The organism is Streptomyces sp. 35G-GA-8 (genome assembly GCF_023534745.1).
GTDB lineage: Bacteria > Actinomycetota > Actinomycetes > Streptomycetales > Streptomycetaceae > Streptomyces.
The window spans coordinates 57672-173014 of the sequence record NZ_JAMHJQ010000001.1 but is presented as its reverse complement, the minus strand read 5'-3'; the positions used below and the strand labels follow the sequence as shown (position 1 = coordinate 173014).

101 protein-coding genes, 1 tRNA gene, 5 pseudogenes and 1 riboswitch (1 of these 108 only partly in view) are annotated in these 115343 nt (G+C 70.1%); of the genes and pseudogenes, 54 read left to right on the top strand and 53 right to left on the bottom strand.

Annotated features, from left to right (window positions below):
* On the top strand, positions 1-901 hold the 3' end of the coding sequence (locus tag M1203_RS00760) for a 3-hydroxyacyl-CoA dehydrogenase NAD-binding domain-containing protein (protein WP_249947464.1). Its footprint begins 1304 nt before the window's first position; only the last 901 of its 2205 coding nucleotides appear in the window; its start codon lies off the left edge, out of view; it ends in the stop codon at positions 899-901.
* A gap of 3 nt (positions 902-904) precedes the next feature.
* Here the strand turns inward: M1203_RS00760 and M1203_RS00755 are convergent, their stop codons facing one another.
* Positions 905-1633, bottom strand: a complete 729-nt coding sequence (locus tag M1203_RS00755) for a MerR family transcriptional regulator (RefSeq protein ID WP_249947463.1) — start codon at positions 1631-1633, stop codon at positions 905-907.
* 211 nt (positions 1634-1844) lie between these two features.
* Here M1203_RS00755 and M1203_RS00750 point away from each other — a divergent pair, with 211 nt between their 5' ends.
* On the top strand, positions 1845-3041 hold the full coding sequence (locus tag M1203_RS00750; RefSeq protein ID WP_249947462.1) for a glycosyltransferase: 1197 nt from the start codon (positions 1845-1847) through the stop codon (positions 3039-3041).
* Positions 3042-3053: 12 nt separating this feature from the next.
* Here the strand turns inward: M1203_RS00750 and M1203_RS00745 are convergent, their stop codons facing one another.
* The 4 genes from M1203_RS00745 to M1203_RS00730 form a co-directional block, all read right to left on the bottom strand.
* The gene (locus tag M1203_RS00745; RefSeq protein ID WP_249947461.1) at positions 3054-4451 is read right to left on the bottom strand and encodes a GH1 family beta-glucosidase; all 1398 of its coding nucleotides are present in this window, start codon (positions 4449-4451) and stop codon (positions 3054-3056) included.
* A gap of 113 nt (positions 4452-4564) precedes the next feature.
* Positions 4565-5470, bottom strand: a complete 906-nt coding sequence (locus M1203_RS00740) for a carbohydrate ABC transporter permease (protein ID WP_249947460.1) — start codon at positions 5468-5470, stop codon at positions 4565-4567.
* A complete protein-coding gene (locus tag M1203_RS00735; protein ID WP_249947459.1) occupies positions 5467-6435 on the bottom strand; it encodes a carbohydrate ABC transporter permease in 969 nt (322 codons plus the stop codon). The genes M1203_RS00740 and M1203_RS00735 overlap by 4 nt, the downstream gene beginning before the upstream one ends.
* Before the next feature lie 124 nt (positions 6436-6559).
* Complete coding sequence (locus tag M1203_RS00730) at positions 6560-7864, bottom strand: ABC transporter substrate-binding protein (protein ID WP_249947458.1); 1305 nt, start codon at positions 7862-7864, stop codon at positions 6560-6562.
* Between the two features lie 266 nt (positions 7865-8130).
* Here M1203_RS00730 and M1203_RS00725 point away from each other — a divergent pair, with 266 nt between their 5' ends.
* Positions 8131-10386, top strand: a complete 2256-nt coding sequence (locus M1203_RS00725; protein WP_249947457.1) for a glycosyl hydrolase — start codon at positions 8131-8133, stop codon at positions 10384-10386.
* Positions 10387-10437: 51 nt separating this feature from the next.
* Here the strand turns inward: M1203_RS00725 and M1203_RS00720 are convergent, their stop codons facing one another.
* Positions 10438-11478 carry a LacI family DNA-binding transcriptional regulator gene (locus M1203_RS00720; protein WP_249947456.1) on the bottom strand — a complete coding sequence of 347 codons (1041 nt, stop codon included), beginning with the start codon at positions 11476-11478 and terminating at the stop codon, positions 10438-10440.
* A gap of 275 nt (positions 11479-11753) precedes the next feature.
* On the opposite strand from M1203_RS00720, the gene M1203_RS00715 reads away from it, so the two are divergent.
* Both M1203_RS00715 and M1203_RS00710 read left to right on the top strand, forming a co-directional pair.
* Positions 11754-13775: a Xaa-Pro dipeptidyl-peptidase gene (locus M1203_RS00715; RefSeq protein WP_249947455.1), complete on the top strand. Its 2022-nt coding sequence runs from the start codon at positions 11754-11756 to the stop codon at positions 13773-13775.
* Entirely contained in the window at positions 13775-15103 is a 1329-nt protein-coding gene (locus M1203_RS00710; RefSeq protein ID WP_249947454.1) for a M14 family metallocarboxypeptidase, read from the top strand. The genes M1203_RS00715 and M1203_RS00710 overlap by 1 nt, the downstream gene beginning before the upstream one ends.
* Before the next feature lie 31 nt (positions 15104-15134).
* Here the strand turns inward: M1203_RS00710 and M1203_RS00705 are convergent, their stop codons facing one another.
* Positions 15135-16106: an FAD-dependent oxidoreductase gene (locus M1203_RS00705; RefSeq protein ID WP_249947453.1), complete on the bottom strand. Its 972-nt coding sequence runs from the start codon at positions 16104-16106 to the stop codon at positions 15135-15137.
* A 44-nt stretch (positions 16107-16150) separates the two neighbouring features.
* On the opposite strand from M1203_RS00705, the gene M1203_RS00700 reads away from it, so the two are divergent.
* Positions 16151-17788: an ABC-F family ATP-binding cassette domain-containing protein gene (locus M1203_RS00700; protein ID WP_249947452.1), complete on the top strand. Its 1638-nt coding sequence runs from the start codon at positions 16151-16153 to the stop codon at positions 17786-17788.
* Between the two features lie 66 nt (positions 17789-17854).
* On the opposite strand, the gene M1203_RS00695 is transcribed toward M1203_RS00700, so the two are convergent.
* Together M1203_RS00695 and M1203_RS00690 are read right to left on the bottom strand one after the other, a co-directional pair.
* Positions 17855-20227: a Tex family protein gene (locus tag M1203_RS00695; RefSeq protein ID WP_249947451.1), complete on the bottom strand. Its 2373-nt coding sequence runs from the start codon at positions 20225-20227 to the stop codon at positions 17855-17857.
* Between the two features lie 57 nt (positions 20228-20284).
* On the bottom strand, positions 20285-20470 hold the full coding sequence (locus tag M1203_RS00690; RefSeq protein WP_249947450.1) for a hypothetical protein: 186 nt from the start codon (positions 20468-20470) through the stop codon (positions 20285-20287).
* Here M1203_RS00690 and M1203_RS00685 point away from each other — a divergent pair.
* Both M1203_RS00685 and M1203_RS00680 read left to right on the top strand, forming a co-directional pair.
* Entirely contained in the window at positions 20469-21497 is a 1029-nt protein-coding gene (locus M1203_RS00685; protein ID WP_249947449.1) for a GlxA family transcriptional regulator, read from the top strand. The genes M1203_RS00690 and M1203_RS00685 overlap by 2 nt on opposite strands.
* A complete protein-coding gene (locus M1203_RS00680) occupies positions 21494-22129 on the top strand; it encodes a DJ-1/PfpI family protein (RefSeq protein WP_249947448.1) in 636 nt (211 codons plus the stop codon). Before M1203_RS00685 ends, M1203_RS00680 begins: the two co-directional genes overlap by 4 nt.
* Before the next feature lie 4 nt (positions 22130-22133).
* Here M1203_RS00680 and M1203_RS00675 read toward each other — a convergent pair whose 3' ends face one another.
* Entirely contained in the window at positions 22134-22925 is a 792-nt protein-coding gene (locus tag M1203_RS00675; RefSeq protein ID WP_249947447.1) for an enoyl-CoA hydratase/isomerase family protein, read from the bottom strand.
* A 219-nt stretch (positions 22926-23144) separates the two neighbouring features.
* On the opposite strand from M1203_RS00675, the gene M1203_RS00670 reads away from it, so the two are divergent.
* A complete protein-coding gene (locus M1203_RS00670) occupies positions 23145-23615 on the top strand; it encodes an ATP-binding protein (protein ID WP_249947446.1) in 471 nt (156 codons plus the stop codon).
* A gap of 18 nt (positions 23616-23633) precedes the next feature.
* Here M1203_RS00670 and idi read toward each other — a convergent pair whose 3' ends face one another.
* From idi to galE, 3 genes are all read right to left on the bottom strand, one after another.
* Complete coding sequence (gene idi / locus M1203_RS00665; RefSeq protein ID WP_249947445.1) at positions 23634-24227, bottom strand: isopentenyl-diphosphate Delta-isomerase; 594 nt, start codon at positions 24225-24227, stop codon at positions 23634-23636.
* 111 nt (positions 24228-24338) lie between these two features.
* Positions 24339-25277 (bottom strand): cation diffusion facilitator family transporter, encoded by a 939-nt coding sequence (locus M1203_RS00660; RefSeq protein ID WP_249947444.1) that lies wholly within the window; start codon positions 25275-25277, stop codon positions 24339-24341.
* Between the two features lie 141 nt (positions 25278-25418).
* On the bottom strand, positions 25419-26402 hold the full coding sequence (gene galE / locus M1203_RS00655) for a UDP-glucose 4-epimerase GalE (protein ID WP_249947443.1): 984 nt from the start codon (positions 26400-26402) through the stop codon (positions 25419-25421).
* A gap of 320 nt (positions 26403-26722) precedes the next feature.
* On the opposite strand from galE, the gene M1203_RS00650 reads away from it, so the two are divergent.
* From M1203_RS00650 to M1203_RS00565, 18 genes are all read left to right on the top strand, one after another.
* Positions 26723-28636, top strand: a complete 1914-nt coding sequence (locus M1203_RS00650) for a DUF5941 domain-containing protein (protein ID WP_249947894.1) — start codon at positions 26723-26725, stop codon at positions 28634-28636.
* Entirely contained in the window at positions 28633-29382 is a 750-nt protein-coding gene (locus M1203_RS00645) for a sugar phosphate nucleotidyltransferase (protein WP_249947442.1), read from the top strand. The genes M1203_RS00650 and M1203_RS00645 overlap by 4 nt, the downstream gene beginning before the upstream one ends.
* On the top strand, positions 29370-30431 hold the full coding sequence (locus M1203_RS00640) for an iron-containing alcohol dehydrogenase family protein (RefSeq protein WP_249947441.1): 1062 nt from the start codon (positions 29370-29372) through the stop codon (positions 30429-30431). Before M1203_RS00645 ends, M1203_RS00640 begins: the two co-directional genes overlap by 13 nt.
* Positions 30409-31188, top strand: coding sequence for a CDP-alcohol phosphatidyltransferase family protein (locus M1203_RS00635; RefSeq protein WP_249947440.1), 780 nt, complete (start codon positions 30409-30411; stop codon positions 31186-31188). Before M1203_RS00640 ends, M1203_RS00635 begins: the two co-directional genes overlap by 23 nt.
* Before the next feature lie 5 nt (positions 31189-31193).
* Positions 31194-32066: a glycosyltransferase family 2 protein gene (locus tag M1203_RS00630; protein ID WP_249947893.1), complete on the top strand. Its 873-nt coding sequence runs from the start codon at positions 31194-31196 to the stop codon at positions 32064-32066.
* Positions 32067-32184: 118 nt separating this feature from the next.
* The gene (locus M1203_RS00625) at positions 32185-33114 is read left to right on the top strand and encodes an ABC transporter permease (RefSeq protein WP_249947439.1); all 930 of its coding nucleotides are present in this window, start codon (positions 32185-32187) and stop codon (positions 33112-33114) included.
* Entirely contained in the window at positions 33107-33892 is a 786-nt protein-coding gene (locus M1203_RS00620) for an ABC transporter ATP-binding protein (protein WP_249947438.1), read from the top strand. Before M1203_RS00625 ends, M1203_RS00620 begins: the two co-directional genes overlap by 8 nt.
* A gap of 381 nt (positions 33893-34273) precedes the next feature.
* Entirely contained in the window at positions 34274-35194 is a 921-nt protein-coding gene (gene hpnC, locus M1203_RS00615; RefSeq protein ID WP_249947437.1) for a squalene synthase HpnC, read from the top strand.
* On the top strand, positions 35191-36141 hold the full coding sequence (hpnD, locus tag M1203_RS00610) for a presqualene diphosphate synthase HpnD (protein ID WP_374401302.1): 951 nt from the start codon (positions 35191-35193) through the stop codon (positions 36139-36141). The genes hpnC and hpnD overlap by 4 nt, the downstream gene beginning before the upstream one ends.
* 259 nt (positions 36142-36400) lie before the next feature.
* Positions 36401-37786, top strand: coding sequence for a hydroxysqualene dehydroxylase HpnE (hpnE, locus tag M1203_RS00605; RefSeq protein WP_249947435.1), 1386 nt, complete (start codon positions 36401-36403; stop codon positions 37784-37786).
* Entirely contained in the window at positions 37783-38898 is a 1116-nt protein-coding gene (locus M1203_RS00600) for a polyprenyl synthetase family protein (RefSeq protein WP_249947434.1), read from the top strand. Before hpnE ends, M1203_RS00600 begins: the two co-directional genes overlap by 4 nt.
* A 133-nt stretch (positions 38899-39031) precedes the next feature.
* Positions 39032-41044 (top strand): squalene--hopene cyclase, encoded by a 2013-nt coding sequence (shc, locus tag M1203_RS00595; RefSeq protein ID WP_249947433.1) that lies wholly within the window; start codon positions 39032-39034, stop codon positions 41042-41044.
* Positions 41044-41733 (top strand): 1-hydroxy-2-methyl-2-butenyl 4-diphosphate reductase, encoded by a 690-nt coding sequence (locus M1203_RS00590; protein ID WP_249947432.1) that lies wholly within the window; start codon positions 41044-41046, stop codon positions 41731-41733. Before shc ends, M1203_RS00590 begins: the two co-directional genes overlap by 1 nt.
* Before the next feature lie 5 nt (positions 41734-41738).
* On the top strand, positions 41739-42758 hold the full coding sequence (gene hpnH / locus M1203_RS00585; RefSeq protein ID WP_249947431.1) for an adenosyl-hopene transferase HpnH: 1020 nt from the start codon (positions 41739-41741) through the stop codon (positions 42756-42758).
* A gap of 55 nt (positions 42759-42813) precedes the next feature.
* The gene (dxs, locus tag M1203_RS00580) at positions 42814-44802 is read left to right on the top strand and encodes a 1-deoxy-D-xylulose-5-phosphate synthase (RefSeq protein WP_249947430.1); all 1989 of its coding nucleotides are present in this window, start codon (positions 42814-42816) and stop codon (positions 44800-44802) included.
* Positions 44799-46190 carry an aspartate aminotransferase family protein gene (locus M1203_RS00575; protein ID WP_249947429.1) on the top strand — a complete coding sequence of 464 codons (1392 nt, stop codon included), beginning with the start codon at positions 44799-44801 and terminating at the stop codon, positions 46188-46190. Before dxs ends, M1203_RS00575 begins: the two co-directional genes overlap by 4 nt.
* Positions 46191-46268: 78 nt before the next feature.
* Positions 46269-46892 (top strand): helix-turn-helix domain-containing protein, encoded by a 624-nt coding sequence (locus tag M1203_RS00570; RefSeq protein WP_249947428.1) that lies wholly within the window; start codon positions 46269-46271, stop codon positions 46890-46892.
* 23 nt (positions 46893-46915) lie between these two features.
* Positions 46916-47116, top strand: a complete 201-nt coding sequence (locus M1203_RS00565) for a DUF6126 family protein (RefSeq protein ID WP_249947427.1) — start codon at positions 46916-46918, stop codon at positions 47114-47116.
* A gap of 78 nt (positions 47117-47194) precedes the next feature.
* On the opposite strand, the gene M1203_RS00560 is transcribed toward M1203_RS00565, so the two are convergent.
* Complete coding sequence (locus M1203_RS00560; protein ID WP_249947426.1) at positions 47195-48007, bottom strand: tyrosine-protein phosphatase; 813 nt, start codon at positions 48005-48007, stop codon at positions 47195-47197.
* Between the two features lie 428 nt (positions 48008-48435).
* A riboswitch (cyclic di-AMP (ydaO/yuaA leader) is annotated at positions 48436-48627 on the top strand.
* Positions 48628-48631: 4 nt separating this feature from the next.
* On the opposite strand from M1203_RS00560, the gene M1203_RS00555 reads away from it, so the two are divergent.
* Both M1203_RS00555 and M1203_RS00550 read left to right on the top strand, forming a co-directional pair.
* Positions 48632-49705, top strand: a complete 1074-nt coding sequence (locus tag M1203_RS00555) for a M23 family metallopeptidase (protein WP_249947425.1) — start codon at positions 48632-48634, stop codon at positions 49703-49705.
* Between the two features lie 170 nt (positions 49706-49875).
* Positions 49876-50700: an SGNH/GDSL hydrolase family protein gene (locus tag M1203_RS00550; protein ID WP_249947424.1), complete on the top strand. Its 825-nt coding sequence runs from the start codon at positions 49876-49878 to the stop codon at positions 50698-50700.
* On the opposite strand, the gene M1203_RS00545 is transcribed toward M1203_RS00550, so the two are convergent.
* From M1203_RS00545 to M1203_RS00525, 5 genes are read right to left on the bottom strand one after another with little or no spacing between them, the layout of a single operon-like run.
* Entirely contained in the window at positions 50690-51568 is an 879-nt protein-coding gene (locus M1203_RS00545) for an STM4011 family radical SAM protein (protein WP_249947423.1), read from the bottom strand. The genes M1203_RS00550 and M1203_RS00545 overlap by 11 nt on opposite strands.
* Positions 51569-51576: 8 nt before the next feature.
* Entirely contained in the window at positions 51577-52923 is a 1347-nt protein-coding gene (locus M1203_RS00540; protein WP_249947422.1) for an STM4012 family radical SAM protein, read from the bottom strand.
* Positions 52920-53732 (bottom strand): STM4013/SEN3800 family hydrolase, encoded by an 813-nt coding sequence (locus M1203_RS00535; RefSeq protein WP_249947892.1) that lies wholly within the window; start codon positions 53730-53732, stop codon positions 52920-52922. Before M1203_RS00535 ends, M1203_RS00540 begins: the two co-directional genes overlap by 4 nt.
* Positions 53729-54892: an STM4014 family protein gene (locus M1203_RS00530; protein ID WP_249947891.1), complete on the bottom strand. Its 1164-nt coding sequence runs from the start codon at positions 54890-54892 to the stop codon at positions 53729-53731. Before M1203_RS00530 ends, M1203_RS00535 begins: the two co-directional genes overlap by 4 nt.
* 39 nt (positions 54893-54931) lie before the next feature.
* A complete protein-coding gene (locus M1203_RS00525) occupies positions 54932-55885 on the bottom strand; it encodes an STM4015 family protein (protein WP_249947421.1) in 954 nt (317 codons plus the stop codon).
* Positions 55886-56044: 159 nt separating this feature from the next.
* On the opposite strand from M1203_RS00525, the gene M1203_RS00520 reads away from it, so the two are divergent.
* Together M1203_RS00520 and M1203_RS00515 are read left to right on the top strand one after the other, a co-directional pair.
* Entirely contained in the window at positions 56045-56383 is a 339-nt protein-coding gene (locus M1203_RS00520) for a hypothetical protein (RefSeq protein ID WP_249947420.1), read from the top strand.
* Between the two features lie 142 nt (positions 56384-56525).
* The gene (locus M1203_RS00515; RefSeq protein WP_249947419.1) at positions 56526-57527 is read left to right on the top strand and encodes a DUF6745 domain-containing protein; all 1002 of its coding nucleotides are present in this window, start codon (positions 56526-56528) and stop codon (positions 57525-57527) included.
* Positions 57528-57582: 55 nt separating this feature from the next.
* Here M1203_RS00515 and M1203_RS00510 read toward each other — a convergent pair whose 3' ends face one another.
* Entirely contained in the window at positions 57583-58500 is a 918-nt protein-coding gene (locus M1203_RS00510) for a PfkB family carbohydrate kinase (RefSeq protein ID WP_249947418.1), read from the bottom strand.
* A 136-nt stretch (positions 58501-58636) separates the two neighbouring features.
* A pseudogene (locus M1203_RS39170) lies at positions 58637-58849 on the bottom strand (TetR family transcriptional regulator C-terminal domain-containing protein); the annotation flags it as partial.
* A gap of 287 nt (positions 58850-59136) precedes the next feature.
* Between M1203_RS39170 and M1203_RS00500 the strand changes: the two are divergent.
* Positions 59137-60387: an MBL fold metallo-hydrolase gene (locus tag M1203_RS00500; RefSeq protein WP_249947416.1), complete on the top strand. Its 1251-nt coding sequence runs from the start codon at positions 59137-59139 to the stop codon at positions 60385-60387.
* Between the two features lie 111 nt (positions 60388-60498).
* On the opposite strand, the gene M1203_RS00495 is transcribed toward M1203_RS00500, so the two are convergent.
* The gene (locus M1203_RS00495) at positions 60499-61296 is read right to left on the bottom strand and encodes a DeoR/GlpR family DNA-binding transcription regulator (protein WP_249947415.1); all 798 of its coding nucleotides are present in this window, start codon (positions 61294-61296) and stop codon (positions 60499-60501) included.
* Between the two features lie 185 nt (positions 61297-61481).
* On the opposite strand from M1203_RS00495, the gene M1203_RS00490 reads away from it, so the two are divergent.
* From M1203_RS00490 to M1203_RS00465, 6 genes are all read left to right on the top strand, one after another.
* Complete coding sequence (locus M1203_RS00490; protein ID WP_249947414.1) at positions 61482-62369, top strand: SIS domain-containing protein; 888 nt, start codon at positions 61482-61484, stop codon at positions 62367-62369.
* Positions 62370-62684: 315 nt separating this feature from the next.
* Positions 62685-64610, top strand: coding sequence for a sensor histidine kinase KdpD (locus tag M1203_RS00485; protein ID WP_249947413.1), 1926 nt, complete (start codon positions 62685-62687; stop codon positions 64608-64610).
* Positions 64611-64617: 7 nt separating this feature from the next.
* Entirely contained in the window at positions 64618-65055 is a 438-nt protein-coding gene (locus tag M1203_RS00480; protein WP_249947412.1) for a roadblock/LC7 domain-containing protein, read from the top strand.
* A 2-nt stretch (positions 65056-65057) separates the two neighbouring features.
* Positions 65058-65429, top strand: coding sequence for a DUF742 domain-containing protein (locus tag M1203_RS00475; protein ID WP_249947411.1), 372 nt, complete (start codon positions 65058-65060; stop codon positions 65427-65429).
* Positions 65407-66045, top strand: a complete 639-nt coding sequence (locus tag M1203_RS00470; RefSeq protein ID WP_249947410.1) for an ATP/GTP-binding protein — start codon at positions 65407-65409, stop codon at positions 66043-66045. The genes M1203_RS00475 and M1203_RS00470 overlap by 23 nt, the downstream gene beginning before the upstream one ends.
* A 13-nt stretch (positions 66046-66058) precedes the next feature.
* Positions 66059-66589 carry a GAF domain-containing protein gene (locus tag M1203_RS00465; RefSeq protein WP_249947409.1) on the top strand — a complete coding sequence of 177 codons (531 nt, stop codon included), beginning with the start codon at positions 66059-66061 and terminating at the stop codon, positions 66587-66589.
* A gap of 34 nt (positions 66590-66623) precedes the next feature.
* Here the strand turns inward: M1203_RS00465 and M1203_RS00460 are convergent, their stop codons facing one another.
* Positions 66624-67670 carry a LacI family DNA-binding transcriptional regulator gene (locus tag M1203_RS00460; protein WP_308404829.1) on the bottom strand — a complete coding sequence of 349 codons (1047 nt, stop codon included), beginning with the start codon at positions 67668-67670 and terminating at the stop codon, positions 66624-66626.
* 282 nt (positions 67671-67952) lie between these two features.
* Between M1203_RS00460 and M1203_RS00455 the strand changes: the two genes are divergently transcribed.
* From M1203_RS00455 to M1203_RS00440, 4 genes are all read left to right on the top strand, one after another.
* Entirely contained in the window at positions 67953-68780 is an 828-nt protein-coding gene (locus M1203_RS00455; RefSeq protein WP_249947890.1) for an ABC transporter permease, read from the top strand.
* Between the two features lie 32 nt (positions 68781-68812).
* Positions 68813-69832, top strand: a complete 1020-nt coding sequence (locus M1203_RS00450; protein WP_249947407.1) for an ABC transporter substrate-binding protein — start codon at positions 68813-68815, stop codon at positions 69830-69832.
* Positions 69829-70689 carry an ABC transporter ATP-binding protein gene (locus M1203_RS00445; protein WP_249947406.1) on the top strand — a complete coding sequence of 287 codons (861 nt, stop codon included), beginning with the start codon at positions 69829-69831 and terminating at the stop codon, positions 70687-70689. The genes M1203_RS00450 and M1203_RS00445 overlap by 4 nt, the downstream gene beginning before the upstream one ends.
* 176 nt (positions 70690-70865) lie before the next feature.
* Positions 70866-71438: a GNAT family N-acetyltransferase gene (locus M1203_RS00440; RefSeq protein WP_249947405.1), complete on the top strand. Its 573-nt coding sequence runs from the start codon at positions 70866-70868 to the stop codon at positions 71436-71438.
* Positions 71439-71495: 57 nt separating this feature from the next.
* Here M1203_RS00440 and M1203_RS00435 read toward each other — a convergent pair whose 3' ends face one another.
* The 3 genes from M1203_RS00435 to M1203_RS00425 form a co-directional block, all read right to left on the bottom strand.
* The gene (locus tag M1203_RS00435) at positions 71496-72380 is read right to left on the bottom strand and encodes a sugar phosphate isomerase/epimerase (RefSeq protein WP_249947404.1); all 885 of its coding nucleotides are present in this window, start codon (positions 72378-72380) and stop codon (positions 71496-71498) included.
* 17 nt (positions 72381-72397) lie between these two features.
* A complete protein-coding gene (locus M1203_RS00430) occupies positions 72398-75796 on the bottom strand; it encodes a ThuA domain-containing protein (RefSeq protein ID WP_249947403.1) in 3399 nt (1132 codons plus the stop codon).
* A gap of 420 nt (positions 75797-76216) precedes the next feature.
* The gene (locus M1203_RS00425) at positions 76217-77074 is read right to left on the bottom strand and encodes an aldo/keto reductase (protein ID WP_249947402.1); all 858 of its coding nucleotides are present in this window, start codon (positions 77072-77074) and stop codon (positions 76217-76219) included.
* A gap of 169 nt (positions 77075-77243) precedes the next feature.
* Here M1203_RS00425 and M1203_RS00420 point away from each other — a divergent pair, with 169 nt between their 5' ends.
* A complete protein-coding gene (locus M1203_RS00420; RefSeq protein WP_249947401.1) occupies positions 77244-78158 on the top strand; it encodes a LysR family transcriptional regulator in 915 nt (304 codons plus the stop codon).
* 67 nt (positions 78159-78225) lie between these two features.
* On the opposite strand, the gene M1203_RS00415 is transcribed toward M1203_RS00420, so the two are convergent.
* From M1203_RS00415 to M1203_RS00405, 3 genes are all read right to left on the bottom strand, one after another.
* Positions 78226-78738, bottom strand: a complete 513-nt coding sequence (locus tag M1203_RS00415; protein ID WP_249947400.1) for a DinB family protein — start codon at positions 78736-78738, stop codon at positions 78226-78228.
* Positions 78739-78983: 245 nt separating this feature from the next.
* Positions 78984-79886, bottom strand: a complete 903-nt coding sequence (locus M1203_RS00410; protein WP_249947399.1) for a transketolase family protein — start codon at positions 79884-79886, stop codon at positions 78984-78986.
* Between the two features lie 99 nt (positions 79887-79985).
* Positions 79986-80687 (bottom strand): transketolase, encoded by a 702-nt coding sequence (locus M1203_RS00405; RefSeq protein WP_249947398.1) that lies wholly within the window; start codon positions 80685-80687, stop codon positions 79986-79988.
* 150 nt (positions 80688-80837) lie between these two features.
* Here M1203_RS00405 and M1203_RS00400 point away from each other — a divergent pair.
* The 3 genes and pseudogenes from M1203_RS00400 to M1203_RS00390 form a co-directional block, all read left to right on the top strand.
* Positions 80838-80911, top strand: a tRNA-Pro gene (locus M1203_RS00400).
* Between the two features lie 115 nt (positions 80912-81026).
* Positions 81027-81716: pseudogene (locus tag M1203_RS00395) on the top strand (sensor histidine kinase); the annotation flags it as partial.
* Positions 81696-82106, top strand: a pseudogene (locus M1203_RS00390) (response regulator transcription factor); the annotation flags it as partial. The pseudogenes M1203_RS00395 and M1203_RS00390, both read left to right, overlap by 21 nt.
* A gap of 185 nt (positions 82107-82291) precedes the next feature.
* Here the strand turns inward: M1203_RS00390 and M1203_RS00385 are convergent.
* Positions 82292-82408 (bottom strand): annotated as a pseudogene (locus M1203_RS00385) (transcriptional regulator); the annotation flags it as partial.
* A gap of 67 nt (positions 82409-82475) precedes the next feature.
* Between M1203_RS00385 and M1203_RS00380 the strand changes: the two are divergent.
* A pseudogene (locus M1203_RS00380) lies at positions 82476-82814 on the top strand (SDR family oxidoreductase); the annotation flags it as partial.
* Here M1203_RS00380 and M1203_RS38975 read toward each other — a convergent pair.
* Positions 82795-83733, bottom strand: a complete 939-nt coding sequence (locus tag M1203_RS38975) for a TetR/AcrR family transcriptional regulator C-terminal domain-containing protein (RefSeq protein WP_249947889.1) — start codon at positions 83731-83733, stop codon at positions 82795-82797. The pseudogene M1203_RS00380 and the gene M1203_RS38975 overlap by 20 nt on opposite strands.
* A 218-nt stretch (positions 83734-83951) precedes the next feature.
* On the opposite strand from M1203_RS38975, the gene M1203_RS00370 reads away from it, so the two are divergent.
* From M1203_RS00370 to M1203_RS00360, 3 genes are all read left to right on the top strand, one after another.
* Positions 83952-85196 (top strand): FAD-dependent monooxygenase, encoded by a 1245-nt coding sequence (locus tag M1203_RS00370; RefSeq protein WP_249947397.1) that lies wholly within the window; start codon positions 83952-83954, stop codon positions 85194-85196.
* 11 nt (positions 85197-85207) lie between these two features.
* Positions 85208-85660, top strand: coding sequence for a VOC family protein (locus M1203_RS00365; RefSeq protein WP_249947396.1), 453 nt, complete (start codon positions 85208-85210; stop codon positions 85658-85660).
* An 875-nt stretch (positions 85661-86535) separates the two neighbouring features.
* Complete coding sequence (locus M1203_RS00360; RefSeq protein WP_249947395.1) at positions 86536-87480, top strand: amidohydrolase family protein; 945 nt, start codon at positions 86536-86538, stop codon at positions 87478-87480.
* 61 nt (positions 87481-87541) lie between these two features.
* Here the strand turns inward: M1203_RS00360 and M1203_RS00355 are convergent, their stop codons facing one another.
* The 8 genes from M1203_RS00355 to M1203_RS00315 form a co-directional block, all read right to left on the bottom strand.
* Positions 87542-88423 carry a hypothetical protein gene (locus tag M1203_RS00355; protein WP_249947394.1) on the bottom strand — a complete coding sequence of 294 codons (882 nt, stop codon included), beginning with the start codon at positions 88421-88423 and terminating at the stop codon, positions 87542-87544.
* 190 nt (positions 88424-88613) lie between these two features.
* A complete protein-coding gene (locus tag M1203_RS00350) occupies positions 88614-88880 on the bottom strand; it encodes a GlsB/YeaQ/YmgE family stress response membrane protein (protein WP_249947393.1) in 267 nt (88 codons plus the stop codon).
* Between the two features lie 195 nt (positions 88881-89075).
* Complete coding sequence (gene tatA / locus M1203_RS00345) at positions 89076-89345, bottom strand: Sec-independent protein translocase subunit TatA (protein ID WP_249947392.1); 270 nt, start codon at positions 89343-89345, stop codon at positions 89076-89078.
* Positions 89346-89411: 66 nt separating this feature from the next.
* Positions 89412-90221: a hypothetical protein gene (locus M1203_RS00340; protein ID WP_249947391.1), complete on the bottom strand. Its 810-nt coding sequence runs from the start codon at positions 90219-90221 to the stop codon at positions 89412-89414.
* Between the two features lie 235 nt (positions 90222-90456).
* A complete protein-coding gene (locus M1203_RS00335; protein WP_249947390.1) occupies positions 90457-91032 on the bottom strand; it encodes a TerD family protein in 576 nt (191 codons plus the stop codon).
* A gap of 491 nt (positions 91033-91523) precedes the next feature.
* Positions 91524-92321, bottom strand: a complete 798-nt coding sequence (locus M1203_RS00325; RefSeq protein WP_249947389.1) for an alpha/beta fold hydrolase — start codon at positions 92319-92321, stop codon at positions 91524-91526.
* An 80-nt stretch (positions 92322-92401) separates the two neighbouring features.
* The gene (locus tag M1203_RS00320; protein WP_249947388.1) at positions 92402-93712 is read right to left on the bottom strand and encodes an MFS transporter; all 1311 of its coding nucleotides are present in this window, start codon (positions 93710-93712) and stop codon (positions 92402-92404) included.
* A 38-nt stretch (positions 93713-93750) separates the two neighbouring features.
* Entirely contained in the window at positions 93751-94809 is a 1059-nt protein-coding gene (locus M1203_RS00315) for an NADH:flavin oxidoreductase/NADH oxidase (RefSeq protein WP_283958032.1), read from the bottom strand.
* 150 nt (positions 94810-94959) lie between these two features.
* Here M1203_RS00315 and M1203_RS00310 point away from each other — a divergent pair, with 150 nt between their 5' ends.
* Positions 94960-95580, top strand: coding sequence for a TetR-like C-terminal domain-containing protein (locus tag M1203_RS00310; RefSeq protein WP_249947386.1), 621 nt, complete (start codon positions 94960-94962; stop codon positions 95578-95580).
* 138 nt (positions 95581-95718) lie between these two features.
* Here the strand turns inward: M1203_RS00310 and M1203_RS00305 are convergent, their stop codons facing one another.
* Positions 95719-96441 carry an alpha/beta hydrolase gene (locus M1203_RS00305; protein WP_249947385.1) on the bottom strand — a complete coding sequence of 241 codons (723 nt, stop codon included), beginning with the start codon at positions 96439-96441 and terminating at the stop codon, positions 95719-95721.
* 298 nt (positions 96442-96739) lie between these two features.
* Positions 96740-98026: an MFS transporter gene (locus M1203_RS00300; protein WP_249947384.1), complete on the bottom strand. Its 1287-nt coding sequence runs from the start codon at positions 98024-98026 to the stop codon at positions 96740-96742.
* A gap of 55 nt (positions 98027-98081) precedes the next feature.
* Here M1203_RS00300 and M1203_RS00295 point away from each other — a divergent pair, with 55 nt between their 5' ends.
* The gene (locus tag M1203_RS00295) at positions 98082-98900 is read left to right on the top strand and encodes a helix-turn-helix transcriptional regulator (RefSeq protein ID WP_249947383.1); all 819 of its coding nucleotides are present in this window, start codon (positions 98082-98084) and stop codon (positions 98898-98900) included.
* On the opposite strand, the gene M1203_RS00290 is transcribed toward M1203_RS00295, so the two are convergent.
* The 4 genes from M1203_RS00290 to M1203_RS00275 form a co-directional block, all read right to left on the bottom strand.
* Positions 98837-100204, bottom strand: a complete 1368-nt coding sequence (locus M1203_RS00290) for a S9 family peptidase (RefSeq protein ID WP_249947382.1) — start codon at positions 100202-100204, stop codon at positions 98837-98839. The genes M1203_RS00295 and M1203_RS00290 overlap by 64 nt on opposite strands.
* A gap of 230 nt (positions 100205-100434) precedes the next feature.
* Positions 100435-100866: a cupin domain-containing protein gene (locus tag M1203_RS00285; protein WP_249947381.1), complete on the bottom strand. Its 432-nt coding sequence runs from the start codon at positions 100864-100866 to the stop codon at positions 100435-100437.
* Between the two features lie 46 nt (positions 100867-100912).
* Positions 100913-101740, bottom strand: coding sequence for a phosphoenolpyruvate hydrolase family protein (locus M1203_RS00280; RefSeq protein ID WP_249947380.1), 828 nt, complete (start codon positions 101738-101740; stop codon positions 100913-100915).
* Between the two features lie 101 nt (positions 101741-101841).
* Positions 101842-103062 carry a Tm-1-like ATP-binding domain-containing protein gene (locus M1203_RS00275; RefSeq protein ID WP_249947379.1) on the bottom strand — a complete coding sequence of 407 codons (1221 nt, stop codon included), beginning with the start codon at positions 103060-103062 and terminating at the stop codon, positions 101842-101844.
* A gap of 156 nt (positions 103063-103218) precedes the next feature.
* Here M1203_RS00275 and M1203_RS00270 point away from each other — a divergent pair, with 156 nt between their 5' ends.
* Positions 103219-104610 carry a PLP-dependent aminotransferase family protein gene (locus M1203_RS00270; RefSeq protein ID WP_249947378.1) on the top strand — a complete coding sequence of 464 codons (1392 nt, stop codon included), beginning with the start codon at positions 103219-103221 and terminating at the stop codon, positions 104608-104610.
* Positions 104611-104671: 61 nt separating this feature from the next.
* Here the strand turns inward: M1203_RS00270 and M1203_RS00265 are convergent, their stop codons facing one another.
* The 3 genes from M1203_RS00265 to M1203_RS00255 form a co-directional block, all read right to left on the bottom strand.
* The gene (locus tag M1203_RS00265) at positions 104672-105679 is read right to left on the bottom strand and encodes a zinc-dependent alcohol dehydrogenase family protein (RefSeq protein WP_249947377.1); all 1008 of its coding nucleotides are present in this window, start codon (positions 105677-105679) and stop codon (positions 104672-104674) included.
* Between the two features lie 153 nt (positions 105680-105832).
* The gene (locus M1203_RS00260) at positions 105833-106183 is read right to left on the bottom strand and encodes a helix-turn-helix domain-containing protein (RefSeq protein WP_249947376.1); all 351 of its coding nucleotides are present in this window, start codon (positions 106181-106183) and stop codon (positions 105833-105835) included.
* Positions 106184-106338: 155 nt separating this feature from the next.
* A complete protein-coding gene (locus M1203_RS00255) occupies positions 106339-107181 on the bottom strand; it encodes an intradiol ring-cleavage dioxygenase (RefSeq protein ID WP_249947375.1) in 843 nt (280 codons plus the stop codon).
* A 242-nt stretch (positions 107182-107423) separates the two neighbouring features.
* Between M1203_RS00255 and M1203_RS00250 the strand changes: the two genes are divergently transcribed.
* Positions 107424-108554 (top strand): PP2C family protein-serine/threonine phosphatase, encoded by a 1131-nt coding sequence (locus tag M1203_RS00250; RefSeq protein ID WP_249947374.1) that lies wholly within the window; start codon positions 107424-107426, stop codon positions 108552-108554.
* Positions 108555-108655: 101 nt separating this feature from the next.
* Here M1203_RS00250 and M1203_RS00245 read toward each other — a convergent pair whose 3' ends face one another.
* The 5 genes from M1203_RS00245 to M1203_RS00225 all read right to left on the bottom strand — a co-directional run bounded on the left by M1203_RS00245 (position 108656) and on the right by M1203_RS00225 (position 115281).
* A complete protein-coding gene (locus tag M1203_RS00245; protein ID WP_249947373.1) occupies positions 108656-110071 on the bottom strand; it encodes a hypothetical protein in 1416 nt (471 codons plus the stop codon).
* A 139-nt stretch (positions 110072-110210) separates the two neighbouring features.
* Positions 110211-111314 (bottom strand): glycoside hydrolase family 43 protein, encoded by a 1104-nt coding sequence (locus M1203_RS00240; RefSeq protein WP_249947372.1) that lies wholly within the window; start codon positions 111312-111314, stop codon positions 110211-110213.
* Between the two features lie 128 nt (positions 111315-111442).
* Complete coding sequence (locus tag M1203_RS00235; protein WP_249947371.1) at positions 111443-112012, bottom strand: HPP family protein; 570 nt, start codon at positions 112010-112012, stop codon at positions 111443-111445.
* A gap of 380 nt (positions 112013-112392) precedes the next feature.
* Entirely contained in the window at positions 112393-114210 is a 1818-nt protein-coding gene (locus tag M1203_RS00230; protein WP_249947370.1) for a serine/threonine-protein kinase, read from the bottom strand.
* 165 nt (positions 114211-114375) lie between these two features.
* On the bottom strand, positions 114376-115281 hold the full coding sequence (locus M1203_RS00225) for an endonuclease/exonuclease/phosphatase family protein (protein WP_249947888.1): 906 nt from the start codon (positions 115279-115281) through the stop codon (positions 114376-114378).
* Between the last annotated feature and the right edge of the window lie 62 nt (positions 115282-115343).

Genomic DNA, 115343 nt, shown 5'->3' with positions numbered 1-115343 from the left:
GCTCTGTTCCAACACCTCCACCCTGCCCATCACCGTGCTCGCCGAGGGCGTCTCCCGGCCCGCCGACTTCATCGGGCTGCACTTCTTCTCACCGGTCGACAAGATGCCGCTCGTGGAGATCATCAAGGGCGAGCGGACCGGGGACGAGGCGCTGGCCCGCGCGTTCGATCTGGTACGTGCGATCAGGAAGACCCCGATCGTGGTCAATGACGCGCGCGGCTTCTTCACCTCGCGGGTGATCGGGCAGTTCATCAACGAGGGTGTGGCGCTGGTGGGCGAGGGTGTCGAACCCGCCTCGGTCGAACAGGCCGCCGCGCAGGCCGGCTACCCCGCCAAGGTGCTCTCGCTGATGGACGAGCTGACGCTCACCCTGCCCAGGAAGATCCGCAACGAGGCACGGCGCGCGGTCGAGGAGGCCGGCGGCACCTGGACCGCGCACCCGGCGGACGCGGTCATCGACCGGATGGTGGACGAGTTCGGCCGGCCGGGACGCAGCGGGGGCGCGGGCTTCTACGAGTACGACGAGAACGGCAGGCGGACCCGCCTCTGGCCGGGCCTGCGCGAGCACTTCGGCACTCCGGCCGGCGAGGCCCGCACGGAGGTTCCGTTCCTCGACATGAAGGAGCGGATGCTCTTCTCCGAGGCGCTGGACTCCGTCCGCTGTCTGGAGGAGAACGTCCTGACCTCGGTGGCCGACGCCAATATCGGCTCCATCATGGGCATCGGCTTCCCGGCCTGGACGGGCGGAGTGCTCCAGTACATCAACGGGTACGAGGGCGGCCTGCCCGGTTTCGTGGCCCGTGCCCGAGAGCTGGCGCGGCGGTACGGCGCCCGCTTCGAGCCGCCCGCGCTGCTGGTCGAGAAGGCGGCGAAGGGCGAGACGTTCGGCGACCACGCCTGAGTTTCACCGCGTCCTGAACGCGGCCCGCAGTTCCTCCTTCAGCGACCGCTGGAACGCCGTCACCAGCGCCTGCACCACCAGGGGCCGCATAGGGGCCGAGAGCGACTTCATCGCCGCGACATGCCCGGGGTCGGACCCCTCGTTCCGGTACGGGGTCCACACCTCGTCCCGGAACAGCCGCGTCAGCTCGTGCGCGGCCTCGCGGGTGTGCTCCAGCAGGATTGTGCGGGCCGCGAGGATGGTCTCCTGCGCGATCGGCACGTCCAGCAGCTCGACGCCGAGCCGCAGCAGCCCGGGATCGAGCCGGAAGCCGTCCCGGCCCTCGGCGCGTACCAGGACGCCCATCGCGGCGAGCCGGTCGATGTCCTCCTCGGACAGCGCCCGCCCGGCCCGGCGCTCCAGCTCGGCCCGGGTGGCGTCCTCGGTGGAGTCCGGCGCCCACGAGGCCACCAGCGCCCGGTGGACGGCGAGGTCGTGCGCGCTCAGATCGGGCGGCAGCCGCTCCAGATAGCGTTCGATCGCGGCGAGGGTCATGCCCAGGTGCTGAAGCTCCTCGATGAGCGCCAGCCGGGAGAGATGGTCCTGCCCGTAGTGGCCGACACGGCGCGGCCCGATCACCGGCGGCGGCAGCAGCCCGCGCGTGCTGTAGAAGCGGATGGTGCGTACGGTGACCCCGGCGCGGGCCGCCAGCTCATCGACGGTGAGTGCCGGCTCCGCTGCCCCTGTGGCCATGTCCGCGCCTCGCCTTCCGCTGCTGTGGGCCGACAGATCGACAGGTCGACTCGGTGCAACAGTATTGCTGTGCCACCAGTGCTGTGAAAGGGGTGACACCAGCTCACGGCCGGCTCACGGCGGTCGACGCGGCCCAGGGTCCGCCTGGCGGATACCGGCCAAGCGTGCCGACTCCGGCGTGATCCGAACGAGAGACACCTAGGCTCGTCCCATGCGCATTCTCTTCACCTCGACCGGGGGATCGGGGCATTTCCATCCCCTCGTCCCGTTCATCGACGCCTGCGCCGAGCGCGGCGACGAGGTCCTTGTCGTGGGTCCGCCGAAGCTCGAAGCGACGCTCGCCGCCCGCGACCAGCCCTACCGGATCGGCGGGGAGCCGCCGGCCGCCGAGTTCGAGGCCGTCTTCACCCGGGCCATGAACGCCTCTCCCGACGAGGGCAGAAGGATCGTCAACACGGAGTTCTTCGGCCGGCTCTGCACGGCCGCGCTGCTGCCCGCGGTGGAGGAGGTGTGCCGGGAATGGCGGCCCGATCTCGTGCTGCGTGAGCCGTGCGAGTACGCCGGGGCCGTCGTCGCCTGGCGCCTCGGCATCCCGCACGCCCAGGTCGCCATCTCGGCGGCCGAGATCGAGGAGTTCGCCCTCGGCGTCGTGGCGCCCGTACTCGCCCCCTACGGCGAGCGGATCGTGGAACAGCTCTGGGCGGCCCCGTACATGACGCGCTTTCCGGCCTCCCTGGACCCGTCACCCTTCGCCGTGACCCGGCGCTTCCGCGACCCGGTCGAACCGGCCCCGGCCGCGCTGCCGGACTGGTGGAACGGGAGCGCCGACCCCCTCGTCTATCTCACGCTCGGCACCGAGGCGGGCGGCATGCGCGACGCCGCCGCGGCCTACCGGGCGACGCTCGACGCCGTACGGGAACTGCCGGTGCGCGTGCTGCTGACGGCGGGGCGGACCACTGATGTGTCCGCGTTCGGCCCGCAGCCCCCCAACGTCCATATGGAGCGGTGGGTTCCACAGGCCGATGTCCTGGGCAGCGCGTCCGTGGTGCTCTGCCACGGCGGCTCGGGAACCACCTTCGGCGCGCTGGCGGCCGGGGTTCCGCTCGTCATCGTCCCGTTCTTCGCCGACCAGCCCGCCAACGCCCGGCTCGTGACCACGGCCGGCGCCGGCCTCTCCGTCACGCCCACGGGCGGCCCGCCCGACGGACGGGCCGTGCTCGGCGCCGAGGACGTCCCGCGTATCCGGTCCGCCGTCGAGACCGTGCTCGGCGACCCCGCGTACCGTACGGCGGCGGAGCGCCTGGCGGCCGAGACACGCGCGCTGCCCACGGCCGCCGAACTGCTCGACGCACTCCTGCTCGACACCCGCACCGCGGTCCCGGCACCGGGGGCGCTGGACAGGTCCTGACCCCGGCACGCCTCAGTCCAGACCGCCCCGGCCGATGACCCCCGCGTACCAGCGCGCGCTGTCCTTCACCGTGCGGCGCTGGGTCGCGAAGTCCACGTGGACGATGCCGAACCGCTTGCTGTAGCCGTACGCCCACTCGAAGTTGTCCAGCAGCGACCAGAGGAAATAGCCGCGCACCTTCGCGCCGTCCGCGATCGCGCGGTGGACGGCGTGGAGATGGGCACGCAGATAGGCCACCCGCTCGGGGTCGTGCACCGCGCCGGACGGATCCGCGTAGTCGTCGTACGCCGCGCCGTTCTCGGTGACCATCAGCGGGGTGGCGGGCAGCTCGTCCCGCAGCCGTGTGAGCAGTTCGTACAGTCCGTCCGCGTCGACCGGCCAGTCCATCGCGGTACGCGGTCCCGGCGCGGGGACGAACCGTACCCGCCCCTCCGCGCCCGGCCACGGCGACGGGGTGTCGCAGGAGCCGGCCGCGACGACCGTGGGGGAGTAGTAGTTGATCCCCAGCGAGTCGATGGGCGTGGCGGCGACCGCCAGATCGCCGTCCCGGACGAACGCCCAGTCCGTCAGCGCGGCGGTGTCCTCGACCAGATCCGCGGGCAGCCGCCCGTGGAACACCGGATCGAGGAAGATCCGGTTCCCGACGGCATCGATCCTGCGCACCGCGTCGAGATCGGCCGCCGAGTCCGTCAGCGGCCGGACGGCGTGCAGATTGAGGGTCAGCGAGATCTCGGACTTCCTGGGCAGCGCGTCGCGCAGCGCGCGGGTGGCCAGACCATGGGCGAGATTGAAGTGGTGGGCGGCGCGCAGCGCGGCGACCGGATCCGTACGGCCCGGGGCATGGACACCGGAGGCGTATCCCAGGAACGCCGCGCACCACGGCTCGTTGAGGGTGGTCCAGGTGGCCACCCGGTCGCCGAGTGCTTCGGCGACGATCCGCGCGTACTCCGCGAACCGCGCCGCGGTGTCGCGCTGCGGCCAGCCGCCCGCGTCCTCCAGTTCCTGGGGGAGATCCCAGTGGTAGAGCGTGGCGACCGGCCGGATGCCCGCCGCCAGCAGCGCGTCCACCAGCCGCCGGTAGAAGTCCAGACCACGCTGTACGGCCGGGCCGCGGCCGGTCGGCTGGACGCGCGGCCAGGACACCGAGAAGCGGTAGTCCGTCACCCCCAGCTCCTTCAGCAGCGCGATGTCCTCGTCCATCCGGTGGTAGTGGTCGGCGGCGATATCGCCGGTGTCACCGTTGCGGACCCGGCCGGGAGCGCGGCTGAAGGTGTCCCAGATGGACGGGGTACGGCCGTCCTCGGCGGCGGCCCCCTCGATCTGGTACGCGGCGGTGGCCGTACCCCAGCGGAAACCGGCGGGGAAGCGCGACTCCGCGGTGGTCTGGGGACGTGCGTCGACAGCGGTCATATGGAAGGAACTCCCGTGAGATGAGACAGAACGGTGGGGGAGGGGCCCCGGCGAGGGGACTCGTACGGGCGCGCGCCGACGGGTGTCTCGGCGAGTACGCGACAGGCGGGGGATCAGCCCTTGACGGCGCCCTGCATGATGCCGCCGACGATCTGCCGGCCGAGCAGCCCGAAGACCAGCAGCACGGGCAGCGTGCCGAGCAGGGTGCCCGCCATGATCACGGACTGGTCGTGGACATAGCCGCCGCCGAGCTGGCGCAGCGCCACCTGCACGGTCGGATTCTGCGAGGAGAGCGCGATGATCGGCCAGAAGAAGTCGTTCCAGGCGGCCATGAAGGTCAGCATGCCGAGCACGGCCATCCCCGGCCGGGCGATGGGCACCACGATCGACCAGAAGATCCGCGCGGTGGAGGCGCCGTCCACCCGGGCCGCCTCGATCAACTCGTCGGGCAGCGACTGCACCAGATACTGGCGCATGAAGAACACCCCGAAGGCGGAGACGAGTCCGGGCAGGATGACGGCCTGGAGCTGGTTCACCCACTGGAGTTCGGCGATCAGCATGAACAGCGGGATCACGCCGAGCTGCGGCGGGATCATCATCGTGCCCACGGTCACGGCGAGCAGCGCGCCTCGGCCGCGGAAGCGCAGTTTGGCGAAGGCGAATCCGGCGAGGGTGCAGCACAGCACCGTACCCACGGTGATCGAACCGGACACGATGAAGGAGTTGAGGAGGGCCTTGCCGATATCGGCCTCTTCCAATACCGCCTCGAAGTTGCGGATGAGGTTCGGCCCGGGCAGCAGACTCGGCGGTACCTTCGCCAGCTCGGCGTTGGAGCGGCTGGCCGCGACGATCGTCCAGTAGAACGGGAACGCCGAGAAGAGCAGCGCGACGGCCAGGATCGCGTACGAGAGCCTGCCCCCGTGCATCGTGCGCCCGGCCCGGCCGCCGCGTCGCGGGGACCGCCGTGGCCGGTCCTCGGTCCCCGGCGGTGGGGTGGGCGGTGCGGCGAGCGCGGTCATCGGCCGGCCTCCTTACGGGAACGGCGGCGGGCGATCAGGGCGTTGACGCCGACCAGCAGCAGGATCAGGACGAACATCACCCAGGCGATCGCGGCGGCCCGGCCCAGATGGAAGAAGCCCCAGCCCTGCTCGTACATATAGAGGCCGAGGGTCTGGTACTGATGCGAGATACCGCCCGAGATGGACCCCTCGAAGAGCAGCGGCTCACCGAAGAGCTGGGTGGCGCCGATCGTGGAGACGATGGTGGTGAAGACGATCGTGGGGCGCAGCCCCGGCAGGGTGACATGGAGGAACTGCCGCCAGCGCGAGGCCCCGTCGACCTCGGCGGCCTCGTACAGCTCGCCGGGGATCGACTGCATGCCGGCCAGATAGATCAGCGCGTTGTAGCCGGTCCAGCGCCAGATGACGATGGACGACACGGCGATCTGCGAGGCGACCGTACCGGTCTGCCAGTCCACCGGGTCGAAACCGACCAGTCCCAGTACGTAGTTGATCAGACCGAAGTCGCGGCCGAAGAGCTGGGCGAAGACGAGCGTCGCGGCGGCGACCGAGGTGGCGTACGGCAGCAGGATCGCCGTGCGGATGAACGTCCGGCCGCGCAGCTTGTAGTTGAGCAGATGGGCCAGGCCCAGGGCCATCGCCAGCTGAGGGACGGTCGACAGCACCCCGATGGTGAAGGTGTTGCGCAGCGATGTCCAGAAGAACTCGTCGGTGAAGAGCGCGGTGTAGTTGCCCAGACCGCGCCACTCCATGTCGCCGGGTGTCTGGAGCTCCACCCGGTAGAGCGAGACGAACGCGGTGTAGAGCAGCGGGAACAGCCCGAAGGCCGCGAACAGCGTGAAGAACGGGGCGATATAGGCGTACGGGGAGAAGGCGCGCCAGGCGCGACGCACGGCGGACGGCTGGGCGGCGGCCGGCCCGGACGGCGGCGGGGACGCGGCCTTCGCGGTGGCGGTGAGGGTCATGGAACGGCCTTCGGAAGCGTGGGCGAGCGACAGGGGAGGGACGGGACCGGGGACGGGCACTGAGCGGGGACGAGATGTGGAATCCGCCCGGAACCCGCCCCCGGGGACAGCGTCGGCCGATGCGTCAGCCGATGACGTTGTCGACGCCCTTCTTCGCCGTGGACCATGCCTTCTCGGACGAGGTGCCCTTGCGCTCCACCTCGCCCAGCGCGTTGGTGATCTGCTGGGCCACATTGGCGTCATGGACCCCGAGGACCTGTACGGGGGAGGACTTGGCCGCGTCACCGAAGATCTGGCCGATCGGCGCGTCCGAGAAGTACGCGTCCTTGGCGCCCGAGACCTTCTCGATGGCGCCCGTGGCGGACGGGAAGAGCCCCTGCTTCTGGAAGAGCTTCGCCTGCTGCTCGGGCGCGGTCAGCCACTCGATCAGCTCGTACGCCTCCTTCTTGTTCTTGGCGGCGCGCGGGACGGAGAGATACGAGCCTCCCCAGTTGCCCGCGCCACCGGGCAGCTTGGCGATGTCCCACTTGCCGGAACCGGTCTCCCCGGCCTGGCCCTTGATATAGCTGAGCATCCACGCGGGGCACGGAATGGTGGCGAACGAACCGGCCGCGAACGCCTGGTTCCACTGCGGCGTCCACTGGTCGAGCTTGGCGCTCAGCCCGGACTCCGCGGCCTCCACCGAGGTGTCCCAGGCGGTCTTCACGGCCGGGTTGTTCTCGTAGATCAGCTTCCCGGAGGCGTCGTAGTAGCGCTCCTTCTCCTGGCCGATCATGATCGAGTAGAGGCTGCCGATGCTGTCGATCCAGGCGCCCTTCGCGGGCGCCTTCTTCTTGTACTCCTTGCCGAGCGCGAGATACCCGTCCCAGGTGGACCACATCCGGCTCAGCTCGGCACGGTCCGTCGGCAGCCCCGCCTGCTCGAACAGATCCGTGCGATAGCACATCGCCTCGGGCCCGACATCCGTGCCCAGACCCAGGATCCGGCCGTCCTCCGTCGTGGCGGCGGACCACTTGGCCTCGGCGAACTGGTCCTTGAGCTTGTCCGCGCCGTACTGCTTCAAGTCTTCGAACTTGTCGGACTGCTGCTGGGTGACCGACGCGATCCGGCCCACCTCGATGCCCTGCACATCGCCGAGCCCGCCCCCGCCGGCCAGCCGGGTCTGGAGCGACTTCCAGTAGTCGGCCTCGTCCTCGGTGTCGCTCTGCTTGATCGTGATGTCCGGGTGGAGCTTCTGGTACTCCGCGTAGAGTCCCGCCTCCTTGTAGCCGAACGATCCGAAGAGGTCGACCGTCAGCGTGACCTTGCCGCCCGCGCTGTCGGAGGTTCCCCCCGAGGAACCGGATCCGCACGCGGCGAGGAGTGCCCCGGAGAGCACGACCGCACCGAGACGGAGTGCGGCCCTCCTGGCGGCTCGGGCGTTGGGCATGGGAAGCCTCCCTTGGCTTCGGAATACAACGGAGTACCCGCGAGAGGCGGTTGAGAGCGCTCTCAGGAGATGGCTTGGAGCGTGCCCCGGGGCGCTACTCCTCGTCAAGACTCGAACACATAACGGCTACGGTTCGGACCCAGGCTCGGCGTGAACTGCCGTACGTGTCCGACGTATTGACACTTCTGTTTCAGGAGTTTTACGTTTCCTGCCATCTGAGAGCGCTCTCGGACGCCCTTGCCCCCCATGTCTTCGAGGTGCCGTCCATGTCCGTCTCCCGCGCCAGACCCGCCTCGGCGCTGCTTCTGGCCACCGCCCTGGCCGCCGTCGGTCTCGGCCCCGCCGCGTCCCCGGCGCTGGCCGCCAATGTGCCCGTCGGCTCCGGCAGTTACTCGGACAGCCGGCCCGCCGGCACATCCGGCCCCACCACCAACACCGGCACTCCCGTCACCCCGAAGGTGACCGAGGCCGCCCGCGACCGGCCGCTGCCCACCAACGACTGGTGGTCCTCGCTGGCCTTCCAGCGATACGGCGACAACCCGTACTCCACCCCCATGTACGGCCATCCCCTCACCTATCAGGCGACGGCCGGCGGTCTGGAGGTCGGCTATCCGACCACCCCGGCGATCGTCGGCGACGGCCGCCAGTACGAGTACGCCCACAAGGCCGATCTCACCCTCGGTCTGACCGGGCTCAACTCGCCCGACACCAAGGCCGACGCCTGGTCGGACTGGACCGTCACGCCGTACTGGTCCGACGGCGCCCGGACGCTGCGGACCACCATCGGCCACGGTCTGCCCTTCGTCTACGCCAAGGGCTCGGGCGGCGACGCGCGGATCACCACCGCCGCCGCACCCCAGGTCTTCGCCGACGACGGCAATGTCCTCGGCATCACCGTCGCGGGCCACCACTACGCCCTGTTCGCACCGACCGGCAGCGACTGGGCCGTCTCCGGATCCACCGTGACGGCCGGGCTCGGCGGCGCCGACTACTTCTCGCTGGCGGTCCTGCCGTCCACGGACGCGCTCGCGACCTACCGGAAGTACGCCTACAGCTTCGTCACCGGCTCGAAGGTGAGCTGGAGCACCGAGGGCGGCACGGTCAAGGCCACCTACAGCCTCACCACCGCGCCGCAGGAGGGCACCGAGACCGGCACCCTCCAGGCCCTCTACCGGCACCAGTGGCTGAACACCACCGACGCGCTGACCCCGTACACCTATGTCTCCCCACGCGGCACGATGAAGGTGCGCGAGTCGGCCTCCTTCACCACCTCGCAGGCGTCCTCAGGAGTGCTGCCCGCGCTGCCGAAGTCCAGCGGTGTCGACCAGGCCCGGCTCAAGGGCTATCTGGACGAGGTGGCGGGTGCGGGCGATCCGTTCTCCGGCGCGACCGACACATACTGGACGGGCAAGGCGCTGGGCAGACTCGCCCAACTGGTGCCCATGGCCGACCAGATCGGTGAGAGCGCGACGCGCGACAAGCTCCTCGGGCTGCTCAAGAGCCGGCTGGAGGAGTGGTTCACGGCGGGCGGCGCGAGTGAGTTCTCCTACGACAAGGACTGGAAGACGCTGATCGGCTATCCGGCGTCCTACGGCAGTGACACGGAGCTGAACGACCACCACTTCCACTACAGCTACTACGTGTACGCGGCGGCGATCGTCGCGCAGTACGACCAGGGCTGGGCCGCCGACTCCGCCTGGGGCGGCATGGTGAAGACGCTGATCCGTGACGCGGCCAACCCCAGCCGCACCGACACCGCCTTCCCCTTCCTGCGCGGCTTCGATGTGTACGCGGGCCACAGCTGGGCCTCCGGGCACCAGGGGTTCGCCGCGGGCAACAACCAGGAGTCGTCGTCGGAGTCCACCAACCTCAGCGCCGCACTCGTCCTGTGGGGTTCCGCGACCGGCGACGCCGAACTACGCGATCTGGGCAGCTACTTGCTCGCCACCGAGTCCGAGGCGATCGCCCAGTACTGGTTCGACGCCGACGAGCAGGTCTTCCCGTCCTCCTTCGGCCATGACACGGCGGGCATGGTGTGGGGCAGCGGCGCCGCGTACTCCACCTGGTGGACCGCCAATCCCGAGGAGATCCATGGCATCAACGTCCTTCCCGTGACCGGCGGTTCACTGCATCTGGGCCGGGAGAAGGCGGCGATCGAACGCAATCTCGCCGAGCTGGAACGGGAGAACGGCGGCCCGGCCGTCGAATGGCGCGACATCCTCTGGGAGTTCGAGGCCCTGGCCGATCCGGCGGGCGCCAAGGCCAAGTGGGACGCGGGCAACGCGGGATACACCCCCGAGGCCGGTGAGTCCAAGGCGCACACCTACCACTGGATCGCCACGCTGGACGCGCTCGGTGCTCCCGACGCGACGGTGACCGGGTCCGTCCCGGCCTCGGCCGTCTTCAGCAAGGGCGGTGTACGCACCTACGCGGCGCACAACTTCGAGCCGGTGGCGCGGACGGTCACCTTCTCGGACGGTACGACGCTCGACGTACCGGCCCGCTCGACAGCGACGAAGTAGCCGTAGGACCGCCCGGTATCGCGCGGGCGGACACGGGACGGCGGGCCCGGCTCAGGCCGAGGCCCGCCGTACCAGCGTGGTCGGGGTGATCACCGACGCCGGGGCCCGCTCGCCCTCGCGCTCCCGGTCGAGCCCGCGCAGCAACAGCCGCGCCATCAGCCTGCCCTGCCCCTCGATGTCCTGCTGGACGGTGGTCAGCGGCGGATCCGTGACCCCGGCGACCGAGTCCATGTCGTCGAACCCCACCAGCGCCACCTCGCCGGGCACCGCGATCCCGCGCTCCTTGAGCACCCGCAGCGCGCCCGAGGCCATCAGATCGTTGGCGGCGAACACCGCGTCCAGCTCGGGACACCGCTCCAGCAGCTCGGTCATCGCCCGCGCCCCGCTCTCCTCGGTGAACGCCCCCTCGGCGATCAGCGCGGGATCCCCGTCCAGCAGCACATCGCGGTAGCCGTCGAGCCGGTCGGTGGCCGATGCCTGGTCGCGCGGCCCCGCGATGTGCGCGATCCGCCGACGGCCGAGGTCCCGCAGATACCGCACGGCCTCCCGGGCGCCGCCGCGGTTGTCCGCGTCCACATACGGCACGTCCCGGTGGTCCGGTGCCTTCGTCCAGCTCGGCCGGCCGCCGTAGACCGTCGGCATCCCGGCCCGCCGGGTGATCTCGGGGATCGGATCGTCGGTGTGCAGCGAGAAGGCGAGCGCGCCATCGACATGGCCGCCCGCCAGATAACGCGCGATCCGGTCGTAGTCGCCGGGACCTTCGAGCAGCAGCAGGACCAACTGGTAGTCGTGCGCGGTCAGTTCCTTGCTGATACCGCGGATCTGCTGGGAGAAGAACGGGTCCGAGAAGATCCGGATCTCCGGCTCCGCGATGATCACGGCGACGGCGCCGGTGCGCCGGGTGACCAGTGTGCGGGCCGCGTGGTTCGGTACGTATCCCAGCTCCTCGACCGCCCGTCGCACCTTCTCGACCAGCGGCTGTCGCACCCCCGCGCCGCCGTTGACGACCCGGGAGGCGGTGGCCCGCGAGACACCGGCACGCGCCGCGACGGCTTCCAGAGTGGGGCGGGCCCCAGGGAACGGCTCGGTCAAGACGTGCGCTCCTCGTCGGAGGGGAAACGGACTACGCGGGCAGGGACACCGTCCAGCCTAGCCGCTCCCGACGCGATCCTGAGAGCGCTCCCATGCTGTCCCAGCAGGGAACATGCCGCGTCGGCGGGGAACGCGCCGTGCGGCGCCCCCCAAGAAGGGCGGCGCGGAACGGGCACGGAGCGGGTGCGGAAACGGACGCGGAGCGGGCGCGCGGCCCCTCGACTCCCCTGACTGCCCTCTTTTGCGGGCGAGTTGACAGGGGTACCTTCCGCCCCATGGAGATCCGTGCGCGGGGCGCCCGATGGTCATGCAGAACGCTGGTCGCGGCGGCATCCGCCGCGCTGCTCGGGGTGCTGCTCGCCCCGGCGGGGGCACAGGCCCAGACAGCGCAGGGAGCACCGAGCGCGCGGTCGGCGGCGGCCGAGTCGCCCCCGCCCCGCAGCGAGCCCGTCTACTCCTACGAGAACGCCATCCGGGAGTCCGTCTGGGTGGACACCGGAATCGACGGCGACGCGAACGGCAGCACCGACCGGGTCGCCGTCGATGTCGTACGGCCCCGCGAGGCCGCCGTGTCGGGCCGGAAGATCCCCGTGATCATGGACGCCTCCCCGTACTACTCCTGCTGCGGACGCGGCAACGAGAGCCAGAAGAAGACCTATGACGCGAACGGCGCCCCCGTCGGCTTCCCGCTGCACTACGACAACTACTTCGTACCGCGCGGCTACGCCTTCGTCGCCGTCGATCTGACCGGCACCAACCGCTCCGACGGCTGCGTCGACATCGGCGGACGCTCCGACATCCTGTCCGCCAAGGCCGTCGTCGACTGGCTGAACGGCCGCGCCCGCGCGTACGGCAGCCGCACCGGCACCGACCCCGTACGGGCCACCTGGACCACCGGCGCCACCGGCATGATCGGCAAGAGCTGGGACGGCACCATCGCCAACGGTGTCGCCGCCACCGGCGTCAAGGGGCTCAGGACCATCGTCCCGATCGCCGCGATCAGCTCCTGGTACGACTACTACTTCGCCCAGGGCGCCCCCCTCTACGACTCGGGACCCGAATGGCTCTCGGACTATGTGGAGAGCCCCGAGGCCCGCGCCCGCTGCCAGGCCGTCCAGCAGCGGCTGATCGACGGAGCGCCGCGCACCGGTGACTGGACCCGGCTGTGGAGCGAACGCGACTACGTACGGAACGCCGACAACGTCAGGGCCAGCGTCTTCGCCGTCCACGGCATGCAGGACCTCAACGTCCGCACGAAACACCTCGGCCAGTGGTGGGACGCGCTCGCCGACGCGGGTGTGGAGCGCAAGATCTGGCTCTCCCAGACCGGCCATGTCGACCCGTTCGACTTCCGGCGTACCGAGTGGGTCTCCACCCTGCACCGCTGGTTCGACCACTATCTGCTCGGTTACGACAACGGCGTCGAGCGCGAGCCCATGGCGGACATCGAGCGCGCCCCCGACCGCTGGACGACCGACACGGTGTGGCCGCCGCGCACCACCGACGCCACGACCGTCCGGCCCGCCGCGGGCACCGTCCCCGGCGTCGGCACACTCGGCCGCACCCCCGCCCGTCCCGGTACGACCGAGACCTTCACGGACGACCCGCGTCTGAGCGAGTCCGACTGGGCCGCGGACATCGACCGGTCCACCACCGCCAAGTCCGGCTTCGTCACCCGGCCGCTCAGCCGCGATCTACGGCTCTCCGGCTCCTCCACGGTGACCGTCACCGCCACCCCGTCCACCTCGACGGCCCATCTCTCCGCGGTCCTTGTCGACCTCGGCCCCGACACCATCCGTGACTACGGACACGCGGGTGAGGGCATCACCACCCTCACCGAGCGCACCTGCTGGGGCCCGAGCACCACCGGTGACAGCTCCTGCTACCGGGAGACCGAGGCCAGGACGGCGGACGTCGACCACACGGTCTTCAGCCGGGGCTGGGCCGATCTCGGCACCTACGCCTCGGCCGGCCACGGCCGTCCGCTCACCCCCGGCAAGCCCTACACCCTCACCCTCCAACTCGCCGCGAGCGACCATGTCGTGCCCGCCGGCCACCGGCTCGCCCTGATCATCGGCGGCACGGACCAGGGCCTGATCGACCCGCCGTCCACCACCCCGACCCTCACCCTCGATCTGGCCCGCACCTCCGCGAAGCTGCCGCTCGTCGGCGGCGCCGAGGCGTTCACCCGCGCCACGACCGGCACCGTCCCGCCGCACAGCGCGCCCCGAGAGTCCCGTCCGAACGGCGTGGCCGAGCCGCGCCGGACACCTCCGATCCCGGGAGACCGCACCTGATGACACCCCGTCTACGCACCCTCGCCCTGGCGGCGACCGCCGCGGCCCTCGTACTGCCGATCGCGGCCCTCCCCGCGCAGGCCACCCCCGGTCGGGTCACCTCCGCTCAGGCCGACTCCGGCCGGGCCGCCGACACCCCGCCGCGCACGGAGTTCGAGGCCGGCGACGGCGCGAACTGGACCAGCCAGCCGCAGGAACAGCGATTCCTGTCCGCCGTCGACCGGGGCAGCGACCGTGCCACCCTCACCACCATCGGCACCACCGAACAGGGCCGGCCGCTCCAACTCGTCGAGCTGGGCGCCCGCCGCGCGCCCGCCACCGTGCTCCTGGTGTGCAGCCAGCACGGCGACGAACCGTCGGGCCGCGAGGCGTGTCTGACCACGGTCCGCGACCTCGCCTACGCCAAGGACTCGGCCACCCGGCGCTTCCTGGACCGTACGACCGTGCTCGTCCTCCCGACCGCCAACCCGGACGGCCGGGCCGCCGACACCCGCGGCAACTCCGACGGCGTCGACATCAACCGCGACCACATCGCGCTGAAGACGGCCGAGGGCCGCGCGCTGGCCGCCGTCATCCGCGACCGTCAGCCCGACATCATCTACGACCTGCACGAGTACGGCGCCACCCCGCCGTACTACGACGAGGACCTGTTCGACCTGTGGCCCCGCAACCTCAACACCGACGCGCGGGTGCACGACGAGGCGCGGACGCTGTCGGAACGGTATGTACGCCCCGCCGCGCGCGCGGCCGGTCACTCCATCGGCACCTACGGCATCTGGACCGACCCGGTGACCGGTGACCCCATCAGGCAGACGGCGGGCGACGGCCAGGAACGCATCCTGCGCAACGCCTCGGGCGTCAAGCACGCGATCGGCCTGCTCATCGAGAGCCGGGTCGACGCCCTCACGGACGCCGAGAAGGCCGACGAGGCGCTCAACAACCGGCGCCGGGTGAACAGCCAACTCGACTCGCTGAAGGGCCTGTTCTCCTTCACCGACGAGCGAAGGGCGCGGATCGTGACCGCCACGGCCACCGCCCGGCTGGCCGGGCTCAAGGACCGCGGCCCCGTCTATCTCGGCGGCGCCGACAACGACCCCGCGGCCCCCGAGAAGATCCTCCAGGACCCGCCGTGCGGCTACCGTCTCGACGCGGCCCAGTACGCGGACATCAAGGACGAACTCGCCCTGCACGGCGTGGTGTCCGTGCCGCTGCCGCTCGGCAAGGGGGCCTTCGTACCGCTCCGTCAGTCGCAGCGGAGCCTGGTGCCGCTGCTGCTCGACGAGCGGGCGGACTACCACCTGACGGCCGGGACGCCCGCCGCCTGCTGACCGTTCGTCCGCGTGCGCGTTCGCGTTCGCGCTAGGAGGCCACCGCCAGCCGGGCGGCGGCCTCCGCGCAGCCCCAGGCCACGGTGACTCCCGCGCCGCCGTGCCCGTAGTTGTGCACCACCCGCCCGCCCCCGGGCAGCGTCATGGCCTCGGCCTCCAGCCGCACCCGGGGGCGGGCGGGCCGCAGCCCCACCCGGTGCTCAAGCACCCGCGCCCCGGCCAGCTCGGGCCGGATCCGGGCGCAGCGCGCCACGATGGCCGCCGCCTCGGCCGGGTCGGGGCTCAGATCCCAGGAGTGATCGCTCGCCGTGCCGCCGAGCAGCACCCCGTACGGCTGAGGCATCAGATACGTCGTCTCGGAGGAGCCGGGGACGGCCGCCACGAACCACTCGTCGATCCCCGGGTTCTCCACGATCACCACCTGACCGCGTACCGGATACAGCGACGCGTCCCCCGCCAGCTCCCGGGCACCGAGCCCGCTGCAGTCGACCACGACGGACGATTCGGCCGCGGGCTCGGCGAAGCCCGTGACCGACCGGCGCTCGACCGTGCCGCCCGCCGCGCGCAGCCGCGCCTTCAGATACCGCAGATACACCGGCATGTCGATCAGCGGGACCGCGGCCCGCAGCCCCTGCGCGACACCGTCGGGCAGCTCGTCCGTACGGGCCTCGCGCAGCTCGGGCACCCGCGAGGCCCAACCGCCCAGTCCCGTCAGCGGAGTGTCCGCCATCAGCCCGGCGACGATACGCACGCCGGTCCTGTCCGGGGTCCGCGCCAGCTGTACGTAGTGTCGCAGTGACTCCTCCAGCCAGGCGCCGACCTCGCGCGCGGGCTCGATCCGGTAGGGCCACACCAGCGCTCCCGCCACCGCAGAGGTGGTCCGCGCCACCGGATCGCGGGTCCACAGCCCGACACGGTGGCCGCTCTCCGCGAGCACCACCGCCGTCGTCAGCCCCATGACTCCGCCGCCCACCACGATCACATCAGTGCCTGTGCCGCTCATGCCCGGACCGTACCGGAATCCGCCCCGGTAGGATCAGCGCTCTGATGACTGCCACGCTCGTAGCCAAAGACCTCGCCGCGGGACACGGCGACCGCTCGCTGTTCTCCGGGCTCGATCTGGTCGTCGCGCCCGGCGATGTGATCGGACTCGTGGGCGCCAACGGCGCCGGGAAGTCCACCTTGCTCCGGCTGCTCGCCGGAGTGGACGCGCCCGAGAACGGACAGCTGAGGCTGTCCCCGCCCACCGCCGCCGTCGGCCACCTCCCCCAGGAACCCGACCGGCGCCCCGGGGAGACCGTACGGGCCTTCCTCGGCCGCCGTACGGGCGTCACCGCCGCGCAGACCGCCCTGGACGAGGCGACGCTGGCGCTGGTCGAGAACGCGCCCGGCGCCGATGACGCCTACGCGACCGGCCTGGAGCGCTGGCTCGCCCTCGGCGGCGCCGACCTCGACGAACGGGCCGAGGAGGTCGCCGCCTCACTGGGGCTCACCGTCGGCCTCGACCAGCCCATGACCACCCTCTCCGGCGGCCAGGCCGCCCGCGCGAGTCTGGCCTCGCTGCTGCTCTCGCGCTACGACATCTTCCTGCTCGACGAGCCGACCAACGACCTCGACCTCGACGGCCTGGACCGGCTCGAGGGCTTCGTCTCGGGCCTGCGCGCCGGCACGGTCGTCGTCAGTCATGACCGCGAGTTCCTGGTGCGCACCGTGACCAAGGTGCTCGAACTCGACCTGGCCCAGCAGAAGATCACGCTCTTCGGCGGTGGCTACGAGGCGTATCTGGAGGAGCGCGAGACCGCGCGGCGCCACGCCCGTGAGGAGTTCGAGGAGTACGCCGACAAGAAGTCCTCCCTGGAGGCGCGCGCCCATGTCCAGCGCTCCTGGATGGAGAAGGGTGTCAAGAACGCCCGGCGCAAGGCGAGTGACAACGACAAGATCGGCCGGAAGTTCCGCAGCGAATCCACCGAGAAGCAGGCGGCCAAGGCGCGCCAGACGCAGCGGCTGATCGAACGCCTCGATGTGGTCGAGGAGCCCCGCAAGGAGTGGGAACTGCGGATGGAGATCGCCTCCGCGGACCGTTCGGGAGCCGTGGTGGCGACGCTGCGCGCGGCCGAAGCGGCGCGCGGGGACTTCCACTTCGGACCCGTCACGCTCCAGATCGACCGGGCGGACCGGGTCGCCATCACCGGGGCCAACGGCAGCGGCAAGTCCACGCTCCTCGCCGCCCTGCTGGGCCGCCTTCCGCTGGACGAGGGCCACGCCACACTCGGCTCGGGAGTGGTCGTCGGGGAGGTGGACCAGGCGCGCGCCTTCTTCCACGGTCCCGAATCCCTGCTGGACGCCTTCCGCGAGGCGGTCCCGGACACCGAACCGGCCGATATCCGTACGCTGCTCGCGAAGTTCGGCCTCAAGTCCGACCATCTCCTGCGCCCCGCGACCACGCTCTCACCGGGCGAGCGCACCCGCTCCGCGCTCGCGCTCCTCCAGGGCCGGGGCGTCAATCTCCTGGTCCTCGACGAGCCGACCAACCATCTCGATCTGCCGGCCATCGAACAGCTGGAGTCGGCGCTCGACTCCTACGACGGCACGCTGCTGCTGGTCACCCATGACCGCAGGATGCTGGACGCCGTCCGTACGACCCGCCGTCTCGATGTGGCGGACGGCAAGGTGACCGAGATCTGAGGTCCTGAGGATGCGAGGGCGGCGCGGGCTCCCGTCCGGACCCCGCGCCGCCGCGCGCGGTGCGTCTCAGCGCCGCTTGTCGCGGCCGTTCGGATCCGTCAGCCCCGCACGCCGCAGGGCGTCCGCCATCGCGCTGTTCGCCGGCGGCGGGGCCGAAGCCTGGCGTCCACCGCCGCCACCGCGGCCACCACGCCCCCCTTGCCGCTGCTGCGGAGGCCGCCCGCCGCCGCCCCCGGACCGCTCCCGGTCCTGCTTGGCCGGCTGTGTCTCGTCGTCCAGCCGCAGCGTCAGGGAGATCCGTTTACGGGGGATGTCGACGTCCATCACCTTCACCTTGACCACATCACCCGGCTTCACCACCTCGCGCGGGTCCTTCACGAAGTTCCTGGACATGGCGGAGACATGGACCAGTCCGTCCTGATGCACGCCGATGTCGACGAACGCGCCGAACGCCGCGACATTCGTCACGACCCCTTCGAGCACCATCCCGGACGCCAGATCGCCGAGCTTCTCGACACCGTCCTTGAACGTGGCCGTCTTGAACGCCGGTCGCGGGTCCCGCCCCGGCTTCTCCAGCTCCCGCAGGATGTCGGTGACGGTCGGCAGACCGAAGGACTCGTTCACGAAATCGTCGGGCCGCAGCGTGCGCAGCACCGAAGCGTTCCCGATCAGTGAGGCGACCTCACTGCCCGTCCGCTTCACCATCGACCGCACCACCGGATACGCCTCGGGGTGCACACTCGACGCGTCCAGCGGGTCGTCACCGCCGCGGATACGGAGGAAGCCCGCGCACTGCTCGTACGCCTTCGGACCGAGCCTGGCCACATCCTTGAGCGCGCGCCGTGAACGGAACGGCCCGTTGGCGTCGCGGTGGGCGACGATGTTCTCGGCGAGTCCCGCCCCGATGCCCGACACGCGTGAAAGCAGTGGCGCGGAAGCGGTGTTGACGTCCACACCGACACCGTTCACACAGTCCTCGACGACCGCGTCCAGCGAACGGGACAGCTTCACCTCGGACAGATCGTGCTGGTACTGACCGACACCGATCGACTTGGGGTCGATCTTCACCAGTTCGGCCAGCGGGTCCTGGAGCCGGCGCGCGATGGAGACCGCGCCGCGGATCGACACATCCAGATCGGGCAGCTCCTGCGAGGCGAACGCGGAGGCGGAGTACACGGAGGCGCCCGCCTCCGAGACCATCACCTTCGTGAGCTTCAGCTCGGGATGCCTGGCGCAGAGGTCACCGGCGAGCTTGTCGGTCTCCCGGGACGCCGTGCCATTGCCGATGGCGATCAGATCGACGGAGTGGTCCTTCGCGAGCCGGGCCAGCTTCGCCAGCGACTCGTCCCACCTGTTCGCGGGCACATGGGGGTAGATCGTGTCGGTGGCGACGACCTTGCCGGTCGCGTCGACCACGGCCACCTTCACGCCCGTACGGAACCCGGGGTCGAGCCCGAGCGTGGCGCGGGTGCCGGCCGGGGCCGCCAGCAGCAGATCGCGGAGGTTGGCGGCGAACACCCGTACGGCCTCGTCCTCCGCGGCGGTCCGCAGCCGGAGCCTGAGGTCGATCCCGAGATGCACCAGGATGCGGGTGCGCCACGCCCAGCGCACCGTGTCGGCGAGCCACTTGTCGGCGGGACGGCCCCGGTCGGCCACGCCGAAGCGGCGCGCGACCATGTTCTCGTACATGCTCGGGCCCGGCTGCTCCGACGGCTCCTCGGGCTCCAGGACCAGATCGAGGACATCCTCCTTCTCGCCGCGGAGCATCGCGAGCACGCGGTGCGAGGGCAGCTGGGAGAAGCCTTCCGCGAAGTCGAAGTAGTCGGCGAACTTGGCGCCGGCCTCCTCCTTGCCGTCCCGCACCTTCGCCACGACGCGGCCCCGCGTCCACATCCGTTCACGCAGCTCACCGATGAGATCGGCGTCCTCGGAGAACCGCTCCGCGAGGATGGCGCGGGCGCCCTCCAGCGCCGCCGCGGGGTCGGCGACCCCCTTGTCCGCGTCCACGAACGCGGCGGCCGCGGCGTGCGGATCCACCGACGGATCGCTCAACAGCCCCTCGGCGAGCGGTTCCAGACCGGCCTCCCGGGCGATCTGCGCCTTCGTGCGCCGCTTGGGCTTGAACGGCAGATAGATGTCCTCCAGCCGCGCCTTCGTGTCGGCGGCCCGGATCCGCGCCTCCAGGGCGTCGTCGAGCTTGCCCTGCTCGCGTACGGACTCCAGGATCGCGCCCCGCCGCTCTTCCAGTTCGCGCAGATAGCGCAGCCGCTCCTCAAGCGTGCGCAGCTGCGCGTCGTCGAGCATCTCGGTCGCTTCTTTGCGATAGCGCGCGATGAACGGCACGGTCGACCCGCCGTCGAGCAGCTCGACGGCCGCCTTCACCTGCCGCTCCCGTACGCCGAGTTCCTCGGCGATCCTGCCTTCGATGGACGTCGTCACGATCACGCTCCGCTGTTCAGTGGTCCGCCGTGTGCATTGTGGCAGGTGGCACCGACATCAGCGGGCACGACCGGCGGTGACGAGCCGGTACGGGTCGGTAAGGGTGACGGGCCGGGACGAGAGATCGCCGCCGGCGGCGGGTCGGTACGTGCGACAGGGCGGCGAGGGTGGGGCCGGAATGGCAGGAAGGGTGGGGAACTCGTCCTTGCGGCCGTCGTACGCCGGGCCAAGGATGAGAACCATGACAGAGCGATCCGTACTCGTCGTCCTCTACGACGAGGTACAGAGCCTGGACGTGACCGGACCCGTGGAGGTGTTCAACGGAGCCCGGCTCGCCACCGGCGACCGCGGCGCGTACCGGATCCGCACGGCCTCGCTCGACGGCGCTCCCGTACGGACCTCCAGCGGGCTGACCCTCGTCCCCGATATGGCGCTCACCGACGCTCCCGACCCCCACACGCTGGTCGTGCCCGGCGGAAACGGCAGCCGCGCCCCCGACCCGCTGCTGATCGCGTGGCTGCGCCGCCGTGCGCCCCGCGCCGCGCGGCTCGTCTCGGTCTGCACCGGAGCCCTGCTGCTCGCCGAGGCGGGGCTGCTCGACGGACGCCGCGCGACCACCCACTGGGTGGCGGTGGACCTGCTCGCCAGGAACTACCCCGCCGTCGACGTCGACCCCGAACCGATCTATGTACGGGACGGGGAGGTCTCCACCTCCGCCGGGGTCACCTCGGGCATCGATCTCGCCCTCGCCCTCGTCGAGGAGGACCACGGCCGCGAGGTGGCGCTCAGCGTGGCCCGCCACCTCGTGGTCTTCCTGCGCCGCCCCGGCAACCAGGCGCAGTTCAGCGTCCAGCTCGCCGCGCAGACAGCCCGGCGTGAGCCGCTGCGCGACGTACAGAGCTGGATCAGCGAACACCCGGGTGATGATCTCTCGGTCGGCTCTCTGGCGGCGCGGGCCAGTCTCTCGCCCCGGCACTTCGCTCGCGCCTTCCGGGCGGAGACCGGCATGACCCCGGGCCGCTATGTGGAGCGCGTACGGCTCGAACACGCCAGAAGGCTGCTGGAGGAGAGCGCCGACGGCGTCGAGGAGATCTCCCGGGCGTGCGGCTACGGCACGCCCGAGGCCATGCGCCGCGCCTTTGTCAGAGCCCTGGGCACAGCGCCCGCCGAGTATCGCCGCCGTTTCTGCCCGGGCCCGGCTCTCGTACCCGCCAAGCCCCCCGCACCTGTCGCCGACCGGTCGGCGACCCCGTCGAAAGGCCTCTTATGAAGATCGCGATCGTCCTTTTCGAAGGCTTCACCGCGCTCGACGCCATCGGCCCCTACCAGATGCTCTGTTACACCCCGGGCGCCGAGACGTTCTTCGTCGCCGAGAAGACGGGGCCCGTGGCCGACGACACCGGTGCCCTCGTGCTCGTCGCGGGCAGGACGCTCGCCGAGGTCTCCGCGCCGGACGTCCTGGTGGTGCCCGGCGGGCCCGGCCAGGAGAAGCAGATGGAGAACGAGACGCTTCTCGGCTGGCTGCGCACGGCCGACGCGGCCACCACCTGGACCACCTCCGTCTGCACCGGCTCCCTGCTGCTCGCCGCGGCCGGGCTGTTGCGGGGGCGGCGGGCCACCTCCCACTGGCTGGCCGTCGACACACTGCGTACGTACGGAGCCGAGCCCACGGGAGAACGCGTCGTCACCGACGGCAAGTACGTGACGGCAGCCGGTGTCTCCTCGGGGATCGACATGGGGCTCACCCTCGCGGGAAGGCTCGTCGACGACCGGTTCGCCCAGTCCGTCCAGCTCCTGACGGAGTACGACCCGCGGCCGCCCTACGACGCCGGCTCGGCGGACAAGGCGCCCGCCGATCTCGTCGCGGAGATGCGGGACGGGAGCCGGTTCCTCACTCGGTGACGGCTCACTCGGTGACGGCTCCTTCGGTGACGGCTCGGTCCGCGTCGGCCGGTCCGAACGTCCAGTTGAAGCGCGGCTCGCGGCGTTCCAGGAAGGCGGCGACCCCCTCCGCGGCGTCGCCGCTGCCGCGCGCCTGCGCGGTCCAATAGGCGGCACGGTCGGTACGGCCCGAGGCGAACTCCTTGGCCGCCGCCTGGGTCAGCGCCGCACGCGAGACCAGCACCCGCGCGAACTCCGCCACCCGCTTGCCCAACTCGCCCTCCGGCAGCACCTCGTCGACGAGTCCGGTACGCAGTGCCCGTTCCGTGCCGATCAACTCGGCCGAGAACAGCAGGTATTTGGCCGTGGCGGGCCCCACCAGCGAGGCCAGCCGGCGGGTGGACGACTCCGGGTAGACGATCCCGAGCCGCGCCGGAGTGACCCCGAACCGCGCCCCCTCCTCGGCGAACCGCAGATCGCAGGCCGCGGCCAGCTGGCAGCCGCCGCCCACGCAGTAGCCGCGTACGGCGGCGAGTGTCGGCTTGGGGAAGGCGGCCAGCGCCTCCTCGGCGGCCACCGCCCGCGCCGTCGGATCCTGGCCGGACTCGCGCAGCGAGGAGATGTCGGCGCCCGCGCAGAAAGTGGCGCCCTCACCGGTCAGGACCAGCACCCGTACGGCGGGATCGTCCGCCAGCGCCCCGAGCAGCGGTGGCAGCTCGCGCCACATCCGCGCGGTCATCGCGTTGCGTTTGGCGGGATGGTGGATCACCACGGTCGCGATGCCGTCCGCGACGGTGTGCAGCAGCTGGGGCTCCATGCGCCGGATGCTATCCCCGCTCTCCTTGACACCGGCAACCGATCGAAATTCGCCAAAAGATAGGCAAAGACGATCATGTCTCCCGTTGTGTCGTTCGAATGCGGTCGCGACACGCCAATTCCGGCTGACTTCTGTTCAGTACTCAGGTACAGACCGCGCAGATCCCAAGACTCGGTACCGATGGACGACACCGTTCGACGCAAGGGTGGGTGCCGCACGATGGAGAGCCGCGGAAGAGTTCCGGCCCGGCCGCTGTCGTACGAGGGGGTCTGGCGGTTCACCGCACCCGCCGTCGACAGCTCCGTACCGCAGACCAGACACGCCGTACGCGATCTGCTGAAACGTCAGCGCGTACCGGTCAGGGACGGGGTCGTCCAGGGGGTGCTGCTCATCGTCTCCGAGCTGGTCACCAACGCCGTACTGCACGCGGCTCTGCTCTCGCCGGAGATCGCCGTCGAGGTCGCCATCGGCGCGGCATGGATCCGGGTGTCGGTCGAGGACAACCATCCGTACCGGCCCACGGCGCTGGAGACCGATCACGCCAGGACGGGCGGGCGCGGGCTGCTGCTCGTACAGGAGATCTCGCGTGAGGCCGGCGGGAACTGCGGTGTGGAGCACACCGCCGGCGGCGGGAAGATCGTCTGGGCGGTGCTGCCCTTCCCGTCGCCGGCCGCGCCGGACACCCCCTGAGGCTCCCGGACGGGGGTGTTACCAGCCCCCGGCAGATCCGGTGAGCTCCCTGACGGCCGGGCGCGCCGTGTCCAGGACGGTCATGAACCACGCGGAGAACGTGTCCTTGCCATGCCGCTCGGTCAGCTCCGCCGGGGTGACGAACACCGTTTCACAGACCTCTTCGGGGTCCGGCCTCGGCGCGGCCTGCGCGAGCCCGACGAAGAGATGGTTGTACTCCTGCTCGACCAGCCCCGAGGCCGGGTCGGGGTGGTTGTAGCGCACCGTCCCCGCCTCGGCGAGCAGCGAGGGCGAGATGCCCAGCTCCTCGTAGGTACGGCGGGCGGCGGCGGCGAACGGCGCCTCGCCCGGGTACGGATGCCCGCAGCAGGTGTTCGACCAGACGCCGGGGGAGTGGTACTTGCCGAGCGCGCGGCGCTGGATCAGCAGTCTGCCCTGCTCGTCGAAGAGGAAGACCGAGAACGCACGGTGCAGTTGGCCGGGTGGCTGATGGGCCGAGAGCTTCTCGGCGGTGCCGATGGTATTGCCCTGCTCGTCGACCAGCTCCAGCATGATCGTTTCTTGTGCGCCGTTCGACGAGCTGTTCGCCGCAGTGACTGGTGTGGTCGGCATAACCATCCTTCGCATCGGGCCTCGGAGCCCAAGTCTGCCGCACAAAAGCCCCGTGTCCGCACTTCGGGGGCGTGGGCATGTTCGTTCGGCCGCGGCACGCCCCAGCGGGCGTCAGTGGCAGAGCTTCGCCTCGTGCTCCGCATGCCCCCGGGGCTCCAGCTGGAAGGTGCAGTGCTCGACATCGAAATGATGGCCCAGACATCCTTGCAGGTCATGGAGTATCTTCTCGTGGCCCACCGCGTCCAGCGCGTCCTGGTCCACCACCACATGCGCGGAGAGCACCGGCATCCCGGACGTGATCGTCCAGACATGGAGATCGTGTACGTCCGCCACCCCGGGCAGTGCGAGCATATGCGCGCGTACCTCGTTCATGTCGACGTTCTTGGGCGCCGCTTCCAGCAGGACGTTCAGCGTCTCCCGCAGCAGCTTCACCGTACGCGGAACGATCATGAGTCCGATCAGCAGGCCCGCGATCGGGTCGGCCGTCTGCCAGCCCGTGGTCAGGATGATGACGGCCGAGACCAGCACCGCGAGCGAGCCCAGGGTGTCCGCGAGGACCTCCAGATACGCGCCGCGCACATTGAGGCTCTCCTTCTGCCCCCGCATCAGCAGCGAGAGGGAGACCAGGTTGGCGGCCATACCCACCAGGGCGAAGATGATCGTGAGCCCGCCCCTGGTCTCGGGCGGCACGAGAAAGCGCTCGATCGCCTCGTACAGCAGGAAGCCACCGACTCCGAGCAGCAGCACGCAGTTGGCCAGCGCGGCGAGGATCTCGGCCCGCGCGAAACCGAAGGTGCGGGTCTCGTCCGCGGGCCGGGCGGCGAAGTGGATGGCCAGCAGGGCCATCCCGAGGCCCACCGCGTCCGTCGCCATGTGCGCCGCGTCCGCGAACAGCGCGAGGGAGTCGGAGGCGATACCGCCGACGATCTCCACCACCATGACGGACAGGGTGATCGACAGAGCGATCCGCAGCCGGCCCCGGTACGCGGCGGTCGCGGTGCCCGCGGGTGGTCCTCCGTGCGTGTGCCCGTGGTTGTGCCCTGCCCCCATGAAGATGCCTCCCGGTCGTCCGGACGAAGTGCCGACGAGGTCAGTGAACTACGGGTGGGGGGTATCCGGCAACACGGCACTGAACACCGTTGTCATATGCTCTGACCTGCGGAAATGACCGCAGGTCAGAGCCCGGCGCGGTCACCCGACCGAGGCCGTGGGACGGTGCAGCCGCCAGCCCTCCCAGGCCGACTCGACCATCTCGCGTACACCGCGGCTCGCCGTCCAGCCCAGCTCCTCACCGATCAGCCCGACGGCCGCGACGGCCCGCGCGGCATCGCCGGGACGGCGCGCCTCGACCACCGGCTCCGTACGGTCGCCGGTCACCTCCGCCACCAGATCGGCCAGTTCACGGACCGAGACCCCCTCGCCGCGGCCGATATTGACCGTGAGGTCCCCGGGGCGCTCCTGGCCGGCCAGCCACCGCGCGGCGGCGAGATGGGCCTCGGCGAGATCGGCGACATGGATGTAGTCCCGGATACAGGTGCCGTCAGGTGTCGGATAGTCGGCGCCGAAGATCCGCGGCGCCTCGCCCCGGCTGATCCGGTCGAAGAACATCGGGATGATGTTGAACACGCCGGTGTCCGCGAGTTCGGGGTGCCCGGCGCCCGCCACATTGAAGTAGCGCAGACACCCGGTGGCGATCGAGTGCGCCTTTCCGGTCGCCCGTACCAGCCACTCACCCGTGAGCTTGGTCTCGCCGTACGGATTGATCGGCACGGTGGGTGTCCGCTCCGTGATCAACTCCACATCGGGCACGCCGTATACGGCCGCCGAGGAGGAGAAGAGGAAACGCCGCACCCGCGCCGCCACCACGGCCTCCAGCAGCACCGTGAGCCCGTGCACATTCTCCCGGTAGTACATCAGCGGATGCTCGACCGACTCCCCGACCTGCTTCTTCGCCGCGAGATGCACGACCCCGGTGATCTCGTGCCCGGCGAGCGTACGGTCGACGAGCCCCCTGTCCAGCAAGGAGCCCCGGACGAGCGGGATCTCCGGGGGCAGCCGGTCGGCGACGCCGGTCGACAGATCGTCGAGCACGACGACGCGCTCGCCGGCCGCCGCCATGGACCGCGCGACATGTGCCCCGATATAACCCGCTCCACCTGTGATCAGCCATGTCATGCCGTCACCCTAGTGCTGTGCCGTGCCGTGCCCCTTCCGGCGGCCTCGCTCACGTTCCGTTCACGTCGGGGCCTGTTCATGTCACGGCCCGTTCATGTCATGGCCCCGCCCACAGCACCCGCGGTTTGTCGGGCGGGCCGTCGATCGACAATGATGATCTCCACACGGGCTGCTCCCGGCCCAGATCATGGCGTCCGGGGCGTAAACGGTCGGTGAACTAAGTCTTCCGTTCATCCGATAGCCTCTGCCGACGTGCCGGGGCCGAATCCCGGGGCGTTCGCCGCGCACCCAGCCCTGTCAGCGCCAAGGAGTGAGTTCGTCTGTCGACCGCCATCCTCACCGGTCCACCGGTACCCGGATCGTCGCTCGAAGGCGATCTGCGGTCGCTGGGTTTCGACGTACGTACCGCACCCGGCGCGGAAGAGGCCCGGGACCTGCTCGCCGCCGCCCCCGCGACCGCGCGGGTCGCGCTGGTCGACTCCCGCTTCGTCGGCCATGTCCACGCGCTGCGGCTGGCCCTGACCGACCCCCGCTTCCCGGCCGCCGCCGTGCCCGGCGCGCTCACCGCCCAGCCGGGGGCCCGTGCCGCGCTGCTGCGCGCCCTGACGTCTCTGGACGGGACGGAGGACGGCCCCCGGCAGGCCGGCGGCACGACGGAGCCGGCGCGGCCGGCCGCCACCGCCGTGGCCCCGTGTGAACCGCTCGCCGACCGGGTCGCCACCGCGCTCGACGCCGGGGGCACCGCCGTCACCCGCCCCGTACTCGGCTCGCTGGTCGCCGCCGTACCGGCCGACGCCGCCGCCCGGAAAGAGGCCGAGGCCGCCGTCGCCGCCGTGGACGACGAGGCCGTACGGCTGCGCTCCGCCGTGAAGGCCCGCGACGGCTTCTTCACCACCTTCTGCATCAGCCCGTACTCCCGCTATCTCGCCCGCTGGTGCGCCCGGCGCGGGCTGACCCCCAACCAGGTCACCACCGCCTCGCTGATCACCGCGCTGATCGCGGCGGCCTGCGCGGCCACCGGCACCCGCGGCGGCTATGTCGCCGCCGGCGCGCTGCTGCTCTTCTCCTTCGTCCTGGACTGCACCGACGGGCAGCTCGCCCGCTACTCCCTCCAGTACTCCACGATGGGCGCCTGGCTGGACGCGACGTTCGACCGGGCCAAGGAGTACGCCTACTACGCGGGGCTGGCGCTCGGCGCCGCGCGGGGCGGCGACGACGTATGGGCGCTCGCGCTCGGCGCGATGGTCCTCCAGACCTGCCGCCATGTCGTCGACTTCTCGTTCAACGAGGCGAACGTCGACGCGACCGCCGCGAACTCCTCGGGCAAGGCCGTGGTGGGCACCCCCACCGCCGCGCTCTCCAGCAAACTCGACAGCGTCGGCTGGACGGTCTGGGTGCGCCGGATGATCGTGCTGCCGATCGGCGAGCGCTGGGCGATGATCGCCGTTCTGACGGCCCTCACCACCCCCCGGATCGTCTTCTACGCGCTGCTCGTCGGCTGCGCCTTCGCCGCCTGCTACACCACCGCGGGCCGGGTCCTGCGCTCGGTGACCCGCAAGGCCGTCCGTACCGACCGGGCCGCCCGGGCGCTCGCGGACCTGTCCGACTCGGGGCCGCTCGCGGAGATCGTCGCGCGGGTGCTGCGGCGCCCGGCCCGCGCGCTGCCCGGCGTGCTGCCCTTCCTGGTCGCTCTCGCCGGCGGTGTCACGGTCGTCGCCACGGCGGCCTTCGGCCCGCTCCGGAGCCCCTGGCCCGGCTACGGGCCCTTCGACAGCCCCGTGCTCATCCTCGGCGCCCTGGTGTACGTGCTGACCTCGGGGTTCGCCGTCGCCCACCGGATGGGCGGCGCCCTCGACTGGCTGATCCCCCCGGTCTTCCGGGCGGCCGAGTACAGCACCGTCCTGCTGTTCGCCGCCCGCGCCGATGTGCCCGGGGCGCTGCCCGCGGCATTCGGGCTGGTCGCGGCGGTCGCCTACCATCACTACGACGCGGTCTACCGCATCCGCGGCGGCACCGGCGCCCCGCCCCGCCCGCTCGTCCGGGCGCTCGGCGGCCACGAGGGCCGCACCTTGCTGGTCACCGTCTGCGCCGCCCTCTCCACGCGCGGATCCGACTTCCCGCTGGAACTGACGGTGCTCGCCGTCGCCGTGGCGCTGGTCGCGCTCACGGAGTCCATCCGGTTCTGGGTGTCCTCCGGAGCCCCCGCCGTGCATGACGAAGGAGAACCCGCATGATCGGCCTCGTACTCGCCGCCGGTGCCGGCAGGCGTCTGCGCCCCTACACCGACACGCTGCCGAAGGCCCTCGTGCCGGTGGACCCGGCCGGGGAGGGGACCACCACGGTTCTCGACCTGACGCTCGGCAATTTCGCCGAGGTCGGCCTCACCGAGGCCGCGATCGTCGTCGGCTACCGCAAGGAGGCCGTGTACGAGCGCAAGGCCGCGCTGGAGAAGACGTACGGGCTGAAGCTCACCCTCGTCGACAACGACAAGGCCGAGGAGTGGAACAACGCCTACTCCCTCTGGTGCGCGCGTGATGTGCTGACACGAGGTGTGATCCTCGCCAACGGTGACACGGTGCACCCGGTCTCCGTGGAGAAGACCCTCCTCGCCGCACGCGGCGAGGACCGCAGGATCATCCTGGCCCTCGACACGGTCAAGCCGCTGGCCGACGAGGAGATGAAGGTCATCACGGACGGCACCGGGGGCGTACGCCGGATCACCAAGCTGATGGACCCGGCCACCGCCACCGGCGAGTACATCGGGGTCACCCTGATCGAGCCCGAGGCCGCGGCGGACCTCGCCGACGCGCTCAAGGTCACCTTCGAGCGGGACCCCGACCTCTACTACGAGGACGGCTACCAGGAGCTGGTGAACCGCGGCTTCACCCTCGATGTGGCGCCGATCGGCGACATCCCCTGGGTCGAGATCGACAACCACGACGACCTCGCGAAGGGCCGTGAGATCGCGTGCCAGTACTGACCCGGCTCATTCCGTCCCCGGTCGTCGTCGACATCAGCCGCGGCGCCCTGGACGATCTCGGGGGCCTCCTGGCCGACCAGCGGATCTCCAGCTCGGGCCGGCTCGCCGTGGCCATAAGCGGCGGCTCCGGACAGGTGCTGCGCGAACGGCTCGCGCCTGACCTGCCGGGCGCGGACTGGTTCTCCGTCGCGGACGGCACGATCGACTGCGCGGTCAGGCTCGCCGACGACATCAAGGGCAAGCGGTACGACGCCGTGGTCGGCCTCGGCGGCGGCAAGATCATCGACGTGACGAAGTACGCGGCGGCCCGGGTGGGCCTGCCGATGGTGGCCGTCGCCACCAACCTCTCGCACGACGGCCTGTGTTCACCGGTCGCGACGCTCGACAACGACAACGGCCGCGGCTCGTACGGCGTCCCCACCCCCATCGCCGTCGTCATCGACCTCGATGTGATCAGGGACGCGCCGATCCGCTTCGTACGGTCCGGCATCGGCGACGCCATCTCGAACCTCTCGGCCATCGCGGACTGGGAGCTGTCGCACCGCATCAACGGCGAGCCGGTGGACGGACTGGCCGCCGCCATGGCCCGTACCGCGGGCGAGGCAGTGCTGCGCCACCCCGGCGGGGTCGGTGACGACGAGTTCCTGACCGTCCTGGCGGAGGCGCTGGTGCTCACCGGTATCGCCATGTCGATCAGCGGGGACACCCGCCCCTCGTCCGGTGCCTGCCATGAGATCAGTCACGCCTTCGACCTGCTCCACCCCAGACGCTCCGCGCTCCATGGCGAACAGGTCGGCATCGGCGCCGCCTTCGCCATGCATCTGCGCGGTGCCCACGAGCAGTCACACCTGTTCACCGAGGTGCTGCACCGGCACGGGCTGCCCGTGCTGCCCGAGGAGATCGGCTTCTCCGTGGAGGAGTTCGTACAAGCCGTCGCCTACGCGCCGCAGACCCGTCCCGGCCGCTTCACCATCCTCGAACACCTCGACCTGTCCACCGACCACATCAGGGACGCGTACGCCGACTATGCCAAGACCATCAGTAGCTGAACTCCGCCCGGTCGTACACCCGGCGGGGGTCAAGGACCGGCGCAGCGGTGAGCACTGGGCCGGGCGCCTGTACATGCGGGAGATCTCGCTGCGTGTCGACCGGTATCTGGTGAACACGCGCGTCACGCCCAACCAGCTGACGTATGTGATGACCGTCGCCGGTGCCCTCGCCGCCCCCGCCCTCCTGGTGCCGGGGATCACCGGCGCGGTGCTCGGTGTGCTGGCGGTCCAGCTGTATCTGCTGCTGGACTGCGTCGACGGTGAGATCGCCCGCTGGAAGAAGCAGTACTCGATGACCGGGGTGTATCTGGACCGGGTCGCCGCCTATCTGTGCGACGCCGCCGTTCTGCTCGGTTTCGGGCTGCGCGGCGCCGATCTGTGGGGCACCGGACGGATCGACTGGCTGTGGGCCTTCCTCGGCACGCTCGCCGCCCTCGGCGCCATCATGGTCAAGGCCGAGACCGACCTGGTCGGCGTCGCCCGACATCAGCAGGGGCTGGCCCCGGTCAAGGAGGCGGCCTCCGAGCCGCGCTCGTCCGGTATGGCGCTGGCCCGCAGGGCCGCCGGGGCGCTGAAGTTCCACCGGCTCATCCTCGGGATCGAGGCGTCCCTGCTGATCCTGCTCCTGGCGATCCTGGACTCGGTCAGGGGCGATCTGTTCTTCAGCCGCCTCGGGATCGCGGTCCTGGCCGCGATCGCCGTCGTACAGACCGTGCTGCACCTGGTCTCCATCCTGGCGTCCAGCAGGCTGAGGTGAGCGACATGCGGCTCGGCGCGGTGATCATCACGATGGGTGACCGCCCCGGCGAACTGCGTGCGCTGATCGATTCCGTCCGGCGCCAGAACGGTGACCCGGTCGAGATCGTCGTGGTCGGGAACGGCGCCCCCGTCGGCGCCGTTCCCGACGGCGTACGGACGGTCGAACTGCCCGAGAACCTCGGGATCCCCGGCGGCCGCAATGTCGGGATCGAGGCGTTCGGGGCCGCCGGCTCGGACGTGGACGCCCTGCTCTTCCTGGACGACGACGGTCTGCTGCCGGGCACCGACACCGCCGAACTGCTCCGCGAGGCGTTCGCGGCCGACCCCGTGCTGGGGATCGTCAGCTTCCGGATCACCGACCCGGAGACCGGTCTCACCCAGCGCCGCCATGTCCCGCGGCTGCGCGCCTCGGACCCGCTGCGCTCCTCCCGGGTGACGACCTTCCTCGGCGGCGCCAGTGCCGTACGTACGAGGGTCCTCGCGCAGGTCGGCGGGTTGCCCGGCGGTTTCTTCTACGCCCATGAGGAGACCGATCTCGCCTGGCGGGCGCTGGACGCCGGCTGGATGATCGACTACCGCGCCGACATGGTGCTGAACCACCCGACCATGCCGCCGTCCCGGCACGCGGTCTACCACCGCATGGTGGCCCGCAACCGGGTCTGGCTCGCCCGTCGCAATCTGCCCGCCCCCGTCGTCCCGCTCTATCTCGGCGTATGGGTCCTGCTCACCCTGGTCAGGCGCCCGTCCGTGTCCGCCCTGAAGGCGTGGTTCGGCGGGTTCCGGGAGGGCTGGGCGACCCCGTGCGGGCCGCGCCGTCCGATGAAGTGGCGTACGGTATGGCGGCTGACCCGGCTGGGCCGACCGCCTGTCATCTGACAAGCTCGGTTCTGAGAGCATCGGACAAGAGGCCGCCTGCCTCTTAACCCCCCCGGGGCCGGGCCGTCCGCGCCCGCGCCCGACCGGCTGCGCATCTTGAACACGAAAGTTTCAACTTGTGAGTGACACAACCCAAGAGGGTGCGATCGCTGTGAGCGCCCCCCCGTCGCCCGACGACGGTCTGTCCGCGGCGGATCTCGCCGCCAAGTACGGTCTGTCGGTGAGCGGTGCCCGGCCAGGGCTGCGCGACTACATCCGGCAGCTGTGGGGCCGGCGTCATTTCATCCTGGCCTTTTCCCAGGCGAAGCTCACGGCCCAGTACAGCCAGGCGAAGCTGGGCCAGCTCTGGCAGGTGGCGACCCCGCTGCTGAACGCCTTCGTCTACTACTTGATCTTCGGCCTGATCCTGGGGACCAAGAAGGACATCCCGCAGGATGTCTTCGTGCCCTTCCTGGTCACCGGGGTCTTCGTCTTCACCTTCACCCAGAGCTCGGTGATGGCCGGCGTCCGCGCCATCTCCGGCAATCTGGGGCTCGTGCGGGCCCTGCACTTCCCGCGGGCCTCGCTGCCGGTGTCCTTCTCGCTCCAGCAGCTTCAGCAGCTTCTCTTCTCGATGATCGTGCTGGTCGTCGTCGCGGTGGCCTTCGGCAGCTACCCGGCTCTGAGCTGGCTGCTGGTCGTGCCCGCGCTGGCGCTCCAGTTCGTCTTCAACACCGGTCTGGCGCTGATCATGGCGAGGCTGGGCAGCAAGACCCCCGACCTCGCCCAGCTGATGCCGTTCGTGATGCGCACCTGGATGTACGCCTCGGGCGTGATGTTCTCGATCCCGTTGATGCTCAAGGACAAGCCCGCCTGGATCGCCGATGTCCTCCAGTACAACCCGGCCGCCATCTACATGGACCTGGTCAGGTTCGCGCTGATCGACGGGTACGGTTCCGACAACCTGCCCGCGCATGTCTGGCTGGTCGCGCTGGTGTGGGCCGTGCTTCTGGGCGTCGTCGGCTTCGTCTACTTCTGGAAGGCTGAGGAGCGCTACGGCCGTGGCTGACGACAACACGCAGGGGCGTATCCCCACGGTCATCGCCGATGACGTGCACATCGTGTACCGCGTCAACGGCGGTGGCGGCGGCCGGGGCAGCGCCACCGCCGCGCTCAGCCGCATACTCCGCCGCGACAAGGGGGAGTCGCGGGGCGTCCGCAAGGTCCATGCCGTCCGGGGGGTCACCTTCACCGCGTACCGCGGCGAGGCGATCGGGCTGATCGGCACCAACGGTTCCGGCAAGTCGACCCTGCTGCGTGCGATCGCCGGTCTGCTGCCGGCCGAGAGCGGCAAGGTCTACACCGACGGCCAGCCGTCCCTGCTGGGGGTCAACGCGGCCCTGATGAACGATCTGACCGGTGAGCGCAATGTCATCCTCGGCGGTCTGGCCATGGGGATGACACGCGAGCAGATCCGCGAGCGCTACCAGGAGATCGTCGACTTCTCCGGCATCAACGAGAAGGGCGACTTCATCACCCTCCCCATGCGGACGTACTCCTCCGGCATGGCGGCCAGGCTCCGGTTCTCCATCGCCGCCGCCAAGGACCACGACGTCCTCATGATCGACGAGGCGCTGGCCACCGGCGACCGGAAGTTCCAGATCCGCTCCGAGCAGCGGATCCGTGAGCTGCGCAAGGAGGCGGGTACGGTCTTCCTGGTCAGCCACAGCAACAAGTCGATCAGGGACACCTGTGACCGGGTGCTGTGGCTGGAGAAGGGCGAGCTGCTGATGGACGGCCCGACCGACGAGGTCATCAAGGCGTACGAGAAGGAGACCGGCAAGTAGTCCGGTCGGACATGATCGAACGGGCCCCCGCCGGATCGACCCGGCGGGGGCCTCCTGGTGGGCCGATCGTCAAGGATCGGTCAAGTCCGGTGGGTCGGGGGAAGGTTGGCATGTATTGCGGCGTTCTTGTAATGGCCGTAACACCCCGACGTGTTCCTCTTAGCTGTACAACGTAAGCTGTGCTGGGCTGATTCGCGGCAAGAGGGGTCATTCCCACGGAGCCCCCCGCCTGCCTGGCAGCCTTCTGTACTCGGAGGGGCGGGCGGCGTGTCCGAAATGGGATGTATTGGGTCAGCAGTGTAGAACGGGAGATGTGACGGCAATGACGGAAAATCTCCAGCTCCGCGAGGATTCCGCCGTCCCCGTACCGGGCAGCACGCGATGACGGGCCCCCCACAGGTACGCTCCGACGCCTCCGCGCGCACCACCCTGGACAAGGCCGCGGACGAGAACTTTCCCGTGGCCCCGTTCTTCCTGCCGCGCGCCTGGCGAGATGATCTGATGGCCGTGTACGGCTTCGCGCGGCTCGTCGACGACATCGGTGACGGCGATCTCGCCCCCGGCGGCGGCGACGCCCGCCACCTGGGCGTCGACCCCTCCCAGGCCGATGACCGCGTGGTCATGCTGGACGCCTTCGAGGCCGATCTGCGGCGCCTCTTCGAACCGCGGGGCCCGGCTCCGGCACATCCGCTGCTGCGCGCCCTGACCTCGACCGTACGGCGCCGCTCGCTCACCCCCGAGCCGTTCCTCGGACTGATCGCGGCCAACCGCCAGGACCAGCTGGTACGCCGCTACGAGACCTATGACGACCTGCTCGCCTACTGCGAGCTGTCCGCGAACCCGGTCGGCCGGCTCGTCCTTGAGATCACCGGCACCGCGAACCCCGAGCGCGTCCGTCGCTCCGACGCCGTCTGCACGGCGCTGCAGATCGTCGAACATCTCCAGGACGTCACCGAGGACCTCGGCCGGGACCGTATCTATGTGCCCGCCCAGGACATGAAGAGGTTTCAGGTCACCGAGGCGGACCTCGCCGCGGGCACCGCGAACGCGTCGGTGCGCGCGCTGGTGGCCTTCGAGGCCGAACGTGCCGGGCAACTGCTGGACGAGGGCATCCCACTGGTGGGCAGCGTCCACGGCAGACTCCGGCTGCTGCTCGCCGGATTCGTCGCCGGAGGGCGTGCCGCCCTCGTTTCGATCGCGGCCGCCGGGCACGATGTGCTCCCCGGACCGCCCAAACCCACCAAGCCGCGTCTGCTGCGCGAAGTGGGAGCTGTCCTGCGAAGTGCGCACAGAGAGGGGTGAGCCGGAACGTGGAGGGACAGACGCCCATGTCCGCGCCGGTACTGGCGGCCTACAGCTACTGCGAGGCCGTCACCGGGCAGCAGGCCCGTAACTTCGCCTATGGCATCAGACTGCTGCCGGCCGAGAAGCGACAGGCCATGTCCGCGCTGTACGCCCTCTCGCGGCGGGTGGACGACATCGGCGACGGCACACTCGCCCCGGAGGCCAAACAGGCACGCCTCGACGACACCCGTGCGCTCCTTGAGCGGGTCAGAAAGGGCGCGGTGGACGAGGACGACACCGACCCCGTCGCCGTCGCGCTCACCGACGCGGCGCGCCGCTTCCCGATCCCGCTCGGCGGCCTCGACGAGCTGATCGACGGCGTGCTGATGGACGTACGCGGCGACACCTATGAGACCTGGGACGACCTCAAGGCCTACTGCCGGTGTGTCGCGGGTGCCATCGGCCGCGTGTCGCTCGGCGTGTTCGGCACCACCCCCGGCGCGCCCGGCGCCGAGCGCGCCGCCGAGTACGCCGACACGCTGGGACTCGCCCTCCAGTTGACCAACATCCTGCGCGATGTGCGCGAGGACGCGGGCAACGGCCGTACGTACCTGCCCTCGGACGACCTCGCCAAGTTCGGCTGCTCCGCGGGCTTCCACAGCGCGACCCCGGCCGCGGGCGCCGACTTCGCCGGACTGGTCCACTTCGAGGTACGCCGCGCCCGCGCGCTCTTCGCCGAGGGCCTGCGTCTGCTGCCCATGCTCGACCGGCGCAGCGGCGCCTGTGTCGCCGCCATGGCCGGGATCTACCGCCGGCTGCTCGACCGCATCGCACGCGACCCCGGGGCCGTGCTGCGCGGCAGGGTCTCGCTGCCGGGACGCGAGAAGGCCTATGTCGCCGTGCGCGGGCTCTCGGGGCTCGACGCGCGCCAGATCTCCCGGCAGACCATCAGGAGGCGTGGCTGATGCGGCTCACCGCCCGATTCGGCCCGATCCCCACGCCCCGCGGAATCCACCGGAACACGCACACACATCCAAGGTTCTCAACCCCTCGGCACTATGACGCGTCCTTGACCGCGACGGAACCGGTGGCTGAACCGGTGGCTATGGGGAAACTTCATGGAAACGCCGTAGGGCGTGTCGCGAAAGCAGCGCCGTCCGCCCGCAGGGCGGGGCCGCCGGGTGTGGCGGGCCGAGCGGGACTTCGCGGACACGGGGGGCAGGTATGACAACGGCCGAGGACACAACCCGTCACGCGGTCGTGATCGGCGCGGGACTCGCCGGGATCACGGCCGCGCTTCAGCTCGCCGACGCAGGGGTGCGGGTGACGCTCGTCGAGGGGCGGCCCCGGCTCGGCGGTCTCGCCTTCTCCTTCCAGCGCGGCGACCTCACCATCGACAACGGCCAGCATGTGTATCTGCGCTGCTGCACGGCGTACCGCTGGTTCCTCGACCGGGTGGACGGCGCCGCGCTCGCGCCGCTCCAGGACCGGCTGGACGTACCCGTACTCGATGTCGCCCCGGCCGGAGGGCCCAGGCTGGGACGGATTCGCCGCAACGCTCTGCCCGTACCGCTGCATCTGGCCGCCGGGCTCGCGGCGTATCCGCATCTCTCCCTGGCCGAGCGCGCCTCCGTCGGGCGTGCCGCGCTCGCGCTCAAGCGGCTCGACCCCGCCGACCCGGCGCTGGACGGCATCGACTTCGCCACCTGGCTCGGCCGGCACGGTCAGTCGGAGCGGACCATCGAGGCCCTGTGGGACCTGGTCGGCGTGGCGACTCTCAACGCCACCGCGCCGCACGCGTCCATGGGACTCGCCGCGATGGTCTTCAAGACCGGGCTGCTCTCCGAGCCCGGAGCCGCCGACATCGGCTGGGCGCGTGTCCCGCTCGGTGAGCTGCACGACACGCTCGCCCGCAAGGCGCTCGACTCCGCGGGGGTACGGACCGAGACCCGCACCCGTGTCAGCTCCGTCTCCCGCGCGGAGGACGGCGGCTGGCATGTCGACATGGACGGAGAACGGCTGCGCGCGGACTCCGTCGTCCTCGCCGTACCCCAGCGCGAGGCCCACTCGCTGCTGCCAGGCGGCGCGCTGGCCGACCCCGACCGGCTGCTGGACATCGGCACCGCGCCGATCCTCAACCTCCATGTCGTCTACGACCGCAAGGTGCTGCGCCGGCCGTTCTTCGCCGCGCTCGGCAGCCCGGTCCAGTGGGTCTTCGACCGTACCGACGCCTCAGGGCTGAAGGACGGCCAGTATCTGGCGGTGTCCCAGTCGGCCGCCCAGGACGAGATCGACACGCCCGTGTCGGAGTTGCGTGCGCGCTATCTGCCCGAACTGGAACGACTCCTTCCGGCCGCCCGGGGCGCGGAGGTGCGGGACTTCTTCGTGACACGCGAGCGCACCGCGACGTTCGCGCCCGCGCCGGGCGTGGGCAGGCTGCGGCCGGCGGCCCACACCCGTGCTCCCGGCCTCTTCCTGGCCGGCGCATGGACCGCCACCGGTTGGCCCGCGACCATGGAGGGTGCGGTGCGCAGCGGCTTCAGCGCCGCCGGCGCGGCCCTCTCCGAGCTGGGGCACCGCCATGAACACCCCTTGCGGGAGGCGGCATGAGTCCGAGCACCGCACCAACGAGTACTGCAACAAGAGGAGAGACCGTGCCGACTGTGCCCCCGGCTGATCCGGCTGTCGACACCGCGGATGTCCACGCGCTGCTTGAGCGAGGACGAAACCTGTCAACGCCGGTGCTGCGCGCCGCTGTTGGGCGGCTTGCCGCGCCCATGGACACCGTCGCGGCCTACCACTTCGGCTGGATCGACGCCGATGGCCGGCCCGCCGACGGAGACGGCGGGAAGGCGGTGCGCCCGGCGCTCGCGCTGCTCTCCGCGGAGGCCGCCGGCGCCCCCGCCGAGACGGGCGTCCCCGGCGCGGTCGCGGTGGAGCTGGTCCACAACTTCTCGCTGCTGCACGACGATCTGATGGACGGCGACGAGCAGCGCCGGCACCGCGACACCGTATGGAAGGTGCACGGCCCCGCCCAGGCGATCCTCGTCGGCGACGCCCTCTTCGTACTCGCCAATGAGGTGCTGCTGGAGATCGGCACGGTCGAGGCGGGCCGTGCGACACGCCGGCTGACCGCCGCGACCCGCAAGCTGATCGACGGTCAGGCGCAGGACATCTCCTACGAGCACCGCGAGCGGGTCACTGTCGAGGAGTGCCTGGAGATGGAGGGCAACAAGACCGGCGCCCTGCTCGCCTGCGCCGTCTCCATCGGCGCGGTCCTCGGCGGCGCCGACGACCGTACGGCCGACACGCTGGAGGCCTACGGGCACCATCTCGGCCTCGCCTTCCAGGCTGTTGACGATCTGCTCGGCATCTGGGGCGACCCGGAGGCCACCGGCAAGCAGACCTGGAGCGATCTGCGCCAGCGCAAGAAGTCCCTGCCGGTCGTCGCCGCGCTCGCCGCGGGCGGCCCGGCCTCGCAACGGCTCGGCGAACTGCTCGCCGCCGACGCCAAGAGCAATGATTTCGAGACCTTCTCGGAGGAAGAATTCGCCACCAGGGCGGCGTTGATCGAGGAGGCGGGCGGCCGGGAGTGGACCTCGCAGGAGGCTCGCAGGCAGCACGCCGTCGCCATCGAGGCCCTGGACGGTGTCGACATGCCGGAACAGGTCCGTGCGCAGCTCATCGCGCTCGCGGACTTCGTCGTCGTACGAAAGAGATGATCACTATCCCCCAATGCCTTCCTTCCAGGGGCTGAACCCCATACCCCCCACAGTCGCCGTCCACAGCCCGTAGGGCCTCGGACGACGGAGACCCCAGCACAGCAGAAGCACACCACTGCACGAAGGGGAAGCCATGACAGCGACGACCGACGGAAGCACCGGGGCCATGGGACCCCGCGCAGCCTCGGCCAGCAGACCGACCGAAACCACCATCCCCGCGGCGGGCGGTGACCTTCGAGTCGCCGCCGAGCGGGCCACCGCACGATCCGTCGAGCATCTGCTCGGCAGGCAGGACGCCCAGGGCTGGTGGAAGGGCGACCTGGCGACCAATGTGACGATGGACGCCGAGGATCTGCTGCTCCGCCAGTTCCTCGGAATCCAGGACGCGCGCACCACGGAGGCATCGGCCCTCTTCATCCGTGGTGAGCAGCGCGCGGACGGTACATGGGCCACCTTCTACGGAGGTCCCGGCGAACTCTCCGCCACCATCGAGGCGTATGTCGCCCTGCGACTGGCCGGCGACAGCCCCGAGGACCCGCACATGGCGCGCGCCGCACGCTGGGTGCGCGAACACGGCGGCATCGCGGACTCCCGGGTCTTCACCCGGGTCTGGCTCGCCCTCTTCGGCTGGTGGAAGTGGGACGACCTGCCCGAACTGCCGCCAGAACTGATCTTCTTCCCCAAGTGGTTCCCGCTCAACATCTATGACTTCGGCTGCTGGGCACGGCAGACGATCGTGCCGCTCACCATCGTCTCCGCGAAGCGGCCCGTACGGCCCGCGCCCTTCGCCCTGGACGAGCTGCGCGCCGACCCCGCGCGCCCCGGCGCCGGCAAGTCCGTCGCGCCCATGACCAGTTGGGACGGTGTCTTCCAACGCCTCGACAAGGCCCTGCGCGCGTACCACAAGATCGCGCCGCGCAGGCTGCGCCGTACCGCGATGAACGCCGCCGCGCGCTGGATCATCGAACGGCAGGAGAACGACGGCTGCTGGGGCGGGATCCAGCCCCCCGCCGTCTACTCCGTGATCGCCCTGCATCTGCTCGGCTACGACCTCGACCACCCGATCATGCGCGCCGGTCTGGAATCACTCGACCGGTTCGCCGTCCGGCGCGAGGACGGCGCCCGGATGATCGAGGCCTGCCAGTCCCCGGTCTGGGACACCTGCCTCGCCACCATCGCCCTCGCCGACGCCGGTCTGGACCCCGACCATCCGGCCCTGGTCAAGGCCGCCGACTGGATGCTCGGCGAGCAGATCGTGCGCCCCGGTGACTGGTCCGTACGCCGGCCCGGACTCGACCCGGGCGGCTGGGCGTTCGAGTTCCACAACGACAACTACCCGGACATCGACGACACCGCCGAGGTCATCCTCGCGCTGCGCCGGGTCCGGCACCCGGACGGCAAGCGGCTCGACGCGGCCATCGAGCGCGGCGCCCGGTGGAATCTGGGCATGCAGTCGAGGAACGGGGCCTGGGGCGCGTTCGACGCCGACAACACCAGCCCCTTCCCCAACCGGCTGCCCTTCTGTGACTTCGGCGAGGTCATCGACCCGCCGTCCGCGGATGTCACCGCGCATGTGGTCGAGATGCTGGCCTTCGAGGGCAAGTCCCATCACCCCCGTACCCGGCGCGGAATCGACTGGCTCCTCGCCGAACAGGAGACCAACGGCGCCTGGTTCGGCCGCTGGGGCGTCAACTACGTATACGGGACCGGTTCGGTGGTGCCCGCGCTGACCGCGGCCGGACTGCCGGTCTCCCACCCCGCGATCCGCCGCGCGGTCACCTGGCTCGAATCCGTGCAGAACGAGGACGGCGGCTGGGGCGAGGATCTGCGCTCGTACGACGACGAGTCGTGGATCGGACGCGGTGCCACGACCGCCTCCCAGACCGCGTGGGCGCTGCTCGCGCTGCTCGCGGCAGGCGAGCGGGAGAGCAAGGCCGTCGAACGCGGAATCGCCTGGCTCGCCGCGGCTCAGCGGGAGGACGGCTCCTGGGACGAGCCGCACTTCACCGGCACCGGCTTTCCCTGGGACTTCTCCATCAACTACCACCTCTACCGGCAGGTCTTCCCGCTCACCGCGCTCGGCAGATACCTCCATGGCGAGCCCAAGCCGCTCGCGGTCCTCGCGGGCGTCCACAAGGGGAGCTGATGGAACGGTCCTCCGGCCCGTCCTCGGCTCCGTCCGCCGGTCCGTCGCCGGGGCCGGTAGCCGGTCCCGCCGCGCCGCTGCTGATCGCCTGCGCGCTCGGCATCGAGCGGTTCGCCCTGCGCGCGGGGCGGGCCGGCGCGGCGGGGCCGGTGACCGTCCTGCGTACGGGCATGGGACCCAGGAACGCGCGGCGCTCCGTGACCCGCGCGCTCGCGGAGGCCCGGAACAGGGACGCGGCCGTGATCGCGTCCGGGTTCTGTGCCGGACTCGTCCCGGGGATGAACCCCGGGGATCTGATCGTCGCCGACGAGACCCGGCACCCGGACGGCGCCACGCCCTGTACGGACACCGCACTGCTGGTGGCCGCGCTGGCCAGGGTCGTGCCCGGCCGTACGGTCCACACCGGCCCGCTGACCGGCTCCGACCATGTGATTCGTGGTCAGGAGCGGGCCGAGCTGCGGGCCACGGGGGCGGTCGCGGTGGACATGGAGTCCGCCGCCACACTCCGCAGTGCTCTGAGCGCCGGGTCCCGCCCGGTTGCGGCCGTCCGGGTGGTCGTGGACGCTCCAGAGCATGAGCTCGTCCGGATTGGCACAGTGCGCGGTGGAATATCAGCCTTCCGCGTTCTCCGTGCCGTCCTCCCAGCTTTCCATGAATGGCACCGTTCTTTGCTGCTCCCCAGGAGGTGAGCTAGATGGCCATGCCGCTCCGTCAGACCATCAGGGTCGGGACGTACCTCTTTGAACAGAAGCTCCGCAAGCGCACGAAGTTTCCGCTCATCGTCGAGCTGGAACCCCTCTTCGCCTGCAATCTGAAATGTGAGGGCTGCGGCAAGATCCAGCACCCGGCAGGCATCCTGAAGCAGCGCATGCCCGTTGCCCAGGCCGTCGGGGCGGTGCTGGAGTCCGGGGCGCCCATGGTCTCCATCGCCGGTGGCGAGCCGCTGATGCATCCGCAGATCGACGAGATCGTCCGGCAGCTGGTGGCGAAGAGGAAATACGTCTTCCTGTGCACCAACGCGATGCTGCTGCGCAAGAAGATCGAGAAATTCAAGCCCTCGCCGTATTTCGCCTTCGCGGTGCACATCGACGGGCTGCGTGAGCGGCACGACGAGTCCGTGGCGAAGGAAGGTGTGTTCGACGAGGCCGTGGCGGCCATCAAGGAGGCCAAGCGCCGCGGGTTCCGGGTGACCACCAACTCCACCTTCTTCAACACCGACACCCCCCAGACCGTCATCGAGGTGCTCAACTATCTCAATGACGATCTGAAGGTCGACGAGATGATGATCTCGCCCGCCTATGCCTATGAGAAGGCCCCCGATCAGGAGCACTTCCTGGGAGTCGAGCAGACCCGGGAGCTGTTCCGGAAGTCGTTCGCCGGGGGAAACCGGGCGCGCTGGCGGCTCAACCACTCCCCGCTGTTCCTGGACTTCCTCGAAGGCAAGGCCGACTTCCCGTGCACGGCGTGGGCCATCCCCAACTACTCGCTCTTCGGCTGGCAGCGCCCCTGCTATCTGATGAGCGACGGGTATGTGCCGACGTACCGGCAGCTCATCGAGGAGACGGACTGGGACAAGTACGGCCGCGGCAAGGACGCGCGCTGCGCCAACTGCATGGCGCACTGCGGCTATGAGCCGACCGCCGTCCTCGCCACCATGGGCTCGCTCAAGGAGTCCCTGCGTGCGGTCCGTGAGACGGTCGCCGGGACACGGTGACGAGATGACCGCAGTCACCGTGAGCTGACGAGGAATTCCGAGAGGGGGCCCGAGCGTGTCAGTCTTGGAGCATATCCGGGGGCCGCGCGATCTCAAGGCGCTGAGTGAAAGTGATATCGGCGAACTGGCCGAGGACATCAGACAGTTCCTGATTCAGGCGGTCGCCAGAACCGGCGGACATCTCGGGCCCAATCTCGGGGTGGTGGAGCTGACCATCGCCCTGCACCGGGTCTTCGATTCTCCTGTCGACCGAATTCTGTGGGACACCGGCCATCAGAGCTATGTCCATAAACTTCTCACCGGCAGACAGGACTTCTCCAAACTCCGCGGCAAGGGCGGCCTTTCCGGCTATCCCTCCCGCGCCGAGTCCGTACACGATGTCATCGAGAACTCGCATGCCTCCACCGTGCTCGGCTGGGCCGACGGACTCGCCAAGGCCCGTGAGGTGCTGGGCGGGGAGGACCATGTCGTCGCGGTCATCGGGGACGGGGCACTCACCGGCGGAATGGCCTGGGAGGCGCTGAACAATATCGCCGCGGCCAAGGACCGGCCCCTGATCATCGTGGTCAACGACAATGAACGGTCCTACGGTCCGACGATAGGCGGACTCGCCGACCACCTCGCCACGCTCCGTACCACCGACGGCTACGAAAGCGTCCTGGCCTGGGGCAAGGACGTACTCCAGCGCACCCCCGTGGTGGGCCGGACACTGTACGAGTCGCTGCACGGCGCGAAGAAGGGGTTCAAGGACACCTTCGCCCCGCAGGGAATGTTCGAGGACCTCGGTCTCAAATACGTCGGACCGGTCGACGGCCATGACACCGCCGCCCTGGAATCGGCGCTGCGGCGCGCGAAACGCTTCCACGGACCCGTACTGGTGCACTGTCTGACCGAGAAGGGGCGCGGCTACGCGCCGGCGCTGGAGGACGAGGCGGACCGCTTCCATACGGTCGGCGTGATGGATCCGCTGACCTGCGAGCCGCTGGCGCCACCCAGCGGCCCGTCATGGACCTCGGTGTTCCGCGACGAGATCGTCGCGATCGGCGAGGAGCGGCCCGATGTGGTGGCGATCACGGCGGCCATGCTGCACCCCGTCGGGCTGACGAAATTCGCCGAGCGATTCCCGGACCGGGTCTGGGACGTGGGGATCGCCGAGCAGCACGCGGCGGTCTCCGCGGCCGGGCTCGCCACCGGCGGGCTGCACCCGGTCGTCGCCGTCTACGCCACGTTCCTCAACCGCGCCTTCGACCAGCTGCTGATGGATGTCGCCCTGCACCGGTGCGGTGTCACGTTCGTCCTCGACCGGGCCGGGGTCACCGGGGTCGACGGGGCCTCGCACAACGGCATGTGGGACATGTCGATCCTCCAGTGCGTACCCGGACTGCGCATCGCGGCGCCGCGCGACGCCGGACAGCTGAGGGCGCAGCTGCGCGAGGCGGTGGCCGTGCACGACGCGCCGACCGTGGTGCGGTTCGCCAAGGAGTCCACAGGGCCGGAGATCCCGGCCGTGGGACGTGTGGGCGGGATGGATGTCCTGCGCCACCGGGCCGACGCCGAGGTGCTGCTCGTGTCGGTGGGGGCGCTCGCGCCCGTATGTCTCCAGGCGGCACAGCTGCTGGCCGAGCGCGGTATCGGCTGCACGGTGGTCGATCCCCGATGGGTCAAGCCCGTCGACGAACAGCTCGCCCCGCTGGCCGAACGGCACCGGCTGGTCGCGGTCGTCGAGGACAACAGCCGCAGCGGAGGGGTGGGTTGGGCCGTCGGGCAGTCACTGCGTGACGCGGGGGTGGACGTACCGCTGCGGACCTTCGGTATCCCCGAGGAGTTTCTGGCCCACGCCAAACGGGGTGAGGTGCTGGCCGACATCGGTCTCACCCCGGTGGAGATCGCGGGACGGATCACCGCCGCGCTGGCGCCCAGGAAGACCCCGGCACCCGAGCGGACCTCGGTGCCCAGGAAGACGCCGCCACGCGTGGGTAAGCCGGCGCGCCAGGAGAGCCGGGCGCGCGAGCAGAGCCCGGCAGCCAAGGAGAGCACGGAATGACCGACCCCACGGGCTTCGACCTGTCGCGGCTGCTCGCGGAGCGTGGCGCCGAGCGCTACGAGCTGTACACCAAGCACCTCAACCACCAGCTTCCGCGCATGCTGCACACCATCGGATTCGACCGGTTCTACGAGCGGGCCGAGGGAGCCTACTTCTGGGACGAGGACGGCAACGACTATCTCGACATGCTCGCCGGCTTCGGCGTCATGGGTCTCGGCCGGCACCATCCCGTCGTACGCAAGGCGCTTCACGACGTCCTCGACGCCTCGCTCGCCGATCTCACCCGCTTCGACTGCCAGCCGCTGCCGGGACTGCTCGCCGAGAAGCTGCTCGCCCACTCCCCGCATCTGGACCGGGTGTTCTTCGGCAACAGCGGTACGGAAGCCGTGGAGACGGCGCTGAAGTTCGCCCGGTACGCGACCGGCAGGCCCAGGATCCTCTACTGCTCGCACGCCTTCCACGGGCTCACGACGGGCTCGCTGTCGGTCAACGGCGAGGACGGCTTCCGGGACGGCTTCGCACCGCTGCTGCCCGACACCGCCCTCGCGCTCGGCGATCTCGACGGGCTGGAGAGGGAGCTCAAGCGCGGCGATGTGGCCGCCTTCGTCGTCGAGCCGATCCAGGGCAAGGGCGTCCACGAGACCCCGCCCGGTTTTCTGCGCGCCGCCCAGGACCTGCTGCACAGGCACAAGGCGCTGCTCATCGTCGACGAGGTGCAGACCGGCCTCGGCAGAACCGGGGACTTCTACGCGTACCAGCACGAGGACGGAGTGGAGCCCGATCTCGTCTGTGTGGCCAAGGCGCTCTCCGGCGGCTATGTGCCCGTCGGCGCGACCCTCGGCAAGGACTGGATCTTCAAGAAGGTCTACTCCTCGATGGACCGGGTGCTCGTCCACTCGGCGAGCTTCGGATCCAACGCCCAGGCCATGGCCGCGGGCCTGGCCGTGCTGTCCGTGATGGAGGACGAGAACGTCGTCGCCAACGCACGGATCACCGGGGATCTCCTCAGGTCACGACTGGCCGCCCTGGTCGACCGTTATGAGCTGCTGTACGAGGTACGCGGCCGTGGTCTGATGATCGGGATCGAGTTCGGCCGGCCGAACTCGATCAAGCTGCGCGGTCGCTGGACCATGCTCCAGGCGGCCCGCAAGGGACTCTTCGCGCAGATGGTGGTCGTACCGCTGCTCCAGAAGCACCGGATCCTCACGCAGGTCTCCGGCGACCATCTGGAGGTGATCAAGCTGATCCCGCCGCTCACCATCGGCGAGCGGGAGGTCGAGCGCTTCGTGGACGCCTTCACCGCGGTCATGGACGACGCCCACGGTGGTGGTGGACTGATGTGGGACTTCGGCAGGACCCTGGTGAAGCAGGCCGTCGCCAACCGCTAGGCACTGTCGTGCGGTGGTGCTTTTTGCCTCCGGGGTAAGAAATTTGCCTCGGAGGAAAATTCCTGGCGCAATGGGGGTATGAGCACACCCCCCGCCGGAGAGGCCGCCGAAGGGCTGCCCGACCAGCTGCCCGATGTCGCACCCCGCCTGCGCGAGCTGCGCCGCGGCCGACGGCTCACCCTGGAGACCGCCGCCGGGCGGGCCGGGCTCTCCCCCGCCCATCTCTCCCGGCTGGAGACCGGCCACAGACAGCCGTCGCTCCCGATGCTGCTGAGCCTTGCCCGTATCTACGGTACGACGGTCTCCGAGCTGCTCGGGGAGATGCCGCCGGAGCGTGATCCGATCGTCAGGGCCGGCCGGATGGAACCGGTCGAGGCCGACGGCTGGACCTACCACCAGGCGGGCGGCTCGGGGCGGGCTATGCAGCCGCTGCGGGTCCAGGTCCCTTACGGGGCGCAGGGCGACCTCGTCCGCGTACACCCGGGTGAGGAGTGGCTCTATGTCCTCGAAGGGCGGCTGCGGCTGACCCTCGGGGACGCCGTACACGTACTCGACCCCGGGGACAGCGCGCACTTCGACTCGCTCACCCCGCACCGGATCGCGGCGGCCGGACCCGAGGGGACCGAGCTGCTTTTCGTCCATACCCTGCTGCAGAGCCCCGCCGCCGAGCTGTGCCTCGGTGCCGGGGCCCATCGCCGCTGACCTGCTGAGAGAGGTCTGCCACCATGCCCGAGTCAGAGAACCCCGTGCCCGGCCCGGCCGACACACCGGAAGGCGGGCCCGTACCCGCCGCGTCCGGTCATGTCATGAAGGAGGAGGGGAAGTTCCCGCGCGGACTGGTCATCCGGCTCTTCGCCTATCTGATCGCCGGCCATCTCTTCGCGGCCTTTCTCTATCTGCTCTTCGAGATGGGCGCGCGGGGGTAGGGCGTGTATCGAAAGTAGCGCCGTCCCCGCTCCCGCCGCTGCCCTCGCCCGGGCCTCTGCCTTCGCTCCCGTCGGCGCTCAGCTCTGGTCGAGGAGGCGGGTGCGAAGCCGTTCGCGGGTCTCGGGGGTGAGCCCGAGGCCCTCGGTCAGATAGCGGTCGGTGGTGCCCCAGGTCTTCTCGATGGTCTCGAAGGCCGTCGCGAGGTACTCGGCGCGAGCGTCGAAGAGCGGGCTGAGCAGCTCCATCACCTCCGAGGACATCCCGGTGGGGGAGTTGTCGCTGCGGTGGATCGGGTAGCGGTGGTGCGGTTCGTTCGACTTGAGATAGTCGGCCTCGACCGCCTCGGGCTCCACCCCGACCGCGAGCAGGGTGACCGCGATGGAGAGCCCCGCCCGGTCCTTGCCCGCCGCGCAGTGCATGAGCGCGGGGACGCTGTCCTCGGCGAGGGAGTGCAGGACGCGGCTGTGCTCGGCGGTGCGTTCCGTGATGATCGTGCGGTACGACTCGATCATCCGGGTCGCCGCCCTGCCGTCCGAGAGGAGCGAGCGCAGCTGGTCGAGGTCGCCGTCCCGCACCATCCGCCAGAACTCGGCGCCGTCCGCCGGGTCGGTGAGCGGCAGATTCACATTGCGTACGCCGGGCAGCTCCACATCCGCGCCGTCGAGCTTCAGATCGGCGGCGTTGCGGAAGTCGAAGATCGTGTGCAGGCCGAGGGAGGAGAGGAAGGCGGCATCGGCCGGGGTGGCGTTGGCGAGATGTCCGCTGCGAAAGAGCCTGCCGTGGGCCACCCGCCGGCCGTCCGTGGTCGGCAGTCCGCCCACATCGCGGAAGTTGCGCACGCCTGACAACTCGGGCTCTGTCGACGGGACCTGCGGCAGCTGCTGCGTCACGGCGTGCTCCTCCGTGTCTGCCGTCGGCGCGGCTCGCCGACGATGTCGGCTTCTGACCCTACGACATTTGTTCCTCAGGCAACCTGTGGCAATCGGCCCGGCCCCCGAGGGGTCAGAAGCGCATTATTCGGACACTGCGCGCGAATGAATCGTGGATGAATGCCACTCACCTGCCCATCTGTCCGGAATGGACGATTCCGTATAACCTGCCCCGGTCGCGGGTGAGATGGCCTCCGGTCCGTGAGCAGGATCATATCCGTGACGTTGCGTGGCGGTATCGGGAGGGGGAATTGCTGCTCCGCAAGGTAATTGGAGACCGGAATCCACGCAGGGTGACCGAATATCCCGAGCGATATCCGAAACGGGCGCCACCGCCCGAATACGGCATCTTGTTCCGGCCGTCCGGCTCGCTTACCTTCAGCCTCAATCCGAGCGGATCGCCGAATCCTGCCGCCGCTCGGAATTCGCATCCACCCATCAACGCGTGGCAGGAGCGGGGGACCCAGGTAGTACGCCGATCCGGAAGTTCGGACGGCTCGGGGTGAAGTCGCGCACCACGCGCGGCCGGGCAGCTCCAGCCCGAACCCGACAGCTCACCTCGCAGGCGCCGGAGAGGAATTCGCCATGCCCTCGAAGGGTAAGCACCGCCGTCCCAAGTCCAATTCGATCTCGCGCGGATTCATCGCCGCGGGTACGGGTGGCGCGGCAATCGCGCTTCCGCTCATCGGCGCCACCGGCGCGCACGCCGCGGAGAAGGCGGCCCCCGCCGCCGCTCCGCAGGCCGCCCCCGCCTCGGCGCACCAGGCCAAGAATCTGTCCGGCGCCCAGCAGCGGGCCGAGACGAAGCAGACCGCCACCCAGGCCGCCACCAGGGTCGCGAGGACCTACACCGTGGTGTCCGGCGACTGCCTCTCCACGATCGCCGCCGACCACCATGTCCGTGGCGGCTGGCATCGGCTGTACAAGGACAACCGTGAGGCCGTCGGCGACAACCCGTCGCTGATCCACCCCGGCCTGAAGCTGACCCTCGGCGGGCGGGCCGCGGCGAGCGCGCCGTCCGAGGCTCCGGCGGCGCCCTCCAGCTCCACGGACGACTCCGGCACGCCGGCCGACACCACCTCCTCGGACGACTCCTCCGCTCCCGCGGACGACTCCGCCGGCTCCTCGTCCGACGACACCACGTCCGACGACACCTCGTCCGCCGACTCCTCGTCGAGCGGTTCGACGGAGGAGCCCACCGCCCCCGCTACCGAGGAGGCGCCCCCCGCCGACACCGGGGAGCAGAGCACCGGTTCCGGCTTCTCCGCGCCGGTCGACGGACCGACCTCCACGCCGTACCGCGCCTCCGGCTCCAGCTGGTCCAGCGGCTACCACACCGGTGTCGACTTCTCGGCGTCCTCGGGCACGCCCGTAAAGGCGGTCAGCGACGGTACAGTCGTGACGGCCGGCTGGGGTGGCGCGTACGGCAACCAGATCGTCATCCAGCACAGCGACGGCATGTACTCGCAGTACGGTCACCTGTCGTCCCTTGAGGTCTCCGCGGGCGAGAGCGTCAGCGCGGGTCAGGAGATCGGACTCTCCGGTTCCACCGGCAATTCCACTGGACCGCACCTGCACTTCGAGATCCGCACCGGCCCCGAATACGGCTCGGACGTCGACCCGGTGGCCTACCTCCGGGAGAACGGCGTGAACGTCTGATTCACCGGATCACGTCAACCCAATCCGCTGCCCGGCACTTTCCGTGCCGGGCAGCGGCCGTTTCCACCTATTCCCGCTTGGCCGAAACTTGACCGATGGCATATCTCACCCGGCGTCAACCCCTCCTTACGGTCGCGTAGGTCACATCTGCCGGTGGATGATGTGGTGCTGTGGCAGACGATTCGAGATCAAGAAGAAATGGCGTGATCGGGTCGTACGCGGCGATCGGCGACAGCTTCACGGAGGGGGTGGGAGACCCTGGCCCCGACGGGATGTATGTCGGCTGGGCGGACCGGCTCGCGGTCCTGCTCGCCGACCAACTGCCGGTCTCGGGTGCGACGGCGGACACCGTCCACGGCGATTTCCGGTACGCCAATCTCGCCGTACGCGGCCGGCTCCTCGACCAGATCGTCGACGAACAGATTCCGCGCGCGAAGGAACTCGCCCCGGATCTCGTGACGTTCTGCGCCGGCGGCAATGACATCATCCGGCCCGGCACCGACCCCGACGATGTCGCCGAGCGTTTCGAGCGGGCCGTCGCCGATCTCTCCGGTGCCGTCGGCGCGGTCATGGTGACCACCGGCTTCGATACCCGGGGCGTACCCGTGCTGCGCCATCTGCGCGGCAAGATCGCCACCTACACCGCCCACGTACGGGCCATCGCGGACCGCTACGACTGTCCCGTGCTCGACCTCTGGTCGCTCAAGTCCGTACAGGACAGGCGGGCCTGGGACGGCGACCGGCTGCATCTCTCACCCGAGGGGCACACCCGTGTCGCGCTGCGCGCCGCGCAGGTGCTCGGCCTCGATGTGCCCGCCGACCCGGACCAGCCGTGGCCGCCGCAGCCGCCGCGCGGGACCCTGGAGGTGCGGCGCGACGACATCCACTGGGCGCGCGAGTATCTGGTGCCGTGGATCGGGCGACGGCTGCGCGGCGAATCCTCCGGTGATCACGTCGAGGCGAAGCGTCCGGACCTCTTGCCCCTCAAGCACTGACGCCGAGGGCGGATCCGGCCGGTCCGATCCCCGCCGGGATCCGTTCCAGCACCCCTCCGGCGAAGACGTCGTACAACGGCAGTGTCTCCAGATGCACATAGCCGATATGGCAGTCGCACACCGCCAGCGGGCACGCCCGCGGAACCAGCGCCCGCCGGTAGGACCCGTCGTAGAGATTGCCCAGCTCGGCGCGGACGAAGTGGCAGCGCCGCACCGTACCCTCGCCGTCCACCGAGATCACCGACTCGCCCGTCCGGCAGGGCAGACCGGCCGAGCGGTGCGGGTGCCGGCTGTAGGGGAAGAGCGGATCGAGGGCCGTCCAGCGGTCGGCCTCCTCGTCCGTATAGCCCTGCCCCTCGGCCGCGTTGATCCACAGATACACCCGCTCGGGCAGGTCCGCGCGCAGCCTGCGCGCGAGCTCCAGATGGTCCGGCAGGCCGACGACGCCCACACTGAACCGGATCGAACGGGCCGCCAGCTCATGGGTCTTCGCGAGGAAGCGCTCGTACGGCGTCTGGCCCGGGTGGTACGTGCACCACAGGGCGAGCTTCGCGGGATCGGCGTCCGCCAGCCAGTCGGTGCGGCAGCTGAGATTCGTCTGGATCGCCACCCGGCCGATGTGCGGCAGCAGCGACAGCTCGGTGAGGGCGCGCCGGTACCAGGAACGGACCAGCCCCTCGCCCCAGGGAGTGAACAGCACCGACAGCCTGTCCTCCCGCCGCTCGGACGCCCAGGCGGTGAAGCGCTCCAGGGCGGCCCGGTCGGCGCGCAGTTGGTCGCGGCTGTCGCGGCGCTTGGCGAACGGGCAGTAGGGACAGTCGTAGTCGCAGGAGGCGAGCGGGCCGCGGTAGAGGATCGTCAGGTCCACGGGGGGTCTCACTTCCTCTCGTACGCGGCCATCGAGGCCCGTACGGCGGGGGAGAAGAGCGCGGGACCCAGCGCGTCCGAGTACGCGAGCCCCTCGGGAGAGAGCCGCAGCAGGCCGGTTGGCGCGCTCTCGTCGAGCCAGCCGAGGGCCGCGAACCGGGCCAGCTCGGCGGGGAAGTCCTCGGCGGCGCCCGAGCCGAACCGCTCGCGGTAGTCGCCCTCCACCATCCCCCTGGCCTGGAGGAGGGACTGGAGAAGATGGCGGCGGCGCGCCTCGTCACCGTCGATCCGGCGGCCCACCTCCGCGCGGGAGAAGTCCTCCGTCGCCGTGTACGTGTCGATGATGGCGCGTATCTCGCGCATGTCGACCGCGTAGTCGAAGGAGTAGTGGAGAGCGGAGGTGTACGAGCGGGCCCCGCAGCCCAGACCGATCATTCCGTCGGTCTGGCAGGCGTAGTCGTCGGCGCCGGCGTCCTGGAACGTGATGTCCTGGCGGCGGAACATGCGCATCGACAGCTGTTCGTAGCCGTGCGCGAGCAGGTGGTCCCGGCCCTGCCGGTAGAGCCGCAGCCGCTGGTCGTCCCAGGCCGAGTCACCGCCGGAGCCGAGTCGGCCGAGGCCGGTGAGCGGCCGTACATACAAGGGGTAGAGATACAGCTCCTCGGGCCGCCAGGCGAGCGCGGCGTCCAGGGAGTGGCGCCAGCTCGCGGCCGTCTGGCCGTCGATGCCATAGATGAGATCGATGTTCAGGACGGGGATCCGGGCGTCCCGGATGCTGCCGAGCGCGGCCTCGACCTCGGCGCGGCGCTGTGGGCGTACGGCCGCCTTCGCCTCCGCGTCGACAAAGCTCTGGACGCCGATGCTCAGTCGCGTGGCGCCCCGCTCGGCGAGCACCGCCAGCCGGTCGGCCGTGGCCGTGGCGGGAGAGGTCTCCACGGAGAGCGGGACGGCTCGCAGGTCGGCCCCCATCCGCTTCTCGGCGATGTCGCAGAGCCGGTCCAGCTCGTCGGCGTCCAGATAGGTGGGCGTGCCGCCGCCGAAGGCCGCCGCGGCGAACCGTACGGAGTCCGTCCCCGAGTCCCCCAGCGCGTCGCGGACGGCGGTCGCCTGCCGGTCGAGCGCGTCGAGATAACGCGTCGTCAGTTCGTCGGGGGCGCCGATCCGGGTGAAGAGATTGCAGAAGCCGCAGCGGACCTCGCAGAACGGGATGTGCAGATAGAGGGAGAGCGCGTCCTTGCGTTCACCGGCCCACAGCCCGCGCAGCGCCGGGCGGTCCTCCAGCGGGCGGTAGGCGGTCTTGTGGGGATAGGCGTAGACATAACTCTCGTACGGACGAGGTGCGAGGGTGGTGCTCATCGGGCTGTCCCGCTCTCCAGGAAGAAATGGGCGTACGGCACGGTCCAGACCACCTCGTGGCCCAGACGATGGCCGGTCCAGCCGTCGTCGCCGTAGGCGGTGCCATGGTCGGAACAGATGATCGCGAAGCAGCGCCGGCGGCTGCTCGCGGCGGCGAAGAGCCGGCCGATATGGCGGTCGACATACTCCAGCGCGGCGGCGTGCGTGGCCCGCGAGTCGCCCGCCTCCCGGGTGGCGCCGGGCGAATGGAACCAGTTGGGCTGGTGCAGCGCCGCCACATTGACGAACAGGAACAGCCGCCGCTCGGGCTCCAGACCGGCGACGACCTTCTCCGCCCGCTCGATCTGTGCCTCGAAGGAGGTGGCGGAGGCCACGCCGAACTCCGGCTCCCAGTGGCTCTCCTGGAACATTCCCGGCAGTACGGAGCCGAGCGCGCCGCGCCGGTTGAAGAAGCCGACCCCGCCCACGCACACCGTGCGATAGCCGGCTGCCGCGAGGCCCGAGACCAGATCCGGCGTGTCATAGACGAAGGTACGGTCGGCCGTGGTCTCGCTGCCGCCGAAGCGCGCGGCGAACAGCCGTGGGTGCGGACCCGGCACGGCGGGGGTGGGCAGAAAGCCGGCGAAGATCGCCTGATGCGAGGCGTAGGTGAAACTGCCCGGCGCGTGCCGCTTCTCCCAGCGACCGCCCGGGAGATGCCGGGCGAGATGGGGGATGCGGCCCGCGGCGGCCAGCTCCTCCGCGACATCGAAGCGCAGTGTGTCGAGGGTGACGAGCAGGAGGTCGTCCCGCCCGACGATCTCGTTCATATCAGGTGTCCGCACACCGCTTCCTCGGTCGTCCGGCGCGTCGGGCGCCTCGGCAGGGCGGCGAGCTGCGCCGCGTAGGTGTCCAGGCCCTCGGCGCCGCTGCCCGGCAGCCCCGTGAGACCGGGCAGCAGATCGCCGAAGGCGTTGATCTCGCCGACGGCGTACCGCCGCCAGCTCGGCGCGGGCAGCAGATCGACACCCACGCAGTGGGTCTCGGGGAAGCGGTCGGCCGCCGCCTCACTGAGGGTGAGAGCGGTGGCGAAGCTGCCGCCGGACGCCTTGATCACCTCGCGGGCCGTGTCGAGATCCCCGCGTGTGCCGCCCAGATGGAGATTGGTCATGGGCGAGCGGCTGGTCCGTACGACCACATGCGTCGCGCGGCCCGCGACGACCACCACCCGCAGATCGGCCGACCTGCCGTCCAGGACCGCCTTCGGTATCCACTGCTCGATATGCAGTCCGTCGGGCGCGAGGGTGTCGATGATCGCGGCCACGTCGCGCTCGCCGGTGTAGTCGCGGATCCGCAGGGAGTTGAAGAGGCGGCCCGCGCCGTCCCGTTCGACGGAGGTGAGAGCGCGCACCCGGCCAGGGCCCGCCCGCTCGACGGCCAGGACACCGGAGGCCGACGAGCCGTGGGCGATCTTGACGAACGCGCGCCGGAGCCCGGCCCCGGCCATCAGCGCGCGTACGTCGTCCCAGCCGGACACGGCCGGCCCCGCGGGCCCCGAGGTGGGCGACACGGGAACGCGGATGCCCGCCGCGTCGAGCACGCCATGGCAGAGCCGCTTGTCGAAGAGGACCGCCAACTCCTCCGGGTCGTCGAGCAGATCGGCTCCGGCCGCGGCGGCGGCCCGGCCGAGGCCCCGCGCGAGCGCCGTGAACCGTTCGTACCAGCGGCCCGTGCCCTCCACACGGGTCGGGTCGTCCATGTCGCGCAGCAGCCGGTCCACCTCCGGGTCCTCGCCCGGTGAGTCGATCCGTACCGTCTCACCGGCCGTGAACCGCGCCCGGCCGTCCAGCACATCGCGCCAGGCCACCTCGCGGGCGGGGGACAGCCCGGCGGCCCGCACGGCGTCCTGGAACAGGGACACGCGGCGATTGCCGGGGATCCCGACGACGACCAGGTTCTGTCGGGTCGGATCGGCGCCGCGCGGGGACATGTCGCGCGAGGACATGTCGCTCAGGTCCCGGGTCATCGGTTACTCCGCCACCGCGGTGTAGCGGTGCTCGACGCCGTCCGACTCACGGTCCGCCTCCGCGTTCTCGGAGAGGTCGATCTCGACACCGGCCGCGCCCAGGGTGTCGAGGAGCCGCTTCCGCATCGCCTCGCCGAGATAGTTGTGGTGCAGATCGAGCTTCTTGAGATGGCTGAGCGGCTGGCCGCCGAGAAGAGCCTCCGCGCCCTCGTCGCCGAGCGTGCCCATCGAGAGGTCGAGCGTCTCCAGCCCGGCCACGACCGGGGCGCCCGACAGCGCCACGGCGATCTCGTCCTGTATCTCGCTGTTGCGCAGGGCCAGCGACCGCAGCCGGGGCAGCCGCGAGCCGGCCAGGATCGGTGCCAGATCGGACACTTGAGCGTTCGCGCCGTACCACGACGTACCGAGCCAGAGATCGAGATGCTCCAGCTCGGGGAAGTCGCTCGCCCCGACGGACCGCACCACTTCCGCGTCCAGGCCGCCCGTCTCGATGGTGAGCGAGCGCAGCCGCGCATGCCGGACGGCGGGGAAACGCAGCTCCTGTCCGCCGCGGACCCCGAACTCGCGCAGCTCGGGGAAGGCGTCGAGCAGCGGGGTCACCAGCCCCTGGTTGATCCAGGAGATCTCGCACTCCATGAACGTGATGTCACCGAGGAACAGCGCGCGCAGCGCGGGCAGTCGGTCGCGGGCCGCGACGAGCGCCGAGATCACCTCGTCGGGGCCGGTGTCGTAGACATCGCTCCAGGAACCGACGATCAGCGCACGCACCTCCGTGGTGTCCACGGACTCGGCGAAGCGCGCGAACGCCGCCTCCCACTCCTCCTCGGCCTCGTACGAGTCGACCGAGATGCGCCAGGCCACGGCGGCCGGTTCGGGAAGCTCCGCCTTCGTTTCCGCTGCGGGGAAGTCGAACGCGGGCAGGCCGTGGAACTCCCGCAGATGGTTCGAGATGGCCATGACGAACGCTCCAGACACCTGTGACATGTGATCGGCTGATGTGCAGCAGTTCTACCAGCGGCCACTGACAACTCCCCGTGCCGGGGCCGACTGTCAGACCCTCCCCTTAGCGTCGTTCACAGGTCGGCGCACTCGGCGCCACCGGTCGAGGGGAGAGCCATGTTCCGGCAAGGAGACGTCCTTATCGTGCCCGTCGCGGAGGAGACGGTGCCGTCGCGTCTGGTGGACGCCGAGCACGCTCCCGGTGAGCCGAGGGACGCGCGGGGACGGCTGGTCCTGGCCCTCGGCGAGGTCACCGGCCACGCCCACGCGGTGACCGGACCGGGCAGGCTCGTCCGTGAGCCCGGCGACCAGCTCGGACCGATGTTCCTCCATCTCCCCGAAGGCGGACGGGTGGTGCACGAGGAGCACGCGGCGATACCGCTGCCCAAAGGGTGGTTCCGGGTGGTGCGCCAGCGCGAGTACCTGCCGGGCGCCGTGCGCATGGTCGCGGACTGAGGGCATGCGGTCAGCACGGCCCGGCGGCCGACCTCGCGGGGACAGCGGTACGGAAACGGTGCACAGGCAAGACAGGGGGACAGGCATGACAGGGGGACAGGCATGACAGAGGACGACAAGGACACGGGATGGGGCTTCGGGGATGAGTGACGTGGAGACATGGCGAGCGGTCGCGGCGGCGACGGGCGAGACGGACCGGGCCGCCGCCGAGCGCGGGGTGCGGCTCGCCTACCGCGGCGCGGGCCTCGCGGAGCCGGAGCGGATCATCTGGGCGGGCTCGCCGCTGGCCGGCGCACGGACCGCGCGGTCGCTCGGCGACGCGGGCCGGTCCGTGCGCGACGAGGTGCGTACGCACCCGTGGGCCGAGGAACGGCGCAGGGTGCACGACGCGTTGGGGCCGGCGGGCTGGGCCGAGCACTGGAACACCACCGGCGCGAGGCTCTGGGACACCACCCGGGCGCTCGCCGAGCGGATACGCACCGGAATAGTGGAAGCACTCGCCGACCGGCCCGCCGAGGCGGCCGAGATCCGCGCGGTGCTGCTCGACGCGGTGCTCGGCCAGCACGACGCGGCCTGGCTCGCCGCGTTCGACGGCCGCGGCGCACGCCTCGAAGGGCTCGCGCAGGTGGCGCGGCACGCCGGCTGGTGGTGGCCGTACGAACGCGCCGCGGTGATCTGCGAGCGTCCCGTCGCGCTCCACCGCGACGAGGCGGGCCGACTGGACCGCGGGGACGGCCCCGCGCTCGCCTACTCGGACGGCTTCGCGCTGTACGCGTGGCGCGGGATGCCCGTCCCCGCCGAATTCCTCACCGGCCTGACGTCCTTGACCCCCGAGCGCATCCGTACCGAGGCCAACGCCGAGCTGCGCCGGGTGATGCTGGAGTACTACGGCTACGACCGCTATCTGAACGAGTCGGGAGCGCGGCCCGTCCACCGCGACGAGACCGGTGTGCTGTGGCGGATCGCGCTGGACGGCGACGAGGATGTCGCGATGGTCGAGGTCGTCAACTCCACACCCGAGCCTGACGGTACGTACCGCACCTACTGGCTGCGCGTGCCGCCCTCGGTGTCCACGGCGAAGGCCGGGGTCGCCTGGACGTTCGGGGTGGAGGAGGCGGTGTACGCGCCGGTGCGGCAGACCTGAACCGGCAGCAGGGCAGCCGGATACGCCGGTGTCGGGGCGCCGGGACCCGGGACGGTCAGACAGTGGCCGCCAGCAGTTCGTCCGGTCCGATCAGCGCCTCATTGCCCTCGCCCGTACAGGCGTAGGCACCCGCCACGGCGCCGAGCCGGGCGCACTCCTCCAGGTCGCGTCCGGCCAGCCGCCCGTACAGGAAGCCGCACACGTAAGCGTCACCCGCACCGTTGGAGTCCACCACCGGCGCGGGCGGGACAGTCGCCCTGACCGGGCGCGGCGTACGGCTCCCCTCACGGCTCATCACATACGAGCCGCCCGCGCCCGCCGTCGCCACGACCGCCTCGGCCCGGCCCTCGCGCAGGATCTCCCGCATCACCGAGGCGATCCGCTCGCCTGCCCCGGCGGCGCTGAGGAACACCAGGTCGGAGCGGAGGGCGAAGTCCTTGTGGTAGTCGGCGAGACCGTCCCAGTCGTGCAGATCGGTCGAGACCGGGACGCCCAGCGCCTCGATGTCGTCATAGAGGTACCGGGCGAAGTTGGTGATCGACAGATGGACATGGCGGCTGCGTTCGAGATGGGGCAGATAGAAGTCGCGCGGCATCCGCAGATCGTCCGGGTCCCTGGCGTCGTGGAAGGACATCCGGCGGCCCGTCTTCTCCACGAGATTGACCGCGCGCCGGGTGCCCGCGGGGGAGATCAGCGCCTCGAAGTCCACACCACTGCGGGTGAGCCGCTCCCGGATCCGTTCGCCGGTCCAGTCGTCTCCCAGATAGTCGAGGAACTTGACGTTCAGGCCGAGATTCCGGCAGCCGAGGGCCACATTGCCGCCGGTGTGTCCGGGCCATTCGAGGATCGGTCCCACCGATACCGAATCGGCGAGTGGCACCGGCAGCGAGTCGACCCGGACGACGGTATCCACCCCGCTGCCCCCGACGACCAGCACATCATGATGGAGCTGGTCGGTCCGCTGCTGGGCCACGATCTCCCTTTCCGCCGCCTGAGGCCGGTGTCTGCCGACCTGTGTCTGTCGAGCTGTCCATCTGTCTGTCGGGCCGTCTGTCCGTCTGTCCGTCTGTCCGTCTGTCCGGCTGCGTTTCGGGGCCGGACATCCCGAACGCCGCGCTGTCCAGCCCCAGTTCGCGCGCCGGGGCCGCGTCGGTCCACTCCAGCATGGTGGCGCGCGGCAGTGAACCCTCGTGCGACGTCATCTGAACCGCGAGGCCGTCCAGCATGGCGGTCAGCCGCGAGGCCGCCGACACCGGGTCCGCGCCACCGAGCACGGCGGCGACCTCGGGCATCCGCACGGCGGCCACGCCCCGCGCCTCGATCTGCCCGACGGCGCCGCGCAGCGGATCCTCGCGCCGTTCCGCCACACTCAGCCGCACTGTCGCCACGACGCCACCCTATCGAGACCGACCCGGGCGCCTCACCCGTACCACTCGTACCGCCGTGCGATGACGACTCGGGGGCGTACTTGGGAATCCAGGGGGCAGTGACGACGTTGGACGGGCGTACGTCGGCCCGGGTGGGGCCCCGATCGATTCCGGTCGACTCGACCCGCACCGATGTACGCACCCGGACATAATGGGACGACACCGAACCTCCAGGAGGTGCTGTGACAGGCGCTGGTTCCCCCCTATCGTTGCGCTCCCGGCTGCGCTCGCTGCGACCCGCGGCCTTCGGGGCCGATTCGGCGGGCGAGCGGCTGGAGCGGATCCACCGCTCGCCGAACTTCGCCGACGGGGTGTTCCAGAACCCGGTGGGTGCCAGGACCAGACCGTCCGGCGCCTCAGGGCTGGAGTTCGCGAAGATCTACTTCCAGAAGGAGGCGCGCGCCCGGCGCGCGCCGATCGGCACCATCCCCGTGTACTCCACCACGCTCGCGGACCTCGCCGCGCCTCCCGTCTCGGGCCTCCGCCTCACCTGGATGGGGCATTCGAGTGTTCTCGCCGAGATCGACGGCCGACGCGTGCTCTTCGACCCCGTCTGGGGCGAGCGATGTTCGCCGTTCGCCTTCGCCGGGCCGAAGCGGCTGCACCCCGTGCCCGTGCCGCTCGCCTCCCTCGGTCCCCTCGATGTCGTCGTGATCTCCCACGACCACTACGACCACCTGGATCTCCCCACGATCCGGGCCCTCGCCTCCACGGACACGGTCTTCGCCGTACCGCTCGGTGTCGGCGCCCATCTGGAGCGGTGGGGCGTGGCCGCGTCCCGGCTGCGTGAGCTGGACTGGAACGAGTCCACCGAGGTCGCCGGAATCCGGCTGACCGCCACCCCCGCGCGGCACTTCTGCGGTCGCGGTCTGCGCAACCAGCAGCACACCCTCTGGGCCTCCTGGGTCGTGGAAGGTCCCGAGCACCGCGTCTACCACAGCGGGGACACCGGCTACTTCCCCGGATTCCGGGACATCGGGGCCGAGCACGGACCGTTCGACGCGACCATGATCCAGATCGGTGCGTACAGCGAGTACTGGCCCGATATCCATATGACCCCGGCCGAGGGCATGCGCGCCCATCTCGATCTCCAGGGCGGTCGTCCGTCCGGTGTGATGCTGCCGATCCACTGGGGCACGTTCAACCTCGCCCCGCACCCGTGGGCCGAGCCCGGCGAGGGCACGGTCACCGCCGCCACCGAAGCGGGCGCCGGGATCGCGCTGCCGCGCCCCGGCCAGCCCTTCGAGCCCACCGGGGACGAGGTTCCCGATGCCCCGTGGTGGCGCTCGGTGGCCGCCGTACCGGCCGAGGGCTGGCCCGCCGTGACCGCGCCCGCGGGGGCACCGGCGGCGAAGGCGGCGGCGGGCGACACCGCCGGCAGGGGCGACGGCGGGAAGACGGAGGAGACGGCCGAGAGCGCGTCCTCCGCGTAGGCACACGGGCGAGGGCGGCGTAGGCACACGGAGCGCAGGCGCACGAGGGCGGGGGCGCGGGGGTCGGGGCGCGGGGGCCGGGGGCCGGGGAGGGCCGTCCGCTCCGACCTGTCAGACCTGGACGACGCGTACCCCGCGCTCCTCGAACCGGTGCGCCCACTCCGGTGCGCCGGAGTCCGTGATGAGCGTCCCGATGTCCTCCACCGGACAGATCCGCGCGAACGCTCGGGCCCCCAGCTTGGAGCTGTCCGCCACCACGACCAGCGTCCGCGCCCGCTCGGCGAGCAGCGCGTTGATGCTCGCCTCGTGCTCGCTGTGGGCACCGGCACCCGACTCCGTATCGACGGCGTCGGCGCCGATGAACGCGATGTCGAGGCTGACCTCACCGATGATGTGCCGGGCCAACGGCCCGACCAGCTCGTACGACTGGGGCATCGCGACCCCGCCCGTCGTCACCACCTTGATGTGCGGGCGAACGGCCAGTTCATGGGCGATGTTGAGCGCGTTCGTGACGATCGTGAGCGCGGGCTCCTCGGCCATCCGCTCCTCGGCGGTTCCCCGCAGCTCACCGCGGGTGGCGAGCGCCCTGGCCACCTCCGAGGTGGTCGTCCCGCCGTTCAGCCCGACCACCATGCCGCGTTCGGTCATCGCCGCCGCGGCGCGCGCGATGCGCTCCTTCGCCGCGGCGTGCCGTACCGCCTTGTACCGCAGCGGCAGTTCGTACGCGACGGAGTGTGCCACCGCCCCGCCCCGGGTACGCGTCACCAACTGCTGCTCCGCGAGGTGATCGAGGTCACGGCGGATGGTCGCCACGGACACCCCCAGCTCCGCGGCGACGGCCTCGACCTCCAGTTGATGCCGCTCGGTCAGCAGCTCAAGCAAGGTCGTATGCCGCTCATGGCGATTCACCGTAACCCCCTCGATCCCATGGACTCTTGATCCTATGTGCTCGCGACGCCGACAGGATTGCTTGTTTGTGATGGAAAGAGTCCTCTAGCATGCAGAAACAATCATAGGGCTCGGGACCGTACGGCGCGGAGTCGTACGGCCAGGAGCCGCCAGGAGTCGTACGGCTCAGGGGAGTGGAGACGCACATGACGCATGTGGAGACGGAACTGGCCAGTCAGCCCGACTGCTGGCGCCGGGCGGCGGCCCTGGCCGGGGCCGTGCGCGACAAGCTGCCCGAGCCCGGGGAGCGCACGGCCGTCATCGGCTGTGGCACCTCGCTGTTCATGGCCCGCGCCTACGCCGGACTGCGGGAGGGGGCGGGGCTGGGCGAGACGGACGCGTTCGCCGCCTCCGAGTTCCCCGCCCGCCGCCGCTACGACCGGATCGTGGCGCTGACCCGGTCGGGGACGACCACCGAGGTGCTGTCCCTGCTCGCGGACGTCCGCGGCGCCGCCCGTACGACCGCGATCACCGCGGACCCGGAGACGCCGGTGCGTACAGCCGCCGACGATCTGGTCGCACTGGACTTCGCCGACGAGCGGTCCGTCGTCCAGACACGCTTCGCCACCACCGCGCTCACGCTGCTCCGCGCGCACCTCGGACTGCACCCGGACACGGCGGTCACGGACGCGGAGACGGCCCTCGCGCAGCCACTGCCCGCGGGCGTGACCGACTGCACGCAGTTCACCTTTCTCGGCAGGGGCTGGACGGTGGGGCTCGCGGAGGAGGGCGCGCTCAAGATGCGCGAGGCGGCGCTGGCGTGGACCGAGGCGTATCCGGCGATGGAATACCGCCACGGTCCCATCAGCATCACGACCCAGGGGACGGCGACATGGTCGCTCGGGCCGGCCCCCGAGGGTCTGGAGGAGCAGGTGCGGGCCACCGGCGGGCTGTGGGTGGCGGGGACGCTCGACCCGCTGGCCGAACTGGTACGGATCCAGCGGCTCGCCCTCGCGTTGGCGGACCGGCGCGGTCTCGACCCGGACAACCCGCGCCATCTCAGCCGCTCCGTGATTCTGTCGCCGTCCTCCTGAGCCTCTTTCTGCCCCTTCCGCCCTTTCTGTGCTTTCTGTGATTTCTGTGCTTTCCGCCCGTTCGGAGTTCGGCCCGGTGCCCCGCACCGGGCCGAACGTGTATTTCGCGCTGATGTGCGATGCCTCATACCAGAGCGGGATGCTCTGTGGGGAACTTCGTCAACTGCCCACCGCGAAGGAACGCTTGGCGACTACCGTGTGTGCTCGGTGATCAACGGAGGGCGTACGCGGCATGCGCAAGTCCCGCCGCTGCCGCCGGAACCGGAACATCCGCACGAACGCCGCTTCCTGGGGCCCCACGTACCGAGGACACTGATGTCTCAACTTCGCGCACCTGTCGCGCGGCCGGAGCGCCGCGAAGGCGGGCGGCACGGCAGGCCGGGCTCCCGCTCGTTCTCGCCCCCGGCCAGAGCGGACACGCCGACGCCGCCGGACGCCCGCATACGGCCTCAACTCCTGCGTACCGCGGTCCTTCCCGCGATAGTCGCCGCTCTCTGCGGCGCCGCCGCCGTCGTGCTCATCCTGCGCTCCACCACGACGGAACCGACCACCGCGCTCTGGACGGCCCTGTTCGGTATGGCGCTGCTCGCCTTCGCCGCCATCGCGGCGGCGGCCCTCGGCGCGGAACGTACCGCGAAGTCCTTCCTGGACCGCTGTAACGCGATGCGCCGCTCCAACGCGCGCGGCCAGACCGAGCTGCGGGCGGTCGTCGAGCAGCTTCGACGGGGCGAGCGGGTGCCCGTACGCCCCGCACCGGCCCCGCCCGCCATGCCCGGCGGTGACGAATTCGATCTGCTGGCACAGGAACTGGGCCGCTCCCGGGACGCCGCCGTCGCCGCGGTCGTGCAGGCGTCCCGGCTGTCCAGCAGCGTCGGGGACGAACAGAAGGTGGAGGTCTTCGTCAATCTGGCACGTCGGCTCCAGTCCCTGGTCCACCGGGAGATCCAGCTGCTCGACGAACTGGAGAACGAGGTCGAGGACCCGGAGCTGCTGAAGGGCATCTTCCACGTCGACCATCTGGCGACCCGTATCCGCAGGCACGCCGAGAACCTCGCCGTCCTCGGCGGGGCGATCTCCCGGCGCCAGTGGAGCAGGCCCGTCTCCATGACGGAGGTCCTGCGCTCGGCCATCGCCGAGGTCGAGCAGTACCCGCGGATCAAGCTCGTACCGCCGATCGACGGCACTCTGCGCGGCCATGCCGTGGCCGATGTCATCCATCTGCTGGCCGAACTGGTCGAGAACGCCACGCTCTTCTCCTCCCCGCACACCCAAGTGCTGCTCCGGGCGCAGCATGTGACGGCGGGGCTGGCCATCGAGGTGGAGGACCGGGGCCTCGGGATGCCGTTCAACGAGCAGAAGAAGATGAACGGCCTGCTCACCGACCCCGACCAGGTCAATGTCGCGCATCTGCTCCAGGACGGGCGGATCGGGCTCTTCGTGGTGTCGGCCCTGGCGCGCAGGCATGGCATCGCCGTACGCCTCCAGTCCAATATCTACGGGGGGATCCAGGCCGTACTGGTCCTGCCGCAGGCACTGCTCGGCTCCGACCGGGCGGACGAGCGGAACGGCGAACACCAGACGTACGGGACTCAACCGCAGCCGCAGCCGCAGACGTACGGCGCGCAGCTCCCGTCCCAGCAGCCACCCTCCCAGCAGCCACCGCCCGACGAACCACCGCCCCAGCAGCCACCGCTCCCGCAGCCACCCCTCCCGCAACTACCGCTCCAGTCCCAGCAGCCGTCAGGACCGACGCCATCTCAGGGCGCCCCCGCCCCACTGCCCGTACGTGACACAGGCGCCGACCGTCCCACCCCCGCCGCCGCGCGCCCCGGCGCCGTCCATCCCGACCGGCGCCGCCCGCCCGCCGCACCGGACCCGGCCCGCCCGCGGGTCGAACCTCTCGGCGACGGCACGATCCAGGCCACCGCGAGCCGGCCCCAACTGCCCAGGCGCCGAGGCCAGGAGCACATGGTCCCGCAATTGCGCGAGGGCCCGCCCGTGCCGCCGCCGGTCGAGGAGTCCGTGCTCCACGACCCCGGGCTGATGGCCGCCTTCCAGCGGGGTATCGGCCTCGCCGAGTCCCAGCCCGCCCGTCAGTCCGTCCCCTCGCCGGATCCGTTGACCGATCCGCTGACCGATCCGCTGGTCGACCCATTGACCGACCCGCTGACCGCCCCTCTGTCCGAGCCCCTAGCGGAACCGCCGGAACCGCAGCGCCACGACACCACCCCCAAGGAGTAGATGCACCATGGCGAGCGATGTGCCGACCGGCCATGCCTCCGACCTCGACTGGCTGTTGAGCGGTCTCGTCCAGCGAGTCCCCTACACCCGCAGCGCGGTGCTGCTCTCCTCCGACGGCCTGGTGAGGTCCGTACACGGCCTGGACCCCGACAGCGCCGACCACATGGCGGCACTCGCCTCCGGCCTCTACTCCCTGGGCCGCAGCGCGGGGGTGCGCTTCGGTGACGGCGGAGAGGTCCGCCAGGTCGTCGTGGAACTCGACTCGACCCTCCTCTTCGTCTCCACCGCGGGCTCGGGCACCTGTCTCGCCGTGCTGGCGGGCCGGGAGGCGGACGCCGCCGTCCTCGGCTACGAGATGGCGATGCTGGTCAAGAGCGTACGGCCGTATCTGGTCACCCCGCTCAGGCACGGTGCGGGCTTCTCCCCGAGCGCCGCGGGGCACTGACGGTGCCGCTTCCGACGGACGGGCCGTGGCTCGACGACGCGGCCGGCCGGCTCATCCGCCCGTACGCCGTGAGCGGGGGCCGGACCCGGCCGACGACGGCCCTGGACCTGCTGACGCTGGTGATGTCCACGGGATCGGGACCCCAGACGCATCTCGGGCCGGAGCACGCCCACGCCATGGACCTCTGCCAGGGCCCGACCTCGGTCGCGGAGGTCGCGGCGCATCTACGGCTTCCCGTGACGGTCACCAAGGTGCTGCTCTCCGATCTCGTGGACTGCGGGGCGATCACCGCGCGACCGCCGCACACCTTCGACCACCCCACCGATCGATTCCTGCTGGAGGCAGTCCTCGATGGTCTACGACGACAGCTCTGACGCCCCCACCGCCCCTACCGCCACCACCGTCCCCGTCGTCCCCGAACCCTTTCCCACCGCGCTGAAGGTCCTGGTCGCGGGCGGCTTCGGGGTCGGCAAGACGACATTCGTGGGAGCCGTCAGCGAGATCGCGCCGCTGAGTACGGAGGAGCTGCTGACCCAGGTCAGCGCCGCGACCGACGATCTGACGGGCGTCGAGGCCAAGACATCGACGACGGTCGCCATGGACTTCGGCAGACTGACGCTCGACGAGCGCCATGTGCTGTATCTGTTCGGGACGCCGGGCCAGGAGCGGTTCTGGTTCATGTGGGACGAGTTGTCCCGCGGCGCACTCGGCGCGATCGTACTGGCCGACACCCGGCGGCTGGACCGCTCCTTCTCCGCGGTGGACTTCTTCGAGCAGCGCGGGATCGGATTCGTCGTCGCCGTCAATGAGTTCGACGGCTCGTACCGCTATGAGCCGGAGGAGGTGCGGGCCGCGATCGATCTCAGGCCGGAGGTGCCGATCGTGCTCTGCGACGCGCGCATCGCCAGTTCCGGTATCCAGACGCTGGTCACCCTCGTACAGCATCTGATCACCGCTGTCCCGGCCCCGCCCAGGGCCATCTCGGAGTGACGGAGCTACGCGCATGATGTACGACCCGATCGGCCGTCTGCTGCTCACCCCCGTCGACCGGGAGGCGCCCGACCGTGTGATCCGGCTGCGCGGGCTCGGGCTGGGGGAGCATGTCGAGCCCGCCTTCGACGCCATTGCCCAGCAGCTGGCCCAGCTGACGGGCGCTCCGTACGCGATGGTCAACTTCATCGACGAGGAGCGGCAGTTCTTCGCCGGGCTGCATGCTCCGCCGGGCGCGGGGAGGGAGCGGTTCATGGCCCGTGACCACGGCTACTGCCCCTATGTGGTGGTACGGCACAAGGCGCTGGTCCTGGAGGACGTCAGGGACTTCCCCCGGTTCGCCGGGAACGCGCTGGTCGACGAGACCGGCATCCGCTCCTATCTTGGGGCGCCGCTCATCGACCGTACGGGAATGGCGCTCGGCACCGTCTGTGTGGCCGACACCGAGCCGAGGCGCTGGGGGCGGACCGGTCTGGACACCATCAAGTCCTTCGCCGCCGAGCTGATGGCGCAGATCCACCGCAGGGAGGACGGCCTGATCTGACCTCCGCCTCCCATTCAGATTCTCTGACGATACGTCAGCAAGTCTCCCAGAGAGGGGTGGTGGCGGACGGCGGTCCCGTACTGGCGCGCAGGACGACCTCGCCGCCGACCCGCAGCACCCGCGAGCGCGTGCCACGCGGCTCGCGCAGCGCGAGCGAGATCACGCTCTCCCCCATGGCGGTGAGCGGCAGGGCGACGGTGGTGAGCGGCGGAGTCAACTCCCGTACGAGCGGGATGTCGTCGAAGCCGGCGAGCGACAGGTCCTCCGGGACCCGTACGCCCGCCTCCCGGAAAGCGGCGAGCGCGCCCACCGCCATCACATCCGTCACCGCGAAGACGCAGGTGGGGCGCGGGCGAGCGGGCCCGTCGAGCAGTGCCCTGGCCGCCGAGTAGCCGCCGTCGCGGGTGAACGCCCCCTGTACGACGGACCCGGGGCGTAGGGTGACCCCGGCCTCGCCGAGCCCTTCCCGGAATCCGGCCAGCCGGTCGGAGACGGTGGTGAGTTCGCGCGGCCCGCTGAGCACCCCGAACTCCCGGTGTCCCAGGGCCAGCAGAGCGCGGGCGAGCGCCGCGGCCCCGGCGCGGTTCTCGGGAAGTACGGCGTCGGCGCGCAGACTCCGATGCCGGCTCACCACGGCGACCCGCCCGCCCGCGCGGACGTACGGTGCCACCTCGGCGGCCAACTTCCGCTCCCAGGAAGGGTCCTGGAAGCCCGAACCGATCAGCAGAATGGCCCGTGCGCGCTGGGCGCGGAGCATCGAGACATAGGCGATCTCCCTGGCCGGCTCCCGGAATGTGCTGGCGAGCATGACCAGCACGTCCTGTTCGGCCGCCGCCCGCATCACCCCGCCCGCGATCGCGGCGAAGTACGGGTCGCCCACATCGTGGCAGATGAGCCCCACCGTATTGCTGGAGGCGCTGGCGAGCGCCTGGGCATGGGCGTTGGGAATATAGCCGAGCAGATCGGCCGCCGCCCGCACCCGCCGGCTCAACTCCTCAGTGACTCTTGTCGTGCCGTTCAGCGCTCTGGAGGCCGTCGCCAGGGAGACACCCGCGCGGCGGGCGACGGCGTCCAGCGTCACATGGGCCTGTGCTTCCCGTTCACTCAACTCGACCCCCGGGTCGCGGTGGCGGCGGGGCCCGTGGTGGACCCCGAAACTTCGGGACGACCTATTGACCGTACGGACGGGCAGTCATTAGCGTGGCGATCACCTTATCAGAAAGCGCTTTCTGAAAGCGCTTTTAGGCGAACAGCGCACTTATAACTGCCCGGTTTTCCCGAGGAGTTCACAGTGAGCCAGAGCGTCGCGCCGGCCTCAGCGCCGCCGCCGGAACCCGCACCCGCGCCCGCACAGGACAGCAAGGTGTCCGGGGTCGCCGAACGGAACGGCCCGGGGGTGGGGGAGCGGCTGGCCCGTGCCGTCGAGGCCGGCTGGCGGCCCGTCGCCCTGCTGGCGGGCTGCTTCGTCGTCTGGTGGATCATCGCGGCGACCGAACTGGTCGAGCCGTATCTCGTCCCCTCGCCCGGCGCGACCCTCGATGTGCTCACGGGCAAGGCCGACTACCTCTGGCAGCACACCTGGGTGACCACCTACGAGACGCTGCTCGGCTTTGTGATCGCGGTGGTGGTCGGGGTGCTCGCGGCGGTCGTCATGGTCTACTCCTCGACCGTCGAGAAGACGCTCTACCCCATTCTGCTCTTCGCCCAGGTCGTGCCGAAGATCGCCATCGCGCCGCTGTTCGTGGTCTGGCTCGGCTTCGGTATCACACCGAAGATCCTGATCGCCGTCCTCATCGCCTTCTTCCCCGTGGTGATCTCCATGGTCACCGGCTTGAAGGCGGTCGATCCCGAGATGCTCCAACTCTCCGCCACCATGGGCGCGAAGCCCTGGGGGACCTTCGTCAAGATCCGATTCCCGGCCTCGCTGCCGCATCTCTTCTCCGGTCTGAAGGTCGCAGTGACCCTCGCGGTGACCGGCGCGGTCGTCGGTGAGTTCGTCGGCGCCAACGAGGGGCTCGGCTATGTGATCCTCCAGGCGAACGGCAACCTCGACACCCCGATGCTCTTCGCGGGACTGCTCGTGATGTCACTGATCGGCGTCGTTCTCTTCGTCCTCGTCGAGATCGCCGAGAAGCTGCTACTGCCCTGGCACGCCAGCCGCCGGGACACCAACGTCACCACCTCGTACTGACCGACTCGATCCCGTTCGGGGAAGGGCCAGCCATGCATGCGCGCAGACTCCTGATCGGCCTCGTACCGCTGCTCCTGGTCGCCACGGCCTGTGGCGAGGACGGCTCGGGGACCACCACCAGCGACTCCGGCAAGAAGCTCGACAAGGTGACGCTGACCCTCAACTGGTATCCGTACGGCGAACACGCGCCGTTCTACTACGGCAAGCAGCAGAAGATCTTCGAGAAGCACGGCATCGATCTGACGATCCGGGCGGGCCAGGGCTCGCAGAAGACGGTCCAGGCGACCGCCGCCGGTCAGACCGACTTCGGCTGGGCCGACACCCCCGCCGTACTCAGCGGAGTGGACCAGGGCGTGAAGGTGAAGAGCCTCGGTGTCTTCCTCCAGACCACGCCCTCCTCGGTGCAGTTCTTCGCGAGCGAGAACGTCTCGACCCCCGCCGATCTCAAGGGGAAGACCATCGCTGGCACGGCCGGTGACGCGCTCACCAAGACGTTCCCGATCTTCCTCGAAAAGAACGATCTCAAGGAGTCGGACGTCCGGATCCAGAACACCGACCCCGCGGGCAAGATCGCCGCGGTGATCTCCGGCAAGACGGACGCGCTGCTCGGTTACGCCAGTGACCAGGGCCCGACCATGCAGGACAAGGCCAAGAAGGACGTGTCGTATCTGCGCTTCTCGGAGCACGGACTCAACTTCTACTCCAACGGTCTCATCGCGGGGCCCCAGGTCCTCTCCGGCAGGAGCGAACTGGCCGGACGCATGGTGCGGGCCGTCAGTGAGGCCTGGGCGGCGGCGGAGAAGGCGCCCGAGGCGGCTGTGGCGGAGATGGACGGTGCTTCGGAGCAACTGCCTCCCGAGAACGTCCTGTTGGAGCAGTTCAAGACGACCGTCACACTGCTGCACACCGACGCGACGCGCGGCAAGGCCCCTGGTGTCAACACCGAGGGCGACTGGCAGCAGACCATCGACGTCTTCTCCGAGGCCGGTCTGGTGAAGAGCCCGAAGGCTGTCGCGGAGTACTGGGACAGCGGCACGGCGCTGAAGGGATGACGATGGCCAGGGATACGACGCTCCGGAAGCCGGACCTCACGAAGGGCGGCGCCTCGGCGGGAGAGCGGAGCGCTGCGGGAGGGAGGACGGCGGCCGTCGGCCTTGAGGACGTCGCCGTCCGGTTCCGTACGAAGAAGCGCGATGTCACGGCCCTCCAGGAGGTCTCGCTCGATATCGCGATGGGGGAGTTCGTCGCCATCGTCGGACCCTCGGGGTGCGGCAAGTCGACCCTCCTCAAGCTGGTCGCGGGCCTCCTCAAGGCGTCCTCGGGCGCCGTCAGGCTCCAGGGCGAGCGGGTCGACGGACCGCGGCACGACATCGGCTACGTCTTCCAGCGTGCGGCGCTGCTGGAGTGGCGTACCGCCCGGCGCAATATCCTCCTCCAGGCGGAGATGCGCCGGATGCCCGCGGAACCGGCGCGCCGGCGCGCGGCCGAGCTGATCGAGATGACCGGTCTCAGTGGTTTCGAGGACGCCTATCCGCATGAGTTGTCGGGCGGGATGCAGCAACGGGTCGCCCTGTGCCGGGCGTTGCTGCACGAGCCGCCTGTGCTGCTGATGGACGAGCCGTTCGGCGCGCTCGACGCCCTCACCCGCGAACAGATGAACATGGAGCTGAACCGCATCTGGCGGGAGACGGGCACCACCGTGCTGCTGGTCACCCACTCGATCTCGGAGGCTGTCTATCTGGCCGACCGTGTGGTGGTGATGAGTCCGCGCCCCGGCACGATCACCGAGATCATCGACGTGGGTCTGGAGCCGGAGCGCGACTATACGGAGACGCTCGGCCGGCCCGAGTTCCGGGAGGCGACCGGACATATCCGGGGGCTGCTGGGGGCGGCCTCGGCGCAGGACTGACCGAGGCGGCGGAGCTGACCGCGAGGTGACCTGGGTGACCGAGGTGACCTGGATGACCTGGGCGAACTGGATGACCTGGGCGACCTGGGTGACCGAGGCGGTGTGTCCCGGATCTGGGATACCGTTTCCCGGGTGAGAGAGAGTGATCCCGGGGACGCGGTCGTGGTGATCCGCACATGAGCCCCGACGTGGTGCCGCTGTCCGCCGACGAACTGCTCGACGCCCTGGACGATCTCGCGGAGCTGCTGATCGACACCGTCCTCGGGGGCGCCTCGATCGGGTTTCTCGCGCCCCTCGACCCGGCGACCGCGGCGGCCTGGTGGCGGGAGCGGATCCCGGCCGTCCGGGCGGGACGGCTCTCCATACGGGTCGCCAGGGACGGCGGGCGCATCACGGGGACGGTCGGCGTGGTGTTCGCGGACAAGCCCAACGCCCGCCATCGCGCCGACATCGTGAAACTGATGGTCCATCGCGACGCCCGCGGCAAGGGTCTCGGCCGGGCGCTGCTCAGCGCGGGGGAGCGGGCGGCGGCCGAGTCCGGAGTGACGCTGCTGCTGCTCGACACCGAGACGGGCAGCCCCGCCGAGACGCTGTACCACTCCGCGGGCTGGACCGCGATCGGGGTGGTCCCCGGGCACGCGGCGGACCCGGCAGGGACGCTCCGCCCGACCACCTTCTTCTACAAGGAGCTGCCGGCCGCTTCCGCGAACGGGACCGAGGAACGTCGGGAGGCTCCCGGCCGCCAGTGACGGAGGCCGGGAGCCACTACGGTCGACGTACGCCGTCGCTCAGTACGTTCGGTACGTTCAGTACCGCAGCGCCGACAGATAGCGATAGCTGGTCAGCGCGCTCGCGAACGGATCGGCCGGCGCGTCGTGCTCCACCAGCCACTGCCGTACGCCCCCGCTGCGCGCCGTGTCGAACATCGCCGCGAAGTCCAGGACGCCCGAGCCGACGTCCTCGAAGCCGCCGTTGGCGGCCATGTCCTTCACATGCAGCGCGGGGAACCGCCGACGGTCCGTCACGAACAGCCGACGCGGGTCGTCGCCGCCCTTCGCCGCCCAGTACACGTCCAGCTCGAAGCCCACCAGCTCCGGATCGGTCTCCTTGAGCAGGATTCCGTACAGGCTCTCGCCGTCGACGACGTTGTGATCGCCGTCGTGATTGTGGAAGAGCACCTTGAGCCCGGACTCCCTGGCGATCCGCCCGGCGGCGTTGAACTGCCGTGCCGCCTCCCGGTATCCGGCCGGGGAGTGCATTCCCGCGGGCAGGCTCGGCACGACCACCCAGGAGCCGCCCAGCGTACGGACGTCCTCGATCGCCTGCGGCAGACCGCTGCCGGTGACCGTGGTGTAGGCGACATGTTCCAGGACCGCCTTGAGCCGGGTGGCGTCCAGCATCCGCCGGATCTCGGCGGCGCTGTGACCGTGTCGGCCGCTGACACCGACCGTCGCGTATCCGATCTCCGCCAGGCGCTCCAGCGTCCCGCGGAAATCCGTCGCGAGCGGGGTGCGCATCGTATAGAGGTGCATACCGATCCCGGACGGCGGGATGCGCCGCCGCCGGCGACCGCTGTCGGTGTGGGGGGCGGTGTGGTGGGTGGCCGCCGCCGCGGGGGTGCTCATGCCCAGCGCCGCCAGGCCGACGGCCGCGCCCGCCGTGCCGAGGAACGCTCTTCGGGTGCCGTTCATCGTCGTTCTCTCTCCTCTCAACGTACCTGGATCGGGACCGCGCCGGTCGTTGTGTCGCCCTTGTCGTCGGTGACGGTCAGATGCGCCGTGTACGCGCCCGGCCGTGTGTAGGTGTGGGCCGCGCTCGGCCCTTCCGTACCCGTGACCTTGGTGTTGTCACCGAAGTCCCAGTGGTACGAGGCGATGGTGCGCCCGGCCGCCGGCTTCACGGTGCTGGTGAGCTGGACGGCCAACGGTGTGTTTCCCTCGGCGGGTGTCGCCTTGAGTGACACCTTCGTGGCCGGTTTCTTCTCCACCCCGGGGCCGTTGAAGTGCAGCCAGTCGACCGCGAACAGATCCGGTTTCTCCGCCGACCAGTCCGGGTTGGTGAAGACGGCGTACAGCTTCACCGAGCCGCCGGGGTTCTTCAGCTTGACCGTGGGGGAGACCAGATTGCCGAAGCCGCCGGTGTTGGGGATGGTCACCTTCCCCAGCAGCGGTCCGGTCGGTGAGCCGTCGCGGAACTCGATGTCACCGCCGAGACCGCCCGACGAGGCGCCGACCGTCACCGACTGGATGCCCTTGAGATTCACCGGGTCGAAGGAGATCCAGTCACCGTCCTCGATCTCGGTCACCCGCTTGCCGCCCGAGGAGTCGGCGCGGTCGGCGATCACCGTGCCCTCGTGCGCGCCTCCGGTCGCGGTACGGTGCTCCGCCTCCCGGAAGGTCGTACGGAGCGTCAGCGATGTCGAGCCCGTCAGCGCGGGTACGCCCTCGGCGCCCTTGTCCTCGTACTGCGCGGTGATGCCGTAGTACAGGTTCTGCCCGGGGCCATGGCTGTCCCCGGCGTCGGTGACGATCTCCCCTGTGCAACCGGTGTAGTTGTCCAGCGGATGCAGATGGCTGTCATGGCCTAGCTGGGACTGTACGACCACCCGCGAGCAGTCGATCCGGCCGCCGGGCCCCGTCTTTCCGTCCTCCCGGTCCGTCACCTTCACGGTGAACGGGATGGTGTCGCCGAAGCTGAACATCCCGCCGTTCGGGGGCTGTTGGATGGTGACGACCGGTCTGGTGTTGCCGACGGTGATCTCCTGGACGGAGAGTGCGGTGAGCCCGTCGGGCCCGGTGACGGTCAGGCGCGCGGTGAACCGGCCCTTGTCCTGGTAGACATGGGACGGATTCGGCTCGGTGGAGTCGGTGGTCCCGTCGCCGTCGAAGTCCCACGCGTAGGTCACCGGCTTGCCGCCCGGCAGCCCAGAACCCTCGCTGGAGAAGGTCACCTTCAACGGTCCGGGGCCGCTGTCCGGGGTCGCCGTGGCCTTGGCGTCGGGCAGTCGGCCGTCGGCGACATAGTCGATACGGTAGATGCCCGAGCCCTCGTTGCTGCCGCCCCGGCCCGTACCGCTGCCGAGCCCGAAGTCGATGACGTACAGCGCTCCGTCGGGTCCGAAGTCGGCGTCGAAGGGCTGGTTCCACTTCAGATCGCCGAAGACGCCGTTGATGGAGTGGAGATCACCCGCCTTCACCGGATCGAAGCGCGGGTCGGTGAAGGTCTGGTCCTCCCGCTGGAACGAGAAGGCCTTGAACCAGGTCCTGGTCAGCTCATAGTTGAGCCATTTGCCCTCGAAGTACTCCGGGAACTTCGACGGATAGGTGTTCGCGGGGTCGTAGTCGTAGACGGGACCGCTCATCGGTCCGCCGCCGCCTGTGCCGAGTTCGGGGAATTCGGAGGAGGCGGAGTACGCGTACCAGACCGTCGCCGGCTTGGCCGCGGGCAGCTCCCGCAGACCGGTGTTGTTCGGCGAGTCGTTGACCAGCTTGGCGCAGTCGAACTTCGCCCCCGAGGTTCCGGTCGCGAAGTCGTAGTCGTTGAACGGGGTGTTGTTGCCGGTGCAGTACGGCCAGCCGTAATTCCCCGCCTCGGTGATCCTGTTGTACTCGACCGTGCCCTCGGGTCCCCGGTCGGCCACGGCCTCCCGCGCGTCCGGCCCGTAGTCCCCCATCAGCACGGCCCCGCTCAGCGGGTCGGTGGTGATACGGAACGGATTGCGCATGCCCATCGCGTAGACCTCGGGACGGGTCTTCTCCGTACCCGGGGCGAAGAGATTCCCCTCCGGGATCGAGTAGGTGCCGTCGTCCTCCGGGGTGATCCGCAGGATCTTGCCGCGCAGATCGTTCGTGTTCCCGGACGTGCCCTGGGCGTCCCAGGCGCGGCGGCCCTCGCGCTCATCGATCGGGGAGAAGCCGTCGGAGGCGAACGGATCGGTGTTGTCGCCGGTCGCGACATACAGATCGCCGTTCTTGTCGAAGGCGATCGAACCGGCCATATGGGAATTGGCCCGACCCTCACCGCGTAGCGTCGGAACGGTCAACAGCCGTTTCTCGGAGGCGGGATCGATGGTGTTCCCGGTGACCGTGAAGCGCGACAGATTGAGCCGTTTCTCGGTCTTGTCGGAGTGGAGCAGATAGAGCCAGTTGTTCGCCGCGAAATCCGGGTCGAGCGCCAGCCCGAGAAGCCCGTCGGACTGGCTCGTCATCTCCGGGGTGTAGGCGAAGTCCAGCGCGGTCGAGACCTGGAGCGTGGTCTGGTCGATCACCTTCAGCTTGCCGGTGCGCTGGATGAAGAAGACCCTGCGGTCCGGGGCGACGGCCAGCTCGAAGGGGTCGGCGAGATCGCTGGTGGCCAGCGCGGTGCGCTGGAAGGCGCCCGTCTTGGTGGCGGTGCAGTCGCCGGGCTTGTTGCCCGCGGCCCACTGGATCCCGCCCAGCAGATGCTTGCGGAACGCGTCCTCCTCGAAGGTGGACGAACTGTGTCCGCCGGCGGTGTACCAGGAGCGTCCGCCGTCGTAGTTCTGGCACCACGACCACGGCTGGTCGACGCCCTCGTCCAGCCCTTCGACGCCGTCGTTCACCTTGACCTGGGCGAGCGTGTGCACCTTGCCGGTCGGGTTGGTGCGCCAGTTGTACCACTCCTCCGTGTGTTCCCAGAGCTGAGGAAGGCCCTGGGTGGAGGGGTGGGTCTGGTCCAGCATCTTCACCCGGCCGGTCTGGATGGCGGGGTGCTTGTCGAAGATCGCGCCGACCAGCCCCTCGTACCAGTCCCAGTCGCGCTCACTGGCGGACGCGGAGTGCAGACCGACCCAGCCGCCGCCCGCTCGCACGAAGCCCTGGAGGGCGGAGCGCTGGTCGGCGTCGAGCAGATCGCCGCTCTCCGGGGTGGAGTTGGTGTTGTTGAAGACGATCGCCTGGAAGCGGGCGAGATTGTCCGTGGTGAAGGCCGCGGCGTCGTCGGTGGCCTCCACCTCGAACCCGTTCTCGCTGCCGAGCTGCTCGATCGTCCTGATGCCGGTCGGGATCGAGTCATGCACGGAGTTGGTGGTCTTGGAGAAGACCAGAACGCGGAACGGAGCCGCGTCGGCGCGGGGTGGCGCGGCCATCCCGAGGCCGAGGACGAGCGCCAGTAGCGCGCCGATGACAAGGAAGGGAGAGAAGGGGGAGTGGAACAGGGACGGTGATGGGGATGGGGATGGGGACGGGGGTCTGACGGATGACGTTCTCATGGGCGCTCCCGGTGCTGGTGAGCCGAGCTGCGGGTTAGAAAGCGCTTTCTGGAGTACGTCGCACAGCGTAGGTTCACCTGTTACAGGGGGTCAATGGGTCGGAAGGGCCCTCTGTGATACGGGAGTTGGTGCCGGTCCTCGCGCATTCCGGTCTTCGCGCATCCGGTCCTCGCGTATTCCGGTCTTCGCGCATCCCGGTTCCCGCGCATTCCGTCCGGGCATACGGCCGACCCGCCTCGGCGATCGCCCGGGCGGGTCGGTGGTGCGTGGGTTCCGTAGATCCTGACGCGGGTGTCGTCAGGCCGCGTCCAGCTCCGCCACCTCGGCGGCAGTCAGTACGAGGTCGGCCGCCCCGACCGAGTCGGTGATGGTCTCCGGACGGCTGGAGCCCGGGATCGGCAGCACCGTGGGCGACTTGGCCAGCATCCAGGCCAGGCACACCCGCTGGGGGCTCACGCCGTGAGCCTCCGCGATCCGGGCGAACGGCGCGTGCGAGGAGCCGAGTTCACCCGCGTTCTTGATTCCGCCGAACGGACTCCACGGCAGGAACGCGATGCCCAGTTCCGCGCAGAGTTCGAGCTCGGGCTCGCTGGAGCGGAAGGCGGGTGAGAACTGGTTCTGCACCGAGGCCAGCCGGCCGCCGAGAACCTCATTGGCCGACCGGATCTGATCCGGGTCGGCGTTGGAGATACCGGCCTGCACGATCTTGCCCTCATCGAGCAGATCACGCAGCGCGCCGACGGACTCCTCGTAGGGAACCTTCGGGTCGGGACGGTGGAACTGGTAGAGCCCGATCGCCTCCACACCGAGCCGGCCGAGCGACGCCTCACAGGCGCGCTTGAGGTGCTCGGGGGAGCCGTCCAGCGTCCAGGAGCCGTCGCCGGGACGCAGATGGCCGCCCTTGGTCGCCACCAGTACGTCGGCCCCCCGGCTGTGGGAGGCCAGTGCCTTGGCGATCAGGGACTCGTTGTGGCCGACGTCGTCGGCGTCCCGGTGGTAGGCGTCCGCCGTGTCGATCAGTGTCACCCCGGCGTCCAGTGCCGCGTGGATGGTGGCGATGGAGCGGGCCTCGTCGGGCCGTCCCTCGATCGACATCGGCATACCGCCCAGACCGATCGCACTGACCTCGACGGTTCCGATGCGGCGAGTCTTCATGGTGGGGAACACCCTTCCTGCTGCGATGCCCGCCGGTTCCGGCGGACTCTCTCCAGCTTTGCCCTCGACCCGTGAGACGTCCAATAGAAGAAACCGAACGCATTGAGTGATGGGGCTTCTCAATCGAGCCTGCCCGCCGTGCCGCCCCGTGCGATTAGGCTCGTATGCCGTGGAACTCCGACATCTCGAATACTTCGTCGCCGTCGCGGAAGAGCGCCACTTCACCCGCGCCGCCCAGCGGCTGATGGTCTCGCAGTCGGGATTGTCGGCCTCCGTCCGGGCCCTGGAACGTGAGCTGGGCGCCCGGCTCTTCGTGCGCTCCACCCGCAGGGTCGAGCTGACCGGCGCCGGCGAGGCCCTGCTCGTGGAGGCGGCACGCGCGCTGGCGAGCGTACGGGCGGGCCGTGAGGCGGTCGCGGCGGTGCAGGGGCTGCTGCGCGGCACCCTCTCCGTAGGCACCGAACAGTGCGTCACGGGCGTACATGTCCCGGGCCTGCTCGCCCGCTTCCGGTCGGAGCACCCCGAGGTCGAGGTGCGGCTGCGGCAGGCGGGCTCGGCCTCGCTCGTGGAGGACGTCGCGGACGGACGGCTCGACCTGGCCTTCGTCGCCGTGTCCGGGGCCGTGCCCGAGGGGGTACGACTGGTGCCCCTGGCCAGCGAGCCGATGGTGCTGCTCTGCCACCCCGATCATCCGCTGGCCGGGTCGGAGAAGGCCGAATGGGCCGAGCTGGGCAACGAGGTCTTTGTCGACTTCCACGAGGACTGGGGTGCTCGCGGCCTCACCGACCGGGCCTTCGCCGCCGCCCGCATCGAGCGGCGGGTCGCCCTGGAGGTCAATGACGTGCACAGTCTGATCGAGCTGGTCGGGCACGGTCTGGGCATCGCGGTGGTGCCTCGCCCCATCGCGCGCAAGGAGCAGGCCGCGGCGCTGCGGACCATACCGCTGGCCGGTGCGGAAGATCACCTCTGGGAAGTCTCGGCGGCCGTTCCCGAGAACCAGCGCACGGGCCCGGCCGCCCGGGAGGTGCTGTCGTATCTGACCCGCGCCGGGGCGTGCACCGCCGCCGGACCCGGCACCCCCTGACCTGGACGGGTCGTCTGACCTGGATGCGTCGTCCCGGACAGAACCGGACAGCAGACGCCCGCACGGCTCAGGGCCGCTCCAGCCACCCCCGGATGAACGCGGCCTGCCCGACATGCTGAAGATCGTCGGAGATGACGCTGACCAGCCGTACGCCGAGAGTGACGGCCGGGGTCCACGCGTCGTCGACGACCCGGCCGAGGTCCGCGTCCTTGAGCGTGCCGAGGAACTTCGCCGTCCGCTCGTGCACGGCATCGTGGTACTCGACGAGCAGTTCCCCGGAGATCCCGCCGAGCGAGGCCACGTCCTTGGCGGAGTGACCGTATCCGGTGGAGCGGCGCGAGAAAGGCAGCTCGAACCTCTCCGACCACTCCTGCGCGATCCACACCTCCTGCGTACCGGCCGCGTCGGCGATGTGATCGTCCTGGATCCGGGTGAGATGCCAGATCAGCCAGGCGATCGAATTCGCCCCGTCGTCCAGCCGTACCGCCAGCTCATCCGGGGAGAGGCCGTCCACCGCCTCATGGACCTCCTCGCGGATACGGCCGAAGGCGTCGATGAGCAGATCACCGCTCGCGGTCATGGCAGGCTCCACTTCTGTACGTCTTCCGCGCTCCGTACATCTTCCGCGGGGCCTTCGACGCGGGTGTGTCTCCGCATCGAGGGCCCCGGTCCCCTCCAGGTTCCCTCGTGCGGCCCGACGACGCGCTCCGGGGAGCCCGCCCCCGAGAGGACCGCTTGGGAAAACCCCGAGAGGTTCGCTTGGGAACGCCTCACCTACCAACCCTCACCCACGAACCGTCTCACCGAGGAACCCTTTCGGACCCCTCACGTAAGCGTCAGGAACCCCGAGATCCGCTCCCGCAGGGACGCGGCGTCGAGACCCTGCCCCGCCACATGCTCTTCCAGCTGTCCGTAACGGCGCAGCTCGCGCCGGGCCACACCGAGCCCGAGCACCCGGTGCGGGGTCTCGGACAGCGCGTCGTTGGCCGCGGCCGTCGAGGTGCCGACGAGATACGGCTCGACGACCACGACATCCGCCGTGTCCCCGCCCGCGACGGCCCGGCGCAGCGCCGCTCCGTCGAAGGGCCGCACGGTCGTCGCGTACAGCACCGTCGTATCCAGCCCCTCCGTGGCCGCCAGTACGTTGTCCAGCATCGGCCCGACGGCAACCACCACGCCGGCGCGCCCCTCGCGCACGGTGCTGAATCCACCGCTGGTCACCGGCCGTGCCCGCTCGTTGCTCTGCAGGGACAGCCGGACGTAATCCCGTCCGTCCCCGGCGGCGGCGCGCCGCAGCAGGGCCTCGGCCTCGTCGGGATGGCCGGGTACGTGCACCGCCCAGCCGTCGAGCGTGTCCATCAGCGCGACATCGCCGGGCGCCATATGGGTGAAGCCACCGGCGGGCCAGTCGTACGAGGCCCCCGCGCTGACAAGTACGCCGCTCACGCCCTGATGCCCGAAGTCGAGCTTGACCTGCTCGAAGGGCCGCTCGACCAGGAAGCTGGCGAAGGTGTGCACGATCGGCCGCAGCCCGGCGAGCGCAAGTCCGCCGCCCACCCCGACCAGCAGCTGTTCACGGATCCCGACATTGATCACGCGATCGGGATGGCGTCGCTGCGCGGCGTCGAAGCCGTCCTGGCTGATCTCGGCGAGGACGACGGCGAGCCGTGGGTCGTCGTCCAGCAGCCGGGAGGTGGTGGAGATGAAGCGGTCGCGCATGGTGTCCATGGGAAAAACCCCTCTTGATGGGTGCGTCGGCGGGTGCCGGCGGCCGGAGCCCGCGGGTGGTTTCGGCGCTCGTACGTGGCGGTGGCGCGGCGGAGGCGGTCAGGACTTGGCTTCGACACGGGCCACGACCGCCCGGGGCCGGCCGGGGTGCGGCGCGGTGAAGGCCGCGTACAGCGCCTCGTGGTCCCGGCCGTCGACGGTCTCGGCCGACCAGCCGGCCGCCTCGAACCGCGACGCGATGCCGCCCGGCCAGCCGTAGGTCGCGGACGCGTTGTCGATCACCAGTGCGTGGAGCTGATCGAGTCCCGCCGGACCCGCGTACGCGAGCGCCTCGTGATTGCTGCCCTCGTCCAGCTCCGCGTCGCCGATCAGCACCCATACCCGCGGATCGGTGAGCCCCTGGGCCCGGAGCCCGAGCACACTGCCCACGGCGAGCGGCAGCCCGTGCCCGAGCGAACCGCTGCCGATCTCGACGCCCGGGATCAGCGTCCGGTCGGGGTGATGCCCGAGCGGCGAGTCGTACGAGCCGAAGCCGGGCAGCGTCTCCTCGGCGAGGAAGCCCTTGGCGGCGAGGACCGCGTAGTACGCCATCGGCCCGTGCCCCTTCGAGAGCAGGAACCGATCCCGCTCCGGCGCGTCGACGGTCCCGGGCGACACACGCAGGACCCGGTCGTACAGCACCCACAGGGCGTCCAGCGTGGAGGTCGCCGCCGGCCCGTGCTTCTCGTCCCCCGTCATGAGGGCCAGCAGCCGGTCCAGATCCTCGTATCCCGCTGCGGAGGTCATCTCTGTCGTCGTCATGCGATCCACGGTGCAACTTCAACCACGCTTGAGGTCAAGCCCGATCTGCCCGGGAAGCGACGCCCGGAAAGCGATTCGTGACCACAGGTCCGAGTGCGGTATTGTTCTCATGCGCGTTCGGACCGGGGAAACCCCAGGTCAGACGGGCATCGGGACGTGGCGCAGCTTGGTAGCGCACTTGACTGGGGGTCAAGGGGTCGCAGGTTCAAATCCTGTCGTCCCGACTTGTGTTTTCGCAGGTCGTAGGCGGTATCGGAGAAATCCGGTACCGCCTTTCCGTGTCTCTTGGGGACCGGTTGGGGACCAGCCGGTCTAGCGGCGGTGTCCGGGGGCGCGCTGGACGGCGAGGCCATCGGCGCGCGGCGCGTCGAGGTGCGGTCCTTGCGGGAGTGGGCAGAGGGCGCGGAGCGGGAACAGACCGCACGGGAAGCGCAGGCACGGGCCCAGGAACGGAACCGTATCGCCCGGGAGACGCACGATGTGCTCGCGCACCGGATCTCCCTGGTCGCCATGCAGGCCGGGGTACTGGACCACCGCGGCGACCTGCCCGCCGAGCAGAACCATAGGCTGATCCGTGGCATCGCCGACGGCTCCCACCAGGCGCTGGAAGAACTACGAGACGTCCTCGGTGTGCTCCGCGCCGCCCCGGGCCGCCCGGAACCGCCCCAGCCCTCCCTCGACCGCATCCCGGAGCCGGTGGCCGACGCCCGTACTTCCGGACTGGAGGTCACGCTCACCAACACGGTGACGGGAGAACCGTCCGAGGTCGTGGGACGAACCTGCTACCGGGTCATCCAGGAAGGACTGACCAACGCCGCCAAACACGCCCCAGGCGCCCCCGTACACATCACCGTCGAAGGAACAGTCGGCGACGAGATGCACGTACTCGTCCACAACACCCCGGTCACCACGACGACCACTCAACCGCCGGCATCTGGATTCGGCCTGCTCGGCCTCGCCGAACGCATCACCCTCGCCGGCGGAAAGCTCAGCCATCACCCGACACCCGACGGGGACGCCGCGATCACCATGGTGGACGAGCAGCGACCGGACGTCCGTCCTGATGGACATCCGGATGCCCGGCCGTGACGGCCTCAGCGCGACCCGGGAACTCCTCACCCGGCCGACGCCGCTGTCCCCGGCGGTCACGGCACGAGTGATCGCCGCGGCCACCGGGCCGCAGTCCTCCGAGGCCCGCCGCCCGTCCCGGAAGCCGCGCGGCAACAGCTGTCCGCGCTGTCCGAACGAGAACTCGACACGGCCCGGGTCATCGCGGACGGTCTTGGCAACCCGGAGATCGCGGAGCGGCTGCACATCGGCATCGCGACCGTCAAGGCGCACACAGGCAACCTGTTCGCCAAGCTGGCGGTCGAAAACCGGGTACAGATCGCACTTCTGGTTCGCGACGCACAGGAATGACCGGCCACCCAGCACCCGGACGCCCCCACGTCTTTCCATCCGTTCACCTTGGATGATGCCGTACGGATGCACGGGGCGGTGACGCGAAGGCGGCGGCAGAACCCGCCGACCGGACCGGCGCCGCGCCCTTGCCGACGCCCCGACAGGCGGTTCGCGGGTCGGGCCGTACCGCGCCATGCCGAGTCGCGTGGCGGCAGCCGCCGTGTGATCCGGTCGAACAGCTCCTTCAGCGGTGCGCCGACGCCCCGGCCGAACTCCGTGAACCCGTAGGTGACTTGGGTCGGTGCCGTCGGCTGGACCTCGTGACCGGGGCCACCAGGAACGTGGGGCTTCCGCTGACGGGGGCGCTGGTCGAGGCGGGGCAGCAGGGGGCTCCGCCGGATCGTCCTGCTGTCTTCGCAGGGCGTGGCGACCAGGCCGTTCGGCCCGACACGGATCGCGTTGCGTGCGGTGGAGGACGCCCTGCGGGAGTCCGGTGCGGAGTGGGCCGTCCTACGGCCGGGCGGCTTCGCCCCCAACATCCTGTGGTGGGCCGAGTCCATTCGCGCGCGGCGGGTCGTCGCAGCGCCCTTCGGTGACGTCGGGGTGCCGGTCATTGACCCGGCGGACATCGCCGAGGTCGCGTCGGGCTGCTTGTTGGACGACCGGCACACCGGCACGGTGCAGCTGAGGTGCGGGGACCAATCGGCTACGCCGGCGCAGCGGAGCTGCCCCCGCGGCCGCCGACCAGTGCGGCGAAGCCGTCGAGATGGCGTTTCAGTCCGTACTCGAACAGGACGTCCAAGTCGGGTGCCGTGTCGTCGGAGATGGCTGCCAGGAGGGGAAATCTTCCGCCGGCGAGGAGCTCCCGGCGGTGGGACCGCTGAGTTTCGGACCAGCGATTCAATGTCATACCGGTGTTCCTCTCGGCCTGGGCCTCGTCGGCCTTGGACAGTCCGATGGTTACGACGAGCGCATGCAGGGTGAGCGCTTCTTGAAGTCGGACGTCCATGGGGAGATCGAGTCCGTCGAGGGCCCGCAGCGTCCATTCCGTGTGAGCCATCATGTTGGGGACCAGGACGGGGCGAGTGAACGAGACGACGTGAGGCAGCCACAGGTGCCGCCGACACAGCCGCCATTGCTGACGGGCGACGAGTTCGAGTTTGGCACGCCACCCCTTCGGACCCTCTTCAGGCAAGCTGAGATCGCCGAACACGAGGTCGGCCATCTGCATCAGCAGTTCCTCCTTGCCTGTGACGTGGCGATACAGGGACATCGGCCCGAGGTCGAGCGTGGCCGCGAGCCGGCGCATCGTCAGCGCCTGAAGCCCATCGGCATCGGCAAGTTCGATGGCGGACCTGAGGATGCGCAGCCGTAGCAACTCCTGGTCGGGCGTCTCGGCTCCCCGTGCGGTCGGAGTGGCGCCGTGAGCCGAGGGTGCCCGTTGACGGCCGGCCTGTGGGCTGACCACCGTGCCGGAACCGACATTCGCCTCGACGAGTCCCTCGTCACGCAGGGTGGCTGTCACCTTGGTCGCGGTCGCGATCGCGACACCCCACCGCTGCGCGATGGCCCGGATGGACGGCACTCGGTCACCGGGACGGAGATCACCGCTGACGATCCGGGAGCGGATCTCCGCGGCGATCACGCGGTAGGGCGGTTCGGTGTCCTGCGCTGACGGCACGTGATCCTCCGTTGACTTGGGCCCGCATCCAGGATGTCAGAGCATATTGAACTAGTTCACTTGGGTCGCCGCACTAGTTCACTATGGTCTATCAGCCCGTTCTTTTCGGAAGGCTGGGCCAATACGTTGTACGCAGAGCTGGTGCGTGTAACAGCGTATTGAAGGTCGAAGGAGATGGACGTATGGAGAATCGGGACATCCTCGTGTCAGGGGGTGGCATCGCCGGGACGGCCCTGGCGTACTGGCTAAGCCGGTACGGGTTCCGGCCGACCGTGGTGGAACGTGCCCCTGCCCCTCGCACGGGTGGCCACGTGGTCGACATCCGCGGCACCGCGCGACAGGTGATCGAACGCATGGGTCTCGTTGCGCAGGTCCAAAGCGCCGGGATCGGTGCCCGCGGCATGGCCTTCATCAATGAGAAGGGCAAGCCGGTGGCGAGGCTGGGCACCGACGTATTCGGGCCGTCCGGCGGACCCGTTGCCGAGTGGGCGCTTCTTCGCACCGACTTGGCCCGGATCCTCTACGACACCATCCGCGATGACGTCGAGTATGTCTTCGGCAATGCGATCACCAACGTGCAGCAGGACGAGCACGGCGTCACTGTCGCGTTCGAGAAGGGCGAGTCCAGACGGTTCGATCTGCTCGTGGGGGCGGATGGCGTGCATTCCGCCGTGCGTCGGCTGACGTTCGGCCCTGAGGACCGCCACGTACGTGACCTCGACTCCTTCATCGCTCTCTTCTCCCTCGCCACGGATGTCGACCTTGACGGCTGGCAGTTGATGTACACCATGCCCGGTAGCGTCGGCCGGCCCGGCAGAACAGCGGGTCTGCGCCCGTTGGCCGAACCGGGCAGGGCGCTCGCGGGGTTCTTCTTCCGCGCCCCCGGGATCGCGTTCGACCGGCGTGACGTTGCCGCGCAGAAGCGAATCGTCGCTCGCCATTTCAAGGACGCCGGGTGGGAAGTTCCGGGTTTCTTGTCGAAGATCTGGGACGCGCCCGACTTCTACTTCGACCGGGTTGAGCAAGTGCACGTCGACACCTGGTCGATCGACCGCACCGTGCTGGTCGGGGACTCCGCTTTCTGCGCTTCTCCCATGTCCGGGATCGGCACCAGCCTCGCCCTGGTCGGCGCCTACGTCCTTGCCGGCGAACTCTTCAAAGCCGGGGGCGATCACCATGTGGCCCACGTTGCGTACGAATCGGGGATGCGCGAGTTCGTCGACCGCGCCCAGGAATTCGCCCGCGCATCCGGCGACGGCGGCCTGATGCCTGACTCGCACGCGCGGATGTGGCTGCGGAACCAGTCGGTGCGGGCCCTGCCGTACCTGCCCAGACGCATTGTCGGTCGGGGTCTGGAGAAGGTTGCCGACACCGTCGTGCTCGACAGCTACATCGACCTCGCACATCCCCGAACAAACAAGCCGTAGGAGAGAACACCATGCACGTCAGCACCTTTCTGTGGCTCGACGGCCAGGCTGAAGCAGTCGCGACCTACTACACGATGCTGTTCGCCGATTCCGCGATCGGTGACATCCGGCGGGACCCGGACGGTCGCGTCACCACCGTCGACTTCACCCTGGGCGGACAGCGATACGTCGCCTTCAACGGCGGACCGCACTATCCCTTCACCCCCGCCATCTCCATGTACGCGGAGTGCGATACCCAGCCGGCGCTGGACGCCCTCTGGGCGGGCCTCACCGATGGCGGCGAGGAAGGGCCGGGCGGCTCGCTGATCGATCGTTTCGGAGTGACCTGGCAGGTCTTGCCCACGAACCTGCGGGAACTCCTCCGCAGCGCCGACCCAGCGACCGCTGAACGCGTCCTCACCGCCCTGCACGCCATGACCAAGATTGACATCCAAGGCTTGATCGACGCACATGACCAGGCATGAAACCGTACGGAAAGCGCAAACAATGAATCCCAGCCCTTCCCGGCCCGGCCGGTCCAACCAGGGCCCTCCCAGCCCCAAAGCGGCCGACTGCATGCCGCGTGGACCCTGGGACTGCTGACGACGTGGTGCGCGGAACTGACATACACCGCCGTAGCCGTCACGATCACGTGGCCGCTCCTGCCACTGTCGCTGGTGGTGTACGGCGTCGCCCCGGTTCAGTGGTGTGGTCATGCGGTGTTGTGCTCGGCCTGCTCAGTGGTCTTGCTGGTGTTCGGGCATCAGGGCGAGAAGGCGCTCCGGGATGGTGTCGCCGAAGGGCCGCCGCATGAGGTGCCTTTCTTGGGGACCAGTTGGGGACCACACGGTGTGCGCGGTAGCGCACGACAGGCCCTTCCACACACACCGTGCACCCGGATTTCATGGGAGCGCTTCGGGAGCGACGTCAAACTGTGGCTGACCGTGGGTCGCCCGATGGTGTCACTCCCGGTGAAGATCTCTGTCGATCGGAGCCGCTGCGCCGGTTGAGTGCTCGCCAGTTCGAGCCCTTGTCCGAGCCCTGGGGCGTCGGCCACGGCCGCCGTGAGCGGGCGGCAGCTCTTGGTCGGACGCAACATCGGCGACCTGCTCGATGTCGAGTTCAGGGGCGCGGAGCCAGCTCTGGAGGAACGGCTCGGCGCAACGACGATCGCCGGCCTGTTGCAGCGGATCTGGCCTCAGACCATGAGCCGAGGGATCTCAAACGCTGAGGCATGCGACGCGCACCCTGACCTGCTCAGAACGCACCAGGATAATGAGCGATGCCCCAGGACCCCAAGCAGTCGCGAGCACCGAGGCTCGCGGTCCTGCGCCCTACGACCTCGTGATCGGTCGCGCACATGTCTTCGGCGGCTACCAGGCGCTCGCCGGTCTGTACGACGTCGCCCAAGTCGGTGGGCGACCCGACGGGCGGCATCCTGGACATGCGGGCCGCAATCGCCGCGGGCACTCTGCGGGGCCCGCGACTGCTGGCGACCGGTTGCGGTATCACCGGGCGCGACGGGCATCCCGCCGCCACTGTCTTCAGCGGCAACCCCTGGGCGCGCGAGCGTTTCACGGGAGAGGTCGACAGCGTGCGGCAGATCCGCGACCTGGTGCACCACCTCGCCGACCGCAAGGTGGACGCGATCAAACTCCTGTCGGAAGGTGCGTGCGCACACTCCGGGGGGCCGAAGTACCGCTGGCGGAATCCTGCCTTTCCCGATGGTGTCGAGTTGCGACGGCTTTCCCTCGATCTCCTTCGGGCGGGTATCGAGACCGGGCACGAGCGGGGCCTTCGGGTCACCGTCCACACCACCCAGCAAGCCGCGGCACGCGAGGCGATCGAGGCCGGGGCGGACGGTCTGGAGCACGGTGTCACCGTCGAGCCCCTCACCGACCACTCGCTCATCGACCTGATGCTCGAACACGACATCACCTACACGCCCACGCTCTGGATCGACGATGCCCACCCGGACGCCCGTACCAATCTCAAGAAGGTCGCCGATGCCGGCGTGCGCATAGCCCTGGGCAGCGACACCTTCAGCGGTCGCGGCCTCTTCGGAGCCAACACACTTGAAGAGGCCGAACTCATGGTGGCGGCCGGGCTGACGCCCACCCAGGTGCTGGCCGCGGGTACCAGCGGCGCATCCCGGCAGTGCGTGCGCCCCGACCTCGGCACGGTGGCCCCCGGCAAGCGCGCCGACCTGCTCGTGCTGAACGCCGACCCCACCGCGGACATCGGCAACCTTCGCGATCTCAGCATGGTGATCCTGAACGGCGGGCTCGCCGTCGACACGACCTAGGGCCTGTGGGCGACGGCGAGCGTGTGCGGTCGGTTCAGCGATCAGGCGCGGCCGGCGGGAATCAGCGTCGCGGGACCAGGTTGGCGATCTTCCAGAGCGAGCCCGTGCCGGTCACCTGGGTGGTGTAGGCGTTGCCGTTCCGGTCCAGCTTGAAGGCGAAGAAGTTGAGGCCGCGCACACTGGCGATCTGCGTGCCCACGCCCGTGTCCGGGTTGAGGCGCGTGACCTCGTTGCCGACGGCGAAGTAGACCTGGCCGTCGGTCGCCACGGAGATGGACGTGGGCTCGTAGAACTGGGTGGCGACCGTTCTCGTCGCCCCGGTGGTGAGGTCCGTCCGTAGGATCCGGCCCGTGAACATGTCCGCGGTGTAGGCGCCGCCGCGTCCGTCCACCGCGATGCCCTGGGACAGGCCGAGGCCGGACGCGACGACACGTACAGTGCCGCTCTCCTTCACCTCGTACAGCTTGCCGCTGCCACCAGTCGCGTAGATGGTGGTGCCGCTGTGGGCGATGGCGTGCAGCGCGCCGAGCCCGGAGGCGAGGAGGCGCTGTTGTCCGGTGGCCAGATCGACCTCGCGGAGGTTGCCGTCGAAGTCTCCGACGTACGCGCTGCCGGTGCCGTCGAGGGCGATGCCGCGCAGATTGCCCAGGCCCGTGGCGACGGTGGAGCGCGCGCCGGTCACCAGATTCACCGTGCGCAGTTCGCCGTTCTGGTACGTGAGGTAGGCGTTGTCGCCTGTGTCGTACGCGGCGTCGACGGGCTCGCCGAGGCCGGTCACCAGGCTCGTGCAGGAGGACGAGGGGCAGGTGACCACGGGCACGGCGGCCGCCGAAGCAGCTGTTCCCGCCAAGCCCGCGACGGTCAGCGCCGTCAGGAGTACGGCTGCGGTATGGACTGCGGTGCGGGCTGCGGTACGGGTGCGCCAGGAGGCGGCAGAGGTCACGGCGAGTTCTCCCATCGAAAACGGACGGATCCGGCCCGGCCCGGATCCGGGTGAGGGCTGGGCCACTTGTTGGTACGGAGCACGGTCGGTACTCGTTCAACGCGCAACAAGCTTGGCCGGAACACGCCGGGGGCGGAGACGTCAGGCCGCCGCGCTCGCCCACCCCCCCACCCGCGACCGCTGCCGCGGGTCAGTCCCGGGAATTGCCGAAGAGAAGGCGGTACGCGATCAGCAGGACCAGGGAGCCGCCGATTGCCGCACCCCATGTCGCGAGATCGAAGAACTCGTTCTGTATGGGACGGTCGAGGAACTTCGCGGAGAGCCAGCCGCCGGTGAAGGCACCGGCGATACCGATGAGCGTGGTGACGATAAGCCCGCCCGGATCGCGTCCGGGCAGGATGAACTTGGCGATGGCTCCGGCCAGGAGCCCGAGGATTATCCAGCTGACGATGCCCATGACGTGGCGCTGCTTTCGTTTCGGTGTGGCGGACAACTCGGTGTGGCGGACGGCTTGGTGTGGCGGACAACTCGGTGTGGCGGACGGCTTGGTGTGGCGGACGGCTTGGTGTGGCGGAGACCGCGGCCCGGTGGACTGCCCCTACGGCAGAGACGCGCATGGAGGGGACGCGCGGACGGTGGAGTCGCGGGCTGGTCAGGGCCGCGGTGCGTCGTTGCCCGGCTGCGCGGTGGGGTGCGGGCTGGTTACGTCGCCGGGGGCGGCCCGGATGACGCCCGGGGCCGCGGTTCCGGGGGAGGGTGTTCCCTCCGCGGCCGGCGGGGTCTGGTCGGACTTCATCGCCTTGGCCTCGCTCTTGAGAATGCGCGCCGACTTGCCCATGGAGCGGGCGAGTTCGGGGAGTTTCTTGGCACCGAAGATCAATATGACGACGATGAGGATGATGGCGATCTCGCTGATGCCCATGAGTTTTCCTCTTCTCCCCGGTAGTCGGGTGGCAGGGGGTGGTGACGGCGTCTCGGCCAGGGTGGTTCAGGAGGCGTCGGTCCCGCGAGGCGCCGCGGGGCCGGTGAAGTCCGGGCTTGCGAAATCGGGGCTGGTGTAGCCCAGTTGGGTACGGCGTTTCGGGAGCGGATCGCGGGCGGTAGGGCGGGGCGGCGTCGGCTGTGCGTCGGCATCCGGGACCGGCGCCGGTGCGGACAGATGCAGTCGCTGGTGCAGGAAGGGCAGCATGCCGCGCTCCAGCAGTGCTTGTTGCCACGCAGCGCGAGCCTCGATGACGGCCGGGGCGGGCTGGTGCGGGTGCCCGCCGGGTGCGGAGCGGTGCCGTACGGCGGTGACGACCAGCGCGGCGGCCGCGATGAGCGCCGTGAGCGCCGCCAGGCCGGCGGTGAGCCAGCCGGTGCCCACCAAGGCGTCCGCGAGGGGCTGTTGGGAATCGGCCAGGCGCAGGGCGTAGCCGATGAGCAGGAATATCGCCGCCGCCATGACGGACAGGACCGGAGCGAGTACGGCCAGCGCCGCCAGCAGCCCGCGCCCGTCCTTCGAGACGTCCACCTGTTGAGGCTGTTGCGGCTGTTGCGGCTGTCGAGGACGATCGGGGAGGTGGGCCGTGGAATGCCCGGTCGTGTCCCGCAGCCGGAGGTAGACGGTGTACTCGGCGGCGGCCGCGGCTGAGATGGTCTCGGTCGCCGCCAGCGCCTGGGAGCGCAGGCGCTCGACATCGGTCCGCACGCCGGGGCGCCGCAGGGACTCGCGGATCTCCGGGGTGTCCAGAGCGCGGCACAGCACCTGCTCGAAGTCTGCTCTGTCTGCCGCCTCGTGGCGGTCGGACGCGTGCATGAGAAGTCCCCCGATCGTGTCTGCTCACGGGCCGCCGCCCGTGACTGCGGTCCTCGTCGTGCTCCCCGGACCCTCGCGGCCGGACAGGCCCGTCGCGGATGCCCGCCTGATGCCGACCTGATGCCGACGTGCCGTTCCGGTGAGGCGGCACCCCGGCCGGCGGCCGGGGTGCCGATGGCGTTGTCTTCGGATGGGCGGCCGCGGGTGCCGGGCGCCGAAGACGGGTGGTGTGGCGTCAGACGCCGACGCCGAAGTCGGCGGCGATCCCGGCCAGGCCGCTGGCGTAGCCCTGGCCGACGGCGCGAAACTTCCACTCCTCGCCGTGCCGGTACAGCTCGCCGAAGACCATCGCGGTCTCCGTCGCGGCGTCCTCGCTCAGGTCGTAGCGGGCGAGTTCGGCGCCGCCTGACTGGTTGACCACGCGGATGAAGGCGTTGCGCACCTGGCCGAAACTGTGGCCTCGGTTTTCGGCGTCGTGGATGGAGACCGGGAAGACGATCTTCGCCACGTCGGCGGGGACGCTGGTCAAGTTGACCTTCAGGGACTCGTCGTCGCCCTCGCCCTCACCGGTCAGGTTGTCGCCGGTGTGCTCGACCGAACCGTCGGGGCTCTTCAGGTTGTTGTAGAAGATGAAGTGCTGGTCGGAGAGCACCTTGCCGCTGTTGTCCACCAACAGGGCGCTGGCGTCGAGGTCGTAGTCGGTGCCGGTGGTGCTGCGCGCATCCCAGCCGAGCCCGACGAGCACGGCGGTCAGGCCCGGCGCCTCCTTGCTGAGCGAGACGTTGCCGCCCTTGGCCAGACTCACACCCATGTCGCTGTTCCCTTCGCGTGTTCCCGCACCCCGCCCCGGTCGAGGGCCGGTTCCGTGCCTACCGCTCACTTAAATCTACAGCACTGTAGAAGTTGCTGGGGGTTTCCGGGCAGGGCCTGGGGCGGCCCGGAGCAGCAGTCCCGTCGGCGCGGCCAGGGCGAGTTGGAGGCGCAGGCGCTCGCCGCGCCGCGCCGGGCCCCGGGGGCGGTCGCTGCGGTCTGGGTCCAGGAACGCCAGTGGGCCGGTCACGGCGGGAGGTGCGGCGCCGGCGGCGCGCAGGGAGACTTCGTGCGGCTCGTGTCGCAGTCCCTGTTCTTTTGAGAATCGCGAGCGCCGCCGAGCCGTCCTGAGACTGCGAGCAAGTTGCTTCGCTCAAACTCATGACTGGCGTCGGCGGCTGTGACCATCCGTCTGAATGACGTGCAACGGGTGGCCTATGGCTCACGAGCTTTCTTGGCTGTTCGTTGTGGGTAAATCGCCATACGCCGTGGCTACTTGGAGCCCACCACGCCTGCCAGAAGCTTTGCTGTGCCTTCGGGCGCCTCCACCTGGAAGTGGTGGCTGCCGAGGTCGACGAGCACGATGTCGACGCGGTCCCCGTAGCGCTCGATCGCTTCCTGATCTGTCAGTTCCCGTATCGCGAAGACGGTGATCGGCTGCTTCGTATCGCTCAGTGCCGCGTCCATGTCCCAGCGAACCAGACCGACGATGGAATGCAGGCCGGCAGGCTGCCGTACCGCGACCATCTTCTCAAAGTAGGCGTCCTTGAGGGCCTCGTCAGTTCCAGCGGGCGAACCTCCCTCGACCAGCCCCCGTACCGCTCCTTCGAAGTCCTGGCGGAAGAGGTTCTCCGTCGCCTCGACCTGCTCCGCACTCTGCGGGGGAAACAGGCCCAGGTAGTGCAGCGCATCGAGGGCCACGATGTGCGACACCTTGTCGGGCAGCTGTCGGCCGACTTCGACAGCAACCGCCCCGCCAAGAGAGTGCCCGGCGACAACGGCCGTGTCTACCGATTCCGCTTCCAGGACAGCGGCTACGTCGCGACCGAATTCTTCGATCGTCCAGACGTTCCGCGTCGACCGTGACTCGCCGTGCTCGGCGAGGTCAACGGCGATGACTCGAACGTTGTCGGGCAGGTGATCGGTGATCGCGTCGAAGTCGGTCCGATCTACGCCCCATCCATGGATGAGCGCCAGCGTCGTTCCCGAGGCGGGGCCACTGACCGTGTACCTGATGGTCGTGTGGTCATCCCGCCGAACCTCAAGATGCTTCTTTTCCTTGGTCGTCATGATCTTTCCTTGTCGAAGGTGGTGAAAAGCCGTGTTGGTTGGCGTGTGGATATCGCTGGGCAGCTGGGCAGCTGGGCAGCTCAATTGCACGGGGCGATCTCTGGGGCGATCTCCGCGGTTGTAGCTGAGCGGCGCTCCACGCGTATCTGGTTCAGACGCAGTGCCAGGGCGGAGAAAGTGATCACCGCGATCGCGAGCGCATAGATCTCCGCTGCCGTCCTCAGTCCGATGTTGGTAACGGCGATTCCTCCGAGTACGGCGGGAACGCTGTTTCCCAGGTAGTTGATGACGTTCGCAAAGGCGAACACCGCGCCGCGCTCATGCGGCTTGGCAACGCGTGCCAAGGTCCCGAAGGTGGCCAGTGCTGAGGCGCCGAAGCCGAGACCGGAGATGACGGTGCCGACGGCGGCAAGCCAGGCGAGTTCCCGCGCCACCCCGGAGAGCGATATCAGTGTGCCGATCCCGAGCAGTGCGGCCGATGGGGCCAGCAGTGTTGAAGCCGGCCTGGAGCGGAGCAGGGTTATGGCGACCGCGCCGGTGCCCGCCAGGAGCGTCACGACGACGCCGCCGATCAGGTGGCTGTGCAGCCCCAGCAACTGGGCTGCGACGGATGGGCCGAGGGAGAGGTACATGCCGGCGAGAGCCCAAGCGGCGATTCCCGCGGGCACAAGCGGCACAAGGTCCGCGCGCAGATGGGCGGGCATCGCGACCCGCGGGCGCAAGGAGGCAACGGCACCCGGGCGGCGCGGCGAGGTCTCGGGGGTCCGCGCGACCACCACCGCCGCTGCTGCCATTCCGGCGAGCAGCAGTGCGTAGACCAGCCGGGTCGGTGACGGGGCGAGTTCCACGAGCATGCCACTGCCCAGAGCACCGGCCGCGAGTCCGCTCAGGGGTGCGATGGAGGTGACGACCCCAGCCCGCCCGCGCACAGGCTCAAGGTCGACGAGCATGGCGCTCAGGGTCGTTGTCGCGGCCCCGGTCGCTACGCCCTGCAATACGCGGGCGGCGGACAGGACATATACGTTCCCCGCGACCAGGAAGAGGACCAGCGCGACCACTTCCAGCGCGATCGCGGCAGCGAGGACTGGCCGACGGCCGAGATGATCCGACAGCCCACCTACGGTCAGCAGCGAGGCCAGCATGCCGACGACATAGAGAGCGAAGACGACGGTCAGTGCCCACGCCGCGAAATGCCACTGCTCCTGATAGATCACATAGAGCGGGGACGGCGCGCTGGAAGCGGCGAGAAAGAGGATAAAAACTGCGGCTACGGCCGCAAAGGCGCCCTTGCCCGGCCCGCGGTGCGAAGCGCCGACGGACGTGTGCTCGGTCTTCGTACCGTCCGGCCTTCCGGCCCTAGGGCCCCCGGCAGCGCGATGTATGGATGGCATCGGATTTTTCCTTCACCTTTCCGTATACGGCCCTGTTCTCACAGGGCCCGGTAGTACTGAGTCGGCCAGGACGAGGGGTCGTCGCGGCGGTGGTGGAGGACGAGGTACGGATCGCGCAGCAGCGCCCTCCCCATCAGCACCGCGTCCGCCTGGCCACTCGCTACGACTTCGCCTGCCAGCGACATATCGGCGATCTGTCCAACAGGAGCGACGGGGAGACCCGACGCCTTCTTGAGCGTGTCGGCGAACTCGATGTGAACTCCTTCGCGAGCCGGCGGGCGGGCCTGCACGTCCTGCAGCAGCACACCGGAGGTGACATCAAGGAGGTCGATACCGACGGCGGCCAGTTCCTTGGCGAAAACTGCCGCTTCGTCAATAGAGACGCCACCTTCGACCCAGTCCGTGGCTGTGATACGGACGAAGACCGGCTTCTCCGCCGGAAACGCCTGTCGAACGGCCCGGGCCACGCGCAGAGGAAAACGCATTCGGTTCCGCAGGGTTCCGCCGTACTCGTCCGTCCGGTGATTGGACAGCGGGGAGAGGAACGCGTGGAGGATGTATCCGTGAGACGCCTGAATTTCGACCACCTGGTACCCCGCATGGTGCGCCATCTCGGCCGAGTGGGCGAAGTCCGCGACGGTCCGGTCGATGTCGGCGTGGCTCGCCTCCTGCGGAAGGCTCAGGTCACCGAAGGGGACTGTCGACGGCGCGATGGTGTCCCAACCGCCATCACCCACGTGCACAGGGTCGTTCTGGCCCAGCCCGTCCCAGGGAAGCTTGTGCGACCCCTTCCGGCCCGCTGCCTGGAGCTGAATGGCAGACACCGCACCCTGCTCGGAGATGAATGAGGTCAGGCGCCGGTGAGCGGCGGCCTGCTCCTCGTTCCAGAGCCCGAGGTCAGCAGCGGTGCATCGGTGGGACGGCCCGACGGCTGTGGCCTCGATCATGATCAGCCCTGCCCCGCCGACTGCCCGCGCCCCGTAGTGCACGAGGTGCCAGTCGGTCGGCTTGCCGTCCGCGGCGGCCGAATACTGAGCCATCGGGGACATCCACACACGGTTGGCGACCGTGACGTCCCGCAGTTGCAGGGGGCTCATCTCAGGGCCCACGAATGCCGGACTGGACACAGGAGGACTCACTTTCTGAGGCGCAAACCTCGCAGCGATCATTGCGTTAGCGGCTGGAGCCTAACATAAACGCAGCGAACGATGCGCCATAAAAGCAGTGGCCAGTGCAATACTGGTTACATGCCTGCTACGACATCCCCCCGCCGCACCGAAAGTCGGCCCGGCGGCCGCTCTGCCCGGGTCCGGGCGGCCGTCCACCAGGCCGTCAAGGACCTACTCACCCACGAAGCCGGTGAACTGACCATCCCGGTCGTGGCCTCTCGCGCCGGCGTGCACGCCACCACGGTCTATCGCCGCTGGGGCTCCATCGGTGAACTGCTCGCCGACGTCGCCACGAGCCGCTTCTCCGGCGACATCGTGGTACCGGACACCGGGACCCTCCGCGGCGACCTGGAGCGGTACGCGTCCGACCTGGCGAAAGACCTCTGCGACCCGGACACCCTCGCCCTGGTGCGAGCCACCATCGGCACGGGCGGAGAACAGGGTGCTGCCGCATGCCGCGGCGAACGCCAGCGGCAACTCGAAGCCATCCTTGAACGCGAGCGGGCCAGAGGCCGTGAGCGCCCGACCCTGGAGCGGACCACGGACGCCATACTCGCCCCCCTTTACTACCGGGCCGTCTTCACCGACGAGCCCCTCACCTCCGGGTGGGCATACGACCTTGTGTCTCACCTGCTGTCAGATGACAACAGCGCCGCCAAGGCACCCGACTCCGCATCCGGCAATCCGCTCGCGGAATGACGGGCCTGGCTTCGAGGTTCCCGCGGAAGTAGCCCCCTGTCGGGTGCGGCGAGTGGTGCCGGGCACTCGGGACGGCGGCACCGGCCAGGAGCGCCACCGCCCAGTGCGGCGGGTCAGGCGGAGCCGCGGCGTCCGGGCTTACCGGGCACGGCAGGTCCTGAGGTAGCTGAGGAACGATGCCTGGAGCCCGGTCACGTGGGTTTCGTGCAGGACCGCGCTGGTGACGGATCCGCTGTGTGAGGTGAGGCGGTGAAGGAACGTGGCCGCGTTCTTCGTGAGGTTCTGGTAGACCGGCACGTCTCCGAGGATCTCTCGGTCGTTGAAGGTCACGTGAAGCTTGGTGGCAGGCCGGCTGTCACCCATTGCTCGAAGATGAGCGAAGACCTGACTGTCCGCACTGACGATGCCGGGGCTGCCCGCGCCGATGCTCTCGAAGAACGTGCCGCCGGTGAGCCACGCGTAGAGACCGAAGAGTCCGCCGTAGGAATAGCCGAAGAGGCCGTGACCGCTCGGAGCTGTTCCGTAGTCCCGTTCGATCCGCGGGTGTAAGTCGGCGGTCAGGAAGTTCAGGAACACATCCCCGCGGCTGTCGCTCAATTCGGCGAGGTAGGCCTCGGCTTGCTCGCGAGTCATCGAGCCCGCCTGGACCCCCATCTCCACCGCGTCGATGAACTCCTTCGCGATGGGTTCGCCGGGGGGCACGAGGTCTCGGTTGCGCAACCGCTCCCAGTGCTCCGCTTCCTCGCCCGCGTAACCCACGCTGACTTGGACGTAGGGCTGAATCGGCTGCATGGGATCCAGTTGGGTGACGATGAGTGGGGCGGTCAGGCCCACGGCCCAGTTGCCGTCGAGCACGTACACGACAGGCGCTTGCGCGGCGGGCAGGGTCGTAGCGCGGTGGCGTGGTGACCCAGACGCCGTAGTCGTGCCCACCGCTGGAGCGCATCTCGAAGTAGTCGGTGTTGGCGAGACAGCCCTGCCACATGGTGCTCATCTGAGGTCCTTTACGACGTGGCCGGCCCGGATGACGAGGACGGCGTTGGTGGGGTCGGAGAAGAGTTCCGGGTCTTCGAGCGGGTTGCCGTTCCAACGTACGAGGTCTGCCGCTCGCGGGACGCGGTGTCTTGTGGATCTTGCCGAGCTCGCGGGCCCCGGCCCTTCAGGAGGACGCCAGGACATGGCGGTCGCGGCTCGCGCCGAAGGCCGCGACGGTCTGCGCGACGAGCACGGCGAGCAGCACGGCGACCGGCAGCGACCATCCCCCGCTCGCGGAGTGCAGCAGGCCGAGACCGAGCGGGCCGAGGCAGGCAATGAGGTAGCCGATCCCCTGGGCCATCGTCGAGAGCCGGCCGGTGTGGTGCGCGTCGGGCGAGCGGGCGACGATGTAGCCGAGGGCGAGACCGATGGCGAGGCCCTGGCCCAGTCCGAGGACGGTCATCCAGAGGTAGGCGCCCGACACGGGGGACGTGAGCAGGCCGACGAAGCCGGTCGCGCACAGCAGGGCAGCCGCCAGAGGCGCGACGAAGGCCGGGCGCAGACGCTGCTGCAGCCAGGGCGCCGCGAAGGATGCGGCCATGCCGGGGAAGCTGGAGAAGGAGAGCAGCCATCCGGCCTGGCTGTCGCTCATGCCATGGTCCTGGAGAAGCGTCGGCAGCCAGGAGAGGATCGCGTAGTAGCCGAGGGACTGCAGCCCCATGTACAGGGTCACCGCCCAGGCGGTTCGGTCGCGCCACAGCGCCCTGAGCGTGGGTGCGGCGGTATCGGCTCCTCCTTGCTTCACCGGCTCCTGTCGCCGGCGGTTCGGCGAACGCCGGTCCGGTACGAGCAGTTCGGGAAGCCAGGCGAGCGCGGCGATGAGCGACGGGATCGCCCACAGCGCGAGCACCTGCCGCCAGCTCCAGCCGGTGGCCGACTCCAGCGGGACGACCACGCCCGCGGCGAGCGCGGCTCCGCCGGACAGGGCCAGGGAGTAGCAGCCGAGCATCAGCCCGGCGCGGCCGGCGAAGTCGTGCTTGATGAGCTGCGGCATGAGGACGTTGCCGACCGCGATCGCCGCACCGGCGATCAGGGTGCCGCCGAACAGGGCGGGCACGCCCGGGACCGAGCGCAGCACAATGCCGCCGGTCAGCGCGAGCAGCGCGTACCACAGCAGGTGGTGGGGCCCGAAGCGGCGGGTGAGCCGGGGCGTGAGGAACGCGAACGCCCCGAAGCAGACGACCGGCACCGTCGAGAGGGCTCCGCCGCCGAACGATGAGAGGTGTTCGTCGCGCTGGACCTCCGTGAGTACGGGGGACAGGGACGCGACGGCGATGCGCAGGTTCAGCGCGGCCAGGCCGAACGCGAAAGCGGCTTGTACGGTGCGCGCCCCGGCCGGTCCGGGAAGGGACGGCTGCCGGGACGCCGACGGGCGGGCCGCTGGGGCCTGTTGGGTCACTGGGCTGTTCATGCCGTCCACTCTCGGGCGGAGCCGGGACGGCGGGCTACCGATAGGATGCCAATCCATGAGGGAAACCCGCCATCTTGATCCCGCGGAACGCGGCCGCATCGTCCTGGCGCACGGGCAGCGGCTGCCCATCCATGCTCACCACCGCGGTCACCTGGTCTATTCGGCCACCGGCGTGCTGTCCGTGACCACCGCCAGGGGTACGTGGATCGCTCCGCCGACCCGGGTGGCGTGGACTCCCGCGGCCTTCGAGCACCACCACACCGCGCACGGCAACGCGGACATGCGGATTCTGTTCCTGTTCGACGCACTCGCCGCCCGGCTGCCCGCGCATCCCGCCGTGCTCACCGTCTCCGGGCTCGCCCGCGAAGCTCTGCTCGCCCTCACGGCCGAGGAAGCGGACACCGACGGGCGGGCGCCGGAGGCGGTCGACCGGCTGCACGCGGTCGTCGTCGACGAGCTCACCGCGGCGCCCGAGCAGCCGCTGCATCTGCCCGAGCCGGCCGACGACCGGCTCCGGGCGCTGACCGGCATCCTCTACGCAGACCCCGCCAATCAGCAGACCCTCGCCGAACTCGGCGCGCGCGTCGGGGCGAGTGAGCGTACGCTCAGCCGGCTCTTCGGGCAGGAACTCCGGATGAGTTTTCATCAGTGGCGCACTCAGCTGCGCGTCCACCACGCGCTCACCCGGCTCGCCGCGGGGAAGTCCGTCACCGACACCGCTCTCGCCTGCGGCTGGTCAAATCCGACGAGCTTCATCGAGGCTTTTGCCGCTCTCGTCGGCGAGACCCCCGGCCGCTACCGGACGGAGTGCTACGACCGGGAGTCCTTCGGGCGCGCGAGGTCGTACGGGCGCGGATACGGGGCGGGCCGGTAGGCCACGTAGCGCGGCTCGTCCGCCGGATCCGCTTGCCGCGCACGGGAGTTGAGTGTGGTCGGCGAGGTGTCCCAGCCGCCGGTGTCCAGGCGGTGCTCCAGCGTGTCCAGCGCGCCGATGATCTCGCCCGAGGTGAAGGTGCAGTGCCCGGGGCCGTCCACATACGCCTGACTCAGCAGGGCGCCCGAGCCGCCGGCCGCCGCGGTCCGGTGGTAGGCGCTCTCCGCCTGAACGGGGATCAGCGCGTCGTCCGTGGTGTGGACGTTGAGCTGGGGGTCGGTGAGCCGGCCCTTGAAGACGCTGGTGTCCTCCATCCACCGCACGGCGTCGGCGTCGGCGGAGACACGGGGTTCGCCGCCGAGCGTCGCGAGGTCGGTGCGCAGCGAGAGGCCGGCCGCCTTGTACAGCTGGGTCACCTCCTTGAACAGGGGGGACTTCTGGAGTATCGCTGTGTAGTCGACGCCCGTGTTCCAGGACATGTTGCCCCCGGCCCGGCTCTCGGCCTCCTGACGCCAGCCGAAGCCCGACGTCTGGAGGATCGCCGTGACGGCCGCGTACTGGTTGGCCTGCTGGGCGGCCCAGTCGGTGGGCCCCGGCTCGGTCTGGGTGGTGCTGTTGTAGCCGGGGACGTTGTACAGGGCGGCGGCCAGGGCGATCCGGGCCTGGCCCTCGGGGGTCTGCTGTGCCTCGGCGGTCTCGGTGGTGAGAGTCCTGGCGGCACTCTGCGCCTGTGAACGGTCGGCGAATCCGGTGAGCGGGACGTCCGCGTCCGGCGCCAGCAGCGTCTTGAGCGCGAACGTCAGATCCAGCGTGCTGTTCCAGTTCGCCACGCCACCCTGCACCAGACCGCACATGGCGAGCGAGCCGTCGAGACGGTCCGCGTGCTGCTCGGCCAGCGTCGTCGTGACGAGCCCTCCGTACGATGTTCCCCAGGCGATGGTCCGCTTCGCCGTGCCGAACTTGTCCGTGAACAGGTCCAGGGTGGCGAGCTGGTCGGGCACGGCGTCCGTGACCGCCCAGCCGCTCGTCGCGTACGAGGACCCGATGAGCGCGTAGCCCTGCTTGAGCAGGGCGTCCAGGGTGTCCGGGTCGGGCGAGTTCTGCGCGGGGTTGGGCAGTCCGGCGGGGACGTACCCGTGGCTGTAGAGAAGCACGGTGCCGTTCCACGCGGCGGGCACGTCCATCACGTATGCGGCACCCGAGGTCAGACGACCTTCCAGATGAGCGTTCGAGGCGGCCTGCGCGGGCAGAGGGGTGACCGCGCACAGGCACAGGGTCAGCAGCGCGACTGGAGTCTTCTTCATGGGGGTTCCGATCCGGTGTCGGTGTGATGGGGCGGGACGTGTGGGGACGTCGGAGTGTGTGCTGCGCGGGCGCCGGGGGAAGGGGACGTCGTACGAGATGAGCGGGCCGCCCGCGATCGGCGTCGGCGGCCTCCTCGCCCGGAAGGCGCGGGTGCCCCGGCGAGCCAACGAGGACATCGGCCGTGCCACCCGTCGCCGATCCGGACAAAAGCAGCGCCCGCCTCGTCGGCTCAGCGCGCCCGCTCCCATACCGGCGGGACACCCGGGGCCAGACGGGCGTAGTCGGTTGCCTCCCGCAGTGCCTGCTCCGCCCCGCCGGGCGTGTAGATCGCGATGACGCGGAGCTGCCGCCAGCCGGTGTTGAAGGTGGAATGCACCGTTCCCCTCGGCACGAACACGAAGTCCCCGGTCTTCACGGGGAACTCCCCGGAGTCGCCCACGGTCTGGACTCCCTCGCCGTCGACGACGTAAAGGACCTCGTCGGAGTTCGGGTGTGTATGGAGATCGTGGCCCTTGCCGGGGTTGATGATCACCTCGCCCGCGGTGAGGGGCGCCCCGGGGAAGAGACCGGCGCTCACTCCCCACTTGATGCTTCCCCAGTCGAAGACCTCGGTCGCCAGCTGGGCGTGCGTGGTGTGGACCCTCGTCTCGGATTCGCTCACGGTCCTTCTCCTCTCGGCTACGCGGGTTTGTCCCTCCGCGTCGGTCTCAGGGCTGGATGGCGATGGACTTGAAGTCCTCGGTCTGCCGGCGGATCCCCGCTTCCGTGGGCAGCCGTTCGATCGAACTGGCGCCGAAGAAGCCCACCACGCCTTCCGTGCGGGTGAGTACGTACCGCGCATCCGCGGGCTCCGCGATCGGGCCGCCATGACACAGAACGAGAATCCGCGGGTTGACCGCGACCGCGGCGTCCCGCATGGCCTGGATCCGCTCGACGCACTCGTCGAGGGTGAGCGCGGTGCGCGCGCCGATGGTGCCCTTGGTGGTCAGGCCCAGGTGCGGTACGAGGACATCGGCGCCGGCCTCGGCCATGGCGGTGGCCTGGGCGGTGTCGAACACATACGGTGCGGTCAGCAGCCCGCGTTCATGTGCTGCCGCGATCATCTCGACCTCCAGGGCGAAGCCCATCCCGGTCTCCTCCAGGTTCTGCCGGAAGACCCCGTCGATCAGCCCCACCGTGGGGAAGTTCTGCACACCGACGAAACCGGCCTCCTTGATCCGGTCGAGAAAGCGGCCCATCACCCGGAACGGGTCCGTGCCGTTGACGCCCGCGACCACGGGCGTGTCCTTGACCACGGGGAGCACCTCGTCCGCCATCTCCATGACGATGGCGTTCGCGTCGCCGTAGGCCAGCAGGCCCGCGAGGGATCCCCGGCCCGCCATCCGGTACCGCCCCGAGTTGTAGACGATGAGCAGATCGATGCCGCCCGCCTCGGCCGACTTGGCGGAGATGCCCGTACCGGCACCGCCGCCGATGATCGGCCGGCCCGCCGCGACGGTCGCTCTCAGCCGTTCGAGCGCGGTTTCCCGGTCCATGATCAATTCCTTTCCGCCCACGGCGGCCGTGGGCTTCCGTTGCTGGGCCGTACCGGCCGGCCGCTCTGGCGTACGGCCGGTTGGTTCAACCGCTGATGACGTCACCGAGCGGCGATCAGCCGGTGCAGGTGCCGCGCGGCGTCACGCCCGAACCCCGGGTCGTTGATGTGCGAGTCCACCTCGACGATCTCGGCCGAGGCCCCGGTGAGCGCTCCGCGCAGCGCGGCGAAGAGCCGCGCGTCCGCCGCCGCGTCCCGGAACGGGCCGCCGTCCTTGTCGATGCCGCTCACCCCGCGCAGCGGAAGGAGCACGGTCACCGGCCCGCGGGCGCGGGACAGCTTCGCGCCGATCCGCCGGCCGAGCTCGGCGTTCTCCTCCGGAGTGGTCCTCATCAACGTGACGGTCGGATTGTGGATCACGAAGGTCCGGTCGTCGTAGGCGCCGGGCACGGTCTCCCTGGGCCCGAAGTTGACCATGTCGAGCGCACCCAGCGAAACGACCTGGGGGATGCCCCGCTCGCCGGCCGCCTCCAGCCGGTGCGGTCCCGCGCTGAGCACCCCGCCCACGAGATCGTCGGCGAGTTCCGTGGTGGTCAGGTCCAGCACACCGGCGAGCAGACCGTCGCGCACAAGCCTCTCCATCGCGCGGCCCCCGGCACCGGTCGCATGGAAGACGAGCGGTTCGTAACCGAGGCCGTCCAATTCCTCCCGAGCCTCGTCACCGGCGGGCGTGGTCACACCGAACATCGTCAGACCGACCAGGGGACGCCGCTCACCCGCCGGTGCACTCCGGCGTGCCTCCTGCGCCGAGGCCATCGCGGCGATCGCGGCGGCGGCGTTGCCGAGAACCCGCTCGGAGACGGAGTTGATCCCGGCCACGTCGACCACCGAGTGCATGACGGTCACATCGCTCTCGCCGACGTAGGGCGAGACATCACCCGAGGCCATGGTCGAGACCAGCAGTTTCGGCACCCCGACCGGCAGTTCGCGCATCGCCCGGGACGCGACCGACGAGCCACCGGAACCGCCGATCGCGAGCACGCCGTCGACCCGTCCCTCCGCGTACAGTGCCAGCACCACCGACGCGGCACCGGCGGCCATCGCCCGCATCGCCGCGCCCCGGTCCCGCGCCGCCCGCAACGCCGTGAGATCGGCCTGCCCGGCGCGGGCGACCTGCGCGGCGCCGATGTCCGCGGCGGATTCCGAGAACACCCCGACGTCGATCGTGACAATGCTCGCCCCGTGTGAACGCACGCGTTCGGCGATCCACGCGTACTCCTCACCCTTGGTGTCCAGCGTGCCGATGAGTGCGACCGTGGCCATCCTGTGTGCCTCCTGCTCTCCTTCGAGCCCTGTGCTACGGATTGTGTCGGCACGGGAGAACGCCGGGTGGTCCACTTGAGACCGAGTGGACCACCCGGACCATAGGTGCCACGTGGAGCATGGCCGAGAGGAGTACGGCCGAGAGGAGTACGGGCGATGAGGACGAGCGGCGAGGCCGAGCGGGTGGCCCGACTGCTCGGCGTGTGGCGCGGCGAAACACCCGTGAGCGTTCCGCTGCGGGACGCCCTCGCCGAGCTGATCGACGGCTCGCACCTGCCGGCCGGCTGGCGAATGCCCGGTCAGCGCGCGCTGACCGGCGCGCTCGGCGTGGCCAGGGGCACGGTGGCCCGCGCGTACACCGAGCTGACAGCGAGTGGCCATCTGACCGCGACGCGCGGCTCCGGCACCTACGTTCGCGGTGCCGGTGGCCTGGCACGGCCCGAGGAGGGGCGGCTGACCTCGTTCGGCGGCGGCCCTGTGGTGGTCGATCTCTCCTCCGGGGCGCTGCCCGGCTCCGAGCTGATCGCGGATGTCATGCCGGAGGTGGCCGGACAACTGCGTGAACATCACCTCCACGACACCGGCTACCACCCTGCGGGTCTGCCGGAACTACGTGCGGCGCTCGCCGCCCGCATCACCGGACAGGGTCTGCCCACCCGCGCGGACCAGGTGCTGGTCACCGCGGGCTCCCAGCAGGCCGTCTGGCTGATCGCGACGGCCCTAGCCGGGCCCGGCACGTCGAGCGTCGTCGAGGACCCCAGCTACCGGGGTGCTCTCCAGGCCCTGGTGTCCGCGGGGGGCCGTGTGCGGGGCATCCCCTTCACCGAGGCGGGCGTGGACCTGAACCTGTTGGAGGCCGCGGCCGACGCGGACCTGCTCTACGTACAGACCGCCCTGCACAACCCGACCGGCGTGCACATGCCCGAGGCGCAGCGCAGAGCCCTCGCCGACATCGCGGCCAGACACGGCACTCTCGTGGTTGACGACCAGTCACAGGCCGAGCTGGGCTGGTTCCGGTCGCAGCCGCTGCCGGGACTCGAACGCATGGCCGATCCCGAACGGCTGCTGATCGTGGGCACCCTGTCCAAGCTGTTCTGGGGCGGCCTGCGCGTGGGATGGGTACGCGGGCCCCGGGAGATCATCGGACGGCTCGCGGCGCTGCGCGGCAGCATCGACCTCGGCGGCCCGATCGCCGACCAGGTGGCAGCCCTGCATCTGCTGCCGCAGGCCGACCGGCAGCGCGAGCTGCGCCGCGCGTTCCTGGCACGGCAGTTCGCGGGCACGGCGGAGGTTCTGCGCGAGGTGCTGCCCCGTTGGCGGTGGAGTACCCCCGTGGGCGGGTCGGGGCTCTGGGCCGACACCGGTCAGGACGCCGTGGCCCTCGCGCAGCGCGCCCTGGCACGCGGAATCCGGCTCACCGCGGGTCCGGCGTTCTCTCCGCATCACGGGCACCGCACCCGCGTACGGCTCCCCATCTGGCACCCCCAGGGCCGACTCGCCGACGCGGTACGGGTCATCGCTGACCTTCAGGAAACCCGATGGCCGTAACTCGACACGGGCCCTCCCGCTGTCCTTGTGCCTATCCGGAGGCGCCAGGCGTTCAGACGGTTTACGCCGGTGAGGTGTCGTGGGTGACGGTGACGACGATCTTGCCGACCTGTTCGTTGGCCGCCATATAGCGGTGAGCCTCGGCGATGTCGGTGAAGTCGAATGTACGGTCCACGACCGGGGTGAAGGAGCCCGAAGCGAGACCGGCATTGACGAACGCGACCGCGCGGCGGAGGCGTTCGGGGTTCGTGGTGATCTCGAAGAGGGTGTAGGTGCTGCTGTTCAGCGCGGGAAAGGACTGCGCGTTGGGCAGCGGAGTCGGGCGCGGGTCGAGGGCGCCGTAGACCACCAGGAAGCCGCCGGGGGCGATGCCCTGGGCGAGCGTTTCGACGCCGGGGCCGGCGATCGGGTCGAAGGCCAGGCGGACGCCCTCGCCGTCGGTGATTTCCTTGACGCGTACGGTCACGTCCTCGTCGTCGGTGACGACGACATGGGCCGCACCGGCGTCCAGCAGGCGCTGCTTCTTCTCTGCGCCGCGTGTGGTGGCGATCGGGATCGCGCCGACGTGACGGGCGACCTGGATGGCGGCCAGGCCCACGCTGCTGGAGGCGGCCGTGATCAGGACGTGGTCCCCGGGACGCACCCGGCCGCTTTCGACGAGCGGCCCGTATGCGGTGATGTAGGCCATCCAGACCGCCGCCGCCTGGACGGGGTCGACGTCCGCGGCACGGGGCACCACGGCCGAGGCAGGAACGATGACGTGGTCGCCGTAGGTGCCGTACTCGCTCTGCAGGAACGCCGGTACGACCGAGACGGGATCGCCCTCAAGCAGGCCGTCCACGCCCTCACCCACCGCCTCGACCACGCCCGCGGCCTCATAGCCGAGTGTGGAGGGGAAGCGCGGCTGGTCGAAGTAGCTGCCTTCGCGGAACATGATCTCGGCCCGGTTGAGGCCGATCGCGTCGACGCTGATGCGCACCTCTCCGGCGCCCGGCGCACCTACCTCCACCTCATTGACGGTCAGAACGTCGGGGCCGCCGAGCCGGTCGAACTGTACGAGTTTCGCCATGGCGCATCCATCCTCGGGAAGAGTGGGGAGGGGCGCGAGATTGATCGGCCCCGAGACCCACCCTGCCGCAAAGTTCGATGGCCGTCAAATTTCGAGGGCCATCGAATTAACGCCCGTCGGCACACCTTCGCGGGCCGGGCCGAACCGGCGGCCTCAGGCCGGGTGTGCCTCGCCCTCCGCGGCGAAGGCGGCCACCACCGCCGACAGCAGGCCAGGGAACCGTTCCTCCATCCCGTCCGCGCGCAGCGTGTTCATTTTCGACGTCCCCTCGTAGTACTGGCGGATCACGCCGGCCTCGCGCAGCACGTTGAAGTGGTGGGTCAGGGTCGAAGGTGACACCGGAGCTTCGAACGTGCCGCAGCTCATGTCATGGGCGGACTGGGCCAGCTGGGACACCACCATGCGCCGGACCGGATCCGCCAGCGCCTCCAGAACCTGCTGGAGTGTTACCTCCGACAGGTCGGGGTGCTCCACTGTCCGGGCAGCGGTGTGAGGGCGGGACACGGGGACTCCTTGAGGCGATGGCCGTACGGTCAGCCCCAATAGTACGACCGCCATCGAACGCGGCCCGTCCTCCATGAACCGGCTGACCGACTACGGCCGGTCGACAGCCCTGGCCGGTAGGGGGCCAGAGCTGTCGTTGGTCCGGCCTTGATCGGCTACGAAGCCGACGCCGAAGCCGACGCCGCCGGTACCGCGCTCGGGTCCACGCCCACGGTCAGGCTGCCGCGGACCCCGCGCTCGATCGCCCCCGGGGCGTACGACAGATCGAGCAGGCCGTCCACGGCGCCGCCCCCGCCGTAGAACCGGTCGGCGTCGAGCGTCGTACGCGCGAGCGTGTTGGTGTTGTACGGGGCGATCTCGGCGCTGGCGAGCACCGTGTCCTCGGCGAAGTACAGCTGGCCGGTGTGGCAGACCTGCCCGCTCTCGTAGCCGTCCGGTGTCAACTCGCCGCCGACATGCACCTTGACGTGGATATGGACCGTGCGGCCGATGTACCAGCCGGGAAAGAGGGTGCGGAACTCGACCTCGCCCCGGCGGCCGGTGATCTGTGAGCCCCGCAGATAGGTGAGATCGTCGGTGGGCGGTACGTGGGTGCCGCCGGCCGGTGGGGGAGTGTCGTTGCCGATCTCGGTGTAGCCGGAGTAGACGCCCGTGGCGTCGCAGCTCCAGATGTCGACGGCGGCACCTCGCAGCGGCTCGCACGCGACCACGTCGAGGAACGTGAGCCGCAGGGTGAGCGGGATACCGGCGCGGTCCTCGGTCAGATCGCGCCGGAACAGGTCGTAGTCGAGGTAGTACGGGCCCTCGATGGCCTCCGCCGTGAGGGGGTAGCAGTCCGCCGGTAGGTCCGTGGCAGACGCTGAGGGAGCCGAGGCGGAGGCCCCGAGGCCGGCGACCGCGAGGCTCGCGCCACCCGCGAGGAGTACCCGGCGCCTCGACGGGCCGTGTATATGGGGGGCGGGGTCCGAGGACCGGGGGTGGGGTGTGTCCTGAGTCATGGTCCGGGAATCTAGCCGCCGATCCTGAGAATCGGATCAACTCGCCGTGGAATCAAGGCATTTGAGGATGAGAGTCGTATGAGGAAGGCGTGCCCGGGACCGGGCGTGGGACGGTTCCGCTCAGGGTGCGTCCGCCAGGGGAGGGCCGTCGGCGCGGAACCGCCGGGCCCCTGCCACGTACCAGTCGATCGCTCGGGCGGCACCGTCGAGCGGCCCGGGCCGTCCCGACGTAGTTTGGGGTCATGAGCACGACTGGGTCAGCCACGTCGTCGAGCCTCTGGCGCCGGCCGTACGCAAAGCTCGCGATAGCGCTCCTGTGCCTGGCCGGGTTGCTCGCCGTCGAACTGCTGACGAATACGGAGATCCGAATCGGCGGGCTGATGGTGGCGGTGCCCGCTCTCTCGGCGACTTTCCTGCCCCCGGGGCAGGTCCTTTTCGTCGTGCTGCTGACGCTGCCCAGTGTGTACCTGGCGGCGATCAACAACCACACCCTGGACACCAAGGCCTTTCCCGTCTCGTTCGCCACCGTGGTGCTGATCAGCATCGCGTCCGTCGCGACGGCCACGGTGCGACAACGACGCGAACGAGAACTCGCCCAGTCGCGCTGGGTCGCCGCGGTCATGCAGAACCTGCTGCTGCGACCGCTTCCCTGTCGGCTCGGTCCTCTGTCGATCTCCTCCGTGTACATCTCGGCGGAGGAGGAGGCCAATATCGGCGGCGATGTGTACGCGGCCGCCGTCACGGCACGCTCTGTCCGCCTCATGGTCGGTGACGTGGAGGGGAAAGGGCTTGGCGCGGTCGAAATGGTCGGCTATCTGCTGAGTGCCTTCCGCCAGGCGGCCAGGAACGGCACCACGCTGGCGGAGCTGCCCGACTTTCTCGACCGCAGGCTGCGCGACGAGCTCGTCGACGCGCTGGCCACTTCCGACGACGCCTCGGATTCCGTCTCCCGCCGCCGGGCGATGGAGGGGTTCGTCACCGCGGTGATCGTGGAGTTCAGGGAGGGGGAGGACGTGGTCCGGATCGCCAACAGGGGCCACCCGCCGCCGCTGCTCATCCGCCAGGACAACGTCCTCCCTCTCGATCCCAGGACATCCGCACTGCCGCTGGGGCTCGGCGATCTCCGCGCCGACGAGCATCAGGTGGACACCTACGAACTGGCCGTCGGGGACCGGCTGCTGCTGTACACCGACGGTGTCATCGAGGCACGCGACGCGGCCGGGCGCTTCTACCCGCTGGCCGACCGGGTGGCCCGGTGGACCGACCGTGACCTGGACGAGATGATCGACGCCGTACGGTCCGATCTGCTGCGGCACGTCGGCGCGCGGCCCGCCGACGACGTGGCGATGGTCGCCGTACAGCGCATGGTCTGAGCACCGGGCTCGCCCCATCGGGGCATCGCCCACACGCGTCCGCTGTAGCCGCTGCCCATGCCGAACACCGGCCTGTCCGGGACAGCTGCCACTCAGCGCTCTCATGTCCATCGCAGTCGGTTGCCGGTCGAATTGCGGGCCAGGAACAGCGTGAGATACGTCTGCCCCGCCATGGCGCCGATGCGGTGCTCCCGCCCGTAGTAGGTGTTCTCCCCGGCGGCGTCGTAGGTTCGGCCGTCGGCGAAGCGGGACATCAGGGAGAGCTGCGCGTTGTTGTGCAGCCGCTCCCACTCGGCGGCGGACGGGGAGATGCCGTGGTCCTGCCCGGTGAGTGAGACCAGCAGGTCGAAGCTGCCGAAGTAGAAGGGGAAGTGGGTACCCCAGTCGTTGCCCTCGGGGTAGTAGATCTCCGCCGAGTCCGCGCGGTAGATCGGGCTGGTGCCTCCGCCGGGCAGCGGGAAAGGCTTGTCCACCAGCGCGGCGTACGTCCGGTTGATGTTGTGCAGCGCGGCCCGCGGCGCGGCCCGGTTCGCCAGGCCGAAGACGAACCCCTGGTAGAGGCTCTGGTCGAAGGCCACCATGTACAGCGGGTGCAGCCGTGCGTGGTTCTGCAGTGTTCCGTCGTCGGCGATGTTCGTCCCCCGCAGCCAGGAGGACAACCGGATACCGTTGATGGTCGCGCCGCTGGTGAGATCGGCCGGTCTGGCCGCCGCGGCCAGCAGGAGCTCGATGTTGCGACGCGTCCAGCGGGCGGTGTCGGGGTGGCTCGGCATCATCGCGGCGGCCAGGGAGAGTGCGGCGGCGCTCCAGTTGTCCTCCTCCGCCTTGCTGTCCCCGGGGGTGACGACGGTGCCGTCGCGCCGGGTCATGTACAGCTGATCACCGCTGGTGCCGATGAGGTGGACGCCGTCGCCGGTGGTGAGCCGGTCCGCTTCCCATACCAGCATGGCGACGAGATGATCGCGTGTGGTGGTGTCCAGCCGGTCCCAGAAGAGCCAGCCCGCCAGGGCCGTGTAGTACGCCCACAGGGCGGTCTGCCATCCGCCGCCCCAACGCGTGCCGGTGTTCGCGTTGTTGGCCAGGTGGCGGGCGGCGAGGGTGCGGATCAGATTGCGGGTGCGGATGGTGGCGTTCGCGGCCGACAGCGTCCGGGGGTCGTATGTGTTCGTGACCAAGGCCGTCGTGGCGGCGACCGCGGCCATGGCGGGCAGCCGGACGGCCCGCTCGTCCGTTCCCTTGAGGTCGATATGGCCGTCGGGAAGGTAGTGGGTGTAGGTGGCGGCGTACCAGGGCCCGATCAGGTAGCGGGCACTCCCGGCGAGGACGGCTGTCACTCGGGTTCCGGCGGCGTCCGCCCCCGAGTAGGAGCCCAGGTTCGGCCAGCCGATGGGTACGACGCTGTTGCCGTCCGCCGCGAGGGCGGTGCCTGTCGTCCCGGCCCCGAACAGCCCGGTGAGTCCGATCGCGCCTGTCGCTCCGAGGAAGCGGCGTCGGGAGAGTGCGGGCGGGTCGAACATGGGCGGACTCCTCCTCGCGAGGGGCATCGGACAGCAAGAGGCGTGGCTGGTGGCGGCGCACCGGCGGTTCGCCGCAGGGGCGGTCGCGACAAGCCCCGGGACGGTTCTCACTGAGCCCGGGGATGCCCGGGGACGGTTCTCATTCGAAGAACTTGAGGCTGTACCCGACGCTGGTGGTGGCACCGGGGACGTTGGCCCGGCGGTAGGTGGTGCTGCCCCACCAGACGGCCGTGCCGGAGTACCAGTAGCGGTTGGACCATGAGTACGGCGTGCCCTTGGCGACCGCGTGGAACATGGTCGGGAACCGGTTGCCGGACGGCGGGCCGGCGGCGACGTCGCCGCGCGGCAGGACGAACGTGTGATGTCCGGGGCCGTCGACATTGAGCGTGGGGTCCCAGCCCGCCATCATGGTCGGGGCGTGCGAGCCGAACAGACAGCCGTTGCTCTTGTACCAGTCCCACACATACGTGGGGTCGCCGCCGCCCCGCAGCCGCAGGTCGGCGATGCAGTACTGGCTGCTCCAACTGCCGTTCGCGGAGTACACGAGGTGCAACTGCCCGCTGGGGTCGACAATCGGCTGGGGTGCCTCGTTGATATAGGGGTTGCCCACGACCCGTTCCCACGGCTCGCGCGGCTGCGAAATGACGTAACGGCCGCCAGTGGTCGTGGTGGGACCGCTCATCCGGGCCAGGTACAGGTTCTGCTCGATGTTGGTGTCGCCCGACCAGCCGGACCACACGAACCAGCGCTGGCCGCCGAAGGTGAAGGGCACCCCGTCGATGGCCCATTTGTCATCGGGCAGCGCGACTTTGGTGGCGGCGGAATAGCCGGTGTCCGGGTCGGCGGAGCTGATGTGGTACATCCGGTGGGCGGCACCGCTGCCGGCGGCGAAGTAGATGCGGTAGTGACCGTCGTGGTGCACGATCTCCGGGGCCCAGACCTCGCCGAGGTTGCCGGTGTCCCGCCACACCTGGTGCTTGGGCGCGGTGGCGACGCCCTCCATGGTGGCCGCCGACCGCACGGCGATGCCGCCGTCCACGGACTTGGCGGAGACATAGAGGTCCCCGACCTTGATCACGCTCGGGTCGGCGCCGCCGACGAGGGGGCGGCCGAGCGTGGCCGGCCGGTCGTCCGTCACCGTGGTGACGGCTTCGGCGGGCCCGGCGGTGGTGATGTGGCCGAGGACAAGCGCGCCGACGAGTCCGAGGGGAACGATGCCGGCGAGCCATCGCGTAGGGGGCATCAGATCCTCCCGATCATGTCCACGACAGGTGGCGCTTTCAGCTAATCACCCTGAGGTGAGTGCCCGTCAAGAGGGCGAACCGTCCGGCCTCTCCGTCGACGGCCGCGAATGACGTCCGAACGGGCCGTCTACCACCAGGTCGTGGGGTAGACCTCTCGCTGGAGGCGGGAGGAGATCAGCTGTACCAGGACGAGCAGCGCCGCTCCCGTGGCCAGCAGGGCCGTGAACTGGGTGGCGCGCGGTTCGGTGAGCATGATCATGACGACGGTCGCCATGGCCGGGGGGTGGGCCACCTTGAAGAGGAGGCCGAGACCGCATGCGGTCCCGCAGGCCACGGCGGCGGCCCAGGGGCCGTGCCAGCCGAGGGCGAGGACGGTGAAACAGACAAGGCAGGACAGCAGGTGTCCGCCGAGGACATGGCGGGGCTGCGCGAGCGGCGAGCCGGGGGTCACGGTGATGATCGCCGTCGTGGCCGCGAGGGGCGGTATCAGCACCGTCTGGTGGGTGATCATCCCGACGACCACCAGGACGGTCAGCGCGACCGTTGTGGTGACCGACGCCGATACGACGGTACGCCGGGGCGCCCTCGACTCGTCGACCTTCCACCATCGGGACCACAGGGACCATCGGGCACGGGGGTTCTTCGCGGGGCGGGTGTCGTCCTCGACGTCCCGTATCCCGGACCGGTCGAGCGTCATGAATACGACGCCCCCGCCCCGCCGCGAGCCCGACATCCGCCCGGCGCCGGGCGCCGGGCGGGCATGGTCGGCGCACCGCTGAGCGGGACGTACGTCTTCAGGGCATGCGAGATCAGCACAGGACTCCTCGGGGGAGCGCCCCGCCTTCGGCCCACGGCGGCTCGTCGTCCGTCAGAGCGGGGAACGCTCCGACATCCTGCCTTCCTGGATCACCGGCCGTCCAAGAGCGCTTCTCGATCGGTTGATCGACGCCAACGATCAAAGGTCCGGGCCCGCGGCCGATCTCGCAGGCGCGGGTCCCGTGGGCACGAGGCGAGGAACGGCCTGCCGGTCACCGGACGGTGGCCGCTCCGGGGGGTCGGACACCGACTCGTCGCGGCTCAGGCGTGGAAGCCGTTGCACACGATGGACGTGTACTTCGTGGGTCCGCCTTCGACGTGGTACAGCACCACCGTCCAGTCGCCCCGGTCGTCTCCGACCGGGATCGCGTCGACGGTCCGATCGCCGAAGTGGGCCCGGAAGTCCTTGGGATAGCTGAGCTTGATGGTTCCGCCCGACGACCACTGGGAGTAGAGGTCGATGGGCTTGCTGGTGAAGCCGATACCCTTGCTCGCCGAGCGGAGGGGGCGCCCGGTGTCGCGGTCCGTTTCGTGCGGCGGCCGTACCCCGACGGACACGTAGTACGGCGCGGGCCGCTTGCCCTCCCCGGCGGTCTTGGGACGCAGCTCCACCGAAGCGGTGTCCGAGCCGGTGGTGTGCGACACGGAGGACCGCAGGTCCTCCGGCGGCGAGGAGTCGGTGAGACTCGCCAGGTCGCAGAAGCCGATGCCCATGGCGGCCTGCTCCGGATCGTCCGACAGGGTCCAACGGTCCTGCGAGACACGGTCGTTCACGATGTGGTCCGGCGGGCGCCTCGCCGGACCCGTGGTGGCGGGACCGGACGCGACGACATCGGTCCCTGGCGCCGCTTCGGAGCCCTTGTCGTCCTCTTTCGGGAACAGCCAGATCCCGACCGACACCAGGAGCGCCACCACCACGCATGCGGCGAGACAACCCCCACGACGTTCGCGCCGCACCGGAGGCGGTTGGTGATCCGGCCCGTCGTACGGGGTGGTGTCGGAGTACGCCCAGAACCCGGTGGCCGCCGGCTGGGCCGGAGCGTGCTGCACCGGGCCGCGGTCCGACGCGGCCATCCCGGGAGTGACGGCGGTGACGGGGGTGACGGGGGTGACGGCGGTGACGGGGGTGACGGCGGTGACGGGGGTGACCGTCTCCGCTTTCCGCTCGGACGGCGCGTGCGCACCGGACGAGTCCGCCGGGCCTTTCACGTACCCGGACCCGGGTACGGGGTCGCCGTCGCGGGCCACCGAACGGTAATGGGCATCGTCGGCCAGCGCCGAGTCCACCGCGCATCCGGCGATCACGGCGGCCAGTTCGGGCCGCTTCGCCGGGTCCTTGGCGACGCACCGCCGGATCAGCGCCGCCAGGTCGCCCCGTACGCCCCTCAGGTCGATGTCCTCGTGCACGGTCCGGTAGCTCACCGTCATGGCATCGCCCGTACCGTACGGGGGCCGGCCGGTCGCCGTGTAGGCGATCGTCGCTCCCAGCGCGAAGATGTCCGCGGCCGGGGTGACGTCGTTACGCAGAAGGACCTCGGGCGCGGTGTATCCGGGGGTCCCGGGAGCGGTTCCGTCCCGGGTGAGAATCGTCTGCTCAAGTCCCCTGGCGATACCGAAGTCGATCAGCTGCGGCCCTTGGGGCGCGAGGATGACATTCCCCGGTTTCAGGTCCCGGTGCGTGACTCCATGGGCATGGACGGCGGCCAGCCCCTCGGCGAGCGCCGCGAGCAGCCGCAGAGCGCTCTCGGGCGGGAACGGACCGCTCGCTCCCACGGCGTCGCGCAGTGTGGGTCCCGGTACGTACTCGGTGGCCAGCCAGTACGGGGACACATCGAGTGACGCCTCGATCAACTGGGCGGTGTAGGCGCTCCGTACGGCTTCCACGGTCGCGGCTTCCCGCCGGAACCGGGCGAGCGCCTCAGGGTGATCGCTGATCTCGTCGCGGATCACCTTCACGGCCACCAGCCGTCCGCCGGGCGAACGCCCGAGGTACACCTGTCCCATGCCGCCCGCACCGAGCCGGGCGATGATCCGCCACGCGCCTATTCGCTGGGGATCCTGAAGTCGCAGCTCTTCCACGGCACGACTTTGCCACACCCCGGCATCCGGCGGACCGCGAAGAACGCACAAATGCCCAGAGGTTCGGGGGTGTTCTCGTACAGGCCGGATGAGCGGGGAGTCCTCGTCGTACCCGCCGCTCATCGGGGAAGCGGCGAGTCCGTGTCCGGCGCCTGCCCGGCTCCTTCAGTCCAGTGCGATCCGGGCGGCGACCGGCAGATGGTCGCTGCCGGTGGCGGGCAGGGTGCGGATATGGCCGACGGTCCCCGAGCGGGCCATGACCTGGTCGATCCGGGCCAGCGGGAAGGCGGAGGGGAAGCTGAAGGCGAAGCCACGTTCCGCCACATTCATCCTTGAGGTCAGCGGGGTCAATCCCCGGTCGTCGACGGTGCTGTTGAGGTCGCCGAGCAGGATCACCGCCTTCAGCTCCTCTGCGGCGATGGCCTCCCCCAGCAGGCCGGCGCTCTCGTCGCGCCAGGCCGACGCGAGGCCGGACGCCCGGAAGCGGACCGAGGGCAGGTGCGCGACGTACGCCGCGATCTCGCCGTGCGGTGTGCGGACCACGGTCCGCAGCGCGCGACTCCAGTCCTCCGTGATTTCCCGGGGCTTGATGTCCAACTGCCGGGTTCCGGTGAGGGGATGCTTCGACCAGAGTCCGACGGTGCCCCGGACCGCGTGGTATGGATAGTCGGGGGCCAGGGTCTTCTCGTAGACCGCCAGCGCGGGGGGTATCAATTCCTCCAGCGCGATGAGATCGGGCTCGGCGTCGGCCAGGGCGCGGGCCGTGCCCGCCGGATCGGTGTTCTCGTCGCTGACGTTGTGCTGCACCACGACCAGGTCGCGCGCGCCGGATTCCGCACCGGGCAGCAGCAGCCCGCCGAAGAGATATGTCCAGGCGGCCACCGGCAGCAGCAGGGCCACCAGCGCGAGGGCGGAGCGGCGCATCAGCGCCAGGCCGAGCAGTACCACGGCCACCAGGCCGAGCCAGGGCAGGAACGCCTCCAGGAAGCTGCCCAGACGGCCCACGGAATTGGGCACGGCCCGGTGGAACACCAGCAGTCCGGCCGTCAGCACCGCGAGCGCGGCGAGCACCCGCCCGCGCGCCCGGACCGACCGTCGCCGCGCGTTCTTCTGCCCGTCGGTCCGTCCGTTCT

Coding starts and splice junctions, on each gene's coding strand:
- tatA (WP_249947392.1), bottom strand. CDS start 89,345: ATGGGCATCAGCGAGATCGCCATCATCCTCATCGTCGTCATATTGATC.
- M1203_RS00485 (WP_249947413.1), top strand. CDS start 62,685: ATGTCTCAACTTCGCGCACCTGTCGCGCGGCCGGAGCGCCGCGAAGGC.
- M1203_RS00575 (WP_249947429.1), top strand. CDS start 44,799: ATGACCGACCCCACGGGCTTCGACCTGTCGCGGCTGCTCGCGGAGCGT.
- M1203_RS00735 (WP_249947459.1), bottom strand. CDS start 6,435: ATGACCCTCACCGCCACCGCGAAGGCCGCGTCCCCGCCGCCGTCCGGG.
- M1203_RS00340 (WP_249947391.1), bottom strand. CDS start 90,221: ATGCACGCGTCCGACCGCCACGAGGCGGCAGACAGAGCAGACTTCGAG.
- M1203_RS00360 (WP_249947395.1), top strand. CDS start 86,536: ATGTCTTCGGCGGCTACCAGGCGCTCGCCGGTCTGTACGACGTCGCCC.
- M1203_RS00730 (WP_249947458.1), bottom strand. CDS start 7,864: ATGCCCAACGCCCGAGCCGCCAGGAGGGCCGCACTCCGTCTCGGTGCG.
- M1203_RS00335 (WP_249947390.1), bottom strand. CDS start 91,032: ATGGGTGTGAGTCTGGCCAAGGGCGGCAACGTCTCGCTCAGCAAGGAG.
- M1203_RS00570 (WP_249947428.1), top strand. CDS start 46,269: ATGAGCACACCCCCCGCCGGAGAGGCCGCCGAAGGGCTGCCCGACCAG.
- M1203_RS00535 (WP_249947892.1), bottom strand. CDS start 53,732: ATGAACGAGATCGTCGGGCGGGACGACCTCCTGCTCGTCACCCTCGAC.
- M1203_RS00645 (WP_249947442.1), top strand. CDS start 28,633: ATGATCGGCCTCGTACTCGCCGCCGGTGCCGGCAGGCGTCTGCGCCCC.
- M1203_RS00275 (WP_249947379.1), bottom strand. CDS start 103,062: ATGGCCACGGTCGCACTCATCGGCACGCTGGACACCAAGGGTGAGGAG.
- M1203_RS00590 (WP_249947432.1), top strand. CDS start 41,044: ATGGAACGGTCCTCCGGCCCGTCCTCGGCTCCGTCCGCCGGTCCGTCG.
- M1203_RS00750 (WP_249947462.1), top strand. CDS start 1,845: ATGCGCATTCTCTTCACCTCGACCGGGGGATCGGGGCATTTCCATCCC.
- M1203_RS00540 (WP_249947422.1), bottom strand. CDS start 52,923: ATGAGCACCACCCTCGCACCTCGTCCGTACGAGAGTTATGTCTACGCC.
- M1203_RS00465 (WP_249947409.1), top strand. CDS start 66,059: ATGATGTACGACCCGATCGGCCGTCTGCTGCTCACCCCCGTCGACCGG.
- M1203_RS00685 (WP_249947449.1), top strand. CDS start 20,469: ATGACAGAGCGATCCGTACTCGTCGTCCTCTACGACGAGGTACAGAGC.
- M1203_RS00445 (WP_249947406.1), top strand. CDS start 69,829: ATGACGATGGCCAGGGATACGACGCTCCGGAAGCCGGACCTCACGAAG.
- M1203_RS00690 (WP_249947450.1), bottom strand. CDS start 20,470: ATGGTTCTCATCCTTGGCCCGGCGTACGACGGCCGCAAGGACGAGTTC.
- M1203_RS00725 (WP_249947457.1), top strand. CDS start 8,131: ATGTCCGTCTCCCGCGCCAGACCCGCCTCGGCGCTGCTTCTGGCCACC.
- M1203_RS00515 (WP_249947419.1), top strand. CDS start 56,526: ATGAGTGACGTGGAGACATGGCGAGCGGTCGCGGCGGCGACGGGCGAG.
- M1203_RS00660 (WP_249947444.1), bottom strand. CDS start 25,277: ATGGGGGCAGGGCACAACCACGGGCACACGCACGGAGGACCACCCGCG.
- M1203_RS00270 (WP_249947378.1), top strand. CDS start 103,219: ATGAGGACGAGCGGCGAGGCCGAGCGGGTGGCCCGACTGCTCGGCGTG.
- M1203_RS00555 (WP_249947425.1), top strand. CDS start 48,632: ATGCCCTCGAAGGGTAAGCACCGCCGTCCCAAGTCCAATTCGATCTCG.
- M1203_RS00670 (WP_249947446.1), top strand. CDS start 23,145: ATGGAGAGCCGCGGAAGAGTTCCGGCCCGGCCGCTGTCGTACGAGGGG.
- M1203_RS00440 (WP_249947405.1), top strand. CDS start 70,866: ATGAGCCCCGACGTGGTGCCGCTGTCCGCCGACGAACTGCTCGACGCC.
- M1203_RS00415 (WP_249947400.1), bottom strand. CDS start 78,738: ATGACCGCGAGCGGTGATCTGCTCATCGACGCCTTCGGCCGTATCCGC.
- hpnC (WP_249947437.1), top strand. CDS start 34,274: ATGACGGGCCCCCCACAGGTACGCTCCGACGCCTCCGCGCGCACCACC.
- M1203_RS00325 (WP_249947389.1), bottom strand. CDS start 92,321: ATGACGACCAAGGAAAAGAAGCATCTTGAGGTTCGGCGGGATGACCAC.
- M1203_RS00280 (WP_249947380.1), bottom strand. CDS start 101,740: ATGGACCGGGAAACCGCGCTCGAACGGCTGAGAGCGACCGTCGCGGCG.
- M1203_RS00255 (WP_249947375.1), bottom strand. CDS start 107,181: ATGACTCAGGACACACCCCACCCCCGGTCCTCGGACCCCGCCCCCCAT.
- idi (WP_249947445.1), bottom strand. CDS start 24,227: ATGCCGACCACACCAGTCACTGCGGCGAACAGCTCGTCGAACGGCGCA.
- M1203_RS00240 (WP_249947372.1), bottom strand. CDS start 111,314: ATGCCCCCTACGCGATGGCTCGCCGGCATCGTTCCCCTCGGACTCGTC.
- M1203_RS00300 (WP_249947384.1), bottom strand. CDS start 98,026: ATGAACAGCCCAGTGACCCAACAGGCCCCAGCGGCCCGCCCGTCGGCG.
- M1203_RS00490 (WP_249947414.1), top strand. CDS start 61,482: ATGACGCATGTGGAGACGGAACTGGCCAGTCAGCCCGACTGCTGGCGC.
- M1203_RS00320 (WP_249947388.1), bottom strand. CDS start 93,712: ATGCCATCCATACATCGCGCTGCCGGGGGCCCTAGGGCCGGAAGGCCG.
- M1203_RS00350 (WP_249947393.1), bottom strand. CDS start 88,880: ATGGGCATCGTCAGCTGGATAATCCTCGGGCTCCTGGCCGGAGCCATC.
- M1203_RS00365 (WP_249947396.1), top strand. CDS start 85,208: ATGCACGTCAGCACCTTTCTGTGGCTCGACGGCCAGGCTGAAGCAGTC.
- hpnE (WP_249947435.1), top strand. CDS start 36,401: ATGACAACGGCCGAGGACACAACCCGTCACGCGGTCGTGATCGGCGCG.
- M1203_RS00405 (WP_249947398.1), bottom strand. CDS start 80,687: ATGACGACGACAGAGATGACCTCCGCAGCGGGATACGAGGATCTGGAC.
- M1203_RS00525 (WP_249947421.1), bottom strand. CDS start 55,885: ATGGCCATCTCGAACCATCTGCGGGAGTTCCACGGCCTGCCCGCGTTC.
- shc (WP_249947433.1), top strand. CDS start 39,032: ATGACAGCGACGACCGACGGAAGCACCGGGGCCATGGGACCCCGCGCA.
- M1203_RS00680 (WP_249947448.1), top strand. CDS start 21,494: ATGAAGATCGCGATCGTCCTTTTCGAAGGCTTCACCGCGCTCGACGCC.
- M1203_RS00715 (WP_249947455.1), top strand. CDS start 11,754: ATGGAGATCCGTGCGCGGGGCGCCCGATGGTCATGCAGAACGCTGGTC.
- M1203_RS00740 (WP_249947460.1), bottom strand. CDS start 5,470: ATGACCGCGCTCGCCGCACCGCCCACCCCACCGCCGGGGACCGAGGAC.
- M1203_RS00435 (WP_249947404.1), bottom strand. CDS start 72,380: ATGAACGGCACCCGAAGAGCGTTCCTCGGCACGGCGGGCGCGGCCGTC.
- M1203_RS00430 (WP_249947403.1), bottom strand. CDS start 75,796: ATGGCCGCGCCACCCCGCGCCGACGCGGCTCCGTTCCGCGTTCTGGTC.
- M1203_RS00450 (WP_249947407.1), top strand. CDS start 68,813: ATGCATGCGCGCAGACTCCTGATCGGCCTCGTACCGCTGCTCCTGGTC.
- M1203_RS00470 (WP_249947410.1), top strand. CDS start 65,407: ATGGTCTACGACGACAGCTCTGACGCCCCCACCGCCCCTACCGCCACC.
- M1203_RS00295 (WP_249947383.1), top strand. CDS start 98,082: ATGAGGGAAACCCGCCATCTTGATCCCGCGGAACGCGGCCGCATCGTC.
- M1203_RS00480 (WP_249947412.1), top strand. CDS start 64,618: ATGGCGAGCGATGTGCCGACCGGCCATGCCTCCGACCTCGACTGGCTG.
- M1203_RS00290 (WP_249947382.1), bottom strand. CDS start 100,204: ATGAAGAAGACTCCAGTCGCGCTGCTGACCCTGTGCCTGTGCGCGGTC.
- galE (WP_249947443.1), bottom strand. CDS start 26,402: ATGACATGGCTGATCACAGGTGGAGCGGGTTATATCGGGGCACATGTC.
- hpnH (WP_249947431.1), top strand. CDS start 41,739: ATGGCCATGCCGCTCCGTCAGACCATCAGGGTCGGGACGTACCTCTTT.
- M1203_RS00245 (WP_249947373.1), bottom strand. CDS start 110,071: ATGTTCGACCCGCCCGCACTCTCCCGACGCCGCTTCCTCGGAGCGACA.
- M1203_RS00755 (WP_249947463.1), bottom strand. CDS start 1,633: ATGGCCACAGGGGCAGCGGAGCCGGCACTCACCGTCGATGAGCTGGCG.
- M1203_RS00410 (WP_249947399.1), bottom strand. CDS start 79,886: ATGGACACCATGCGCGACCGCTTCATCTCCACCACCTCCCGGCTGCTG.
- M1203_RS00710 (WP_249947454.1), top strand. CDS start 13,775: ATGACACCCCGTCTACGCACCCTCGCCCTGGCGGCGACCGCCGCGGCC.
- M1203_RS00250 (WP_249947374.1), top strand. CDS start 107,424: ATGAGCACGACTGGGTCAGCCACGTCGTCGAGCCTCTGGCGCCGGCCG.
- M1203_RS00265 (WP_249947377.1), bottom strand. CDS start 105,679: ATGGCGAAACTCGTACAGTTCGACCGGCTCGGCGGCCCCGACGTTCTG.
- M1203_RS00315 (WP_283958032.1), bottom strand. CDS start 94,809: ATGAGCCCCCTGCAACTGCGGGACGTCACGGTCGCCAACCGTGTGTGG.
- M1203_RS00530 (WP_249947891.1), bottom strand. CDS start 54,892: ATGTCCCCGCGCGGCGCCGATCCGACCCGACAGAACCTGGTCGTCGTC.
- M1203_RS00310 (WP_249947386.1), top strand. CDS start 94,960: ATGCCTGCTACGACATCCCCCCGCCGCACCGAAAGTCGGCCCGGCGGC.
- M1203_RS00700 (WP_249947452.1), top strand. CDS start 16,151: ATGACTGCCACGCTCGTAGCCAAAGACCTCGCCGCGGGACACGGCGAC.
- M1203_RS00600 (WP_249947434.1), top strand. CDS start 37,783: ATGAGTCCGAGCACCGCACCAACGAGTACTGCAACAAGAGGAGAGACC.
- M1203_RS00235 (WP_249947371.1), bottom strand. CDS start 112,012: ATGACGCTCGACCGGTCCGGGATACGGGACGTCGAGGACGACACCCGC.
- M1203_RS00425 (WP_249947402.1), bottom strand. CDS start 77,074: ATGAAGACTCGCCGCATCGGAACCGTCGAGGTCAGTGCGATCGGTCTG.
- M1203_RS00370 (WP_249947397.1), top strand. CDS start 83,952: ATGGAGAATCGGGACATCCTCGTGTCAGGGGGTGGCATCGCCGGGACG.
- M1203_RS00520 (WP_249947420.1), top strand. CDS start 56,045: ATGTTCCGGCAAGGAGACGTCCTTATCGTGCCCGTCGCGGAGGAGACG.
- M1203_RS00635 (WP_249947440.1), top strand. CDS start 30,409: ATGCCAAGACCATCAGTAGCTGAACTCCGCCCGGTCGTACACCCGGCG.
- M1203_RS00675 (WP_249947447.1), bottom strand. CDS start 22,925: ATGGAGCCCCAGCTGCTGCACACCGTCGCGGACGGCATCGCGACCGTG.
- M1203_RS00565 (WP_249947427.1), top strand. CDS start 46,916: ATGCCCGAGTCAGAGAACCCCGTGCCCGGCCCGGCCGACACACCGGAA.
- M1203_RS00705 (WP_249947453.1), bottom strand. CDS start 16,106: ATGAGCGGCACAGGCACTGATGTGATCGTGGTGGGCGGCGGAGTCATG.
- M1203_RS00630 (WP_249947893.1), top strand. CDS start 31,194: ATGCGGCTCGGCGCGGTGATCATCACGATGGGTGACCGCCCCGGCGAA.
- M1203_RS00745 (WP_249947461.1), bottom strand. CDS start 4,451: ATGACCGCTGTCGACGCACGTCCCCAGACCACCGCGGAGTCGCGCTTC.